The organism is Kocuria subflava, from assembly GCF_012163155.1.
GTDB classification, from domain to species: domain Bacteria; phylum Actinomycetota; class Actinomycetes; order Actinomycetales; family Micrococcaceae; genus Kocuria; species Kocuria subflava.
In genome coordinates this window covers 1-115,343 of record NZ_JAAVUN010000002.1, presented here as the reverse complement: position 1 = coordinate 115,343, position 115,343 = coordinate 1, and the positions used below count along the sequence as shown (strand labels likewise).

Below are 115,343 nucleotides of genomic sequence, written 5' to 3'. Positions count from 1 at the left end.
GAAGAACAGATTGTGGTGAGTCAGTTCCGGCAGATCCCCCTGGACGCCCAGCAACACCAGCACCGCACCTGGACCGGTCTGCTGACGGTCCCACCGCTTCTGCGGGTAAGTCTGCAGGTGCGGTTCCACCATGCGAGTCTCCAGGTGATGCAGGTCCCCTGCGGAGACCACTCGATCCGCTGCCTGGAAATGTTGGGCTCCGTCAGCAGAACGCCAGCTGACCCCACGCACCCGAGCCGTGTGCTGGCCCGGAAGATGCTTGCCCACTCCATGCTTGACCAGGCCCAGGCGGGACGCGGCAGAGACCGGATCGGTGACAATCTGGTCAACCTCCGCGTCCAGCCGGATGGTGACCCCGTGCTGGCGGGCAAGTCGCTCCACGGCTCCAATGATGGTGAAGAACCCACCGTCCGGGTACTGCACGGAATCCGCCAGGTCCATCCGGGACATCAGGTGATACATGGACGGAGTCTCGCGTGGGCGGGAGGCCAGGAAGACGGCCGGATACCCCAGGATCTGACGCAGCCGGGTGTCCGTGACCGTGCGGTGAGTCAGGTTGTGAAGGGAGCCCAACAGATGGCGTCCCAACCGCGGGATGTTGCGCAGTACCTGTGGGTGCAGCAGCCGAGCGAATGCCTTGGGTGAGCCGAAGGACGTGTAGAGAAAGTGCCGTACGGCCAGCTGATAGGTCAGATCGGCGGAGGCCACGTAGTCACGGATTCGTTGACCGGCACCGGGTTCCACGCCCTCAAACACCCGCACGGTGTCTTCCAGATCGGAGCGGATATCCAGGGGCTCGGCATAGTCCTGGCCGAACACCCGATAGGCGGGGTCAAGCCGTTCCAAGTCCAATTCCTGCGCGGCTGAGGTACCCATGAGCCGGAAGAAGTGGTCAAAGACCTCCGGCATCAGATACCAGGAAGGCCCTGTGTCAAAGGTGAAACCGTCGCGCTGGTAGAGCCCCACCCGACCCCCGACCCGCCGGCCACGTTCCAACACCGTGACCCGGTGTCCGTCCTTGGCCAGAAGAGCCGCTGTTGCCAGTCCGGTGATCCCCGCTCCGATCACCACCACGTCGTGTTTCATGCCTGCAGTCTCCTTCCGGTGGCCCGGCCTCGGTTGGCGGAGGCCACAGCCTTGGTGGTCAACATCATCTTCCTGGCATCCGGGACCCGGATTCGAGTGGTCAGCAGCTGAGCGGCCGGTGTCTTGCGCAGCCGCACGGACAACTCGGCGAACAAGTCATGGGCAATCAGCACCGCAGTACGCCCATTGGCGGGGAGGTCATCGATCACAGCACGAGCAGCAGCCAGGTCGGCGTCGATCTCGTCCAGGAACTCGTGCTTGGTGGCTTCCGTCAAGGCCCTCGGATCGGCACCGGGCAGATACACGCGGCCCAGACTGTTGTAGTCCTCGGAGAGATCACGCAGGAAGTTGACCTTCTGGAAGGCTGCGCCTAGGCGCCGAGCCCCGGAGACCAAGGCAGCCTCCTGCTGACAGGAGACCGGGTGTTCTGCCAGGAACAGACGCAGGCACATCAACCCCACCACCTCAGCGGAGCCGTAGACGTAGTCTTCCAACGATTCCGTGGAATGGGTATCAACGCCCAGGTCCGCCCGCATGGAGGCAAAGAACGGGGTGATCAGATCCGCGGCGATTCCCCCGTAATCGGCAGCCAATCCAAAGGCGTGCACCACCAAGTTGGTGGAGAAGCCACGCTCCAATACCTCTAGGGTCTCGGCTTCCAGTCCATCCAGCAGCTCCCGTGCATCGTGCGCGCTCACTCCGGCCCCGGCGCTGGCTCCGTCCACAATTTCGTCGGCCACCCGCACCAAGGCGTAAACAGACCTCACATGCGTGCGCACACTGGGCCCCAGCACGCGACACGCCAGCCCGAACGACGTCGAATACCGATTGATCACGGCCGCTGCAGCAGCCTGCGCGGTGCGGTGGTAACGCAATGCAGCAGCACGATCTGCCGATGACGGCGTGACCGGACCTGACGGGGACGCGGGCCCAGGACCAGGCGGAGGCGGTGTCACGGGATCTGACGGTGACGAGTTCATCGGATCCTCTCCACGGCGTCTCGTGCGACGTCCCGCAACTGCTGCACCAGAGCGGGAGGCAGCTCAGCGCTTTCCGCCAGGGCAACAGCTTCACGAGCTGCTTGTGCCGCTTGTTCTTCCACCGCTTGCCGTGCACCGCAGTCCGTGAGCACCTGCCGCACTCGGTCTGCGTCCCTGGCCGTCAACTCCGGCTGCGCCAGGAGGGTGAGCACTTCTGCACCGCCATCCCGCGTCCTTGCCTCTGCGATCAGCAGCGTGTGTTTGCCCTCGCGCAGATCCCCGTCAGTGGACTTGCCGGTGTCCCGATCACTGCCGAAAACACCCAACAAGTCATCGGCCAGTTGGAAGGCCAGGCCCAGCTTGACTCCGATCTCACCCAGTACCTGGATGTGTTCTTGGGGCGCCCCGGCCAGAACGGCACCCGCCTGCAACGGGGCCTCGAACGAGTAGACGGAGGTCTTGAGCCGAGTGGCTTCAACGACGGCGGCCGGTGTGGGGTTGGCGGCAGGCAATGCGTGGTCGATGTCCATGAGCTCACCGGCAGCCGAGGCGAACACGGCGTGATCCACCAGTTCCAGGACCCGCCAGGCGTGCTCCGGTGACAGGCCGGCGGTGTGTACCAAGTGGTGTGCCCCGCTCAATGCCAGGTCTCCGGCAATGATCCCCACGCTGTGGCCGTAGTGGGCCGCCCGTTTGTGATCAATTCCCTGAGCCTCAGCACGCTGTTGGGCAGCAGCATGGAGCGTGGGTCCGTGGCGGCGGCTGATGTCCCGGTCAATGACGTCGTCGTGAATGATCAAGGCACTGTGCAGCAGCTCAAACGCAGCCCCCACTGTGGCGATCATGCGATCGGTGACTGAGGACTGCGCAGTGTCCCCATAGGCGTTGGCCGCCAGTGCCACCAACGCCGGACGAAACCTCTTGCCGCCGGTGCTCAAGCGTTCGATCTCGGTCCACAGTTGGGCGAACCTGGGCGAAATCTCAGCTGCGCGGCGCGTGGAATGCTCCAGGAACTTGGCCAGCACCTGATCCGCGCCGTTGTGCTGCAGACGTGCCAGGGCGGGATCCTTGAAGGACGGCGTTTTCCCGGCCTGGGCAGCAGGCTGCGGGCGATCTGGGGAGGTCACTGTCCTATTTCATCACACTGCTTCGAGATTCGAAATAAACACGTCATGCGGTGTCAGGGGGTGGCGGCGTGACGTCTTGTGCTCGCCGGACGGCCTCGGTGAGTTGAGGCATACGACGACGCAGCACGGAAATTTCCGCCTCTGACCACGTGGCCAACTCTGCCCCCAGTTCCTGCTCCAGGGCGGAGAACATGGCCTTGCCTGTGGCCGCCGCCGTGGGGGTGGCTTTCAGCACCACTTCTCGGCGATCCCGGGCATCCTGCTGGCGAACCAGATGGCCCCTCTTGACCAGACGGTCTATCACCGCGGTGGCAGCAGATGCCGAGATCACCAGGCGCCGGGCGATGTCTCCCGCTCGTAGTAAAGAACCATGACGTTGACCTGCCATGACCTCGGACAACGCGTGGACATCGGAGTGACCGAGCCCGTAGGCACGCCGCACGCTGTCTGCATAGCGTGATGACTCAGTGGTGAAGTCCTGCAGTGAGAGCATGAGTTCACGGTGCAGACCGGATGGAAGCTGCTCACCACCGGCAGGCGGCGTCACGTGGTGCTCATGCGAGGGATTCATGCCCTGATCATAAATGGACACCGGGCCTTGCACGCCGGTGATGGTTCAATGGCTCCCATGAACGTGAATCTCTCCCGCCTGGTGCGAGTGGCCTTCTCCGCCTACCGGCAGATCAAGCGCCAACAGGACCGGGCGTCGTCGTCCCAGAACCGTGGCGGCGGGCAGACTCCGGCCACCTCCACGATGGCCTCCAACGGCCCGGCGCGCACCAGCCACTCCGGTGGGCAGCTCTCCCAGCCGTACCCGGGTGACTACCGAGGTCCTGTGCGCTCTGAATACGATCCCCACCCGGATGGCAAGGCCGATCCCGGTGAGATCGTGTGGACCTGGGTGCCGTATCAGGAGGACCACTCGCGCGGAAAGGACCGTCCCGTCCTGATTGTGGGGCGCAACGGGCAGTACCTGTTGGCGTTGATGCTGACCTCCAAGGACCACAACAACAACCGCACCCGGGATGATGACTACGTGGACATCGGCACGGGTGACTGGGACCGGCAGGGGCGCCCGTCAGAGGTGCGCGTTGATCGCATCATCCAGGTGCTGGAAGCAGACATCCGGCGCGACGGCGCGGTGCTGGGGCGTGACCGATTCAACACCGTGATCCACGGACTCCAGTCACGTTGACCCCACGGGAGGGGCTGATTCTGCTAGAGTTCTTCGCTGTGTGTCCGCGCTGATCGCCGGGCACTGCGGACAGGACGCCAAGCGAGCATCCCCACTCTCACGTCTCAGTCGGTGACACCGTCCGTTTGCCCTCACTGACCGATCACCGCTCACTCAAAGGAGTTATCTGTGGCAAACATCAAGTCCCAGAAGAAGCGCATTCTGACCAACGAGAAGGCTCGTCTGCGCAACAACGCATACAAGTCCGAGCTGAAGACCTACGTGCGTCGCTTGGACACCGCCATTGAGGCCGGCGACAAGGACGCTGCCGCCACCGCACTGCGCGAGGTTTCCCGTAAGTACGACAAGGCCGTCTCCAAGGGTGTTCTGCACAAGAACAACGCCGCCAACAAGAAGTCCGGCCTGGCAGCCCGCGTCAACGGCATGGCCTGAGGCTCACTGCGTTTCTGGGTTTCACCACCCGTGGCGTGTGGCGAAAGCCCCGCACCGTGATCACGGTGCGGGGCTTTCCCCGTGTTCAGGGCCAATCGCTCACACTGCGTGCCTGCCGGAGAGTGCAATGGTGGTGATGGCTCGTTCCACGGCGTAGGCGGCGTCCCTTGCCTCCCCTTTGACTTGCGCATCAGCATCCGCCAGGGCGCGCAGCGCCGCCACCAGATCTGACTGTTCGAATCTGCGAGTCTCTTGTTGGGCGCGTTCCACCTGCCACGGGGCTGCACCCACCTTGCCGGCCAACTGTTGGGCTGATCCACGTACACCGTGAACAGCCGCCACCAGGCGCACCTTGGAGGCCAGCGCGGCCACCATGGGAACAGGATCCGTACCGGTGTCCAATGCCTGACGCCACAGTTTCAGCGCCACCTCTGACCGCCCGGCCAGGGCTGCATCCGCCACCTTGAAGGCCGTGGCCTCCACCCGTCCGCCGTAATAGGTCTCCACCTCGTCATAGGTCACATGCTCCGGTCCGTCGGAGAGCAACTGCGCACAGGCTGAGGCCAGTTCAGAGGTGGATGATCCCACCGCTTCTGTCAGTGCGCGAGCGGCGTCGGGATCAATGGTGCGTCCGTGTACCCGGAACTCGTGGCGGACGAAGTCCACTTTGTCGCGGTCGTTCTTCAGCGGCGCGCACTCAACCACCACTGCCGTGGCCTTCAAGGCATCCAGCAGCTTCTTCCCGCGCATACCACCACTGTGCGCCATCACGACGACGACCTCCGGGTCCGGTGCCTGCGCATAGGCCAACGCATCTGCGAGGAGGTCATCGTTCATCTGCGCCAGGTCCTCGATCAGGATGACTTTTGCATCGTCAAAGAGGGAGGGGCTGGCCAACACGGAGAGTTGACCCGGGCCGTAGGTGGAGGCATCCACTCGGGTGAACTCGACTCCCCCGTTGGTTTCCTTCACGGCCGCGCGCACACGGTCCACTGCGCGTGCCGCCAGGTAGTCCTCCTTGCCGGTCAGCAAGATCAACGGAGCGGGTTCGATCTCCCGCCAGCTGGGTCCGGTGGCTGCCTGCTGGGCTCGTTTACGGGGTGGCATGGATCAAGAATCCCACATGCCACGGACACCACAACGCACGGTGCACTGAGTCAGGCGGGTCATGGGAGGGGCCTGACATCCAGGGTGGTGCCGTCCGGATTGATGTAGAGCCCCACGGTGCCCATGTGGTCGGTTCGCGCCATCACGGCCCCGATTCCTGCCACATGGGTGGTGATGTCGGGGTGCGGGTGACCGTAGTCGTTGTTCTCCCCCACGGAGATCAGAGCCAAGCTGGGAGTGGTGGCATCCACGATCCTGGTGCCGCCGTTGCGAGCTCCGTGGTGCGAAACCTTCAAGACGTCCACATCCAACGGACCACCCGCCTGGTGTCCGTGGTCACGGATCAACCGTGTGGCGCCGTCCTCCTCCATGTCACCTGCGGCAAACACCGCAACGCCTGGTTGATCCCGATCCCCCTGGATGGTGGCCCGAATGGCCAGGGAGGCGTTGTTCTCCCCCGAGGAATCCACGGACGGTGCCGGGTCTCCAGATGGACCCAGGACCTGCAACCGCAATCCGTTGTGCTCCCACACCTGACCCACGGCAGGTTGTTGGACGGCCACGGACCACTCGGTGATTTCTTGGGGCGGTCTGCCGGTGCCGGAGGACCACCACACCTGTTGGATGCCGACCTGTTGGTCCAAACCAGCCGCTCCGGCCACGTGATCGGCATGGTCGTGGGTCAGAACCAGCAGGTCCAGCTGATCCACCTGAGCCGTGCGCAGACAGCGCCGTAACGCACCGGGGTCCGGTCCTGAGTCGATCAGCACCGTGGCCGTTTCCCCTCCGGAGGCGGAACGGAGCAACATGGCATCCCCCTGCCCAACGTCGCACATGACGGCCATCCAGTCGGTTGGCACCGCCGGTTTGATCAACCACCCGAGCACCAGGACGGCCACGGCACTCAGTGTGATGCTCCAGGAGATCCACCTCCACCGGCGTCGGGTACGGGTCAGTGCTCTCCATTGCTGCTCGGAGACGGGCGGGCCCGGGTGCGACGGGTCAACCCGGCCCGACACGTGCCTGCGGGAGATGGCGGCGTCCCACCGATGGACCAGAACGATCAACACCAGGCACATGCAGGCCATGACCACAGGGCCCAGGGGCGGCTGCCACCACGGCACCACCGCACCGGGCAATCCGGCAAAGAATCTGGCAGTGACCGCCACGAATCCAGCCGGCAGGTCCCCCACCGTCAGCAATCCCTGCCCCACGAAGTGCCCCAGTGCCCACGGTTGGCCGAAGGCCAGCAGCGCCAACAATCCCAGCACGGTGACCACCGGCACCACCGGGGCCACCACCGCATTGGCCACCACGGAGAACACCGGAACCGCAGGCGTCAGAAGGGTGAGCACGGCAGCACACCACAATTGGGCCACCACGGGAATGGCAATGGCCGTGGCCACCACCGCCGGAAAGTGCTGGGTCAAGATCCTGATCAGCGGACGCCCGGTCACAATGATTCCGGCCGTGGCGCACACGGACAGAGCAAAACCGAAGTCCCGTCCCCAGGCCGGATCCACCACGAGCAGCCCGCACACCGCCACACTCAGCGCGGCCAGGGACGTACCACCACGTCCGGCCAGGATTCCCACCGCAGCCACGGTGCCCATGACCGCTGCCCGCACCACGGAGGCATCGGGACCCACCAGCAGCACAAAGGAGCCCAGGGCCGCCAGCCCGGCCACAATGCACGTACGACGCCGCGCCCCGAATCCCAGCACAAGGTGACCCGCCAGAACCATGACCAGAGCGCAGTTCGATCCGGAGACGGCCGTGAGATGGGTCAGTCCGGTGTCTTTCATGGCCTGCTCGAGCTCGGGATCAAAGGCTGCCCGATCCCCGTAGGTCATGCCCGGCAGAAGGCTCACGGCCTCCGGGCCCAGTGTGGTGGCTCCAGCCAGGAACCGACGTTTGGACTGGTCCAACCAGCCGATGAACGCACCACGCTCCACCGTGCCCACCGTCTTCGGGGCGCCGGAAGTTCGCAGCTGAAGGTCACGGGCGGCCGAGGGCGGGACCGTGACCACAGCCTCCACCATGTCCCCGGACCGCACGGATCGCCACCGGGAATCCCCCGCGAAGACCGTTGCCCCCTGACCGTTCTCCAGTTGCACCGCAATCACGACGCCGCCGCTTGCCTCCCCGGAATCCTGTCCCCAGGTGCGTGAGCTCGAGTCATCGCTACCAGAGCTGCCCCCTGTGGAAGCTGCCGACCACGCCAACGGGCGGTCCACCACCTGCATTCGCACGCGGTGGACACCATTTGTTCCAGTGCCCTGCGCCGGGGAGCTCTCCTGACCGGCCCCCGACGACTGGGATTCCTTGAGATCGGACAGGGCTCGGTCCACCCCCACCTCTTGCTGGAGTGCTGTGGCCGTCACGGCCCCTGAGACCATCAGGCACAGCAGAGCCCCGGCGGCCACCATGCGCCACCGGACAGCAATCGCCTGCATCCGACCAGATAAACGATGCAGTCCCCCTGATGCGTCGGGTAACACCAGTTTGCCTGGCTTGCCCCCACTGGCAATCCAGGCCAGTCCCAGTGCCGAAAGACCCCCTGCCGACCCCATGCCGAGGACAAAACCCACCACAGTCAACCAGCCGGAGGAAACATCCACCCACGAGTTCTGACCCGTGAGCACCAGGGCTGTGCCCCACGCCGTCGCGGCGGCCGGGACCAGCCGCACGTCCACCGTGGGGCGCGGCGCCGCCAGGTGATGCTCCGCCGAGTTCACACGGTCACCAACGGGGTCAGGGCTGAGAGCATAGCCGGTCCTATCCCGGTGACGTCATCCAGTTCCTCCACGCTGCGGAACCCTCCCACCTGGTCCCGGTGCTCAATGATCCGTTGCGCCATGACCGGCCCCACCCGCGGCAGGGTTTCCAGCTCTGCAGCAGTGGCGGTGTTCAGATTCACCAGCGCACCACTGGATCCCGCTGCAGTTGAGGCGCTGGAGGACGATGCCGGCTCAGGTGCCGCTGAGGGGCCAACCTCCACCGGGTTGTTCGCCAGCTGGCGGTCACCCTCGGCATCCGGGATGGAGATCTGCACACCGTCTGTGGCCGGTGCTGCCAGGTTCACATGAGTGACCACTGCTTGACTGGTCAGTCCACCGGCCGCCTCCACGGCATCTTGGACACGGCCGCCGGCCGGGATTTCCACCACACCGGGGCTGCGAACCTCCCCCACCACATGAACCAAAACTGTCCCTGTGCCGGCATCGGTGGGCCCGCCAGCACTTTCCGTGGCACCAGAGGAGGCCGCAGGCGAGAGGCTGCCCGCAGGCTCAGTCCCGATGGCCGCAGAGACCTCCACGGCTTCAGAGTCGTCGTGATCCGGCCACATCAGGCTCAACCCCACGGCCAGAAGTGCCACCGATGCCACGAGGACCGCCGCCCACGGGACTTTCCACCGCACCGGCGGGGTCCATGCCGTGGTCTTCTGATCTGCCGCCACCGGCTCGGGGTCCTCCTGGCCCTCCTGCTGATCCTGGTCCGCGGCGTCGTTGGCCAACAGGCCCCGGAGTCGCTCCACCGGGGCCTCAGGATCCAATCGACGGCGACCTCGGTGGTTCACAGGGCTCATGGACCCACCACATCACCGCTGGCTTGCCTCCACCACTAGCACCGTCGAACTGTGGAGGGTCAGCCCAGTGACCGGGACCAGAAAGGAGGGTGTGGAGGATTCACGCCCGGGGACCCGGAGGTCCGCCGACCCATCAGGGCTGCAGGTTCGGATGACGGATCACGGCCGCCCGAACTCCAATGCCCACGTGTGCGGCCAGCACGGGCGGGATTTCCACCACCTCCGCCACGGCATCCGGTGCGTACTGTTCCGTCACATCGCCGACCAAGTCATGGGCACCATCCGGATCCGCCAGATGGTGCACCACCAGATCCGGCTCGGGGGAACCAACCGCGGACCCGCTGCCCACTGAGATCGCAGCTTCCAGTGCAGAACCCACCAGGGCCCGGAACCGGGCCTTGGCCTTCACGGCCGTTCGCGGTGTTTCGGCCACCACAAGGCGTCCGCCCTGCACCGTCAACAGCGGTTTGATCTGCAGCATGGATCCCACCCGCGCCACGGACGGCGCCAACCGCCCGCCGCGTTTGAGCTGTTCCAGGGACGGGACGTACAAGAACACCTGGTGTTGAGCAGCGGTGCGCGCCGTCTGCACCACCTGTGCCATGTCCGCCCCATGGGCTGCAGCGTTCCAGGCCGCCTGCACCCCTAAGCCCTGGGCCATGGCCACCGTTCGGGTGTCCACCACCGTCACGGGGATGGTGATGCCCCGCCGTGCAATCCGGGCAGATGAGACGGTTCCGGAGAGTTCCGCGGACAAGTGCACGGATACAATGGCCTCATACCCCTGTTCCTGCAACTGCAGATACACCCGGCGGAACTGCCCAGGCGAGGGCCGCGACGTCGTGACCTTTCGGCCCTCTGCCAGCGCCACCAGAAGGGATCGCGCCAGGTCCGGTTCCTCGGAGGCCTGTGACGGCGCGAAAATCTGGTGGTCCACCATCACCGGCATGCCAACCACCTGCAACCCTGCCCGCGCACCGTCCGCACCACCGCGCCCCAACCACGTGGCTGGGAGGGCGGCGGCATCATCAGTGACCACGGCGATCTTGGGCATGGGCTTCACCAGTGGTGTCAGGTCAGATCACGATGTTGACCAGCTTGGGTGCCCGGACGATCACCTTGCGCACGGGGGCGTCCCCGATCAGGTCCTTGATGACCTGGGAAGCCAGAGCGCGTTCCTGCAACTCTGCCTCGGAAATCTCCACGGGCACCTCCAGGCGGTCCTTGACCTTGCCCTTGATCTGCACCACGGCGGTGATGGTGTCATCCACCAGCAGCGATTCGTCCACGGTGGGCCAGCCGGCCCGCAGCACGGCGTCGTTGTGACCCAGGGTGTGCCACATGTCTTCGGCTGTATACGGGGCCACCAGGGAGAGCAGGATGGCCACCGCCTCCACACCCTCCCGCACGGCCGGATCCGCTGCACCGGCACCGGAGTCAATGGCCTTGCGCAGCGCGTTGACCAACTCCATGGTCTTGGCGATCACCACATTGAACTTGTGGTTCTCCAACGACGACGCCGCGTCCGCCACCGCCCGGTGAGTCGCCCGCCGCACATCCACCGCACCCGTGGCGGCATCTGCGCCCGGGCTCGAGGTGACGTCCTGCGCCAGGCGCCATGCGCGGGCCAGGAACTTCTGGGCTCCGCCCGGGGAGACATCGGCCCAGTCGACGTCGTCCTCCGGCGGGGAGGCAAAGACCATGGTGAGGCGCACGGCGTCCACGCCGAATTCGTCCAGCTGTTCGCCCAGGTCCACACCGTTGCCCAGCGATTTGGACATGGCTCGCCCGCCGTTGAGCACCTGACCCTGGTTGAGCAGACGGTCAAAGGGCTCGGTGTGCTCGATCAGCCCCAGGTCATGAACCACCTTGGTGAAGAACCGGGCGTAGAGCAGGTGCAGGATGGCGTGTTCAACACCACCCACGTACTGATCCACCTGGCCCCAGCGGCGCACAGCTTCAGGGTCAAGGGCGGCTGCGTCGTCGTTCGGGGAGACGTAGCGCAGGAAGTACCAGGAGGAGTCCACAAACGTGTCCATGGTGTCCGTGTCCCGCTGCGCGGCACCGCCACAGGAGGGGCAGGCCACGTTGACCCAATCCGAAGCTGCTGCCAGCGGTGACTGGCCCTTGGGCGCCAACTGCTCACCGCGCAGGTCATCGGGCAGACGCACGGGCAGCTGGTCCTCCGGCACAGGAACCTCACCACAGGAATCGCAGTGGATGATGGGGATGGGGGCACCCCAGAAACGCTGACGGGACAGCAGCCAGTCACGCAACCGGTAGTTCACAGTGGCTTCACCGGTACCGGCCTGCTCAATGAGCTCTACTGCCCGGGCGATGGCCTCCGCCTTGGACAGACCGTCCAGGGCACCTGAGTTGATCAGGCGGCCCTCACCCGCGGTGGCCACGCCACTGACTGCGGGGTCCTCGTCCTCGGTCTCCACCACCACGCGCACGGGGAGGTCAAAGCTCCGGGCGAAGTCAAGGTCACGCTGGTCATGGGCGGGCACGGCCATGATGGCACCCGTGCCGTAGTCGGCCAGCACGTAATCAGCAGCCCACACGGGCAGCTTCTCACCGTTGAGTGGGTTCACGGCGTAGCGGCCCAGGAACACACCGGTCTTCTCCCGGTCCGTGGACTGGCGCTCGATGTCGGACAGCGCCTTGACCTGCTCCCGGTATGCATCCAGTTCAGCAGCTCGGTCCTGGGTAACCAGCTCCTTGGCCAAATCCGCATCCGCTGCCACCACAAAGAACGTGGCCCCGTGCAGGGTGTCCGGGCGGGTGGTGAACACGGTGACCTCCCGCTGCCCGGCCGAGCCGGGGGCGTCGTCGATCACGAACTTCACGTGAGCACCCTGCGAGCGCCCGATCCAGTTGCGCTGCATGGCCAGAACGCGCTCGGGCCATTTGCCCTCCAGCTGGGACATGTCATCCAGGAGGCGGTCTGCGTAGTCGGTGATGCGGAAGTACCACTGGTTGAGGGCCTTTTTGGTCACCAGGGTGTGGCAGCGTTCGCAGGCCCCGTCCACCACTTGCTCGTTGGCCAGCACGGTCTGGTCCTTGGGGCACCAGTTGACCGGGGAGTTCTTGCGGTAGGCCAGGCCGCGGGCGTGGAACTGCAGGAAAAGCCACTGTGTCCAGCGGTAGTACTCGGGATCGGAGGTGTGCAGCTCCCTGTCCCAGTCCACGGCAATGCCATAGCGCTTGAAGGAGGCCTTCTGGGTTTCAATGTTCTTGTACGTCCACTCGGCCGGATGGGCGTTGCGCTTGATGGCGGCGTTTTCTGCCGGCAGGCCAAAGGAGTCCCACCCGATGGGGTGCATGACGTCGTATCCACGCAGTTGCCAGTAGCGGGCCACCACATCCCCCATGGCAAAGGCCTCGGCGTGACCCATGTGGAGGTCACCGGAGGGGTAGGGGAACATGTCCAGGACGTAGCGGCGGGGCTTGGATCCGTCATCCAGGGGGCGGAACACCCCCTGTTGCTCCCACCAACCGCCCCAGCGGGCTTCAAGGTCAGCGGCGTTCCACACCTGGGCGCCATCCGCGTCTGCGGTGGCCTGGGTTGCGGTGGTCTCCTGCTGCGTGCTCACGTGCCTCGCCTTCGAGCTGTGCGTTGGTGGTGGTGACTGGCTGCCGCGTTGTCGGCTTCCGCAAGTTACGGGCGGTGGCCGGATCGGGTCAGGGCAGACCGTGCCATTCTAGCCCTGGACCACGGGTGTGCGTGCCTGTTCTTCAGCGCCCACTCAGACCCGCTGCCTAGACTGGTCACGGCTGCACGCACGGTGCATCGCCTGTGGTGCCCCACCTGCTCACACGTCTGAAAGGAACCCATGCTGGAGAACCCCCGAGCCGAACGACGCAGTCTGCGCCTGGACGGTTACAAGGTCCGGTACTGGTTCTACGACGTCGACACCAACCCCAAGCCGCTTCTGGTCATGGTCCATGGGTTCCGCGGCGATCATCACGGATTGCAGTTGGTGGCTGATGCCTTGCGGGATCGCTACCACGTGGTGGTGCCGGACCTGCCGGGATTCGGGCGCTCCGAATCATTCCCGGATGATGCCGGGGAGGACAGCACGCACAGCGTGGCCAATTATGTGCGGTTCCTGCGGGAGTTCATCCAGGCTCTGACCGATGGCACCGTGACCCCGGACTCCGATCACGGCATTGCCCTGCTGGGTCACTCCTTCGGCTCCGTGATTGCCGCCCACCTGGCCGCGGAGTCACCGCGCATGGTGGAGCGTCTGATCCTGGTCAATCCCATCAGCCAGCCGGCCCTGACCACGGACAATGCCCTGGCCTCCTCGATTGCTGACACCTACTATTCGCTGGGTTCCAAACTGCCGTTCGGGCTCGGGGACAAACTGCTGCGCAGCAACACCGCCACGGACATCATGAGCCGGGAGATGACCACCACTCAGGACCCGGAGATCCGCGAGTACATCGTCAACCAACACCGCGCCTACTTTGGCAGCTACGCCAGCAACAGGGTTCTCCGGGAGGCCTATCAGGCATCCACGGAGGGCACGGTGGCGGAGGTGGCCCCACTGTTGACCATGCCGGTTCTGCTGATCACCGGCGGCAAGGACCCCATGGGCAGCCCCGCTTCCCAGCAACGGATGGCCGCGTGGATCCGACGCCGCCTCACCCACGACTTCCCAGAGGTCGGCCACCTGATCCATTACGAGAAAGCACCCGAGGTGGCGGAAATGGTGGACCAATTCCTGATCGGGCCCGCTCCGGAGCCCGTGGAGATCCACGACGAACTGCCCAGCCTGGACCTGGCCCGACCCAACACCTCCCAACTGACCCAGCTCTTGCCCGTGGTCTCACGACGACGGAGGCGGTGAGCCGTGCCCGCTGCCGACATCACCCGTCTGGTGATTGATGCCCGTTACGTCAAGGTGGGGCGCCATGACGGGATCTCGCGCTACGTGACAGGGCTTTCCCACGGTGTGGCCCAGATCCTGCCCACCCGCCCTGATCTTGACGTGCAGGTGATGGTCTCCGACCCCCGTCAGCTGGACAAGCTGCCGGATCTTGCCTGGTTCATGGGGCCGGATCCCGTCTCCGCCAAGGAACTTGTGACCGGTCAGGTGCTCAATCGCCACCGTCCGGACGTGGTGTTCTCCCCCATGCAGACCATGGGTGCCATCCGGCGCAGGTTCGGGCTGATCCTGACCCTGCATGACCTGATCTATTACGACCACCCCACACCCCCGGGACATCTCCCCGCTGCCGTGCGGGCAGGTTGGCGGTTGTTCCACGAGTCTGTGCTGCCCCAGCGTGTGGCCCTGAACCGTGCGGATGCGGTGGCCACGGTCTCCCACACCTCGGCGGAGTTGATCCGCCGGCGCCGGCTGACCAAACGCCCGGTGCACGTGGTGCCCAATGCCGCAGACGCCCACCAGGTGGTTTCCGTGGAACAGGCCCACCGGTTGTGGGAGGCGCGGTCACGGCAGGATGCTGCCCACAAGCTGATCTACATGGGCTCTTTCATGCCGTACAAAGACGTGGAGACCCTGGTGCGCATGGCAGCTGCGCTCCCCCACCATGAACTGCACCTGGTCTCAGGGATCAGTGATTCCCGACGCCAGGAGCTCACCGATCTGGCACCGCACGCTCGGTTGGTTTTTCACAACGGGCTGGACGATGACGCCTACCGAAACCTGTTGCAGCAGGCCACTGCCCTGGTTCATGCCTCACGGGGAGAGGGCTACGGACTGCCCCTCATGGAAGCCATGAGTGCCGGAACACCTGTGGTGTGCTCCGCAATCCCGATTTTCCGTGAAGTCGCAGGCAACGCGGCACTCTACGCCCCAGTGGGTGATTCACGAGCCTTTGCAGATGCCGTTCGCGTCCTGGGCGACCCGGAGCGTGCTTGGCCCCTGGTGCAACGTGGTGTGGCCATCGCGGCAGCCTCCACGTGGGAGTCTTCAGCCAGGGAACTGCTGAGCGTGGTGGACGACGTCCGGCGTCGTCGTCTGGCGCCGTGAGGCCACCTGAGGGAGGGCGTCACAGGAGGTCAGCCACATCACAGCGCACCTGCACGGGCGCTGAGCGCCGCAGGGCTGAGGCCTCGGCTCTGGCGGCGCGCAGACGGCGCGTGACGTCTGCTGCCACCGAATAGGGGAAGAACAAGAGCACCCTGTGGCTCTCCTCCTCCGTGGATTGTCCGTGGGTTTCAACGGGTGCTGGGCCGATCAGGCGCACAGAGGGGTCATTGTCACGCAGACCGGCAAGCCCCAGGAAATCCTGGACCGCATCAAGGGGTCCGGTCACCGCTGCGGAACGAACCGCCGGAGGCAGGTGCAGGGCACGACGCTCGGCCAGTTCCCGGACCGCATGCCCCGTGGGATCCCACCGCACCAGGGTGTTGACGGCCCGGGTGTGCTCGGAGGTGATCACCACCGTGCCACCGTCCGGAGCCGCACGCACCAGGGCAGCTGCCTCGAACCAGCGGTTGAGGGTTTCGTCCTCGGCGCGCAGCCCCTGACGGGACAACATCCGGTCACCGTCCAGCAGCAGGGCGGCGGCATAACCTCCATCTGCCCAGGGTTCGGCACCTGGTGTGGCCACCACCAGCGCCGGCTGTGCCGTCACACTGCGGCGCACCGCATCCCCGGAGGAGGCGATGACCGGCACCTGAGGAAACGCTCGTCCGAGTTCCTCAGCCGTACGTTGGCTGCCCACGCTCGTCATACGCCACCCTGTGGAGGAACACACCCCGCAGGACCAGGCCAAGGCTTCCCGGGAGCACCATCCACACACCGGCATCTGGCAGTGACCACCAATGCGCAACGGACCGTCACACACGGTGCACCGAGCAGGCTCCCGGCAGCGGTCGCAGGCAATCGTGGGTGCGTAGCCCGCACGGGCCACCTGTACCAGAACCGGCCCACGTTCCAAGGCTTGGCGGGCCACCCGGTAGGCCGTTTCCGGAAGGCGCGCCCGCCCTGCCAGAGAGTCCCGCTCGGCATGCCAGGAATCCGCGGTGGCCACGATCCGCGGCATGTGCCGCCGCAGAGCGTCCCGCTTGGGTCTGAGCTGCATGGCCCAACCTGTGTCCACCAGACGTTGAGCCTCCGGGGACACGGCGTGGGAAACCAGCAGCAGGGACAGTCCCTGGGCTTCGCTGCGCAACAGGGCGACGTCACGGGCATGGTGGTAGGGGGCGCGCTGCTCCACCAGATTGGTGTCTGCATCGTTGACAACCACGATCAACCCGGGATTGTGCACCGGCGCCCACACGGCCGGACGAGTTCCCAGCACAACGCAACGACGCCCGTGCAAGACCTCCAGAAACGCGCGATACCGGGGCGTGGGCTTGTCCTCGCTGTGCAGACGCGCCACCATCTCAGAAGGCACCACGGCATCCACGGCTGCCTGCAACCGATCCAAGGTCTTGGCATCCGGGACCACCACCACCGCACCGCGTCCCTGCGCCGCCGTGGCCGCCACGGCATGAGCCACCAGATCCAGAGCGTTGTGCTCCGGGTGGGAGGGCAAGGCTTGCACCACGGCGCGTACCGGCTCGGCATCGTCAGTCGCCTCGGTCAGCTGCTGCCACACCGTGGCACCGTTCTGATAGAGCTGCCAGAGCCGCAGTACGTCCTCAGGCACCACGACGACGCCCGGCGCATCCGACTCGTTCACTGCATCCGACTCCCGCGCTGCATCAGAGTCCGGAACTGCACCAGACTCAGGGACAGCATCAGACCCCGGACCAATGTCCGACTCGGACGAAGAACCTGTGGATTCCTCGGTGTCTTCCGGGTCTGTGGCCAGCATCTGTGCGGCACGCTTCTCCACGGCAGCCACTCGCGGCGGAACTACCGCGCGCAGCACGTCCGAGAGCGTTCCCGCATGACGGGCCGCCACCAGACGCGCCACGGCCACCGTGGACTCCGTGAGAACCGGACAGGCTGAGACCACCCGCTGCAGCGGCTGCAGGCGGTCCCGTGACACCTGGGAATCCTGGGCCCGCTCGATCAGCCACCCCATCATTTGCTGACCACCAAAACGCACCCGCACCCTGGTTCCGGGTTGTGCCTGATCCGCCAGATCGCGCGGCACGCCGTAGTCGAACACCCGATCCAGATGTGGCACGTGACTCTCCAGGATCACCCGGGCCACCGGCAGATCCTCCGCCAGATATGCCGGGGCGTGGTCATGACCGCCGCCGCCAGATCGCTTGCCGGTCCCAGCCGATGACCCGGTCCCAGGGGCTGACCCGGTCCGTGCTCGGCGATTGCCCGCACCGCCAGCGCCTGCATCCCTGCGCGGTGGCGCGGAATCAGCCACCGCCAACAACTCCAGTTGTTCGCCCGCTATGTGCTCCGGCCGCTGCTGTGCTGTGTGGTCCTGCGGGCGCTGAGCTGAGGGGTACTGCGGCTGCTGCGCTGAGGGCCCGCTGGTGTCAGGCATTCACGGCAGACCGCAGCTGGTCAGCACGATTGGTGCGTTCCCACGTGAAATCCGAGTCCTTGCGGCCGAAGTGTCCGCCGGCTGCGGTCTTGGCGTAGATGGGGCGCTTGAGGTCAAGTTCCTCAATGATGGCCAACGGCCGCAGGTCAAAGACCTCCAGGACAGCGCGTTCAATGGCGGCCGGGTCCACGCTTTCGGTGCCGAAGGTGTCAACGTACACACCCACCGGGCGGGCCTTGCCAATCGCATAAGCCACCTGGGCTTCGGCCCGGTCCGCCAGACCCGCGGCCACAATGTTCTTGGCCACCCAGCGCATGGCGTATGCGGCAGAGCGGTCCACCTTGGAGGGGTCCTTGCCGGAGAAGGCACCACCGCCGTGGCGGGCCATGCCGCCGTAGGTGTCCACAATGATTTTCCGTCCGGTCAATCCGGCATCCCCCACCGGACCACCCGTGATGAAGTTCCCGGCCGGGTTGATGATGATTTTGACCTGGCTCAGATCCAGTCCGGATTCCTCCAACACAGGCTGGATCACGGACTCGTGGACGTCATGGCGCAACTGGTCCAGGTCATAGCTTTCGGCGTGCTGGGCTGAAACCACCACGGTGTCCACCGCCACCGGCGTCATGCCGTCATAACGCAACGTGACCTGAGTTTTTCCGTCCGGGCGCAGCTCCGGGAGGATCGCGGTCTTGCGCACCCGGGTGAGCTGTTCGGAGAGCCGGTGCGCCCAGTGAATGGGTGCCGGCATCAACACATCGGTCTCGTTGGAGGCATAGCCGAACATGATGCCCTGGTCCCCTGCACCCTGCGCATCACGGGGGTCCTTGGCCGTGCCCTCACGGTTCTCCAGCGAGTTGAACACGCCATCGTAAATCTCCGGGGACTGCTCCCCCACGGAAATCGACACACCGCAGTACTTGCCGTCAAAACCCTGGACGGAGGAGTTGTACCCGATGTCCAGGATGGTCTTGCGCACAATGGCCGGGATGTCCACGTACCCGTGGGACTTCACCTCACCGGCAACGTGAACCAGACCTGTGGTGGCCATGGTCTCCACGGCCACGGAGGAACTGGGGTCACTGCTCAGCAGGGCGTCCAAAATGGAATCGGAGATGCGGTCACAGATCTTGTCCGGATGCCCCTCCGTGACGGACTCGGAGGTGAACAAGCTGGAACGGCCCGCAGCACCGCCGACAGCAGCGGCGGAACCGTGAAGAGAATCAGGGGTGGAAGTCACGCACACCAGGGTACCCAACAGCACAGACAGCACAGGCTAGGAGTTCGCCACCGCCGGGCGCGCAGCTGATCAGGTCGTACTCAGTGGCTGCGCTGGTGCAGGCGCACGATCTGCTCGGTCAAGGCTTGCGCAACATCATCCTTGGATCCGGCCACCGTCACCGGCTCACTGCCGTCAGCAGCCAGAATGGTGACCGCAGTGGTGTCCTGACCGAACACCAGGTCCGTTCCCACCTGATTGACACACAACAGGTCACAGCCCTTGCGCGCCAGCTTCTGCCGCCCCAGGGAGACGGGATCGTTCTGGTCGTCACCGGTTTCTGCGGCAAAGCCCACAATCAGTTGATCGCGTGCCTGGTCCTGGCGCTGTTGCACCAGTGAGCGCAGAATGTCCGGGTTGCGCACCAGCTGGATCACGGGGGCGTCATCGTTGTCCGTGGATTTCTTGATTTTGGTGCCGGCCACCTGCGCCGGACGAAAATCCGCCACAGCCGCAGTCATCACCACAATGTCAGCGTCGTGGGCGGATGCCTCCATGGCCTCCTTGAGCTCCAGTGCCGACCCCACGCGAGTCACGCCCATGGAGGGCCCGCCGTTGGTCTGTGTTCGCTGCTGCGGCAACGGGACGTCAACATGGGCTGCCACCAGGTCAACGTCAGCACCGGCTGCGGCCAAGGCGCGGACCACCGCCAGTCCCTGCTTTCCGGAGGATCGGTTGCCCAGGTACCGCACCGGATCCAGAGCCTCCTGAGTGCCACCCGTGGAAACGACGGCGCGCAGCCCGGTCAGCGGGAGATCCGTCCCTGGTTCGTTCACCAGTGCCGAGCTGGCTTCTTGCACCAGAGTCAACGCGGCATCCCGGATGATTTCTGGATCCGGCAGCCGTCCCGGACCCGAGTCCTTGCCGGTCAGACGGCCCACTGCCGGTTCCAACACGGTGTGTCCGTGGCGGCGCAACATGGCCACGTTTTCCTGCACGGCAGGATTGGCCCACATCTCCGTGTGCATGGCCGGGGCAAAGAGCACCGGAGCTTCAGTGGCCAGCAATGTGGTGGTGAGCAGGTCATCGGCATGACCGTGAGCGGCCCGTGCTAGTAGGTCCGCGGTTGCCGGGGCAATCACCACAAGGTCAGCGGCTTGGCCCTGACCCACGTGGTTCACCGTGGGAACACGGTCAAAAACCTCCGTGCTGACCTCTTCACCGGACAGGGCCTCCCACGTTGCCGCCCCCACGAACTCCAAGGCCGCACGAGAGGGAATGGGCACCACGTGGTGGCCGGCTTCGGAGAAAAGACGAAGGAGCATTGCCGACTTGTATGCGGCAATGCCCCCTCCTACGCCCAGAACGATGCGCATGTGGCGTGGTGTCTGCTCAGAGATCTTCTGCGGAGACGTCTGCCTGCTCCTCAGCTGCCACCGACTCGGGTGCCAGTTCCTCAGAGGCAAGCTCGGCACCGTCATCATCAGAAACGGTTTCAGCATCTTCGGCAACCAGCGGGGTGTCGGAGAAGACCATGGAGGAATCCAGCTCGGCTTCAGAACCGAAGAAGTCCTCACCGTAGAAGTCCGTGGCACCAATAGTGGACTCGGCGACCAACTGGCCGTTCTCGGAGAAGCCTGCGGTCTCCACGGCGGTGGAGTTGATCAGACCTTCATCGATCTCCCGCAGGGAGACGGACAGAGACTTTTCGTTCAAGTCAACATCCACCAGCGGGCCCACGTACTCGAACAAGCCTTCGTGCAGCTGCGAGTAGTACGCGTTGATCTGACGTGCGCGGCGTGCTGCAAAGATCACCAGTCCGTACTTGGAATCGGACTTGGCTAGCAGGCGGTCAACCGGCGGCTCGATGATGCCCTGGTTCTGAATGGACAAAAGATTGCTCCCAACCATGTGGATGTCTGTGAGCGGCTCAGGACGCGTTGGGAGTTGGATCCAGACCCATGAGTTCAACCAACGCTGCCGCAGCGGCCTCAACCCGGTCATTAATCACCGTGTGATCGAATTCGGATTCAGCCGCGAGTTCTATCTTAGCGGTTTCCAGGCGGACGCGCTGTTCCTCTGGTGTCTCCGTCCCACGTCCCGTGAGCCGGGCCACCAGATCCTCCCACGTGGGCGGGGCCAGAAACACGAACTGGGCCTCCGGCATGGACTCCCTCACCTGCCGGGCACCTTGCAGATCAATTTCCAACAGGACCTTGCGCCCATCCCCCACGGCCTTCATCACCTTGGCTCGCGGAGTGCCGTACCGGTAGGAGTTGTGGACCACGGCCCACTCGAGCATCTCTCCGGCTCCCACCATGCGGTCAAACTCTTCATCGGTGACAAAAAAGTAGTGCACGCCCTCCACCTCGCCCGGGCGAGGCTTACGGGTGGTGGCCGAAACCGACAACCAGACCTGCGGGTAGTGGTCCCGGACGAACGTGGACACGGTGCCCTTGCCCACGGCGGTGGGACCTGCAAGAACGGTGACCGAAGGCGCTGCCGGAGCCTGCCGGTCGGAAGAAGCCTGCGGAAGTTCGGACACAGTGGAACCTTTCGACAAATACGGGATACATGGCGACGATGGAATACGCGGCAATGATGGACTACACGGCCAGGTTTGACGTTCGGTTCAGCGTACCGCCACCACGTGATTCGGGCGCCCACCGCGTCACTGCGGTGGGCGCCCGAATGGCTGAGATCACGGCCGTGGCCTCACCGGAGACAACCGGTGAAACACAACAGCCACACGTGGATCAGGAATCCAGGTACTCGATCAGCGCCTTGCGCTGGTGCACACCCAGGCCACGAACACGGCGGGTCTTGGCGATGCCGATCTCCTCCATGATGGCGGCGGAGCGAACCTTGCCGATTCCGGGTGCGGATTCCAAAAGGTCGGAGACCTTGAGGCGGCTCAGGGCTTCCTCGGTCTGGGCGCGTTCCAGGATATTGGCCACAGTGATCTTGCGGTCCTTCAGTGCAGCCTTGGCTTCAGCGCGAACCGCGCGAGCAGCCGTGGCTTTCTGGCGTGCAGCAGCACGCTCGTCATCAGTCAACATACGCAATGCCATGTTGGTGTTCTCCCTCTCTGGTTGACGCGGATCTCGGGCCCACGGTTCGACCAGAACCGAATGGATCCGCTGTCACTAGCGAGTTTATGCGTAGTCACAGCACATGCGAGGGTCGAATTGCGTCGTCGTCTTCACCAATGGCGCACGACGGCGGCACTCAACGCCTGCGTAACCTGCTCACGAGTAGCGCCTATGCAACGGCAAGGAATGGCTCCAGCTCACGTGTGGCTGAATCCATGGCGCGCCGCAATTGCCCCAGGCCAGGGCCTTCCCTGAGGATGCCACGTGCGGAATTGACCAATACTCGGCCCCTGACGTGCCCAAACACAGAACCCAGCATCTCAGCCGTGGCCCCTTGCGCACCGTATCCGGGTGCCAGCACCGAGCCGGAGAAGTCAGCCAGATCCACGCCGACCGCCTGAGGTGAGGAGCCAACAGTGGCGCCCACCACAAGACCATGCGGATTTATAACGATTTGATCACTGTCAGTTCGTGTCGCTCGTGAGGCGTGGCTGTTGCGCGCCTCAACCGCTTTCACCACGCCAGATGCCACCGATTCACGGCCTCCCACGTGCTGGACCGAGGCCCCTTCCCGGTTGGAGGTCAAGGCCAACACGTAGGTTCCCCGGCCTGTGGCCTCGGCCAGCTCGAAGGCAGGGGCCAGCGATCCAGCACCCAGGTAGGGACTGAGGGTCACCGCATCAGCCGCCAGCGCCGAACCGTCCGAAAGCCACGTCTGGGCGTAGGCCTCCATGGTGGAACCGATGTCACCGCGCTTGGCATCAGCAATGCTGAGAAGGCCCGCCTCACGTGCGGCTTCCAAGGTCTGCTCCAACACAGCCATTCCGGAGGATCCATGGGCCTCATACCAGGCAACCTGGGGCTTTACGGCCGACACCCGGGATTCTGCGGCCTCAATCACGGTCATGGACAGTCGCAACAAGCCAGCAGGAGTTTGCGGCAGCCCCCAGGCATCCATGATGGCGGGGTGGGCATCGATGCCCACACACAGGGGACCACGCTGACCGATGGCCCGAGCCAACCGTTCACCATACGGTTCATGGCCGCCTGCGCCCTGGATGGTCTCAGACATGCTGGCCCTCGGGCTCAGTGGTCTCTGCTGACTCAGTGGCCACCGAGTCTTCGGCCACACCGGCGTTGAGGCGCTCGGCGTGATCCTGCAAGGAGGTCACGTCCCAGGAGTAGGAGCGCATGGCAGTCACAGCCTGCAGGGCAGCCCCGATCTCCGCCACCGTGGTCACAATGGGCACACCCACGCTGGTGGCCGCCGCGCGGATCTCGTAACCGTCTCCACGGGCGTCGCCCCCACTGGAGGGCGTGTTGAACACCAGGGCGATCTCACCGGCCTGGATCAGGTCAATGATGGTGTGCTCATCCGGTTGCCTGTCCGAGATCTTGGCCACCACCGTGGATTCGATCCCGTTGCGCTTGAGCACCTCAGCGGTTCCGCCGGTGGAGACGATTTCGAAACCAAGTTCCTTGAACATCCGCACGTAGACCACGGAAGACCGCTTGTCCTTGTTGGCCACGGAGACAAAGATCTTGCCTTCGGTGGGCAAGGCTCCCCCGGCACCGGCCTGGGCCTTGGCGAAGGCGGTGTCAAAGTACTTGTCGATGCCCATGACCTCACCGGTTGAGCGCATTTCCGGACCCAGCAGTGAATCCACCACAGCACCTTCGCGGGTGCGGAACCGGGCGAACGGCAACACGGCCTCCTTGACCGCGACGGAGGCGGTCTCCGGCAGGCGGGCGCCGTCGCCGTCGGGAAGCAGGAAGCCCTCAGAACGCAGGTCGCGCAGTGACTTGCCGGTGCCGATCAAGGCGGCGGCCTTGGCCAACTGCACACCGGTGGCCTTGGAGACGAACGGCACGGTGCGGGAAGCCCGCGGGTTGGCTTCAATCACGTAGAGGACGTCCGAGGCCAGCGCGAACTGGATGTTGATCAAACCGCGCACCCCCACGCCTGCGGCGATGGCACCGGTGGCTTCCCGGACACGGTCCAGGACATCCGGACCCAGGGTGATCGGCGGCAAGGTGCAGGCCGAATCCCCGGAGTGGATACCAGCTTCCTCGATGTGTTCCATGATCCCGCCCACGTACAGCTCGCGGCCGTCGTAGAGGGCATCGACGTCGATCTCAATGGCGTCTTCCAGGAACTTGTCGATCAGCGCAGGCCGCGACGGCGAAACCTCCGTGGCGTTCTCAAGGTAGGTGCGCAGCTGCTGCTCCGTGTAGACGATCTCCATGCCTCGTCCACCCAGCACGTAGGAGGGGCGCACCAGGACCGGGTAACCGATCTCATCGGCAATGACCTGCGCGGCCTCGAAGGTGTGGGCCGTGCCGTTGCGAGGTTGCCTCAGTCCGGCCTCCTGCAGGACGCGGGCAAACTCCCCGCGGTCCTCGGCCAGGTCGATCGCCTCCGGCGTGGTGCCCAGGATCGGAACACCGGCCGCCTTCAACTGCGCGGCCAGCTTCAGCGGGGTTTGGCCGCCGAGCTGCACGTAGACACCCAACAGACCGCCGGTGGCTCGCTCCACCTCCACGATCTCCATGACGTCCTCGAAGGTCAGGGGTTCAAAGTACAGGCGGGTGGAGACGTCGTAGTCCGTGGAGACGGTTTCCGGGTTGCAGTTGACCATCACGGTTTCGTGCCCGGCTTCGCGCAGCACCATGGAGGCGTGCACGCAGGAGTAGTCGAATTCAATGCCCTGCCCGATCCGGTTGGGGCCGGATCCCAGGATCATGATGGAGGGCTTGGCGTGGTGGGCCACCTCGTTCTCCTCGTCATAGGAGGAGTAGTGGTACGGGGTGAAGGCCTCGAACTCGGCAGCACAGGTGTCCACGGTCTTGAACACCGGCCGCACGCCCAGGGCGTGGCGAACACCGCGCACCACGTCCTCGGAGGCGTGGGTCAGTGCCCCGATCTGCTCATCGGAGAAACCGTGGCGCTTGGCCAGGCGCAGGGTCTCCGGGCTGAGGTTGGGATCCTCTCGGACGACGTCGGCCACCTGGTTGAGCAGCTGGATCTGGTCCAGGAACCAGGGGTCGATCTTGGTTCGCTCGTGAATCTGCTCCGGGGTGGCGCCGTTGAGCAGGGCCTGCTGCACGGCGTAGATCCGCTCCGTGGTGGTGGCTTCCGTGGCCTCCACCAGGCGCTCGATACCGTTGGGGCCCAACGCCACCTCGGGCTTGTCGAACGTGAAGGATGACCCCTTCTGTTCCAGGGAACGCATGGCCTTCTGCAGGGCCTCGGTGAAGTTGCGGCCGATGGCCATGGCCTCACCCACGGACTTCATGGTGGTGGTCAGTGTGGGATCAGCCGCCGGAAACTTCTCGAAGGCGAATCGCGGGACCTTGACGACCACGTAGTCCAAGGTGGGCTCGAAGGAGGCAGGCGTCTTCTGGGTGATGTCATTGGGAATCTCATCCAGGGTGTAGCCCAGGGACAGTTTGGTGGCGATCTTGGCGATCGGAAAACCCGTGGCCTTGGAGGCCAAGGCGGAGGACCGCGAGACCCGGGGGTTCATCTCGATGACCACCACACGGCCGGTCTCCGGGTCCACGGCGAACTGGATGTTGCACCCGCCGGTGTCCACGCCGACCTCGCGGATCACGGCGATCGCAACGTCTCGCAGCTTCTGGTACTCGCGGTCGGTCAGAGTCAACGCAGGCGCCACGGTGATGGAGTCGCCGGTGTGCACACCCACGGGGTCGAAGTTCTCGATCGAGCAGACCACCACCACGTTGTCCTTGGCATCGCGCATCATCTCTAGTTCGTACTCCTTCCACCCCAGGATGGACTCCTCCAGGAGCACCTCCGTGGTGGGTGAGTACTGCAGGCCGGCACCGGCAATACGGTGCAGATCGGCCTCGTTGTACGCCATGCCCGAACCCAGACCACCCATGGTGAAGGACGGGCGCACCACCATGGGATAGCCCAGGGTCTCTGCAGCCGCCAGGGCGTCGTCCATGGAGTGCACGATCTCCGATCGTGCGGATTCGGCACCACAACGTTCCACCACACCCTTGAAGGCCTCGCGGTCCTCGCCCAGGTTGATGGCCTCGATGTTGGCCCCGATCAGTTCGACGTCGTACTTCTCCAGGACGCCGTTGGCATCCAAGGCGATCGCCGTGTTCAGCGCGGTCTGACCACCCAGAGTGGGCAGTACGGCATCCGGGCGTTCCTTGGCGATGATCTTCTCCACCACCTCAGGGGTGATGGGCTCCACGTAGGTGGCATCGGCGAACTCGGGGTCGGTCATGATGGTGGCCGGGTTGGAGTTGACCAGGATGACCCGCAGGCCCTCCTCCTTGAGCACCCGCAGCGCCTGGGTTCCGGAGTAGTCGAACTCTGCGGCCTGACCGATCACGATCGGCCCGGAGCCGATCACCAGCACGCTGTTCAAATCTGTCCTGCGCGGCATCAGTTCGTGGCCTCCGTCTGGTTCTGGGCGGGATCCTGCATCAGATCCACAAAACGATCAAAAAGGTATGCGGCATCGTGCGGGCCGGCGGCCGCTTCAGGGTGGTACTGGACGGAGAACGCGGGAATGTCCAGGCATGCCAAACCCTCCACGACGTCGTCGTTGAGACCCACGTGGGAAACCTCAATGCGCCCGAACTCCGCAACCGGTGCGGTGACCGGGCCCTCCAGTGGGGCGTCGACGGCGAACCCGTGGTTCTGGGCGGTGATTTCCACCCGGCCCGTGCGGCGGTCCATGACCGGCTGGTTGATGCCACGGTGACCGAACGGCAACTTGTAGGTGGCAAAACCCAAGGCCCGGCCCAGCATTTGATTGCCGAAGCAGATGCCGAAGAACGGCGTCTTGGAACGTAGAACCGCCTGCAGGACCTGGATCTGGCGCTGCGCGGTCTGCGGGTCGCCGGGCCCGTTGGACATGAACACCCCGTCCGGGTTGATCTCCTGGATCTGCTCCCAACTGGTGTCTGCGGGAACCACGTGAACTCGCAGGCCACGCTCGGCCATCCGCTGCGGAGTCATGGCTTTGATGCCCAGATCAACAGCCACGACCTCGAACCGCGGTTCGGACTCCCAGCCGTGATCGGAGGGTTCCACCACGTAGGTCTGATCCACGCTGACGGTCTCCGCCAGTTGGCGGCCGGCCATGGAAGGTTGCTCCCCCACCGTCTTGACCAGTTCTGCATCCGTCACACCGTTGAGCGCGTCACCGGAGAAGATCCCGGCTTTCATGGCCCCCTTGTCCCGCAGGTGGCGGGTGGCAGCGCGGGTGTCGATGTCGCAGATCGACACGATTCCCTGCTCCACCAGCAGGTGGTCCAGGGGCTTTTCACTACGCCAGTTGGAGGCCACACGTGAGGCGTCCCGAACGGCATAGCCCTCCACCCAGATTCGTCGCGATTCGTCGTCGGTGGTGTTGGTCCCGGTGTTGCCGATGTGGGGTGCGGTCTGAATAACGATCTGACCGGCATAGGAGGGATCCGTGATGGTCTCCTGGTATCCGGTCATGCCCGTGCTGAACACGGCCTCACCCAGGGCCTGGCCGGTGGCTCCCCACGCGTGTCCGCGGAAGATCCGGCCGTCCTCCAGGACCAGAGCGGCAGGGATGGTTGACAGCGAGGTCACGGTGTCTCCTTCGTGGACGGTGCGGGGGTTGATTCTGCGGAGGCTGACTGTGTCTGATCAGCTACCAGGGTGGACAGTGCTTCCAGGAACTCGGTCTTGCCTTCACGGGTTTTGGTGCGCATGCCGGTGTCCACCACTTGATCGTGGAAGCGCCAGGAGACCACCACGATCCCGTCGCGCTCCACAAACTTGCCCACCATTCCCGACGTCGTGCCGTGGTCCACCACGGCGGCGGCATCCACCCACAAGGCATCGGCGCCGTCGCGGTCGTAGAGCACGCCGTCCGGGTAGATGAACACGGTGGCGGAGGTCCGTAGTCCCAAGTTGTGTGCCATCAGCCGCTGCAGGTGATCCCGGTGACGGCAGGTGGCCACGTACATGCCGGGGATCACGGCAGTTGGTTCGCGGTCCTCGATGTCTGCGGGCAGAACCGGCAGTGAGCCCGATTCCTCGGCCTGGCGGGTGCGGCGCAACCAGGCCCGGCCCACCAGTGAGAACAGCACGATCACAAAGACGGCCAGCAGCACGGCGGTCAGCAGTTTTTCATCCATCACAGTTACTTCCGGTTCTCACGATGTGCCACGGCGGGCCAGATTTCGAGGCATCGGGCCAGTTGCCCACGTACTCGGCCATTTCTGGACGTGTCAGGCCAGATTCTCCCGTGGCGTAGTGCATCAGGTCAGGGTCTCTCACCGTGCTGCAGGGTGGGGTCGCATCAGTTCGCCGTCCAACACCACGGGGTGGCCCTTGAAGAAGGTGGCGCGCACGGAGCCCGGCAGTGTGAGCCCCTTGTACGGGCTGTTACGTCCCTTGCTGGCGTGCTTCTCAGGGTCAACGGTGGTGACCGCGGCGGGGTCGAACAGCACGATGTTGGCAGGCTCCCCCACCTCCAGTGGGCGACCCTGTCCTTCCAGTCGCCCGATCTGCGCGGGTGTCTGGGACATGATCCGGGCAACGTCCCGCCAGGAGATGGCGCCTGTTTCCACCAGGGTGTGGTGCACTACGGACAGCGCGGTCTCCAGACCAGTCATTCCCATGGCAGCACAGCTCCACTCGCACTCCTTGTCCTCACGAGGGTGCGGGGCGTGATCGGTGCCCACGACGTCGATGGTGCCATCGGCCACCGCTGCTCGCACGGCTGCCACGTCCTCGTCCGTACGCAGGGGCGGATTCACCTTGAACACGGGATCGAAGGTGCGGACCAGCTCGTCAGTGAGCAGCAAGTGGTGGGGCGTGACCTCGGCGGTGACATCGATCCCCCTCTGCTTGGCCCACCGCACCAGCTCCACGGAACCCTTGGTGGAGAGGTGGCAGATGTGTACCCGGGACCCCACGTGCTGGGCCAACAGGACGTCCCGGGCGATGATGGATTCCTCCGCCACGGCCGGCCACCCGGCCAGCCCCAAGTCGGCGGAGACCGAACCTTCGTTCATCTGAGCGTCTTCTGTCAGGCGCGGCTCCTGCGCGTGCTGAGCCACCACGCCGTCGAAGGTCTTGACGTATTCCAGGGCCCGGCGCATCAGGAGGGGGTCGTGGACGCACTTGCCGTCATCCGAGAACACCCGCACCTGAGCCCGGGACTCGGCCATGGCACCGATTTCGGAGAGGTTCTTGCCCTCCAGCCCGACCGTGACGGCCCCGATGGGCTGCACCTGAGTCCAGCCGGCCGCCCGCCCGAGCCCCCAGACCTGCTCCACCACACCGGCGGTGTCAGCCACAGGGTTGGAGTTGGCCATCGCGAACACAGCGGTGTAGCCACCCTTGGCGGCGGCACGGGTACCGGTTTCCACGGTTTCAGCGTCTTCTCGGCCCGGTTCACGCAGATGCGTGTGAATGTCCACCAGACCTGGCAGGGCGATCTGATGAGAGGCGTCAATCACCGTGGCGTTCTCATCGGAGAGTTCGGTGCCCATCTGAGTGATCACACCGTCCACGATCAACAGGTCAGTGACCGTTTCACCCAGAACATTGGCCTGACAGACCAACCAGCTTCCCGTGTCCACGGCGGTGGCCTGTTGCGGATCCTGGCTCATGATCGGAACCAACCTTTCGCGTGGGTCTCAGTCAAAACGGTAATGCTCACCATGATGCTCACAGGACTTGGGCGGCGGAGTTGTCACCGGTGAGCAACAAGTACAGGCACGCCATGCGCACGGAGACACCGTTGGCCACCTGCCGCAGCACCGTGGAGCGGGGAGAATCCGCTGCCACGGAGGAGATCTCCAGCCCGCGGTTCATGGGACCGGGGTGCATGATCGCCGTGGTGGCACCGGCCGCATCCAGTGCAGCTAGCCGCTCCGGGGTGAGGCCCCACCAACGGGCGTACTCGGCCTCAGAAGGGAAGAACGCCGCATGCATGCGTTCGCGCTGCACCCGCAGCAACATCACGGCATCCGGGTTCTGTGCCAGAGCCTGGTCCAGGTCAAAGACGATCCGCGCCGGCCAATGTTCAACACCCACCGGCAGCAGGGTGGGCGGGGCCACGAACGTCACGCGCGCCCCCAAGGTGTTCAACAACCACATGTTGGACCGTGCCACGCGCGAGTGCAGGATGTCCCCCGCGATCACCACGTGCATGCCGTCCAACCCGGTGCCCGTGGTGGCCGTACCGGCCAGCTTGGACCGGTGCTCACGCAAGGTCATGGCATCCAGCAGGGCCTGTGTGGGGTGCTCGTGCTTGCCGTCACCGGCGTTCAGCACGGCGGCATCGATCCACCCGGTGGTGGCCAACTGCTGGGGCGCGCCGGAGGCACCGTGGCGGATCACCACGGCATCGGCCTCCATGGCCATCAGGGTTTGTGCGGTGTCTTTGAGGGATTCTCCCTTGGACACGGAAGAACCCTTGGCGGAGAAGTTGATCACGTCCGCCGAAAGCCTCTTGGCGGCTGTTTCAAAGGAGATGCGGGTGCGCGTGGAGTCTTCAAAAAACAGGTTGACCACCGTGCGTCCGCGCAGTGCGGGCAACTTCTTCACGGACTGCTGGCCAACATCAGCCATGCGGTCGGCCGTGTCCAGGATCTCGATTGCCTGATCACGGGTCAGGTTCTTGGTGCTGAGCAGGTGCTTCATCCAACGATCACCACTTCATCCACGGCATCGGCGTCCTGGGGGCAACCGTCGATCTCAGTCAGGCGGACCTTGACCTTTTCCCGGGCTGCAGTGGGCAGGTTCTTGCCCACAAAATCGGCTCGGATGGGCAGCTCCCGGTGCCCACGGTCCACCAGGACAGCCAACCGGACCACTCCGGGACGACCCAACTCGGTCAAGGCATCCAGTGCGGCGCGAATGGTGCGCCCGGAGGACAGGACGTCATCCACCAGAACCACGGTCGAGTCATCAATTCCGCGCTGGGGCATGACCGTGGGCCACGGAACCCGTGAAGGATTGCGCCGGAGGTCATCCCGGTACATGGTCACGTCCAACTGCCCCAAGGACGTGGCCGGGTCAAAGGAGTCGATTGATGCCAGCTTGGTGGCCAGCCGCTGCGCCAACGGGTAGCCGCGCCGCGGGATGCCCAGGAGCACCAAGTCCTGGGCGCCACGGTTGGACTCCAGGATTTCGTGGGCGATCCGCGTCAGGGCGCGATCAATGTCAGCTGCGGCGAGTATCCGACGCGAGAGACCACCCGCCGACTGCGGGCCCCCTTGCGTGGGATTTTCAACATATTCACTCACAGGCGCTGCCTTCCTTCCCCGCCTCACAGGACGGACTTAAAGGGACAAGCTACTGCAGGAACCCTAACACCGGATCAGTCGGTCCGGGGCTCGGATTCAGGGGCCGCAGGTGCGGCTGCGTCAATGGTTGCCGACGGCAGATCCACCAACATGGGCTTCACACCTTGCAGACGGCCCAAGACACCATTGATGAACGACGGCGAATCATCCGTGCTCAAGGTCTTGGCCAATCCCACGGCTTCATCCACGGCAACGGTGTCCGGGACGTCGTCGTTGAACAACAGTTCCCAGGCACCTAGGCGCAGGATGTTGCGGTCCACCGCGGGCATGCGCTCCAGCGTCCAACCGCGGGCCCAGGTCTGAATGGCCTCGTCGATCTCCGGGCCACGCAGTTGAACACCACGCACCAGTTCCTCGGTGTAGGCACCAAAGAGCTGCTGGGAGTTCTTGCGGCGCCGCTCGAGCACGTTGACGGGATCTTCCCCGCGCTGCTCCGCTTCAAAAAGGATTTCCACGGCCCGGGTGCGGGCCTTGGTCCGTGCCCCGCTCATTCGGTGACGCGGCCCAGGTAGTCACCGGAGCGGGTGTCCACCTTGACGCGGGTGTTGTTCTCGATGAACAGGGGAACCTGGATCTGGTATCCGGTCTCCAAGGTGGCGGGCTTGGTGCCACCGGTGGAGCGGTCGCCCTGCAGGCCCGGCTCCGTGTAGGTGATCTCCAGGACCACCGACGGCGGCAGCTCGATGTAGAGCGGGGAGCCATCGTGCATGGCGATCACAGCGTTGGTGTTCTCCAACATGAAGTTCTCGGCATCGCCCACCACGGCAGCCGGGATGGTCAGCTGGTCGTAGGTGGAGTTGTCCATGAACACAAAGTCGTCGCCGTCCTTGTACAGGTACTGGTACTCGGAGCGGTCCACGCGAGCGGTGTCCACCTTGGCACCTGCGTTGAAGGTCTTGTCAACCACCTTGCCGGAGGTCACGTTGCGCAGCTTGGTGCGCACAAAGGCGCCACCCTTGCCGGGCTTGACGTGCTGGAACTCAATGACGCTCCACAGGTTGCCGTCCAGATTCAGGACGGTGCCGTTCTTGATGTCGTTGGTGGTTGCCACGTTGCTCTCTTCGTCTCGCGCGGATTTAGGCTGCGGGCCATCCTACCAAGGCACGCATGGGCTGCCCGTCAGCAGCCGTGTGATCTTGGGTGCCGCTCAGTGCACCAGTTCTTGGTAGACGGCGAACAGGACGGACGGATCCGGAACCTCCATGATCCGGGGGCGGGCCACGTCATCCAGCACCACAAAACGCAACAGGCCACCGCGGGTCTTCTTGTCCCGCTTCATGACCTCCAGCAGCTTGGGCCACTGGTCGTAGCGGTATTCGGTGGGGAGTCCCAGAAGGTTCAGGATGCGGTGGTGCCGTTCGACGACGTCCTCGGACAAGGTGCCTGCAGTGCGCCCCAACTCAGCGGCAAAGATCATGCCGATGGCCACGGCTGCACCGTGACGCCACTGGTAGCGCTCATTGTTCTCAATGGCGTGGCCCAAGGTGTGACCGTAGTTCAGGAACTCCCTACGCCCGGACTCCTTGAGATCCGCCGAAACCACCTCAGCCTTGACCCGCACCGAGCGCTCCACCAGTTCCCGCAGCACGGCGGAGCCGGGATCCTTGGCCTCCTGAGGGTGTTGCTCAATCAAGTCAAGGATCACGGGATCAGCAATGAATCCGCATTTGACGGTCTCGGCCATGCCGGTGAGCAGCTCATTGACGGGCAGGGTGCTCAAAGCATCCAGATCGCACAGCACGGCAGCCGGTGGATGGAAGGCACCCACCAGGTTCTTGCCCTCAGCCGTGTTGATCCCGGTCTTGCCACCCACGGCGGCATCCACCATGCCCAAGAACGTGGTGGGCACATGCACCACCCGGATGCCGCGCAACCACGTGGCCGCCACAAAACCGGCCAGGTCCGTCACAGCACCTCCACCCACGGACACGATGGCGTCACTGCGGGTGAAGTCCGCCTGGCCCAGCGCTTGCCAGCAGAAACCTGCCACTTCCAGGCGCTTGCCTTCCTCCGCATCCGGGATCACGGCCTGGTAGACCTGGTAACCATCGGCCTGCAGCTGTTCCACCACCACCTGGCCGTTGGCCTCCAAGGCCTGGGGGTGAATCACCAAGACCTTTTTGACCCGCTGTCCCAGCACCTCCCCCAGATGCCCCAGCAGGCCGTTGCCCACCAGAACGTGGTAATTGGCCTCAGGTGTTGCGCCCGTGACTGGAATGCGTGTGGTGGTCATGAATGAAACCTCAAGAAGACGTCTGATGGTGGGCACCGTGAAGTTGCTGGTGCAGGTTTTGAATGTCGTTGTGCAGGTCCTGGGCCATGTCCGCCACCTGACGCTGGCTGGTGCCATCCACCAGGATCTGCGCCAAGGCCTCATAGCGGGATCGGCGCTGCTCCAACAGCTCGGTCCATCGCTGCTCAGGATCGGGCTGCAACATGGGCCGGCTGCGGTTGCCGGAGATCCGCGGGAACACGGTGGCGGCATCCACCTGGAGGTAGGCCACCAGCTCGTGCTCCAGCATCTGTGCCACCCGGTCCGTCATGGGCGCTCCCCCACCCACGGAAAAGATCGCGTTGGCATGTGCGGGATCGGCCAGCACTTCCTGGATCACGTCAGCTTCCAGGTCCCGGAAGTACTTCTCCCCGTGCTGGGCGAACAGATCCGCGATGACTCCGTGGCGCTGCACAATCACTTGGTCGGCATCAACAAAGTCGTAACCGAAGAATTTGGACATGTGCAGAGCCAGGAAGGACTTCCCTGCTGCCATGGGTCCGATCAACACCACGGGACGCGTCAAGGCCACAGTCCCCTCCGTGCCCACCGGGCCCAGGTCACCGTCAACCCCGGCCACTCTGCCACCGGGATTGCTCAGCGCAGAGTGCGCCAGTGTCTCGGCAAAATCCTTGGGAGAGAACTGGGCATTCATGCGTTGCGTTCCTCGGCAGGCTCCTCCAGGCCGTCAAAGCTGCTGAGTTCACCGGAGGAACGCAGTTCTTGCGGGATGGCGGCCAGGTAGGCGTCCTTGTTGCGCATGGTCTCTGCAATGTTGTCCCCACCGAACTTCTCCATCACGGCATCGGCCAGCACCAGCGCCGTCATGGCTTCTGCCACCACACCGGCTGCAGGCACCGCGCAGACATCGGAGCGCTGGTGGTGGGCCCGGGCGGCCTCACGAGTGGAAATGTCCACGGTCCGCAAGGCCTTGGGCACCGTGGCAATGGGTTTCATGGCGGCCCTCACCCGCAGCACGTCCCCGATGGACATGCCACCCTCGATTCCGCCGGCGCGGTTGGAGACGCGGTGGACCTGACCGTCGTCGCCGATCACGATTTCGTCATGGGCAGCAGTTCCGGGGCGGGCGGCTGTGAGGAAACCGTCACCGACCTCCACACCCTTGATGGCTTGGATGCCCATGAGCGCCCCGGCCAACCGGGCATCCAGACGCCGGTCCCAGTGCACGTAGGAGCCCAGGCCTGGAGGCAAGTTGTAGGCCAACACCTCCACCACGCCGCCCAGCGTCTCGCCGTCCTTGTGAGCCACGTCCACGGCCTCCACCATGGCCTGGGACGTGGCGGCGTCAAAGCACCTCAGCGGATCGTGGTCCAGCTGCTCCACGTCTGCCGGGGTGGGACGGTGGGCGTCCACGGGTGCTTCAACTCCCCCCACGGCAGTGGTGTGGGAGACCAGGCCCACGCCCAAGGCCTCCAGCATCTTGGCCGCCACAACACCCAGGGCCACACGGGTGGCGGTTTCACGGGCAGAGGCCCGTTCCAGGATGGGGCGTGCTTCAGCGTGGGCGTACTTCTGCATGCCCGTGAAATCAGCGTGGCCGGGACGGGGGCGGGTCAGCGCGGCATTACGCGCTTTGCCCTCCAATTCGGTCAGGTCCACGGGATCGGCGTTCATCACACGCTCCCACTTGGGCCATTCCGTGTTGGCGATCTCAATGGCCACGGGCCCACCCTGGGTGATGCCGTGACGTACACCGCCCAGGATGCGCACTTTGTCCTGCTCGAACTTCATGCGGGCCCCACGTCCGTAGCCCAGACGACGCCGCGCCAACGCGTCCTGAATCTCCGAGGAGGTCAGGCCAACACCTGCAGGCACTCCCTCAATGATGCCCACCAGGGCTTCTCCGTGGGATTCTCCGGCTGTGAGCCAACGGAGCATGGTGCGATTCTCCTCATTAAGTGGAAGTTTGGCGACAAGGGTGGAAGTCAGGCGATCTGCAAGATCTTGGGCGATCTTACCGGTCCGTGCCAGGCTGCGCCCGCCCCACCGCGGCACACATGGCGGCAATCACAGCGTCCTGGTCCGGCAGGTCCTCGTCCAACGGACGTCGTGTGAACAGCTTGATCTGGTCCACCGCTTGGTGGATGAGCATGTCCAGACCTGGGGCAATGCTGCCGTCCATGCGCTTCCAGGCGCGGGCGATCGCAGAGGGCCACGGGTCGTAGGCGGCATCCAGCAGAACACCAGTGGTGGTGCGTCCCCGCATGGAGGCCAGGCCCGCTGCCAGTTCGTCACATCCGTGGGGTGGCAACGTGGCCACCACGACGTCGTAGCCTGCCAGGTGCTCAGCGGCCTGGTCCCAAGGCTTCAGGTGGATCGGCAGGCCCAGGTGACCGGCCGCCGTCGTCGTGCGGTGTGCCCGCGCCTCCGAGCGCACCCACACGTCCACGGACTGCGCTCCCAGCCCTTGGACAGCGGCAACCGCGGCGGTGGCTGTGCCTCCACCACCCAGGATGGCGGCGCGTGGGCTGGGCGGTACGGTGCCTGCGGCCCTCACGGCACCCATGATGCCGGCCACGTCCGTGTTGTGGCCCAACAGGTGACCGTCACCGGAATGCACCAAGGTGTTGACCACTCCAACGGCCTGCGCCAGGTCCGTGAGGTCATCGGCAAGTTCAGCGGCCTCCGACTTCAGCGGCATGGTCACGGACAGTCCCCGCCACAGCGGATCTGACCGCAGATCAGCAACGTGGGCGAACAACTCAGTTTCATCCACGTCGGTGGCGGTGTAGGTCAGAGACGCCCCCAGTACGGCGTAGGCTGCCGCATGCAGGTCCGGGGAACGAGAGTGGCCGATCGGATGGCCGACCACTCCCGCATGGGCACGCCGCACCGTTTCTGTGGTTGAACCAGTCACCCCGTCAGTCACAACGTCCGGGGTTGTCCGAGCACCAGCTCTGGTACTCGGCCACGTTTTCCTCGTGCTGGGCAAAGTTCTCCGCGAACTTGGTTTCACCGGTGTCCAGGTTGGTGGTCACCCAGTAGTAGTAGTCGTTGTCCGCGGGGTTGGCCGCAGCATCGATCGACTCATCGCCCGGGGAACCGATCGGCCCCACCGGCAGGCCGGGGTTGGCGAACGTGTTGTACTCGTTGGAGGCGTCCCTGCGTTCCTCATCGGAGAAGTCGTAGGAGCGGCGGCCCAATCCGTAGGTCACGGAGGCATCGGACTGGATGAATCCGTTGGTTTCATCATCCGGACGGTCAATGCGGTTGTAGATCGCCCCTGCAACATCGGCGTAGTCCGCAGGAACGCCCTCGAACTCCACCAGGGAGGCCACCGTCAACACACGGAAGGCCTGGTCCTCCGGGACATTGTTGCGTTCCAGGGTGGCCTTGGTCCGGTCCACCATCTCCTGGAGGATCTGGTCAGCCGTGGCATCCAACGGGAAGCGGTACTCACCGGGGTGCAAGTAACCCTCGATGTTGGGGAACTCATCCGGAATGCCGAACTTGGACGTGTCCTCCGCCGCGCTCTCGAACTCGTCCACGGAGATACCGGTGGAGTCCGAGAGGATCTGGAAGGTGTCGTCCATGCGCAAGGTGTTGGCCACCGCCGCGTAGTGAGCCGGATCGCCTTCATCCATGAGCACGCGCACTGCGGCTTCCGAGCTCATCTGACGGCGCATCTCGTAGTCACCGGGCTGGATGAACTCGCCCTGGTATTCATCGTTGAAGGTCTCGATGAACCTGCCGGCGTTGGCCACGATGTCCTCGTTGGCCAGGTCGATCCCCACCTGCTCCACCGTGTCACCCTCGGAAATGGTGAAGTTCACGGTCTCATTGCCGTCCCCGCGGTAGTCCTGGCGTTCGAACCACCCAAAGTTGTTGCCCAGAACGGAGACCGTGAACACGGCCGCCGCCGTGAACAGGGCAATGGCCCCCAGCAGGGACAGATTGTGACGCTTCTTGAGTCGCTGCAGTTGGGCTTCGGAGCGCTCTTCCACCTGGAAGGCTCCGGACAGTCCTTTGCCGGCGCCGGGGGATGGCGTGTGGCCCTGGTTCTCAGGGCCCCGCTGCTGTTCACTCACGTGAGGTCTCCCTCCGGATTGGCGGACGAGGCAGATTCGTCCATGGTCATGTCAATATTTTGATCGGATCTTCCGGTAACGGACGGATCACGGTCTTCCACGGCGCGGCGTGCTGTGGCCAGGGCGGCCTCCAAGATGGTCACGGCCGCTTGCTGGTCCACCTTGGTCTTGTGCTCCCGCCGGGAGATCCCAGCCTCCAGCAGGAGCCGGTGGGACTGCACGCTGGTCCAGCGTTCGTCCACCATGTGCACCGTCGCCGTGTGCCCATTGCGCTCCAGCCGATCGCTGAGGCGCTGGGCCCAGTTCACAGCGGCCCGCGTGGAGTCGGTGTGTTCCCCTGACATGGCCAGTGGAAGGCCAACCACCACCTCCACGACGTCGTGTTCGGCCACCAGTTTGGCCGCGATCTTGACGTCAAAGTTCTTCTTGAGGTCGCGTTCCAGCGTGGTCAGCGGCGTGGCCATGATCGCGTCAGGATCGGTGAGAGCAACACCCACCCGGACCTGGCCCACGTCCACACCGAGCCGCCGCCCCCGCAGATTCAGGTTCAGCGGCTGCGGTGAGGCCTGGACCTCACGCATTGCCACCGCCTGCGCCCGTGGGTGACCCACCGGCCTGAGACTGCAGCTGATCCACGATCGCCTGCAAGGCGGTCTGGGTCTTGCTGGCGTCCTGGCCACCGCCCTGGGCAAGGTCGTCCTTGCCGCCACCGCCGCCGCCCAACACACCGGCGGCCACGCGCACCATGGCACCGGCCTTGGCCCCGGCTGCCCGTGCGGCTTCCGTGGTGGCCGCCAGCACCAGCGGGCGCCCGTTGGACACACCAGTGACCGCGACGACGGCGGGGCGCTCGGTCAAGCGTCCGCGCAGATCCAGGGCCAAGGCCCGCAGATCATCCGCACCGGAGACCTCGCCCAGGTCATGGGTGAGCACCTGCAGGGAACCCAGGTCCTGGACGGAGTCCAGCAGAGACCCTGCCTGTGCCGTGAGCTTCTCCCGGCGCAACGCGGCCAGTTCCTTCTCAGCGGAGCGCAGCTTCTCCAGAGTTTCGTGGATTCGCGTGGGCAGATCCGTGGAGTGCTGCACCTTGAGCATGTTCGTGAGCTGGTTGACCAGGGTGCGCTCAGCCGCCAGGTGCTCGAACGAGTTCAGCCCCACCAGGGCCTCCACACGCCGGTTGCCTGAGCCCACGGAGCCCTCTGAGATCAAGGACAAGGAACCGATCTGGGCGGTGTCCCCCACGTGGGTTCCACCGCACAGTTCACGCGACCAGGGCCCGTTGAGCTCAACCACTCGGACCTGGTCCCCGTACTTCTCCCCGAACAGGCTCATGGCACCCAGCGCCTTGGCCTCTGCCAAGGGCATCTCACGGGTGATGACCTCGTGATCGTCCCGGATGACGGTGTTGGCCAGACCTTCCACTTCCTGCTTCTGGGCATCGGACATGCCCTCGCCCCAGGCGAAGTCGAAGCGCAGGTAACCCTCCTTGTTGAAGGATCCGCGCTGTACGGCCTCCGGGCCCAGCACGTCGTGCAATGCGGCGTGCACAATGTGCGTCCCGGTGTGCGCCATTTCGGCGTCGCGACGTCGTCGGACGTCAATGGAGGCCACGGCCTCGGTACCGGCAGCCACTTCACCGGAGGTCACGGTGGCGCGGTGCACGGAGAGCCCCTTGACGGGCTGCTGGACATCAGCCACGGTCAGCACAAATCCGTGGCCGGTGATGGTTCCGGAGTCTGCGGCCTGGCCGCCGGCCTCTGCGTAGAACGGGGTGGCGTCCAGGATGACCTCCACCTCATCCCCCTGAGAGGCTGCGGGCACCGTGGCACCGTCCACCAACAAGGCACGCACGGTGGTTGCCGTGGAGGGCTCGGTGTAGCCGGTGAAGATCGAGTCCCGCTGTTCTTGCAGAGCACGCAGCACGGACAGATCCGCGTGGGCACCCTTCTTGGCCTGGGCATCCTTGCGGGCACGCTCGCGCTGCTCGTTCATTAAGGACCGGAAAGCGGTTTCATCCACGGCCACGCCGGCTTCGGCTGCCATCTCCAAGGTCAGGTCGATGGGGAAACCGTAGGTGTCGTGCAAGGCGAAGGCCTCCGCGCCGGTCACCGCACCACCCTGGGTCTTGGCCACGGCCACGGCGTCATCCAGCCGGGAGGTACCGGACTCGATGGTCTTTAGGAACGCCTTCTCCTCGGCGTAGGCGATCCGGGAAATGCGCTCGAAATCCTCGCGCACCACGGGGAACATCTCCCCCATGGCATCCCGGGATGCCGGCAGCAGAACATTGAGGCAAGGTTCTGTCACACCCAGCAGACGCATGGCGCGGATGGCGCGACGCAGCAACCTGCGCAAGATGTAGCCACGGCCTTCATTGCCCGGTGTCACGCCGTCGGCAATCAGCATCAGGGAGGACCGGATGTGGTCCGCCACCACGCGCATGCGGACGTCGTCGTCGTAACCGGGGTCCTCTGCCTTCTCCGCACCGTGGTAGGTCTTGCCGGAGAGCTTGGCCGCGGCATCCAGGACCGGACGGACCTGATCGGTCTCGTAGAAGTTCTCCACACCCTGCAGCAGCATGGCCATGCGCTCCACGCCCATACCGGTGTCAATGTTCTTGCGCGGCAGCTCGCCCAGGATCTCGTAGTCCTTGCCGGATCCTTCGCCACGCTGGTACTGCATGAACACCAGGTTCCAGATCTCGATGTAGCGGTCGTCATCCACTGCAGGGCCGCCGTCGCGCCCGTAACGCGGACCACGGTCGTAGAAGATCTCGGAATCAGGACCAGCCGGGCCGGGCTGTCCGGTGTCCCAGTAGTTCTCCTCCTTGGGCATGCGCTGAATACGCTCTTCCGGCAGGCCCACGGTGTTGCACCACAGATCGTGGGCTTCGTCATCGCCCTCGTAAATGGTGACCCACAGCCGCTCCGGGTCCAGGCCGTAACCACCGTTGTCCGTGGAGGACGTCAGCAGCTCCCAGGCCATGGGAATGGCCTTCTCCTTGAAGTAGTCACCAAAGGAGAAGTTTCCAGCCATCTGGAAGAAGGTCCCGTGACGGGCAGTCTTGCCCACCTCGTCGATGTCCAGGGTCCGGATGCACTTCTGCACGGACGTGGCACGCGGCCACGGAGCCTGTTCCTGCCCCAGGAAGTACGGGATGAACGGGACCATGCCCGCAATGGTGAACATGGAACCGGGCTGGGTGGAGACCAACGACGCGGAGGGAACGACGGTGTGACCCTGCTTCTGGAAGTAGGTCAACCAACGTTCGGTGATCTCATGGGTCAACATGTGGTGCTCGCGGTCCTTTGTCTCTGTTGCCGGTGGCAAATGTTCTGAAGCTTCGGCCAGTGTTGCACTGCCGGGACACGTTCTCAGTGGTGGGGGCCGGCGCTGGTGCCGTTGGCCCTACGTGCCTTGATCTGATCTGGTGCGGGGAGCCCCAACTGGGCACGCAGTTCACCTTCCCGCTGGTCCATGGCGGCACGGACGTCCTGCGCCACGCGCAGAAGTTTGCTGGCCACCTTGTTCTCGCGGGCTGGACGCGGTTCAAGGGACGCGCCGTGCCCGGCCACGTTTCCGGAGCCCGTCAACGCCGCACGATGTGGCAAGGAGGTGGAACTGAGCTCCGAGAGTGTCCGGCGCCCGGAATCCGAGGTTGCCCACCGCGTGGCCACGGCACCCGCTGCAGCCCCTGCTGCCACCAGTGCAAGGCGTGCAATCGCGCTCACCGTTCTCCCTCCTGGCCGGGCTCACCGGCGGCGCGGGTGTCCGCATCCGGTACAGGCCTCTGTGATACATGGTTCGCAGGCCGGTCCGACACAGTGTGACGCGTGGACCTGGCAACGTGCCGAGCCGCCGGGGTGCAATCCCCGTGAGCTGAATCCGGCTCGCCCACCATCTCGATCACCACGGGGGAATCACCGGTCACGGGTTCCTCATCCGCATCAGCGTTGATTCGAGTCGCATCGGCGTCGGTCATCGGCTCTGCACCGGTGTCGAACTCCGTGCCCTCCCACCAGGGACGTTGGTTCGTTGGCGACGACCCAGCCGCAGCGTCGTCGTCGTGAAATCCGGCAGGGGCAGCAGCAGGTGTTCGGGGCCCATCCGCAGCAGGCGGCGGCGTTGATTCACCGGAACGGGCCGAGCTGGACTCAGCATCGCGCATCCGACGTTCCTGGGCCCGGCGTGCCCGGGCTGCCTCAGGGCTGAAAGCGCGGCGCACACCGGAGGAGAACGCAGCCATCTTAATGATGGGCTGCCCCACCGTGGAGGCCACCAGGGAAGTCATGGCGGAGACGTTGGCCGAGGCATCGGAGACGTTGTCCGTGATGCCGTCCACCTTCTCCAGCTGGGAGTTGGTGGTGGCCACCGTGCGGACCACCTCATCAATCAGGGGCTCGGTTTCTGCGTTGAGATCACGGATCCACACGCGCAGTTCATCGAAGACACGGCCCAACTTGATGATGGGCACGGCCAACAGCGCCACCAGCACGGCAAACACGCCTGCGGCGATCAGGCCGGCAATATCTCCTCCGGTCATGGGCTCTGCGGGCTCCTGTTACCTGACTCAGGCAGAACACACCCGGGTGGGACGTGCTCTGCAATGGGGCCCAAACCCGTCCTCGGTCAGCAAGTGCTGGCGTGAACCGGTGGTCTAACGGGCGCTTTGGTGTGGCTCTACTGTAACCAATTGGTCACGATCCCGGTGCACACCGACCACGGCGCGGCCCCGGCAGGGCCACCGAAACCACCTGTCCAAGAAATTCAGGACTTACCAAACAGTAAGTATGGATGTAACTTCTGTCACATCTGCGGCAATTCGTCTCGCACCTGCGACGACGCAGATTTCCCTCTGAAAGGAGCAGTATGCCGCGCACCACCAAGAGCATCGGCGCCGGCTTGGCCGCCGCTGCCATGATCGGTTCACTCCTGACGGCCCAGCCCGCATGGGCCACGCCGTCGAACACCGCCGCTCCCGCTGACAACCAGGACACCACCCGGCAACTCGTGCTGGCGGAACCCGGAACTGCCGCGGACCAGGTGACCGCTGCCGTCGAAGCAGCCGGCGGTGAAGTTGCTCAGACCAATGAAGCCATCGGCCTCTACACGGTCAACGGTCCAGCCGATTTGGCTCAGAAGCTGGACCAGAATCCCCTGATCACCGGAACCATGGACGATTCCGTGATCGGCTACTCCCCGCGTGGCGACATCGGGGAGAAGAAACGCAAGGCTGACGACGTCGAACGTGCCCGCGCAGAACGCCCCGCCGCCCGCTCCACCGAGCAGAACATCACCAAGGCCCCTCCCGGGCAGAGCCGCGGCAAGGGCAAGAACCACCAGGGAAACACTCCGCTGGTCACGGCCCCGCTGCGGGACCGGCAGTGGAACCTGGACATGATCGAGGCCGATGCCGCCCACCAGACCACCATGGGCAAAGGCGCCCGGGTGGGCATCATGGACACCGGCGTTGACGGCAACCACCCGGACATCGCCGCCAACTTCAACCTGGCCCTCTCCAGGAACTTCACCACGGACATCCCAGAGATCGACGGCGCCTGCGCCGAAGACCCGGACGGCAGTTGCACGGATGCCGCGGACGTGGACGAAAACGGACACGGCACGCATGTGGCCAGCACCATCGCCTCACCCCGCAACGGGATCGGCGTGACCGGTGTGGCACCAGAGGCCGAAGTGGTGAACCTGCGCAACGGGCAGGACAGCGGGTACTTCTACCTGCAACCCACCCTGGACGCCCTGACCTACGCACCGTCGGCTGGGATCGATGTGGTCAACATGAGCTTCTACATTGACCCCTGGGCCTTCAACTGCGCCGCCAACCCCGCTGACTCCCCCGAGGAACAGGCCGCCCAGCGGTTGACCATCGAGGCCACCAATCGGGCACTGGACTACGCCCGCAACAACGGGGTCACCTTGATTGCCGCCATGGGCAACAGCCACCAGGACCTGGGCAACCCCATCTCCGACAGCTCCAGCCCCAACTTCCGCGAGGGCAATGAGCGTGAACGCGCCATCGACACCTCCTGCGTGGTCATGCCCACGGAAGGCAACGGCGTGATGAGTGTGTCCTCCGTGGGGCCCAGCTCCCTGAAGGCCTACTACTCCAACTACGGCACGGAGCAGGTGGCCGTGGCGGCACCGGGCGGTGCCTACCGGGACTTCTCTGACACAGACAAGAACCGGCGCCCGGAAAACATGATCCTGGCAGCAGTACCGGAAGTGGTGGTCCGTGCGGAGACCGACCTTGCGCCCAACGGGGAGTCCCTGAGCCCCTTTGTGATCAGCGAATGCTCCGGGGAGAACAACTGCGCGTACTACGAGTACCTGCAGGGCACCTCCATGGCCGCACCCCATGTGACGGGTGTGGCCGCCCTGACCATTGCCCGTCACGGCCAACCCGACAACCAGTTGGGTGGCAAGAAGATGCAGCCACACCGGGTGGAACGATTCATCACCGAGGGTGCTGTGGAGAAGGCCTGCGAGGCGCCCGTGATGTCCTACCCGGGTCTGGCTGACAGCTACACCGCCCCCTGTGAGGGAGATGCCTCCTTCAACGGGTTCTACGGCAACAGCATCCTCAACGCCAAGAACTCGGTGAGCAACACACCGCACAAGCGCTGATCCCCTCCACCGCCCATCAGCCTGGGCCCACCCGAAAAAGAACCACCCCCACACCACGATTGGTGCGGGGGTGGTTCTTGCGTCAACGGTGGCGAGGGCCGCGGTCGTCGTCGTTGTTGCAGATCAGGTCGAACTTTGCAGATCAGGCCATACGAGCGTAGTACTCGACCACGAGCTGCTCTTCACAGGTCACGGGGACCTCGGAGCGCTCGGGGTGACGCGTGTAGGTGGCCTGCAGCTTGTCGATCTCAACGTTCAGGTAAGCCGGGGTCTTGGGCAGCACGTCCTGGTGGGCGCCGGTGGCGGCAACCTGGAACGGGACCATCTTCTCGGACTTTTCGTGCACGTGGATCATCTGACCGGGCTTGACCAGGAAGGAGGGGCGGTCAACACGCTGGCCGTCGACCAGGATGTGACGGTGCACCACCATCTGGCGGGCCTGAGCCATGGTGCGGGCGAAACCGGCGCGCAGGACCAAGGCGTCCAGGCGGGATTCCAGCAGCTGGATCAGGTTCTCACCGGTCTGGCCCTCGCGGCGCTTGGCCTCGACGTAGGCACGGTGCATCTGCTTCTCGCGGATGTTGTACTGGGCGCGCAGGCGCTGCTTCTCCAGCAGACGAACCTTGTAGTCCGAATCTGCCTTGCGGCGGGCACGGCCGTGCTCACCGGGGCCGTACGGACGGCGCTCAAAGTACTTCTCAGCCTTCGGCGTCAGGGCGATTCCGAGGGCACGGGACTTGCGCACCTGGCGGCGCGCACGCAATGCGTTGTCAGACACTGATGTGTCACCTTTCATGCGGTGGCGCCCGCTGCCGCGTCCTGCTGGTGCAGGTTCGACGACGGACGTCGTGATCTGTTCGGTCCGGCCTCCAGGCATGGATCGGTCCATGTGGAGAGGTGGGGATCAGCCGCAATCCCGCAGAGCTACAGGTGCTCGCTTTCGGTGGCCGACCCGTCGTGTGGTTGAGGCATGAGGGCAGAACAAAGCGGCACCTTGCCGGCCGACCGCACAACTGTACCAGCCCCCGACGAAACCGAGGTTTCGGCCCGCCACAGGGGTTGCAGGCGGGCAGAAACCTCGGTCTCAGCGGAAGGAAGAGGTCCTCCACAGGCGGAGAAGTTGTCCTGACCACCTGGTGTATTCCCTCCGGGCTGTGGACAACCTGCACGGGCGGAATCGGCCGCACATAGCGTGCCCACCATGTACCTCGAACCGCTGCCCCAGCGATTTCCCATCCCGCAGATCGACACCACCGCGCGTTGGGGTCGCCGCACCCGGTCTCTGCAACGTGACCCCTCCATGGTGGCGCTGACCCACGGGCTGTGGGCGCAATGGGACGGCATCATCGCACCGACAGACCTGCAGCCGTGGGAGGTCAGTGCACTGATCGCCTCAGCTGTGCCCCACGCAGCCGTCTCCGGACTCTGCGCGGCAGCGGCACTGCAGATTCCTCTCATGTGGGGCATGAACTGGGTGGATGGCGTTCTGGGTCAGGCCCGCACCTGGACTCCTTGGAACCCTGCACCGGAGATCGTTGTCCCGAACGGGCACAAGCTGTGGCGTGGCAACGACGTCGTGGTGCGTAAGTTGGCTGCCCATCACACCCTGCAATCAGGACCTTGGGGCAGCCAGGTCACCGCAGCATTGCCCACTCTGCTCGCCCTCCAGAAGTGGCAACGTGGGTGGCGCGCGGTCGTGGCTGCGGACAACGTGCTCGCTCGAGCTGTTGACGAAGCGGGGCAGCCCCTCCAGCTTCAGCCGGGAGATCTGATGGCGCAACTGCATGGCATTGCCCCCGGTACCCGAGGGAAAGCACTCCTGTTCCAAGCGTTGAATCAAGCCGCTCCCAATGTGTGGTCTCCCATGGAGACGGTCCTGCGCCTGGTGGTCATTGAGTTGGGTGCCCCACCACCGGCCCACAACTTGCCAGTGGTGCTGTCATCCGGACGCAAGGTGTACCTGGACCTGGCGTGGAAGCAGCGCCGCAAAGCTCTTGAGTACAACGGGAAAGTTCACCACCTCAACTGGCGGCAGTATCGCGATGAGGCCGGACGTCTGAATGAACTTCGCGACGACGGGTGGGACGTTCGAGTGGTCGTCATGGACGATCTGCAATCGCGCCAGCGCTTGATGGCCTTGCGGAGGTGGCTAAGAGACCTGCACTGACGCCAAGACCGAGATTTCTGCCCGCCACAGGGGTTGCAGGCGGGCAGAAACCTCGGTCTCGGCGAAGGGGGGGTCGGTCAGTCGACGTCCTCGTCCACCCAGTCGAAGGTCTTGGTCACGGCCTTCTGCCAGTTGCGGAAGAACTTGGCTGTGGTCTCAGGATCTTCCTGCGGCTCCCAGCGCTTGTCCTCTGCCCAGTTGTTGGCCACGTCCTCCGTGCCCTTCCAGAAGCCAACGGCAATGCCAGCAGCGTAGGCGGCGCCAAGTGCCGTGGTTTCCGTGACCTTGGGCCGGATCACCGGGATGTCCAGCTGATCGGCCTGGAACTGCATGAGCAGTTCGTTGGCCGTCATGCCCCCGTCCACCTTGAGTTCCTGCATGTCCACGTCCGAGTCCTTGTTCATGGCCTCGATGACTTCACGGGACTGGTAGGCCGTGGCCTCCAGGGCGGCGCGGGCGATGTGGGACTTGTTGACGTACCGCGTCAGACCCACCAGGGCACCACGGGCGTCGTCGCGCCAGTAGGGGGCGAACAGGCCAGAGAAGGCCGGGACAAAGTAGGCCCCGCCGTTGTCGTCGACCTTCTCCGCGAGTGCTTGCACCTGGGAGGCGTCCGAGAACAATCCCAGGTTGTCCCGCAGCCACTGGATCAACGAACCGGTCACGGCAATGGAGCCTTCCAGGGCGTACACCGGATCCTGGTCCCCCAGCTTGTAGCAGACCGTGGAGAGCAGTCCGTGTTCGGAGTGGACCACCTCAGTGCCCACGTTCATGAGCACGAATGAACCGGTGCCGTAGGTGTTCTTGCCCATACCGGGCTCAAAGCAGGCCTGGCCGAACATGGCGGCCTGCTGGTCCCCCAGGATTCCGGCAATCGGAACATCCTTCAGGAACCCGGTCTGGCGACCATGACCGTAGACCTCTGATGAGGACTTGATCTCCGGCAGCATGGACAGGGGAACGCCCATGTCCTGGGCGATCTCCTGGTTCCAGTCCAGGGTCTCCAGGTTCATGAGCATGGTGCGGGAGGCGTTGGTGACGTCTGTGACGTGCACGCCGCCGTTGGTGCCGCCGGTCATGTTCCAGACCAACCAGGAGTCGGTGTTGCCGAACAGAAGGTCACCGGCCTCCGCCTTCTGGCGTGCACCGTCCACGTTGTCCAGGATCCAGGAGATCTTGGGGCCGGAGAAGTAGCTGGCCAAGGGCAGGCCCACGCGGTCCTTGTACTTGTCCGCGCCTTCCTCTCCGCCCAGCTGCTCTGCCAGCTTGGCGGTCCGGGTGTCCTGCCACACGATGGCGTTGTAAACGGGCTCACCCGTGGTCTTGTCCCACACCACAGCGGTTTCGCGCTGGTTGGTGATTCCGACGGCGGCGATGTCCGAGGCCGTCAGTTCGGCCACGGCCAAGGAGTCCGCCACGACCTTGCGGACGTTGCGCCAGATCTCTTGGGCGTCGTGCTCCACCCAGCCGGCCTTGGGGAAGATCTGCTCGTGTTCCAACTGGCCGGTGCTCACGATTTCACCGGAGTGGTTGAAGATGATGGCCCGTGAGCTGGTGGTGCCCTGGTCAATGGCCATCACGTACTGGGCCTTGCTGGAGGACTCGGCCTTGTTCTCCAGGTTGGTTTCCGTGGTTGTTTCGGTGTTCTCGAGTGTGGATTCGGTGGTCATGGTATGGACTCCTCACATCGTTGTGGTGGGTCGGTTGTGGGTGTGGTCAGCGCCAGGGCTGTGCAGCAGCCTGGCGCCAGGCTCAGGCCGGGAAATTGGTGGCGGGGAACAGCTGGAAGATGCCACCGGCGATCAGGGCGCCCAGGATGGGGCCCACAACGGGAACCCAGGCGTAACCCCAGTCGCTTCCGCCCTTGCCGCGGATGGGCAAGACGGCGTGTGCAATTCGGGGGCCCAGGTCACGGGCCGGGTTGATGGCGTAACCGGTGGGCCCGCCCAAGCTGGCGCCGATACCGACCACCAGCAGGGCCACGGCCATGGGGCCCAGACCGGAGGGGGTGCCGCCGAACATGAGGATCACGAACACCAACACGAACGTGGCAATGGCTTCTGTGACCACGTTCCAGGGGTAGGAGCGGATCTCCGGGCCGGTGGCAAAGGTGCCCAGCTTGGCAGCGGGGTCCAGTTGCTCGTCGTAGTGCTGCTTGTAGGCGATCCAGCACAGCACCGCACCCAGGAAGGCACCCAGCAGTTCAGCGGCCAGGTAAACCAGCGTGGAGGCCAGCGACACGGCGACTCCGGGGGCGTACTCCTCCCCGCCGGAGGCCCAGATGCCCACGGTCACCGCCGGGTTCAGGTGGGCACCGGACTGCCAGGCCACGTACACACCGGCAAACACGGCCAGACCCCAGCCGAAGTTGATCAGCAGCCAGCCGCCGCCGTTGCCTTTGGTCTTGCCCAGCAGGTGGTTGGCCACCACGCCCACACCCAGCAGAGTGAGCATGCCGGTGCCCAGCACCTCTGACCAGAACACGGTGCTCAGGGGCACCACTTCGGCCGCTGCCTCCATGGGCAGCAGCGCGGACACAGCGTTCATCGTGTGACTCCTTTGTCTCAGCGGACGGTTTCAAACCTGCAGTGGATTCATCTTCACCGGAGTGGCCCACATCCAAATGGGTGTGCCCTGGATCACAGTGTTTGGAGGGACGGTACCGCAGCACGGGCCGCAGCGGCGGCAGGATCGTCCGTGGTTCTTGCTGCGGCATCCTCCGCTGCGCATCGGGCCTTGTAGGCATCGACCTCAGCGGCACGCCGCTCGGGATCCCATCCCAGCTCAGCGGCCAGCAGATCTCCCACTTCCTCAACGACGGCGAGGCCGTGGTCAGGCTGGTCGTAGGTCATCCGCGTGCGTGTCTCAAAGACGTCTTCCAGGTGCAAAGCACCTTCGTTGCGTGCTGCCTGAACGATCTCGGCCCGCACATAGGTGGGCGCACCACCCAGGGGCTGTGCCAGATCCGGCTGCTCCTCCACCAGAGCTTCGATCTCCGCGATGCCCGAACCGTAACGGTTGAGCAGGTGCTCCACCACGGCGGTCTCCCAGCCGTGCTCGGCCGCCAGACGATCCACCTGGCGAGTCAAAGGCAGGTAGCCGTCAGCCCCGTGCAGCAACGTCCGGTCCGTCACGGACGGCAGCTCCTTGGCACGCTGCTCCCCCAGGGCGAAGTCGACGGCGTCTTCCGCCATGACCCGGTAGGTGGTCAACTTGCCGCCGGCAATGGAGATCAGTCCCGGCGTCACCTCCGCCACGGTGTGCTCACGCGAGACCTGGGTGGAGGCAGTCTCCGTGCCGTCCTTGACACCTGGTTGCAGCAAGGGCCGCAGACCGGCAAACGTACCAATCACATCGTCCCGGGTCAGTGGATCGTCCAGCACCACATTGGCGTGCTCAATCACGTAGTCGATGTCCGCACCGGTGGCCACGGGTGCGGAGATGTCCTGGTGGTAGGCGGTGTCCGTGGTACCGATCAACCAGTAGTGCTCCCACGGGATCACGAACAGCACGGACTTCTCCGTTTGCAGGATCAGCCCTACCTCCCCCTGGATGCGCTCACGCGGCACCACAATGTGGATGCCCTTGGAGGCCAGGACCTTCAGTCCTCCATCGGTGTCAGCCAGGTCCTGAGTCTCTTCGGTCCACACGCCCGTGGCCGTGATGACCTTGCGCGCCCGGATGGTGAACTCACTACTTGATTCCAGATCCCGCACATGAGCCCCGGTCACCGTACCGTCGTCGTTCTTGAGCAGTCCGGTGACCTTGGTCCGGGAGGCTGCCAGTGCGCCGTAACCCACTGCCGTGCGGACCAGTGTGAGGACCAGGCGGGCATCATCCACCTTGCCGTCCCAGTACTTGACGGCACCCACCATGGTGCCTGGTTTGATGCTGGGAAAGGCTCGGCGCACGCCACGGTTCGTGAGGTGGCGATGGAAAGGCATGGAAGCCACCTTGGAGCCCAGATGCGCCAAAGTGTCGTAGAGGCCGATGCCCGCTGTCACGTACGGCCGCTCCCAGAAGCGGCGAGTGATCGGGTACAGGAAGGGCACGGGCTTCACCAGATGTGGGGCCAGCGTGTAGAGCAGGCGTTCGCGCTCACTGAGCGCCTCCGCCACCAGTTTGAAATCCAGCTGCTGCAGATACCGCAGGCCGCCGTGCACCAGTTTTGAGGACCACCGGGAGGTGCCACCGGCCCAGTCCTGAGCCTCCACGATTCCCACACGAAGCCCACGAGTGGCCGCATCCAAGGCGATCCCGGCACCGGTGACCCCGCCTCCGATCACCAGGATGTCCAGCTCCTTGCCCTCAGCGGTTCCTGCCTCCCCTGTGGCCGCCATGGCATCCAAGGCTGCTTGGCGGGAGAGCGGGGTCATGACGGTTGTTCGCACGGATGTCGCCTCAATCAGTCGGTGTGTGCTGTGACAGTTAAGAGTGTGCTGCGCCGGTCCGGATGTGAGCTGCGCCGCATGGTCTGCGCCCAACTGTGCCCCGGCTGTGCACGTATGCTCAAACGAATTGCACATACGTGCAGACGGGAGGATTCAGCGTGCACGACGATTCATTGCTCTACCAAGTCTCCGAGCTCTACTTTGTGCAGGGCATGACCATGGGAGCCGTTGCCGACCGTTTCCAGGTCTCCAGGTCAACCGTGTCGCGGATGCTGGCACTGGCCAAGGAACGCGGCATCGTGACCGTGTCCCTGCGGATGCCCAGCAGCCCATCAGACTTGCTGAGCCGTCGCATGCATGACCTGTTCGGGATCCGCATCCACGTGGCAGGCACGGCACGGACCGCCCCCGCGGCTCAGCGACTGGAAGCAGTCTCCCGCTATGCAGCCCACCTTGTGGGTGAGTGGGTCACGGACGGCAGCACCTTGGGGGTGGCCTGGGGCACCACCACCTCCCAGGTGGCCTCCCACCTGCAGCCCTCCACCGTTCGGGACGTCACGGTGGTGCAACTCAACGGTGCCGCCGGCCCCCATTCCACCGGTGTGGGCGCCTCCAGTCCGGTGCTCTCCACCATGGCTCGCGCCTTCAACGCGGAGCTGTACGCCTTCCCCACACCGGCTTTCTTTGACCTGGAACAAACGCGGACGTTGCTCTGGCAGGAGTCCTCCGTGCGTCGCATCCTGGCAGTGCGCTCAGCGGCTGATCTGGCCGTGTTCAGCGTGGGTGCCTTCCAGGGCCCGGTGCTCTCCCAGGTGTACTCGGAAGGTCATTTGAGCCCCGCGACCTTGCGCAGTTTGCACGAGAACAACGTGGTGGGAGACATGTGCACGGTCTTCATCCGTGAGGACGGAACGTACGCGGACATCGATCTGAATCGCCGCGCTTCCGGCCCCACACCGTCCGAACTGGCCCGAATCCCCCGCCGCCTGTGCGTGGCCTCCGGGCGCCACAAGGTCCGGGGCATCCTGGGTGCACTGCGCTCAGGAGCCGTCACGGACCTGGTGATTGATGACCGCACCGCCACGCAGGTTCTGGCCCACCTGGAGACCCAGACACCGGCCAGGCCAACGGCTGCTGCTGCCACCACCCATCAGCTCGACTGACGACGACGCCCCCGGCTCATCTCACGGGTACATCACGCCTGAGCGCGGGTCCTATCAGGTCCACCCAAACCGTTCACCACGGAACCGGCAGCATCACGGGCTGTGGCTGCTGCGGCGTCGTCATGGGTCTGGGCTGCACGGTCCTCCGCCTCACTGCGAGCCGTGTAGGCGGCCAGTTCGTCGGTCATCTTCTCCCGCGTCCATCCGAGTTCGGCTGCCGCGATCTGTGCGATTTCCTCCGCGGCATCCAACCCGTGGCGCGGTGCCGCGTAGGTCAACCGGGTCCGGGTGTCCATCAGGTCTTCCAGGTGCAGCGGGGATTCGTAGCGGCAGGCGTGAATGATCTCAGCGCGCACGTGCTGCTGAGCGTGCGGCAGGGGCTGGGCTGTGGCCGGATCTTCCTCCATGATGGCCAGCACCTCGTCATAGGCGCTGCCGTAACGGTGCAACAGGTCCTCCGTGTGTTGGCGTGTCCACTGATCGCCGGCCACCTCCTGAATCTCCTGGTGGATGGCGTCCATGCGAGCGGCCACACCCACCCAACCGTCAGCACCATGCAACAACACGCGGTCCGTGACGGAGGGACGCTGCGAGGCAGAATCCCCCAGGGCAAGGTCCACGGCGTCCTCTGCCATGACGCGGTAGGTGGTCAACTTGCCGCCGGCAATGGAGATCAGCCCGGGCACAGGTTCCATGACCGTGTGCTCACGGGAGACCTTGGTGGAAACCGCCTCCGACCCCGCTGATTCGTCCTTGGCCACCGGCTGCAACAAGGGCCGCAACCCGGCATACACACCGATCACGTCCTGGCGGGTGAGCGGATCCTCCAGAACCTGGTTGGCGTGATCCAAGACGTAGTCGATGTCCGCACCGGAGGCCACCGGGGTTTCCGGGCTCTGCTGGTACGGGGTGTCCGTGGTCCCGATGATCCAGTGATGCTCCCACGGGATCACGAACAACACGGACTTCTCTGTCTGCAGGATCAGGCCCACCTCACCGTTGATGCGTTCCCGCGGCACCACAATGTGAACCCCCTTGGAGGCCAACACCTGCAGTCCGGCTTCAGCACCAGCCAGATCCTGAAGATGCTCGGTCCACACACCGGTTGCGGAGATGACGTGCTTGGCCCTGACCGGGAACCGGCGCCCAGTTTCCTTGTCCTCCAACACGGCGCCGACCACCACGCGACCGTCTTGGAACTCGTCTTCTTCCGTGAGCAGTTCCACCACTTCTGTGCGGTTGGCAGCCAAAGCGCCTTGGCCCACGGCGGTCCGCAAGATGGTCAACACCAACCGGGCGTCGTCCACCCGAGCGTCCCAGTACTTGAAGGCACCCACGGAAGCGTCGTCGCGCAGATCCGGGAACTCATTGTTGATCTCCTCCACCGTGAGATGTTCACGGCGCGGCAGGGAGGAGACCTTGGAGCCCCATTGCGCCAGGGTGTCGTACAGCCCGATGCCCGTTCCCACGTAGGGCCGCTCCCATTTTTTGCTCAGCGGGTACAGGAAGGGCACCGCCCGGACCAGGTGGGGGGCCAGGTTGAACAGCAGGCGCTCGCGCTCCCCCAGAGCTTCGGCAACCAGCTTCACATCCAGCTGCTGCAGGTAACGCAATCCGCCGTGGACCAGTTTGGATGACCAGCGCGAGGTTGCCCCAGCCCAGTCCTGACCATCCACCACGGCTGTGCGCAGTCCGCGGGTGGCTGCATCCAGGGCAATGCCGGCACCCGTGATGCCACCACCCACCACCAGGACGTCCAACTGCTCACCATGTTCCATCTGCGTGAGTGCCTGCTCACGGGTCTGGGAGTTCATGGCTGTTCGGTGAAGGCGGTTCTGGTGGTGGGACATGACGGTCCTTTCAGGTCAGCGCACTTACCATGTGACGCTACCGGTTGAGTTGTGCCACGGTCACGGGCGTTCGCCGCGGACGATCTGGCGCAGCTTCTCCACCCGCGCCGCCAATTCCCGGTCATGCCCGTAGGCGGTGGGACGGTAGTAGTCCACACCCACCAGTTCATCCGGTGCGTACTGCTGGGGTGCCACCGCATTGGTGGCGTCATGGGCATAGACGTAGCCCTTGCCGTGCCCCAGCTTTTCCGCCCCTTTGTAGTGGGCGTCGCGCAGGTGCAGTGGCACCGGCCCGGCCTTGCCGGATCGCACATCGGCAATGGCGCGGTCGATGGCCATGTACGAGGCATTGGATTTGGGCGCGGTGGCCAGCAAGGTGGTGGCCTGTGCCAAGGGGATCCGCCCTTCCGGCATGCCGATCATCTGTACCGCCTGGGCTGCCGCCACTGCGGTGTGCAGAGCGGTGGGATCAGCGGTGCCGATGTCCTCCGTGGCAGAAATGATCAGGCGGCGGGCAATGAACCTGGGATCCTCCCCGGCCTCGATCATCCGTGCCAGATAGTGCAGAGCGGCATCCACATCGGAACCGCGAATGGACTTGATGAATGCGGAGATGACGTCGTAATGCTGGTCGCCGTCGCGGTCATAACGCAGCACCGCGCGGTCCATGGCCTCCGTGGTGTGCTCCACCGTGATCACCGGCGGTGTCCCGGAACCATCGGCGGCATCCGAACGCTCGGAGAGGGCGACTGCGGCCGCCGCCTCCAGCCCCGTCAAGGCCTTACGGGCATCGCCACCGCACAGTTCCAGCAGGTGAGCCCTCGCTTTGGGGTCCAGATGCACTTCACCGTTGAGTCCCCGGGGATCGAGGACGGCGCGATCCACCAGTTCCCCGATGTCCTCCGGCTCCAAGGACTTCAGCGTGAGCAACAGGGAACGGGAGAGCAACGGCGCGATCACTGAGAACGACGGATTCTCCGTGGTGGCTGCCACCAGAACCACCCATCGGTTCTCCACCCCGGGCAGCAGCGCATCCTGCTGGGCCTTGGTGAATCGGTGGATTTCATCGAGGAACAACACGGTGGTCCGCCCGTGCAGATCCCGATCCGTGAGCGCCTGATCCATGACCGCGCGGACGTCCTTGACTCCGGCGGTGATGGCGGACAGTTCCACGAACTTGCGGTGGGACCCCCGTGCAATCACGTGCGCAATGGTGGTCTTGCCGGTGCCCGGTGGACCCCACAGCATGATGGAGCTGGGACCGGCCGGCCCGCGGTCAGCCCCTGCCAGAACGTGCAGCGGGGATCCGGGCTTGAGCAGGTGCTTCTGCCCCACCACCTCATCCAGACTGCGGGGGCGCATGCGCACCGCCAACGGGGCCGTGGCCCGCCGTGGCGTGGTCACACGTGCAGCACCGGTGGCGGGTTGAGTGCCACCGGATTCATGGTCACCGCCGTCGGAGGGATCCTGCTGCGGTGAGAGATCAAAAAGGGAACTACTCACAGGCTCAGGTTATCGGCTGCCTCAGACAGCACATGTTCTCTCAGGCCAGGCTGGACCCACAGGTGACTTCAGCCGCGGCGCGGTTTTTTCAGTTCCTCGGAATCCAGAAGGATGGTCACGGGACCGTCGTTGGTCAGTGACACGGCCATCTGCGCCCCGAATTCTCCGGTCTCCACGTGCACGCCCAGATCCTGCAGCGCCTGGACGTAGGCCTCCACCAGGGGCTCGGAAACCGGCCCCGGTGCGGCATTGCTCCAGGAGGGGCGCCGCCCTCGCCGGCAGTCTGCATACAACGTGAACTGGCTGACCACAAGCACCGGCGCCCCCAGATCCAGGCACGATGCCTCTGCCTGATCCCGACCCTGGGCATCAACTCCACTGAGGATCCGCAGACCTGCAGTTTTGTCGGCCATCAGGTGAGCCACGGAGGCGTCGTCGTCGTGGGTGACACCCACCAGAGCCACCAGCCCGGGGGCGGTGAGACGGCCGGTGACCCGCTGGGTGCCGTCGGGGTCGGTCACGGTGACGGTGGCAGCACTGGCTCGTTGCAGAAGAACTCGCATGAGCCCATTTCATCATTGCGTGCCGTCATGCTCAGACCTTCAAGGACTGTGCTGGTCAGACCATCCATGCCTCTACGATCTTTCCATGACCACCACACCACTGCAGCGCACCAACGGCAAGCACTCTGCCGCCACCGCTCCCGGTGAGAACCGGGCGGCTCGCGCCATTGCAGCCATGCTCTCGCCCTCCATCTTGGCCAGCGCCGTGCTGCTGATTGCAGGGACCGTGGACAGCGGGTGGTGGGGTTTCTGGTGGGCGGCGGCAACTGCCGTGGTGCTGTTGGGACTGCCCATGGCTGTTCTGATCGCACTGTCGCGCCGCGGTGTGGTTGATTCGCGCTACGTCAGACGCCGCGAGCACAGGTTCCCGGTTTACGGCGGCGTGTGCGTGTTGATCGTCGCCGTGCTGGCAGCACAACTGTTGCTGGGACCGGCGTTGGGCATACCCATGTCCGTGACACTGACCGCCATGTTCCTGCTGCTGGGAGTGACCACGCTGATGGTCATCACCTTGGCGTGGAAGGTCTCAGCCCACACCGCCATGGCCGCCACCTTTGCCGTGGCCGTCCCCGTCCTAGCAGGGGGGTGGCTGGTGTTCCTCACCTGGATGGTTCCCGTGGCCGTGGCCTGGTCCCGTCTACGCACCGGGGATCACACCTACTGGCAGACCGTGGTGGGGATCTGGATGGGTGTGTTGATCGGAGGCTTCTACGGCCTCATGTGGAACTGGTCGATCTAGTCACTCAGTGTCAAGGTCATGCGTTGCTGCACTTTCCGTGCCCGGAAGTGCAGCAACGCATGATCTCGGCCTTTCAACGACGACGTTGCCCGCCCGCCGTCGTCCAGCTCAGTTCTCCTTGGGTTCGGACGGCTTGGCGTCCACTCCTGCTTCCTTGCGCTGCTGCGCGGTGATGGGCGCCGGAGCTGCCGTCAGGGGATCAAAGCCGCCACCGGTCTTGGGGAAGGCAATGACCTCTCGGATGGACTCCGTTCCGGCCAGCATGGCCACGGTGCGGTCCCAGCCCAGGGCGATGCCGCCGTGGGGCGGGGCGCCAAAGGCGAAGGCATCCAGCAGGAACCCGAACTTCTCCTGGGCCTCTTCCTCGGACAGGCCCATGACCTTGAACACCCGGTCCTGGATCTCGCGCTGGTGGATACGGATGGAGCCACCGCCCAGTTCCACGCCGTTGCACACGATGTCGTAGGCGTAGGCCAGTGCCATGCCGGGGTTGGTGTCAAAGGTGTCCAAGTATTCCGGCTTGGGTGAGGTGAAGGCGTGGTGCACGGCCGTCCAGGCACCGGATCCCACGGCAACGTCGCCGGAGGCAACGGCATCGGAGGCGGGTTCGAACATGGGTGCGTCCACCACCCACACGAATGCCCAGTCGCCGTCGTTGATCAGACCGGTGCGGTGGCCGATCTCCACACGTGCAGCCCCCAGCAGGGCGCGGGAAGGCTTGATCTCACCAGCGGCAAAGAAGATGCAGTCCCCGGGCTTGGCACCCGTGGCAGCGGCCAGGCCGGCCTTTTCGTCATCGGTGATGTTCTTGGCCACCGGGCCGGTGATCTCGCCGTCATCCTTGAGCAGGATGTGGGCCAGGCCCTTGGCGCCACGCTGCTTGGCCCACTCCTGCCAGGCATCCAGGGCGCGGCGCGGCTGGGAGGCACCACCGGGCATGACCACGGCACCCACGTACGGGGCCTGGAACACGCGGAACGGGGTGTCCTTGAAGTACTCGGTCAGATCAGTCAGTTCCAGGCCGAATCGCAGGTCCGGCTTGTCCGAACCGTACTTCTCCATGGCCTCGGCGTGGGTCATCCGGGGAATGGGGGTGGGGATCTGGACGTCGATCAGCTGCCACAGTTCACGCACCAGAGCCTCACCGAGCTCAATGATGTCGTCCTCCTCCACGAAGGAGGCCTCGATGTCCAGTTGGGTGAACTCGGGCTGACGATCGGCGCGGAAGTCCTCGTCCCGGTAGCACCGGGCGATCTGGAAGTACTTCTCCAACCCGCCCACCTGCAGCAACTGCTTGAAAAGCTGCGGGGACTGCGGCAGCGCGTACCAGGAACCCGGGGCCAGGCGAGCCGGCACCAGGAAGTCGCGGGCACCTTCCGGGGTGGAACGGGTCAGCGTGGGGGTTTCCACCTCCAGGTAACCACGGTCGTGCAACAGGTTCCGGGCCACCCGGTTGACCTCGGAACGCAGGCGCATGATGCGCGCAGGCTCGGGGCGGCGCAGGTCCAGGTAGCGGTACTTCAGGCGCGCTTCCTCACCCACCTCAACGTGCTCGTCGATCTGGAACGGCAAGGGGGCTGCGGTGTTCAGGACCTTGACCTCTTCGGCCATGATCTCCACCTCGCCGGAGGCCAGGTTGGGGTTCTCGTTGCCCTCGGGGCGCCGTTCCACCAAACCTGTGACCTGCAGGACGTACTCGTTGCGCAGGTGGTCAAAGTCTTCTTCGTTGCGCACCACCACCTGGGCCACACCGGAGGCGTCACGCAGGTCCAGGAAGGCCACTCCGCCGTGGTCACGACGACGCCCCACCCAACCTGCCAGGGTGACCGTTTGACCAATGAGCTCGGCGTTGAGTTCGCCAAGGCTGTGTGTGCGCAGCACTGATGAGTTCCTTACGTCCGTGGAGGGTTCGGGGGCAGTGATCACGCGCCAGTTCGACGACGCCCGCGGCTCGCCGTCAAGCGCCCGGGGTTTCGTTCACCGTGGGTTCACCGGCCACCCGTAGGTTTTTCTATGCCCGAGTCTACAGATCCAGACTTGGGCTTGTTCTCTTCAGCAGCCGATCCGCCAGGAGCATCGTGCCGTCTTCCTCACAGTCCCCCGCTACCCGTCCGAGCGAGCTCCAACGCCGCCTGGGTCTCACGGATGCCACCGTGATCGGGGTGGGTTCCATGGTGGGGGCAGGTGTTTTTGTGGCTTTTGCCCCGGCTGCCGCCCACGCAGGCTCGTGGCTGCTGGCCGCCGTGGTCTTGGCCGCCGTGGTGGCCTGGTGCAATGCCACGTCCACTGCACAGTTGGCAGCGCGGTACCCCAGTTCCGGCGGCACGTACGTCTACGCCAACCAGCGGTTGGGAGCGTGGCCCGGGTTCGTGGCCGGGTGGAGTTTTGTCACCGGCAAGACCGCCTCGGCTGCGGCCATGTCCATGACGTTCGGGCTCTATGTAGCCGGGTTGCTGGATGTGGCGGGCTTGCTGGATGCCCTGGGTCTTGCGGGCGCGCAGAACACTCCGCTGTGGGCCACGGTGTTTGCCGTGGTGGGAATCCTGACGTTGACCGGGATCAATCTGCTGGGCGTGACCAGGACAGCCACCGTCACCAAGGTGCTGGTGGGCTGTGTTCTGACCGTTCTGTTGTCCTTGGGCGTGGCCATGGCGGTGGTGGTGGGCAACCCATCAAACGGCGCCGGTCAGGCCACCAGCCCCGAACCTGGTTCCCTCTGGGGCGTGTTCCCCGCGGCGGCCTTGCTGTTCTTCGCCTTTGCCGGCTACGCCAGGATCGCCACTATGGGCGAGGAAGTCCGCGCTCCGCAGCGCACGATCCCACGCGCAATCCTGGGGGCGCTGAGCCTCACCTTGGTGCTGTACCTGGTGTTGGGTGCCCTGCTGCTGGCTGTGGTGGGACCGGCTGCACTGGCTGATTCGGATGCCCCCATGCTCACCGCCGTGCACGCACTCGGCCTTTCCCACGGGCTCACATCCGCGACCGCCACCGCCGTGACCGTGGCCGCCGCCCTGGGCACACTGGGCGCCCTGCTGGCCTTGATCGCCGGAATCTCCAGGACCTCCCTGGCCATGGCCCGTTCCCGTGACCTGCCCAGCCCCCTCACCGCAGTCTCAGGCCGCGGCGTGCCGTGGGTCTCCGAACTCACGACGGCGGTACTGGTGATCGCCTTGGTGCTTCTCACGGACGTCTACACCGTGATCGGGTTCTCGTCCTTTGGCGTGCTGGTCTACTACGCCCTGGCAAATCTCTCGGCCCTGACCCTGGGTGATCGCCCCTGGTGGGCACCACGTGTGGTCAACATTGTGGGGCTGGTGGGGTGCTTGGCTCTGGCGTTCTCATTGCCCTGGACCTCCGTGGTCACCATGGTGGTGGTGCTGGCACTCGGAATCCTGGGCCGCGCTCTGTATCGGGCGCTCAGGCCTGCGAGGCACTGACGGACACGGACAGGTCCTCGGCCGGCGGCATCCAGAGACTCGGGTCCGCAGGGACCTGTTCGCCCGAGCGGATGTCCTTGACCTCGTGGGTGACCACGCCATCGTCCTCGATCGAGGAGAACCAGACGAACGGGATGCCGCGCTTGTCCGCGTACTTGATCTGCTTGCCGAACTTGGCTGCACTGGCGGAGACCTCGCACGCGATGCCACGGGCACGCAACTGCGTGGCCACGTCCTGGGCATCGGACCAGGAGTCCTCGTCCACCAGGGAGATCAGCACGGCCGTGGGCACCGCACGGGAGGCCAGGGCCAGGTTCTGCCCAAGTATCCGGGAGACCAAACGGGTGACTCCGATAGACAACCCCACCCCGGGGAACGTGCGCTTGCCTGAGGTGGCCAGGGATTCGTAGCGGCCACCGGAGCAGATGGAGCCCAGCTTCTCGTGCCCCACCAGCACCGTCTCGTACACCGTGCCGGTGTAGTAGTCCAGGCCGCGGGCGATGGACAGATCGGCCACCATCTTCCCCGGTGCCCGGCGCACGCCCTCGGCCATGACCTCGGCCAGTTCGCTCAGGCCCTCCTCCAACAGCTCGTCAGCCACACCCAGTGCCCGGACCTGCTCCACAAAGGTGCCGTCCTCCGTGCGGATCGATGCCAACTCCAGCGCGGCATGAGCCTGCTCTGCTGTGGCGCCCACGTTCTGTTGCAAGTTGGCAGCAACCTTGTCCGCACCGAACTTCTCCAGCTTGTCGATCTCGCGCAGCACCGCAGGAGCGTCGGTGAGCCCGATGCCACGGTAAAAACCTTCGGCCAGCTTGCGGTTGTTGACCCGCAACTTGAACTCCGGGATCGGCAACTTGGAGAGAGCATCGATCATGACCAGCGCGAGTTCAACGTCGTACCGGAAGGGCAACGTCCCGTCACCCACGACGTCGATGTCCGCCTGGGTGAACTCGCGCGCACGGCCGTCCTGCGGCCGCTCCCCACGCCACACCTTCTGGATCTGGTAACGCCGGAACGGGAAGTTCAGGTGCCCGGCGTTGTCCACCACGTACCGGGCAAAAGGCACAGTGAGGTCAAAGTGCAGGGCGAGTTTGCCCTCCTTGGCCACGGCGGCGGCTTCCTCGTCCTCTGCCAGACGGGAGATTCCGTACACCTCTTTGTCGATCTCCCCCTTGCGCAGCAGCTGATCCACGGTTTCCACCGCGCGGGTTTCAATGGAGGAGAAGCCGTGCAACTCAAAAGTCTCCCGCAAGGTGTCCAGCACGTGCAGCTCCACCAGGCGCTCTGCGGGCAGCCATTCGGGGAAGCCGGACAGGGAGGTCTTGGGAGCCATGCTGAGTTACTCCTGGGAGGTGATGGGGAATGGGACGCAGACCATCTTATGGGCTGGGCAGCAACCGCCCGGACGGGTGTTTCCGTCGTCGTGAGTCCGGCACCGGGCCCGCCCATGACTACCATGGTGTTTCGTACAGTGTCGCGGGTTACGCCGCGGCCCCAGGACAAGCTGCCGAACGCCCCCGGATCCCCGGGTTCGCGGGTCGGCACGAGTGAAAGAGTTCCAGCGGTGACCGAACGTCTCGAATCCGACGACCAGACCCAGCCCCAGGTGCCCACACCCGCGGCCGTCAAACCCTCTGGCGTCAAGCCCTCCCCCGCAGTACCCAAGCCCGCTGCCCCCGCCTCCAGTGCCAGCGCTTCACCTGAGAGCGCCTCAGCTGAGACCGCCTCCGGTGCCAACTCCTCAGATGGCAACACAGCCGCCACGCCGGGTCCCGTCCCCGGTCCCGACGCTGCTGCCTCCAAGGCGTCCAACCACACCACCGGTGCCCCCGCCAAGGCAGAAGCACACGGCGCCGGTTCGGCCGACGGCGTGTCGGCCGAACAGCTCGAGGCAGCACGCCCTTTCGGTGAAGTCACCGAGGACGGCCACGTCTACGTTCTGGTGGACGGTGAGCGGGTGCTGTGCGGACAGGTACCTGAGGTCCCGGCGGATGAGGCACTGGCCTACTTTGTCAAGAAGTTCGAGGACGCCCGCACCTTGGTCAACGTTCTGGAACAGCGGGTGGAGGCAGGGACTGCGTCCTCGGACATGAACCGCAACGCGGATCACGTCATGGCTCAGCTGGCCGAACGCAAGCTCGTGGGCGACGTCAAGGCCCTGGAGGCCCGTTTGGAAGCTCTGCGCCCGCGGATCGCAGAGCTCGAGGCCGAGCACAAGCGCGCCACGGAGGCTGCCAAGGCCGAACACTTTGCCCAGCGGGACGCAATCGTCAAGGAAGCCGAACAGATCGCCGAACAGGATCCGCAGAAGATCCAGTGGAAGCAGTCTTCTGCTCGCATGGCCGAGCTCTTCGATTCCTGGAAGGCGCACCAGAAGTCCGGAATCCGGCTCTCCCGCAAGGACGAGGAATCCCTGTGGAAGCGCTTCCGCAACGCCCGCACCACCTTTGACCGCCACCGCCGCGCGTACTTCTCCAAGCTGGATGAGAACAACGCCGAGGCCAAGCGCGTCAAGGAAAGGCTGATCGCGGAGGCTGAAGCCCTGCAGAGCTCCACCGACTGGAACGTGACGGCCGGCAAGTACCGCGACCTCATGGACCGTTGGAAGTCTTCCCCGCGGGCCTCCCGCCGTGACGACGACGCCCTGTGGGTCCGGTTCCGTGCCGCCCAGGACGTGTTCTTTGATGCCCGCAAGTCCGCCAATGACCAGGTGGAGCAGGAGTTCGAGGAGAACCTCAAGCTCAAGCAGGAACTGGTGGAGGAGGCCAAGCAGCTTCTGCCCGTCACGGATCTCCGTGCTGCCCGCAAGAAGCTCTCCGGCATCCAGGACCGCTGGGATCAGATCGGCAAGGTTCCGCGTACCCACTTCAAGCGCATCGAAAACGAGTTGCAGGCCGTGGAGGAAGCAGTCCGTGACGCCGATTCCGGCACCCGCGCCAAGAAGGTGGCATCCGAGTCCGAGGTGCGCTCCAACAGCCTGCTGACTCAGGCCGAGGAGAAGGTGGCGGAACTGCAGGGTCAGATCTCCGCGGCCGAATCCACCGGCGACTCCGCCCGAGCCAAGAAACTGGGCAAGGAACTGAGCAGTGCTGAGGCCATGCGGGACATGATCAAGCGCAGTGCTGCCGGGTTGTGACGTGCGGCTGCCGGCTGGAGAGCTGAGCCGGCGGGGCTGAACACACTGGCTGACGGGGGTCGTTCATCCACAGGATGGACGACCCCCTTCCCGTTGGTCCAGGCCACTGGCTTGGATGGAGGCATGACCGTCGAATCCCGTTGGCCCGTGGGCCTGAGCCTGGTTGATTCCACACCGGCTGTTCTGCGCGGCGCACCGTCGGTTCAGCAGCCAACCCTGTGGATGGCTCACGGAGCCGGGACGGTACCGCCGGGCTGGGAGACTACGACCGCCGTCGTGAATGGTGCAGAGCTCTCCGCCCTGGTGACAGACTCAGCTCTGGTGCCGGTTCTGGGACCGGTCCATGTGGCCGTGGGCACTGCCCAGACGCGGCAGGTCAAGGCCGCTGCGGTGGCGGTGTGCGTTCCACGCAGGGTCCGGGAGTCCGCCATCCTGCACCGGGGATCGGCCGCTTGGTTCCATGCCTGCGCCACCCCGCCCTCCGTGCTGGAGTTCGTCACGCACCGGGAGAATCGCTGCAGCACTCGCCCAGCACCGCCCAGTGCCGCGGTGCGATGGACCGTGCGTCAGCTGCTCTACGAGCCCCAGGACGTTGACCACTTTCACGGGTGCTGCGTGACCACACCGTTGCGCACGGCCGCGGATCTGGCCTGTTGGGAGGATCCCGCAGGGCTGGCGGCATTACGGCTGCTGTTGACCGCACCCCATCTGGGCGTTGACGGCGCGCAGGTGGTGGGCTTGTTACGCGCTCGTTCCCGGTTGCCACACCGCACCAGAGGCGTGATCACGGTCCGCAAGGTGTGCAGGCAGTTGGGCTTGCCGGTTCCCGCATGAGGGCAGCCGGTGGTCCCTGGTTCAGGTCGTGGACCGCGGTTTCTCCGGCAGACGCTGCTGAGCGGAAGTCCGGTAGACGTCGTACACGCCGTCAATGTTGCGGACCTGGTTGAGCACGTGGTCCAGGTACCGGGCATCCCCCATCTCAAACGAGAACCGGGAGATGGCCAGACGGTCCGAGGACGTGTGGACATTGGCCGCCAGAATGTTCACGTGGTTCTCGGAAAGCACGCGGGTGACATCGGAGAGCAACTTCTGCCGGTCCAGGGCCTCCACCTGAATCTCCACCAGGAACACCGAGGACTGCGTGGGCGCCCAATGCACTGATATCCGGCGCTCGGATTCGGTCTGGTTGCGCATGTTGGAACAGTCCACCCGGTGCACGGAAATGCCCTGCCCGCGGGTCACGAAACCCACGATCTCGTCCGGCGGCACGGGCGTGCAGCACCGCGCCAACTTCACGTACACGTCCGAGGCCCCGTCCACCGCCACCCCGGAATCGGCAACCCCCTGTCTGACGGGTCGGATGGCGGAGATGGTGTCCGCGAAGTCCTCCACGGAACCGTCGGCACCGCCGGCGGACTCCACCAACAGGTCGATGACCTCCCGGGAGGAGACAGTTTCATTGCCGATGGCCTCGTACAGGGCCGTGATGTCCGTCTTGTTCAACTGCTGGGCAACGGAGACCAGGGCCTCCTGGGTCACGGTGCGCTGCAACGGCAGGTGATGCTTGCGCAGGGCACGGGTCAACGCCTCCTGACCGCGGGTGATCGCCTCCTCCCGGCGCTCCTTGGTGAAGAACTGCTTGATCTTCTGCCGCGCCCGTGGGGAGGAGACAAACTTCAACCAGTCCTGGGAGGGCGCGGCATCCGGAGACTTGGAGGTGAGCACCTCCACCCAGTCGCCGTGCTGCAAGGTGGAGGACAGTGCCACCAGCTTGCCGTTGACACGGGCACCAATGGTCTTCTGCCCCACCTCGGTGTGCACCGCGTAGGCAAAGTCCACCGGGGTGGAACCTGCCGGCAAGGCCATGACGTCCCCGCGCGGGGTGAACACGTAGACCTCTTTGGTGTCGATCTGATAGCGCAGGGAATCCAGGAACTCAGTGGAGTCCTTGGTGTCGTCCTGCCATGAGACCAAGGACTTCAACCATCCCATGTCCTGGGAGCTGGCCTTGGGGGTGTCACCGGCACCACCCGAGCGCGCGTGGTCCTTGTACTTCCAGTGCGCGGCCACACCGTATTCGGCCCGACGGTGCATCTCGTGGGTACGTATCTGGATCTCCACGGGCCGACCACCGGGTCCCAGCACCGTGGTGTGCAAGGACTGGTACATGTTGAACTTGGGCATGGCGATGTAGTCCTTGAACCGCCCCGGCAGCGGACGCCACCGCGCGTGCAAGGAACCCAGCGCCGCGTAGCACTCGCGCACGGAGGAGACCAGGACCCGCACCGCCAGCAGATCGTGGATCTCGTTGAAGTCCTTACCGCGCACAATCATCTTTTGGTACACGGAGTAGTAGTGCTTGGGTCGGCCGGTGATCACGGCCTCAATCCCCGATTCGGCCAGGTCCTCGGCCACCAAACTGCGGATCTGCGCCAGATTCCGCTCCCGCTGGGGCTGACGCTCCCCCACCATGCGGACTATTTCGTCGTAGATCTTGGGGTACAACGCCGCAAAGGACAGGTCCTCCAGCTCCCACTTGATGGTGTTCAAGCCCAAGCGGTGGGCCAGTGGCGCAAAGATCTCCAGGGTCTCCCGGGCCTTCTTGGCAGAGGATTCCTGGGAGACGAACCGCCAGGTGCGGGCATTGTGGAGCCGGTCGGCCAGTTTGATCAGCAGCACCCGGATGTCCCGGGCCATGGCCACGATCATCTTGCGCACGGTCTCCGCTTGGGCGTGTTCCCCGTACTGGACCTTCTCCAGTTTGGTCACGCCGTCCACCAGCTGGGCGACTTCCTCACCGAACTCCTGGCTCAGCTGCTCCAACGTGTAGTCGGTGTCCTCCACGGTGTCGTGCAGCAAGGCAGCCACCAACACCGGACCGGTCATTCCCAGCTCCGCCAAGATGGTGGTCACCGCCACCGGGTGGGTGATGTAGGGATCCCCGCTCTTGCGCTTCTGGCCTTCGTGCTGACGGTCTGCAACGGCAAAAGCACGCTGCAACACCGTCACGTCCTCCTGCGGTGCGTTTTCCCGGACAGTGCGCAACAGAGGTTCAATCAGCGGGGACTGAGAAATGGAGGCACCGGAGAGATACGACAGCGCGGAGCGCATCCGCTCAGAGCGCCCAGGGAACACGGGCCGCCCGAACACCGGCCGGGCGGCGGGAACCACACCGTGGGTACCGGAGGTGGTGGACCCCGTCCGGCCACCTGCACCAGCAGGCGACGACGACGCACCACCTCCTTGCGCGTCTCCATCCACCGGTGCGGTTGCACCAGCATGAGCGGTGGTGGCATCAGGCGCGCGCAAGGACTCCGGGTGCTGGCCCCGATCGGACTGGATCGAGTTCTGCTCCACGGTGTCCTCCTAGCTCAACATCTCTGACACAGCGCCGGATCACCGGCTGGGTCAGGGACACCATTCTAGGACCGTCCGGGAACCTCTCCGACTGCGGACTCGCTGTGGGCAGAAGCCTGGGTTCGGGCCCTCTCGGAAGCGTCGGTCGGTTGGGCGGCATGGGTCGGTTGGGCAACATCAGTAGGTTCTGTAGCCGGCGCATCCACCGTTTCGGCCTGATACGCCAGGTCCGCTGCACGGGCTTCCTGCTGCTTCACACCGGGTTCCACAGACCGCAAAGCCGCGTACACGGGGGTGGCCACGAACAGCGTGGCCAGGGTGCCCCAAACGATGCCCACAAACTGTGCCAGGGCCAGGTCCTTCAACGTCCCTGCCCCCAGCAGGGCGGCGCCGATGAACAAGATGGAGCCCACGGGCAGCAGTCCCACCACGGAGGTGTTGATGGAACGCACCAAGGTCTGGTTGGCGGCCAGGTTCACCTGATCGGAGAATCCGCGATTCAACCGTGGCGGTGGCGCGCTGCCGTCCAGCAACCCGCGGGTGTTCTCACGGACCTTGTCAAAGACCACCACGGTGTCATACAGCGAGTAGGACAACACGGTGAGGAACCCGATGATGGCCGATGGTGTGACCTCAAAACCCACCAGAGAGTAGGTGCCCACCGTCAGGGCCACCGTGACGAACACACCGGCCATGGAGGCCAGGGACATCTTCCAGGTGCGGAAGTACAGCGCCATGACCACGGCGGTCAGGGCCAGGAAGATCACCAGACCGCGGATCATCTGCTGGGAAATCCCGGCACCCCACGTGGGACCCACAAAGTTGGAGGCCACCTGATCCTCTGAGACGTCGTAGGCCTGAACCAGCGCTTCACGCACCGCCAAGGTTTGGTCGTCGTCGAGTTGTTCGGTCTGCACTCGAATGGTGCCGGGGGCGATGTTGGTGACCGTGGATTCGCCGTCGTGCCCGGTGGAGGTCACGGCCTCCTGGCCCGGTTCCAGGCTGCTGTCCGCAACGTTGGAGACCACGAATTCCGAGCCACCCGTGAAGTCGATGCCCAAGTTGAATCCCCCACGGACCACAGGGATCAGTGCGGAGATCACCACCAGCAAGGCTGCGATGCTCAACCACAACTTGCGCTTGGGGACAAACGGAAAGGACTTCCGTCCGCTGTAGAGGTCGTTACCGAAATCGGCGAACCGTGACATCAGGCCTCTCCCTTCTCCGTGGTGGTGTTCTCAGCAGGCGCCCGGCCTCCGGAAGCAGCGGACAGTCGTGCTTGACGACGACGCTCGGCCAGCGTGAGACCGTCATTGACACCGGTGGCCACCTTGATCGGTGGTTGATCCTCCTGCGGTGCGGCCTCTGGCTCTGCGGTCTGCTCCGTCTGAGAGGTTGCTGCCTCTGGGGACCAAGGTTGGGCCGGGGCGCTGTCCTCCGTACGGGAGGTGGTGGGGTCGGCGTCGTCGATCTGGGTGGCACCGGAGGCGGGGTCAAGATCGTCCGGGGTGCGCAACCGTCCCGATCCGCGGTAGAAGGGCACGGCGTCCAGCGCCTTGGGGTCCAGTCCGGACCCGGGGCTGCCGCGGCCAAAGTACTTGGTGCGGGAGAGGTAGACCATGACCGGGTGGGTGAAGAAGAAAACCACCAGCAGATCGATCACCGCGGTGAGACCCAGGGTGAAGGCGAACCCGCGCACGTTGCCCACGGCCACAAAGTAGAGCACCACGGAGGCGATCAGGTTCACGGCCTTGGAGGCCAAGATGGTCTGCTGCGCGCGTTTCCACCCGTGATCGATGGCCGAGGGAATGGTGCGTCCGATGCGGACCTCATCCCTGATGCGTTCGAAGTACACGATGAAGGAGTCCGCTGCCATGCCGATGGCCACCACCAGACCGGCCACACCGGCCAGGGACAGCCGGTAGTTCAGTGCCCAGCCCAGAAGCGTGATGGCAAGCCAGGACATCAGCCCCAACACGATCAGGGAGATGATGTTGACCCAGCCCAGCCACCTGTACTGGATGATGGACCACACTGCCACCAGCAGCAGGCCGATCAGCCCGGCAATGATGCCCATGCGCAGCTGATCAGCACCCAGGGTGGCGGAGATCTGCTGCTCGGAGGCAATGGAGAAGCTGACGGGAAGGGACCCGTAACGCAGCTGCTCGGCCAGGAACGATGCCGATTCCTCCGTGAACCGTCCCGTGATCTGGGCCTGGCCGTTGGGGATCACGGCGTTCATCTGGGGGGCGGAGATCACTTCACCGTCCAGCAGAATGGCGAACTGGTTGCGCGGATCCCCGGGTGTGGTCTGGCCGATGTTGTAGAGGCGTTCGGAGAGCTGCTGGAAGGTCTCCGTGCCTTCAGAGTTGAACTGAAGGTCAACAGCCCACTGTCCGGTGGTGGTACCTCCCTGACCTTGGGCCATGCCGTAGCTCGAGTCAGAAATCTCCGTGCCTTGGATCTCCACCGGACCCAAGATGTATTTGGTGCCTGCCTCCGGTTCACAGGCGATCACGGCCTGATCCGGGTTCTGCGCAGCACGCTCCTCCGGGCTCTGCGGTTGGGTGCAGTCCGTGGATTCGAACTCCTGCATCAGATCAGCGGTGATCCAAGTGGTGTCAGAGGAGTCGGCGGGTTCCGCGGTGGGGTTCGGCAACTGGTCCTCAGCCGTGCGCTGATCCTCCGGAACCGCCTCAGCCGCGCCCGTCAACAGCACAGGACGGAAACTCATCTGTGCTGAGGTCTGGATGAGTTCGCGGGTGGCACTGTCCGGAGCGCCCGGCATGGACACCACAATGTTGGAGCCACCCTGTGTGGTGACCTCCGCCTCTGAGACACCCGAGCCGTCCACACGCTGGCGGATGATCTCCACCGCCTGATCCAGCTGTTCCTGGGTGATCTCCTGCCCGGCGTCCTCACCCTGCAACCGCGGGGTCAGGACCATCTGGGTGCCACCCTCAAGATCCAAGGCCAGGCGCGGGGTCCAGTCCGTGCTGCCACGTCCGGCACCCCAGGCCAACAGACCGATCAACGCCAGCATCACCACGGTCAACGCAATCAGGGACGTCCGGGCGCGGCTCAGGGCGCGGGAAATCTCCGTGCGGTCTTTGACCGATGTGGTGGATGAACTCTTCCGAGACCCCTCAGGGGGTTGAGAAGTGGCAGTCGCCATGGGCAGGGTCCTTGTCAGCGGTACTCGTTCTACAGCAGCAGGCACCGGCCGGGAATCAGGCCGATCAGTGTTGCTGCCAGATCATGTGGTCACAGTAAAGCGTCCACCAGGGATAATCCCCGGTGGACGCTACACCACAAGATCAGTTGTTCTCTGTGCTGGTGGCACCGGTGTTGCCGGTGCCCTGTTCACCCGGGGTCTGATCATCCACCACGGTCGTCAGCGTCTGCAGGTGAACGGTCACCTGGGTTCCGGGAGCGATTTCCAGAAACGCTTTGACGGCTTCCTGATCAATGCTGACCACCCGGCCGTAAAGACCGTAACTGGTCATCACCTGGGTGCCGGGGACCATCTTGGACTGCTGGTCCTTCATCTTCTGCTGTTGACGGCGCCGGTTGCGGTTGGTGAACCAGAACATCAGCACCAGCAGACCGATCATCACACCGAAGAACAGGAACTGGCCTGAGCCTCCGGCGTTCTGACCGGCGGCCGACAAGCTGGCATCAGTCTGGGCGGACACGATGGGCTGGGCGGTCAAGGCGGGGGTCAGTGCGGAGGAAAGCACGTGGTCTCCTGATTCTGCAGCCAGGCTGCATCGGTGGTTCTCACGGTGGTGCTGCTGGTGTCACCGTGACGGAAGTTCACATGGCGTACCGGCGCAGGGGCCACACGCGCATCCACTCATGGTAGGTGACTGACCGTCTGAGGTTGGCCTGACCGGCCTCAGTGTTCGCTGTCCGAGTCAGTTTCCGGCCGCTGGAGTGCGGGGTCCCCAAAGGCGGCATGGGCTGGAACCGCAAGTCCCAGATGCTCCCAGGCAGCCGGCATGGCGATGCGCCCACGCGGGGTTCGGGCCAGCAGACCTTCCCGCACCAGATAGGGCTCAGCCACTTCCTCCACGGTTTCGGTTTCCTCGCCCACGGCGATGGCCAGGGTGGAGAGCCCCACCGGCCCGCCGCCGAAGTGTTTGACCAGGGCCTCCAGGACACTGCGGTCCAGGCGGTCCAGCCCGCGTGGGTCCACCTCGTACATTTCCAACGCCGAAGACGCTGCCCGCGAATCAATGCGACTCACACCGTGCACCAACGCCCAGTCGCGGACACGGCGCAACAAACGGTTGGCAATACGCGGGGTACCCCTGGAACGGGAGGCCACTTCTTGAAAACCTTCCGTGCTCAGGTCCAGGTCCAACAGACCGGCGGAACGGCGCAGCACGCTGACCAGTTCCTCCACCGCGTAGAACTCCAGGTGTCCGGTGAATCCGAAACGGTCACGCAAGGGTCCGGGCAACAGGCCCGCACGCGTGGTGGCGCCCACCAGGGTGAACGGCGGAAGATCCAGGGGAATGGAGGTGGCACCGGCACCCTTGCCCACCACAATGTCCACGCGGAAGTCCTCCATGGCCATGTAGAGCATTTCCTCCGCAGGCCGTGACATGCGGTGGATCTCATCCAGGAACAACACCTCCCCTTCCGTCAGGGAGGACAGAATGGCGGCCAGATCACCGGTGTGTTGGATGGCCGGGCCGGAGGAGATCCGCAGAGGAGCACCCATCTCCTCGGCAATGATCATGGCCAGGGTGGTTTTGCCGAGTCCAGGAGGCCCCGAGAGCAGGACGTGATCAGCACTGCGGCCCCTGAGCTTGGAGGCCTCCAACACCAGGGACAACTGGCGCCGCACCCGCGGTTGACCCACAAAGTCATCCAGGGTTCCTGGGCGCAGGGCTGCTTCCACGGTCTTCTCATCAGGTTCCGTGTCTGCTGCCACCAGGCGGTCTCGACCGTTCACGGCTGCGCGATCACCGGCCACGGTCACGCTCCCCCGCCGCCGTGGAGGCTCGTGCCCCCAACCAGGCCAGAACGGTGCGCAGAATCACTGCCACATCTCCGGACTCCGCAAGTTCTTCGCTGCCAACCAGGGCGTCGTCGATGGCTTGGGATGCATCCTTCTCATTCCAGCCCAGACCCACCAGTGCCTCGGTGACCTGGATGCGCCACACGGGCAGTGCCGGCTCGGCTGGTGACGGCGAGGAAGTCTGCGGGGCATCCGCAGGGACCAGTTTGTCCGCCAGTTCCAGCACGATGCGCTTGGCCCCTTTGGGCCCAATGCCTGGAACAGCGGTGAAGGCTTTGGGATCCCCACTGGCTATTGCGGCACGGACGTCGTCGGGACCCAAGGTGGCCAGAACGGCCAGTGCAGTGCGTGGTCCCACTCCGGAGACGCCCAGCATGGTTTCGAAAACTTCCTTCTCCTGGGTGTCGGCAAAACCGAACAGGAGCGGGGAATCATCCTTGCGAGCCACATAGGAGGTGGCCAGTGTGGCTTCCCGGCCGGTGTGGAGACCGGAGAGGGTCAGCGGGGTGACCTGGACTTCCAGGCCCAGCCCGTGAACGTCCACCACCACGGTGCTCAAGCCCTTGTGCAGAACTTCTCCGCGCACCGCTGCAATCATGGGGGTCCTTCCGTGGGGTGGCCCGAGCTGCGGCACACCTTCAACCAGCAGACTCGAACATGTGTACTATTCGCTGCCCAGACTAGCAGCGCTGCGGTCAAACCACGGCTTCAGCGCCCGCCGCGCCGAGCTTTCTGTTCAGCAACCTTCCACGCCCTCTGTGCGGGCGTGAGTCGTGAACCGCCGGCGGCCTGCAGTCGCGCCAGCCGAGTCTGTGCGCCCTGGTGGGTGGCCGTGGCGGCCTGGGCGTCGTAGCCCGAGCCCACGCCCGAGCGCCACCCGTGGCAGATGGCGATGGCAATGGCGTCTGCGGCATCCGCAGGTTTGGGCGGGGCTGACAGGCCCAGGATGCGCACCACCATGCGCGTCACGGCGTCCTTGTCAGCAGCACCGTCCCCCGTCACGGCCGCTTTGACCTCGGACGGGGTGTGCCAGGCCACCGGCACCTTGCGCCGAGCCGCCTCCGCAATCACGGCGCCCGAGGCCTGCGCCGTACCCACCACGGTGGGCGCGTTGTTCTGGGCGAACAACCGCTCAATGGCCAGCGCATCTGGGTGGTAGCGATCCATCATGGATTCCGCTGCCACCGCGATGCTCAGGATGCGTTGTTCCAGTGGCTGATCTGCTGAGGTGCCCTGCACTTCGTGATGGATCCATTCCACCTGCCGGTTGGCGCGCATCCGCACCACACCGAATCCGCAGCGGGTCAGCCCGGGGTCAACCCCCAGGATGACCTGCTCGGCAGTGGACATTCAGCCCTGGGCCTCGAGCTGAGCCAGGACCTCCGGGGAGATCTCGGCATTCGAGTAGACGTTCTGGACGTCGTCCAGGGCCTCCACGGCATCGGCCAGGCGCAAGAACTTGGCTGCGCCGTCGGCATCCAGGTCCACCTTCATGTTGGCGCGGAAGACGGGGTCGTCGTTGTTGTACTCCAGTCCCGCTTCCTCCAGGGCGGTGCGGATGGCGCCAAGGTCGGTGGCTTCGGAGACCACTTCAAAGACCTCGTCCTCTTCCACGACTTCCTCAGCACCGGCATCCAGGACGGCCATCAGGACGTCGTCCTCGGTCAGGCCGTCGGTCTTGGTCACCTCTGCCACGCCCTTGCGTTCGAACATGAACATCACGGAGCCGGGGTCGGCCATGGTGCCACCGTTGCGGGTGACGGCCACACGCACCTCAGAGGCAGCGCGGTTCTTGTTGTCCGTCAAGCACTCGATGTAGAGCGCGGAACCCTGCGGGCCACGGGCCTCGTAGAAGATTTCCGAGTAGTCGATGACTTCACCGGTCAGCCCGGCTCCACGCTTGATGGCGCGGTCAATGTTGTCATTGGGCACGGAGTTCTTCTTGGCCTTGGACACCGCCAGATCCAGTGCCGGGTTGCCTGCGGTGTCCGGCCCGCCCTGACGCGCAGCAACTTCAATGCCCTTGATGTACTTGGCAAAGGCCTTGGCGCGCTTGGCATCGATCGCGGCCTTCTTGTGCTTGGTGGTGGCCCATTTGGAGTGACCTGACATGTGTGCCTCCTGTGGCAAAAAATATTGTGTGCGCTCCGGCACCGGATGCTTCTGCGCGGCAGCGGGTCAGCCGGCTCCGGAAAAATCTGGCAGCCAGTCTAGTCCTGGCGGAGAACACGGGGTGTGTTCGGCTCAGCGCGGTCTGGACTGGGCCACCTCACGGGCCTTGGTGGCCAGGGTGTCATTGAGGGGTTCCAGATGGTAATGGGAGTAACGACGACGCACCGCGGTTGCGATCAGATGATCCGCCAGGGCGGGGTTCTTGGGCAACAGGGATCCATGCAGGTAGGAGCCGATGACCTCCTTGGTCACCGCACCTTCCGTACCGTCCTGGCCATCGTTGCCGGCACCTGCCACCACGCGTGCCAAGGGCTGCTGCCCGGCCCCCAGCTTGGTCAGTCCCGAGTGGTTTTCATAGCCGATGATGGTCCCGAATTTCTCCGACTCGGTCACGATGTTGCCGATCAGCCGCTGCTCACCACCTACCGTCGTCAGATCAAAAATCCCCACACCCGGCAGGGTCTGGCCGCCGATCGTGCGGAATTCGTGCCCAAAGAGTTGGTACAGACCGCAGATGGCCAGCATGGGGGCGCCGTCGTCAACCAACTGCATCAGGACCGGCTTGATGCTCTGGAGGTCCTCCATGACCCGGAACTGCCCGGAGTCCTGGCCGCCGCCGCCCACTAAAATGTCGCCGTCGGCAGGGAAGGAGTCCCCGGGGTTGTAGTCGGTGAGCTTGACCCCGTAGCCGCGCTTTTCCAGGCGACGCTTCAAGGTCAAGGTGTTGCCCCAGTCACCGTAGATGTTCATGTCCCGAGGGTAGAGCTGGACCAGGTGGATCTCCCCCAGCCCCCCGGGCTCCACGGTGTCTGTGGGCGAACCTGATCCCGGGGTCTGCGGGAACATGGACGTTGTGGTGGTCATGGCTCAGATCTCCGGGACGTCGGCGACTGCGCGCAGTGCGCGGCGCAGGGACAGCATGGCCGTGTAGGTGCAGAACACTCGCATGGGGCGGCCGTCAGCGGCGGTGATGAACTTGTGCAAGGACTCGGTCAGATCCGGTTCCACTTCTTGGATGGGGACTTGGTCGTAGTCCAGTCGCAAGGCCATGTCCCACGCGCGGGTGCCCGTGACCAGATCCACACCGCCTGCCCGCAGGGAGTCGAATTCGACGTCCCACAGCCAAGAGACGTCCCGGCCGTCAGCGTATTCGTCGTTGATCGCAATCATGGTGGCGTAGGCCTCCGGCTTGGCGGAGGCCAGGGAGAGGCGGAAGCCCGCGGGGTTCTTGACCAACAACAACTGCAGCGGGGTCTCTCCCACCGTGATGGTCTCACCTCGGCCGAACGCAGGCGTCACCCGGGACAATTCATCCAGCAGGGATTCGACTCCGGCGCCCGCAGCTTTCACCGCGCGGCCGTCATCCGTGACCGTGAGCGCCAAGGCCAGTGCACCGGCGGCGTTGTAGACGTTGTAGACACCGTAGAGGTGAACCTTGGCCTGGGCGGGTTGACCGTGCACCAGGAAGTCGACGTCCGTGGCCTCAAAGTGGGCCAGCTCCACCACGGGCTCAGGCTGGGGCGCGCCCTCCGGTGTGGGGGCGGCAGGGCCGTCGGCGGCGCGCATGTCGTCGTCCGAGGGGAACATGGGCCGCAACTGCTCGGAGAGTCCGTACCAGAGCACACGCGTATCGGGCTGGACGTCCTGGGCCAGGGAGGCAATGCGCGGATCCTCGCGGTTGAGAATCACCGCCTCCGTGGTGGCAGCTGCCACTTGGGCCAGCATCTGGCGAGTGGTGTCAATTTCCCCAAAACGGTCCAGCTGGTCCCGCATCACGTTCAGCAGCAGGGCAAAACGCGGTTTGACCTGCCGGACAAAGTGGACGGCGTGGGCCTCGTCCAGTTCCAGGACCGCAATGTCAGCGTCAAACCGCCCGGTCAGGGAGATTTCCTCCAACAACGACGCCGCCACACCACGCACAAAGTTGGAACCCGTGCGGTTGGTGAACACCTTCAACCCCTGGGATTCCAGCAACTGGACGGCCATCTTGGTCGTCGTCGTCTTGCCGTTGGTTCCGGAGACCACCACCACCCCGTGGGGCAGACGGGCCAACTGTTCGGCAACGAATCCGGGGTGCAGTTTCTCCATCACCAGGCCAGGGAACGCCGATCCGCCGCCGCGCATCTTGGTGGCGGCGCGCACGCCCTGGCCGAGGAGCCTCACGAGTGGTCTGGACATGAGCAACATCCTACGGGGGCCATCTTGCAGTCCTGTTCCGGCAGGCCCGCGTGTGGGGTGGACGGGGATCACACCTAGGATGGCCAGTGGTCGTTTGCGCCCGCGACCACTCCCGCAGGTGCCAGGCACCCTGGACACACATCATCTGCGGAAGCGACCGGAGACTTGGAAGGAAGCCGTCCTTCGTGACCAATCCGCTGTTGACCCCCAGCACCCTGCCGTGTGAGCTGCCGGATTTTGCCGCAATCCAGCCCCAGCACTTCCCGGAGGCCTTTGAGGCCGCCATGGCTGCCGACCTTGCCGCGGTGAAAACCGTGGTGGAGTGCCAGGAGCCCCCCACGCTGGCCGACACACTGGAGGTGCTGGAACGTGAAGGACTGTTCCTGGACCGGGTGGAGTCCGTGTTCTTCACCCTGACCTCCTCACACCTCACGGACGACATGCAGGAGCTCTATGAGCAGATGGCTCCGCGGCTGTCCCAACACCGCGCGGACGTAACCATGAACCGGGATCTCTACGACCGTGTGGTGGCGGTCTCCCCTGACGGGCTGAGCCCCACCGAGCAACGCGTGCTGGCTGAGTACACGCGGTGGTTCGAGCGCTCCGGTGTCCTGTTGGAAGAAGCGGACCAGACCCGCTTGCGGGAGATCAATGATCGCCTCTCCGCGCTGAGCATTCGCTACAGCACCCAACTGGTGCGGGAGAACGAACGGGCGTCCGTGCACGTCACGGATCGTGCGCGGTTGAAGGGGCTCAGTGAGGCTGCCATCAATGCTGCCAAGCGTGCAGCTGAGGACGCGGGACACTCGGACGGACACCTCTTGTCACTGGCTGCCTTCACCACCCAACCGGTGTTGCGGGAGTTGCACGACCGGGCCCTGCGCCAGGAGATCCACCAAGCGGCCATGGACCGCGGCCGCGGTCCGGACGGTGCCACAGGCCCCTTGCCCACGCGATCCACCGTGGACCTGCGTCCGATTGCTGCCGAGGTGGCCGAGCTCAGGGCAGAACAAGCGCACCTGCTGGGCTACACCAGCCATGACGACCTAGTGATGTCCCAAGCTGCAGCTGGTTCACCGTCCAATGTCCAGGACATGCTGGCTCAGGTGGCCGAACCCGCAGTGCGCAATGCCGTGGCAGAACGTGAGGCCCTGCAAGAGCTCCAGGACGAGCCCCTGGCGGCCTGGGACTGGCCTTTCCTGGCTGAACGCACGGCCAGTGACTCACCGGAGACCACCTTGGACGTCCGGGACTACCTTGAGCTTTACGCCGTGGTGGAGGACGGCCTGTTCCACACCGCCCGGGAGCTGTTCGGGCTGGAGTTCACCAAGCGCCGGGACCTCAAGGGGTACCTCCCCGAGGTGGAGGTCTACGAATGCCAACGTGCTGAGACCGGCGAAACGCTCGGCCTGATGGTGGCTGACTGGTGGACCCGCCCCACCAAATCAGGTGGCGCCTGGATGGGGACCCTGGTGCATCAGAACCACCTGGGGGCGCAAAAACCCGTGATCACGGTGAACACCAACTTTGTTTCCCCGCAACCGGGACAGCCCAAGCTGTTGACCGTGGCAGAGGTGACCACCCTGTTCCACGAGTTCGGGCACGTGTTGCACGGGCTGCTTTCAGACGTCCACTTCCCCTCCTTTGCCGGCACCAAGGTGGCCCGCGACGTGGTGGAATTCCCCTCCCAGGTCTACGAGATGTGGGTCCTGCACCCAGACGTCCTGCCCCGCTACGCCCGGCACCACCGCACGGGTGAACAGTTGCCGGAGGAGATCGCGGACCGGCTGCGGGAGGCGGACACCCAGGGTCAGGGCTTTGCCACCGTGGAGTACCTGGCTGCCACCGCCATTGACCTGGCATGGCATGAGCGCACCCACACAGATCCCGCACCGGATCTGGAGACCTTTGACCAGGACGCCATGACCACTGCCGGGCTGGATGTGGACGGCGTGGACCCCCGCTACACCTCCGCCACGTTCAAGCACATCTTTGCCGGGGGTTATGCGGCCGGGTACTACTCCTACCTGTGGTCGGAGATCATCGATGCCGCCGCCGTGGAGTGGTTCAACACCAACGGTGGGCTCAGCCGCAGCACCGGTGACCGGTTCGCCAGCACCATTCTCTCTCGCGGCAACGAGGCCGATCCCATGGACGGGGTCCGTGAGCTGCTGGGCGGGGACCCGGACATGCAGCCTTTGTTGCAGCGCCGCGGCCTGCTCTCCTGACCCTTTCCCTCTCCCGCCGAGTAGGCCTTTTGATCGCCCCTGAGTGGGTCAGCAGCGATCAAAAGGCCTACTCGGCGGAGGGGGTGCGGGCGGGGCCGGGACGGGGTCAGCGCTTGGGCCAGGCGGCCCGTGTCAGCTCCCACGTGGAACCCAGGGTGTCCATCATGGCTTTGGTCCCTGCGGTCACCGGCATGAAGTTGGCGTCCCCACCCCAGCGCGGCACCACATGCATGTGTAAGTGCGCAGCAAGGGAACCCCCTGCTGCCTCACCCAGGTTCAAACCGGTGTTGAACGCATCAGGAGAAGCAGCTGCACGGATGGCAATCACTGAATCGCGGGTCAGTTCCATGAGTTCCACAAGTTCCTCAAGGGTCAGGTCTTCAAGGTCCGCCACGTGTCGGTACGGGCACACCAGCAGATGACCGGGGTTGTAGGGGAACAAGTTCTGGATCACAAAACAGTGTTCTCCACGGTGGATGATCAGCGACTCGGCGTCGTCGTAGTCCGGGCCCGTGCAGAACGGGCACCCGGGGCGTGTGCGAACGGAGGTGTCCTCCCCGCGGACGTAGGCCAATCGGTGCGGGGTCCACAGCCGCTGAAAGGCGTCAGGCACCCCAGCCAGCTGGAAGTCGTCCTGTCGAATCCAGTGGTGGGGTGCCTGCTGCTCACTCATCAGTGCCTCAGCCCTGTGCGCTCTGGTCCTGGCCGGACTCCCCGCCCGTGCTCAGCGCATCCGATTCCCCGGCCGCACCCCCGGCCTCCGGGTCAACGCCTGGGGACTCCCACATCGCGTCCTCCTCCTGGGCCACCGCGGAGGGGCGCGGGTCCACGTTCACGCGGTTGTTCACGTGAGCCGTGATCCGGGCGATCGCCTCCTCCACCGGCACGCCGTTCTCCTGGGAGCCGTCGCGGTAGCGGAAGGAGACGGCACCGGCCTCGGCGTCGTCGCCACCGGCGATCAGCACAAACGGCACCTTGTCCTTGGAGGCCGTGCGGATCTTCTTGGGGAACCGGTCCGAGGAGGCATCCAGTTCTGCCCGCACCCCTGCCGTGCGCAGGCGTTCGACGACGTCGCCCAGGTAGTCGTCGAAAGCATCCGCCACGGGGATGGCACGGACCTGCTCCGGGGACAACCAGGCAGGGAACGCCCCCGCGTAGTGTTCGGTGAGCACACCGAAGAACCGCTCGATGGAACCGAACAACGCACGGTGGATCATCACCGGGCGCTGACGGGTGCCGTCGGCGGCGGTGTATTCGATTTCAAACCGCTCGGGCATGAAGAAGTCCAACTGGATGGTGGACATCTGCCAGGTCCGGCCAATAGCATCGCGTGCCTGCACGGAGATCTTGGGGCCGTAGAAGGCAGCACCCTCCGGGTCCGGGACCAGTTCCAGACCGGATTCGGTGGCCACCTCCTCCAAGGTGCGGGTGGCCGCCTCCCAGGTCTGGTCATCACCGATCGACTTCTCCGGGTCCCGTGTGGAGAGCTCCAGGTAGAAGTCCTCCAACCCGTAGGCGGTCAACAGGTCCAGGACGAACTGCAGGGTGCGGGCCAGCTCATCCTTCATCTGCTCGCGGGTGCAGTAGATGTGGGCATCATCCTGCGTGAATCCGCGAGCACGGGTGAGGCCGTGGACCACACCGGACTTCTCGTTGCGGTACACGGTGCCGAACTCAAAGATCCGCAGCGGAAGTTCCCGGTAGGACCGACCCCTGGAATTGAATACCAGGTTGTGCATGGGGCAGTTCATGGGCTTGAGGTAGTAGTCCGCGCCCTGTTTGGTGATGTTCCCGGCGGTGTCCTCCTCCTGGTCCATGTGCATGGGTGGGTACATGCCGTCCTTGTAGAACCCCAGGTGGCCTGAGCGTTCGAACAAGGTGGACTTGGTGATGTGCGGGGTGTTCACAAAGGAGTACCCGGCCTTGAGGTGCTGCTCACGGGAGAGGTTTTCCATCTCCATGCGAATCAAGCCACCGCGGGGGTGGAACACAGCCAGTCCGGAGCCGATGTCATCCGGGAAGGAGAACAGGTCCAGTTCATTGCCCAGACGGCGGTGATCACGCCGTTCAGCCTCCGCCAGGCGGTCCTTGTAGGCCTTGAGTTCGTCCTTGGTGGGCCAGGCCGTGCCGTAGATGCGCTGCAGCTGCTTGTTCTTCTCCGAACCGCGCCAATAGGCGGCAGCCGAGCGCATCAGGGCAAACCCGTTGCCGATCAGCTTGGTGTTGGGCAGGTGCGGGCCGCGGCACAGATCCCGCCAGATGATCTCGCCGGATTTGCGGTCCACGTTGTCGTAGATGCTCAGCTCACCGGCACCGACCTCCTGGGAGGCACCTTCGGCTGCGGTTTCCACGGAGGCACCCTCAGCACCTGAGCCCGGTCCGTGGGCCAAACCGATCAACTCGAGCTTGTAGGGCTCATCGGCCATCTCTTCCACGGCCTGGTCGTGAGTGACTTCCCGACGACGGAACGACTGGGTGGTGTTGATGATCTTCTGCATCCGCTTTTCGATCGCATTGAGGTCTTCAGGCGTGAAAGCGTCGTTGACGTCAAAATCGAAGTAGAAGCCGTCGCGGATGTACGGCCCGATTCCCAGTTTGGCCTCCTGCTTGAGTTCCTGGACCGCTTGGGCCATGACGTGTGCGGTGGAGTGACGCAGCACCTCCAGGCCCTCGGGATCGGAGATGAGCACCTGGGTGACGGTGTCGGCGTCGTTGAGGGTGGTGGAAAGGTCCTTCAGGGTTCCGTTGATGTGGGCCACCACAACGTCACGGTTGTCCGTGTAGAGCTGGGCTGCGGTGGTGCCTGCAGTGATCTGACGGGTTTCACCGTCCACCACCACCGAAATCTGGGGGCCGTTTTCCGGGACCTGGTCACTCATGGAGTTCTTGCCTTTCCGTGGTTGGGGCACGGCCGTACCGGGGCCGCGCTCGACTCAGGCGATCTTACCGGTCCCCGCCCCCGCACCTCACGGGTGCCGGGGTGGGGACCGATAGATCACCGGTCACTTCACGACGACGACGCCTGGAACACGCCGCCTGCCGCAGCCAAGTCCTGCCAGCTCATGCCGACTCCCTTGAAGACCCGCGGACGGGTGAAATCAACCTCCACTCGGTGGTTGACCACATCCACCAGGTTCACCAGGCCTTGGCGGTTCACGGTGCCGTCGTTGATGGCCAGCACCACGTCCCCTGCTTCTCGCAAGGCGGTGACCGTGTCTTCAACCACCACCTGGGCGCGTCCCATCAGGGCGGCGTCCAACTCGCGGCGCTCGGGTTCGTGCGAGCCCATGGCCACCACGCAAGCGGCGTCCTTGACCAGAGTCCCGTCAAAGAGTGGTGTGGGCGAGGAGGTAGCGCACACGATCACGTCGGCATCGGTGACATCCTCCGGCTGCCCCGCACGGGCAGGCATCTCCAAATCCAGGGCGAATGCCACTGCTGCTTGCACCGACTCCGGTTGGCGTCCCACCACCACCACGTCCTGGAACTGCCTGATGGCCGCAAAAGCCTCCAGATGCCCCAGTGCCTGGGGACCGGTGCCAAAGACCACCAGCTTGGCGGTCCGTGCGTGCGCCAGGTGATCGGCAGCCACTGCTGACACGGCAGGCGTTCGCAATGACGTCAGACCATCACCGTGCATCAATGCCCGTGGGGTCAAGGTCTGGGTGTCCATGAGAACGTAGGTGGCCTGGATTCTGGGCAGCCCCCTCTCAGGGTTGCCAGGAGACACCGAGGCCACCATGGTGCCGGTCCAGTCCCCGATGACCGACGGCATGATCAGCAGATGCCCGTCACCGGCGTGCACCGGCATCCTGGCGGGATCCGTGGCCGGGTCAAAGGCGCTCACCAAGGCCTTTTCAATGAGCTCCCGAGCACGTCCCGGGGACACCGCGGCCGTGATGTCTGCCGTGGAGAACCACGGCGGGGCCTGGCCCTGTTGCGATGCTTCAGTGGTCATCAGCGGTCAACCTCCGCAGAATTCGAGGTCTCAACGGAGTTCTGCGCAGCCACCGGGGTGACCTCCGTGGCAGCTTCCCGCCGGGCGATGGCCGGGGCAAACAGAATGGCCGTCAGGGAAATGGCAGCAGTGAGCAGCAGGTAAACAGAGATGGGCTGCCAGGAACCGTTGAACTCCGCCAGCAAGAACGTGGCGATCAGCGGGGCGGTGCCGCCTGCCAGTGCGGCGCCGATCTGATAACCCAGGGTCACACCCGTGTAACGAACCTCTGCGGAGAAGATCTCCGAGCACATGGTGCCCGGCGTTGCGGTGACCGGAGGCCACACCACGCCCAGGCCGATAATGACGGCGGCAAACAGTGCCCAGGTCTGTTCCAGGTTCACCAGCATGAAGAACGGGAAAGCGAACAGCGCAATCAACACCGTCCCGGTGAAGTAGACGGTGCAACGTCCCACGCGGTCCGACAACGCACCCATGACCGGGATCAACACCGTGGACAAACCGGCGTCCGACATCACGGCGTTGAGCGGAGCGGACTGGGGGTACCCCAGCACACCGGTGGCATAGGACACCGCAAAGGTGGCAAAGATGTAGAAGGGTGCGGTTTACGCCACCTTCACGCCCACAGCCACCAGGACCGCGCGCCAGTGGTGACGCAAGGTGTCGATCAGCGGCATCTTGGGAATGCTCCCGGAGGCCTTGGCTTGCTTGAAGTGAGGGGTCTCCCCCAGCCCGCCACGGATCCACAGGCCCACGATCACCAGCAGGATGGAGGCGATGAACGGGATTCGCCAGCCGATGCCGGTCAGGAAGTCCTCGCCGAAGGCTGAGACCACGGCAAACGCGCCGGCTGCCAACAACAGGGCACCGCCCCATTCACCACCGATGGCCAGGCCCTGGATGATACGGCAGATCACCAGCAGGATCGGGGCCAGGATTCCCACCTGGTCGTAGGTGGGCAGCAGGCCGATGGCAACCTTGGCACCGCCCATCATGGACAGAGTCACCACCAAGGTCACCTTGCGTCCCACGCGGTCCCCGAAGTGGGCAAAAACGATGCCACCGAACGGACGGATGAAGAACGTCAGCGCCAGGGGCAGGTAGGAGAGCATCTGGGAGACGTAGGGGTCGTCCGTGGGGAAGAACTGCTTGTTGAAAATCAGTGCAGATGCAGTGGCGTAGAGGCAGAAGTCGTACCACTCGATGGAACTTCCAGCCAAGGATCCGGAGAGCACGCGAACGTTCGTCTTCTTGGCGCCCACCGTGGTGGCTTTGCCTTCGCGTTGTTCTTCCACGGTCAGAGCGACTTCATGGTCGCGTTCCGGGGTTGGTGTGGAATGCGGCGGGTGACCGGAGTTCAAGGGACACCGCCAGAGGATGAGTCGTGAGGCAGCGAGCACCCGAGGCGCCGCAGCGTGATCTCTGCCACAGTCCAATGTTAAATGTCAGTTGGCCACAGAAGGCGAGGAAGAATCCTTCCGCCAGGCCTCACCTCTGGTTGGCCTCAGGCTCCTGCTGCCCCGCCCACACCCCGGTCACATGCCCCAGGTGCTGGGTCATGACTTGGCCCATGAGTTCGGCGTCACGGGACTGGGCAGCCTGCACAATCTGGTGGTGCTCCCGTGCAGTGTCCATCAACTGATTCTTGGCCTCCAGTTCCTTCAGCCCCGTCAACCGCGTCATGGCCAGCAGGGACCGCACTTGCCGGACGGCAATCGGGTTACCTGCTGCAGCCAGCAACCCCAAATGCAGTTCCATGTCCAATTCGATGAACCGCACAAGATCCGCCTCAGCTGCAGCATCAATGCTCTGCTCAGCAAGATCGGCCGAACCTCTGGCCAGCTCGGCGGAGATGCCCCGACCTGCCACCTCCACCATGAGCGGTATTTCAATCAAGGCTCGCAACTGCAACACCTGCCGCCGTGTCTCCTCAGAGACCTCGGTGACGCGGCACCCCTTGTAACGAATGGGACTGACATGACCTTCTGCGGCCAGATCCAGCATGGCTTCACGCACAGGGGTGGCTGACACCCCGAATTCCACGGCCAGGGTGGGGGCACTGAGGACCTCACCTGGGGAAAAGTCACCGGCAATCAGGGCGTGGCGCAGTTGTGCCGCCACTTGGTCCCGTAGCGACGGCGCGGGACCATCCATCAGGGCCACCATGGGTCGCCGGCTTTTCCCGTGGGAAGCAGATAGTTCAGGCATGTGTTGTCCTCAGCGCCACGACGCCGTTGCGCCGGATGAAACGGAAGCTCAGAAAAGAGCCTGGATGGGCTCCACCAATTCCGGGGAGTTGTTGCGGACGTTGCCCACACCACTTCCAACGGCACGCAACTGCCAGGGCGCAGCCGCTTCTGTGGCCTCCTGGCGAACCCTGCCCACGAGTTCCAGGACCGATTCCTTGGCTTCAGCGTCCTTGCCCGCACCCAGGGTGGGGTCCAGCCAGTCGCCCAGCGTGCCGCGCGTCAGGGCAATGGGCAGCCGGTCGTGCAGCTCTCCCAGTTCAGCCAGGTTCTCCTGCTGCGAATCCGTGGAGGGCGCCTCCGTAGTGAGGATGGAACAGGACAGCACCCACGTGCCATCGACGTCCTGCCACCACTCGTAGATCCCGGCAAACCAGATGTTCTGCTCAGGGTCTGCCGGGTGGACGTAGTACGGCTGTTTGGCCGGCCGGTCCTTGGTGGCCTTGACCGGTTGCCCGTCGGCATCCAATCGTTTTTTCCATTCGTAGTACCCGTTGGCCGGGACAGCGCAGCGCCGGTGCCGAATGGCTGAGCGGAACATGGGCTTGTCCACCACGGTTTCGGAGCGGGCGTTGAAGGCACGTGTTCCGATCGATGCCTCTTTGGCCCACCCCGGGATCAGTCCCCACCGGGCAACATGCAGTTCGCGCAAGGGGGCAGCGGCGTCGTCGTCCAAGCGTTCCAGCAGGATCGGCACCTCACTGGTGGGAGCCACGTTCCAGTTGGCCCGCACTTCCCCGGTGGGCAGGTCCTGCAGGGGTTGACCGGCCACGGCACCGACGTCGAACAGCAGGTCATCCACTGAGCGTGCAATCACGTATCGTCCGCACATCAGAAGGCCTGTTCCTGGAGCGATCCGTGCCCCATGTGCCGTGCATACATTCCGTAAACCTTTCGCAACGCGGCCTCGACGTCGCTGACCCGAGTACCCGGTCGCAGGTCCTCCACGGCACCGGCCGTGGACGGGCTCCACTGCAGTCCCAAACACCGGTACACATCCGTCAGCACCGACCGCAGGGGTTCGGCCTGCTCCACGACGACGACGGTGGAGAAGTACCAGGCTCCCTGAACGATCCGCTGGGCGGAACCGGCCAACTTGATGGTTTCTGATGCGGAGCTGATGGTGCGCCCCGTGGCGTGGACACTGTGTTCACCGGGGCAGTACTCGCCGGGGATCTCCCCCACCTCTGCAGGTACGTCCAACTCCTCCATGGCAGCAACCACCATGTCCGCAAACAGTCGGTAGCGTTCCCGGATTCCGGCCTTGGGATCCGGGTCCGGTTCAATGTGATCGATCACCAGACATCCGCGGTGATATGCGGCTGCCCTGCCGCCGACTTTGCGTACCAGCGGGGTGAATCCTGCGCGCTGGACGGCCCGTTCAGCGGCGGCAAAACCTGGAAGCAGCTCGTCACGGCGTCCAAAGGCAACGGTGGGACGCGGCTGGTAGATCCGCAGGACGGGACCGGCGGCACCGGATCGCACGGCCCGCAGGATGTTGTCCCCGGCCTGGTAGTCCTGTTGCGCACCCAGGGATTCGCGTTGACGGATCAGTTTCATGCCGGGCTCTCCCCGGACCGAAAGTTCTCCCACCAGTCGGCCAGAGCACGTGCAGATTGGTCCACCCGCGTGGCCCAGTCCAAGGCTTGCTCGCCGGCGTCGTCGGAAACGTGTTTGACCATGCGCAGACCCACTCCCATTTCCCGACAGGCCACGGCCACGGCGAATCCCTCCATGTTCACCAGGTCTGCACGCTGCTCCAGGGCATCACGTACGGGGCCGCCGGCCACAAAGGAATCCCCTGTGGCAAGCACTGAGCCGTCTCCGGGCTGCCCCATTTCCGTGAGGTTGATGCTCTCTTGCGGATCGGAGCCCATGGCTCGCATCAATTCGGCGTCGATGTCCCGGTTGATCACCAGGGAGGGCTCAAAGATGCCGTGAGCACCGGGGCACAAACCACCGCAGCTGCCCAGGTTCACCACCGTCAGCCTGCCCCTGTTGCGGGCATCCGGGACACGTTCCACGATGGCGCGTGTGGTGTGCGTTGCGGCCCGGGACATCCCAATGCCGGTGAGCACCACGTCCGTGCCGGCAGGAAGGTATGTGGTTTCCGCAGGATGGGCGGCAACCACCAGGAGATCAGTCATGGCTGAAACTGTATTAGGCTCCCGGCTCCCCCGCTGACAGCACCACAGGGTCAGGCCAGCTTGTCCCCTTCGGCCGCAGCCAACAGGCGGAATCGCGCCGACTGGCCCTCGGGCTGTTGCTCAACCTCGGGTTCCGGTGCCGTCCGGGAACGCGACTGCGGTACACAGCGAGTCAGCCTCTTGGCCACAGGCCGCTGCACGTAACGCCAGGACACAGCTGCCAGCGCCAACGCCAAGGTGGCTCCCAGAACAGCGCTGCCCATGGGAGACCACTGGGTGGCACCCAGTGTCATGAACATCAGGTGCACGGGCCACCCGTAGAGCACCAGGCCGATCCACAAGTCACGGCCCGCCACCAGCGATGGGACAGGCACCATGACCGCAGGCAGCAAAGCCAAGGCCAGGAACGGTGGGCCAACATCCAGCCCAGCCATAGCCAGGGGAAGTGCCACCACAAACACCACCACCCCGATCACGGGCAGCAGGAAGCGTTGGAGGGTGCGGCGTCGTAACAACAGGTCCCCCACGGCCACCACAGCACTGCCCGCAAAAAAGCACGAGAGCAAATGAGTGGTGCACATGACAGCCTGCGCCCAGGAAAAGGTGGGATCCGCCCACAAGGCCGTCCCCACCACGGGCGCGTGCTTGGACAGACTGCTGCCCACCACAAAGGCCAAAATCATGGAGACCACCATCAGCGCCGGGGCTATCCGCGTGACATTGGCCTTTGCCCACTGGGTGCGGAACACCACCGCCACGCTCACACATCCCAGCACCCAGGCCGGCAGGATGGCCGCCACCACTTTGATCACCGTGGACACGGCCACGATCTCAGAGAACAGCGCAATCAACACCACCCCCGGGAGCACCGTGAAAGCAAGGGTGGCCAGGGTCTGGGCCACCAGGTTTCCCCACACCATCCTGGGTGCACGGCGCAGGTAGAAGTGGGTGACCAGAATCCCCGTCAGGACAAACATGGCGCCCAAGGACACCTGACCCAGGAAAGCGGGTGAACCCAATTCTCCAGCGCGCTCCAACAGACTCGCCTGGGGTCGCTGGGGGGCCACCCCGCCCAAGTCCAGTCCCAGACAGACCACAAACACCAGGGCCAGGACCGTGCGCAAAGCCACCAGATTCCGCCGCCGCTCCCACCCCAAGGTCAGCACCGGAGAAGGCACCACGGGCATGGACGATGAACTGCCGGTCGGTGACGCAGCGTGACGCCCGGGCAGGGATCGGACGGGGTCGTCATCGAAGACGTCAACGGGGGCAGCCGTCTGATCGGAACCCACGGCTGCATGCAGTACTGGGTTGTGGTACGGGACTGCTGGGTTGTGGTACTGAGCTGCTGGATTGGCGTACAGGTCTGTGGGCACAGGGCTGTACGGAGTGTCCTTGGGCATCGGCTACATCCGAACGTCGGCAGAGGTCTTGGTGTCCTGGGGGCTGGTGGGCCCGGTGGAGGAACACGCAGGGAGACAACAGAACTGCGCACACCCTGACACATCCACAGTATCCGCACTGACTACGCTTCTCGCACTGCATAGACCCGTCCCCCGAGCAGTGGACGAATCCCTGTCATCGTTGCGACAAGTGGCGATAACACGCCGAGTGACGACTCTTCCGTCCCCCAACACGCGTCTACAGGTTCACTACGGTGCGTATGTGAGGATTGGAGTATGCGTATAGACGCACAGATTGTGGTGATCGGCGGTGGCATCTCGGGACTCTCCCTGATCTCCGAGCTCACCCGCCGTCGATCCACCGGTCACCGAATCATTCTGGTGGAGGCTGAATCCACCCTGGCTCACCACACCTCCAGCAGGTCCGCCCAACACCTGAGCCCCGCTTACGGGCCACCGCCGGTCCGAGAACTGACGGAGCGCACCGTGGCGCAACTTGCCAAGGGATTGGAGGATCTGGAGGAACCCGTGATCTGGCCATGCCCCACGGTGGTGGTGGGCTCCAAGGCGCAATTGGCGGCCGAGAGCACGTTTTACTCCACCCGAATCTCCCGCGATGCCGTGATCGAGCTCTGCCCGGAGCTCTCCCCCATGCACCCGGAGGCACTGGTTGGCGGCCTGTTCGAGGACGACGCCGTACGCCTGGATGCCTCCTCATTGTTGGAGTGGCACCGCAGGATCGCCACGGAGGCAGGCGTCCAGATCCTCACTGATGCGCCAGTCACCGCAGCAACCTACGACGACGACGCCTGGGAGATCACGGCCGGCTCAAATGAACTGCGCAGCCCCCTGGTGGTCAATGCGGCCGGGGCCTGGGCCGATGAAGTTTCCCAGCTCTTTGGTGCTGAGCCCTTGGGGTTGCAGCCGTTGCGGCGTACCGCCGCCTTGGTCTCCCTGGAACAGCCGCTTGCTGCGGATCACCCTGTGGTGGTGACGGCCGATGGAGGTTGGTACTACCGAGCAGATCCGGTGGGTGCCTTGATTTCCTCCGGTGAGGCCGAACCCCAAGATCCCTGCGACTCCCAACCGCATCCGGGACAGATGCAGGCCCTGGTGGAGGAGATCAACGCGGTGACCTCCCTGCGCATCACGGAGATCGTGCGCTCCTGGACCGGGCAACGCACTGCAGCACCGGATGGTGTGCCGGTCTGTGGGTTCGATCCCGAGCTGGCCGGGTTCTTGTGGCTGGCCGGGCAGTCCGGTTACGGCTTCCAGACCAGCACAGCACTGGCAAGGGCAGCAGCCGATCTGCTGTTGGAGGATCTGATCGGGACGTGGTGCTCAGTGGAAACAGCCCAGGCCCTCTCCCCAACTCGCTTCCACCAACGTTGACCCCAGCCCAGACCGAGGTTTCTGCCCGCCGAGCGCGAGTCTCTCGGGCAGAAACCTCGGTCTGGAAGCGGGCTTAGAAGTCCCAGTCCTCGTCGTCGGTGTTCACGGCCTTGCCGATCACGTAGGAGGAACCGGACCCGGAGAAGAAGTCGTGGTTCTCGTCCGCGTTCGGGGACAGGGCGGAGAGGATCGCCGGGGAAACGTCGGTCATCTCCTTGGGGAACAGCGCCTCGTAGCCCAGGTTGTTCAGCGCCTTGTTGGCGTTGTAGTGCAGGAACTTCTTGACCTCTTCGGTCCAGCCCACGCCGTCATAGAGAGATTCGGTGTAGGCGATCTCGTTCTCGTAGAGCTCGTCCAGGAGGTCGTAGGTGAAGTCCTTGAGCTCGTCACGGCGTTCCTGGGTTTCCTTCTCCAGGCCCTTCTGGAACTTGTAGCCGATGTAGTAACCGTGCACAGCTTCGTCACGGATGATCAACCGGATGATATCCGCGGTGTTGGTCAGCTTGGCCTTGGAGGAGAAGTGCATGGGCAGGTAGAACCCGGAGTAGAACAGGAAGGACTCCAGCAGCGTGGAGGCCACCTTCTTCTTCAGGGGGTCATCCCCCACGTAACGCTCCAGAACAATGTCTGCCTTGCGCTGCAGGTACTCGTTCTCCCGTGACCAGCGGAAGGCTTCATCGATCATCTTGGTGGAAGCCAAGGTGGAGAAGATCGAGGAGTAGGACTTGGCGTGCACCGACTCCATAAAGGCGATGTTGGTGTAAACCGCTTCCTCGTGGAGGGTCACGGCATCCGGGATCAAAGAGACGGCACCCACGGTTCCCTGGATGGTGTCCAGCAGGGTCAGGCCGGTGAACACCTTCATGGTGAGGTCCTTTTCCTCATCCGTGAGCGTGTTCCAGGACTGGACGTCGTTGGACAGCGGCACCTTTTCCGGCAGCCAGAAGTTGGCGGTCAACCGGTCCCAAACCTCGTCATCCTTGGGGTCCTGGATGCGGTTCCAGTTGATGGCTTCCACGTTGTGGTGGAGCAGCTCCACCTTCTCGCTCATCATCGCGGGGGTTTCTCCTTGCTCGGCTGATGTTGGTGTGTTGCCGAACGGCGAGTTGTTCCGCCCATCACAGCTGATGGGCGGAACAACTCAACGCTCGGCGGATACGTGGCTGATCACAGCATGCAGGACACGCAGCCCTCGACCTCGGTGCCTTCCAGTGCGAGCTGGCGGATCCGCGAGTAGTACATCGTCTTGATGCCCTTGCGCCACGCGTAGATCTGCGCCTTGTTGATGTCACGCGTGGTGGCGGTGTCCTTGAAGAACAGCGTCAAGGACAGGCCCTGGTCCACGTGCTGGGTGGCAGCAGCGTAGGTGTCGATGATCTTCTCGTAGCCGATCTCGTACGCGTCCTGGAAGTACTCCAGGTTCTCCATGTCCATGTGCGGAGCCGGGTAGTAGACGCGCCCCAGCTTGCCTTCCTTGCGGATCTCGATGGCCGAAGCGATCGGGTGGATGGAGGAGGTGGAGTTGTTGATGTAGGAGATGGAGCCTGTGGGCGGCACGGCCTGCAGGTTCTGGTTGTACATGCCGTGCTCGGCCACCTGGGCTTTGAGTTCACGCCAGTCGTCCTGGGTGGGGATGTGCACACCGGCGCGGGCAAAGATCTTCCGCACAGTGTCCGTGGCCGGCAGCCAAGTCTGGTCCGTGTACTTGTCAAAGTAAGACCCGTTGGCGTAGTCCGAGTTCTCAAAGTTCACAAACGTCTCGCCGCGTTCCTTGGCGATCAGCATGGAAGCGCGCACTGCGTGGAACACCACGGTGTAGAAGTAGATGTTGGTGAAATCAACACCTTCCTCAGACCCGTAGTGGATGTGTTCGCGGCCCAGGTAACCGTGCAGGTTCATCTGGCCCAGGCCCACGGCGTGGGACATGGAGTTGCCACGCTGGATGGAGGGCACGGATTCGATCTCGGACTTGTCAGAGACTGCCGTCAGACCACGAATGGCGGTCTCCACGGTCAGCCCGAAGTCCGGGGAATCCATGCTCAGGGCGATGTTCAAGGAGCCCAGGTTGCAGGAGATGTCCTTGCCCACCGTGGAGTATCCGAGGTCGGCGTCGTACACGGAAGGCTCGGATACCTGGAGGATCTCGGAGCACAGGTTGGACATGATGACCTTGCCCTCAATGGGGTTGGCCTTGTTCACGGTGTCCTCGAACATGACGTACGGGTACCCGGATTCGAACTGGACCTCGGCAATGGTCTGGAAGAACTCACGCGCGTTGATCTTGGTCTTGGAGATCCGGGCGTCGTTGACCATCTCGTGGTACTTCTCCGTGACGTTGATGTCGGAGAAGGGCATGCCGTAGATGCGTTCGACGTCGTACGGGGAGAACAGGTACATGTCCTGGTTCTTCTTGGCCAGCTCGAACGTGATGTCCGGGATGACAACACCCAGGGAGAGGGTCTTGATGCGGATCTTCTCATCCGCGTTCTCCCGCTTGGTGTCCAGGAACTTGTAGATGTCCGGGTGGTGGGCGTGCAGGTAGACCGCGCCGGCTCCCTGGCGGGCACCCAGCTGGTTGGCGTAGGAGAAGGAGTCCTCCAGCAGCTTCATGACCGGGATGACGCCGGAGGACTGGTTCTCGATCTTCTTGATCGGAGCCCCGGATTCACGCAGGTTGGTCAGGGCAAAGGCCACGCCGCCGCCGCGCTTGGACAACTGCAGGGCGGAGTTGATGGAACGTCCGATGGACTCCATGTTGTCTTCCATGCGCAGCAGGAAGCAGGAAACCATTTCACCGCGCTGCTTCTTGCCGGCGTTCAAGAACGTGGGGGTGGCCGGCTGGAAACGACCGGTGATGATCTCCTCCACCAGCTTCTCAGCCAACTGCTGGTCACCGTCGGCCAGGTACAGGGAGACCATGACCACACGGTCCTCAAAACGCTCCAGGTAACGGCGTCCGTCGAAAGTCTTGAGCGTGTAGGAGGTGTAGAACTTGAAGGCTCCCAGGAAGGTCTGGAAGCGGAACTTGTGGGCGTAGGCCTGCTTGGAGAGCTTCTTGATGAACTCGAAGGAGTACTGGTCCAGCACCGCGGGCTCGTAGTACTGGTGGTCCACCAGGTACTTCAGCTTTTCCTCCAGGTCATGGAAGAACACGGTGTTCTCGTTGACGTGCTGCAGGAAGTATTGGCGGGCAGCCTGCCGGTCGGCTTCGAACTGAATGTTGCCGTCGGCGTCGTAGAGGTTCAGGACTGCGTTGAGTTCGTGGTAGCCCATGCCCCGGAACTTCTCCGGAACGGAGGGGTCGTCGTGCCCGGACTCGGCAATGCCGACGTGTAAGGTGTGGGTGGTCACTGCCACAGTTTCATCAGTCCTTCGTTCACTTTGTTCACATCTTCTTGGGTGCCCATCAACTCGAACTTGTAGAGCACGGGCACCCCGCACTTGGCGGAGATCTTGTCTGCGGCGATACAGAATTTGTCGCCGAAGTTGGTGTTTCCTGCCCCCAGCACACCCCGCATCAGGGCGCGGTTGGCTTCCACGTTCAGGAACTTCACCACCTGGGGTGGCACTGCTCCGGAACCTTCGGGCCGCCCATAGGTGGGCACGGCCAGCACGTAGGGCTCCTCCATGACGGGGGGTTCATGGGAGGTGTGCAGTGGGAGCCGGACCTTGCGGGCCCACAGTTTCTCCATGAACCGGTGCGTGTTGCCGGAGACGGAGGAGAAATAGACGACGACGGGGTCGGTGGCTCCGTCCGGAAGCTGTTCACCGTTGCCTGGGTCCCTGTCTGGTTGGTGCTCGCGGTGGCGGGCAGCTTCCAGGAGTGCGGACAAGGCCGACATGGCAGATCACTTCCGTTGACGCTGGGATGGTTGTGGAGATTCCTGGGACCGTCTGTGAGACGCGGCCTGGGTCTGACCACACACGCCTTCGGTGCGACGGCTGGTGTCCGAAAGCCCGGGCACCAGCCGCACAACCTCAAGCGGAGCGGCGAACGCGCAGTGAGGAAATCTTGTCCGGGCGGAAACCGGACCAGTGGTCCTCACCGGCGACCACGACGGGCACCTGCTGGTAGCCCATGGCCACCACACGGTTGTAGGCGTCCTGGTCCTCGGTGACATCAATGACGGTGTAGTCGATGTCACTCTTCTTGAGTGCACGGTAGGTGGCGTTGCACTGGACGCAGGAGGGCTTGGAGTAGACGGTCACGGACATGTCAAGAGTCCCTTCCTGTGGGGGTGGTCTGTATGGCGGTGGGGAGAAGCCGGCCGGGGAAGTACGTGCGTCTCCATCCCGTGGATGACGCGGACCGGTCCGCTGGGTGGACCTCTCTCCTGTGCTGAGCATCGATACTACATCTAGTGTTCGGTGCTGCCTGCAACCCCAAGATGTCGTGTCAGGCACCGCGAGTGGTTGTCCTCACCTCATCCCCAGATCACCTTGTTTGATCCACAGCAGGCCCTCCGGCTTCCCCCGCGAGATCATGCCGAACTCGCCCCGGGAGCCGACCTGCGTCCACAGGTGTGGACAGCCCACGATGTTCTGCTGTGCATTCAGAATTCACATGACGAAACCTCACCGTGGGCGTGTCGATCCTCCGCCGAACAGCTTTCTGACAGCTGCTGTTGGTGACGGAAGTCCCATGGCGATCTTGGCGCCCTTGGCCTTGATGGCGGTGTACGGCGGGTAGACCACTTTCAAGGTGTCCGGGTTCAACGGCTTGTCCAACACGGCACGCTCATGGCTGAAGGTCTGCAGCGAATAAGCGCCGTGGTAGTTGCCAACACCGGACTCCCCCACACCGCCGAACGGAAGATGCGGGTGGGCCAAATGAATCACCGGTGCACCCACGCACATGCCACCGGATGATGTCAGGGCACGGAACTCCGATCGGACGGCGTCATCCTGGCTGAAGACGTACAGCGCTAGCGGTTTCTCCCTGGCGTTGATGTACTGGATGGCCTGGTGGTGATCTGCTGCCTCCACCAGAGGCAGCACCGGGCCAAAGATTTCTTCCTGCATCAGCGGGCCATCCGGAGCTTGCCGCACCACGGTGGGTGCCACGTACAGCTGTTCAGCATCAGTGCCACCACCAAAGATCATGTCTTCCGTGGCCACCTCACTGAGTGTGGTGGCCAACTTGTCCAGGTGCCGGCGGCTCACGATCCGCCCGTAGGAGTCGCTGCGGGCAGGATCAGCACCGTAGAGGGAGGTGACCGCCGCAGCCAGTAGAGTCTCCAGTCGCTGCAGCACCTGGGGCGGGCCCATCACGTAATCCGGTGCCACGCAGGTCTGACCGGCGTTGAGGAACTTACCCCAGGCAATCCGCTGGGCCGCCACCTTCAGATCAACGGTGTCATCCACCCACACCGGGGATTTGCCACCCAGTTCCAGGGTGACCGGAGTCAGGTACTCGGCAGCTGCCCGCATGACCACACGTCCCACGGTGGCGTTGCCGGTGTAGAAGATGTGATCGAACCGGTGCTGCAGCACACGCGTGGTTTCCGGGACAGCGCCCGTGACCACACCCACACAGTCCGCAAGACTGTCCTGCAGCGCCTCCGTCAGAACCTGGGCAACGTGCGGGGTGACTTCAGAGGGCTTGACCACGGCGGTGTTGCCTGCCGCCAAGGCCCCGGCCAATGGGGACAGGACCAACTGCACAGGGTAGTTCCACGGGGCAATGATCAGGACCGTGCCCAGAGGCTGGTGGTCCACCCATCCCCGGCTGGGTGCCAACGTTGCACTGCCGGGAACCTTGGACAGGGCCATCCACTGCGGCAACAGGCGGCGCAGATGGTGGATTTCTCCGAACACGGTTCCCAGTTCCGTGGTCCATGCCTCCGTGGTGGACTTGCCCAGATCCTGCCCCAGGGCCTCCACCAGAGGGGCCTCCCATCTGCGCAGCATGGATTCCAGCCGGTCCAGTCGATCCAACCGGGTCTCCAGGTCCACCGGCGGTGCGAAAGCAGCCCGTACGGAGTGCACCGTGGCGTCAATGCGCTCGGCATCTGCAGCGTCCAGACCCTCAACCGGTGCCAGTTGCGAGTCATACCCCGATTGTTGATTCAGAGGTGTCCAAAAGGTCTCAGCAGTCGTTGTCTCCATGACCCCACGCTATGCGCTGGGTCAGACACCACAACTACAGCAGGCCCACTTCCACCAACTTCTCAGCGATCGTGGCGCCGTCGTTGGCTTCGATCAGCGGGATGCCCTCCGGAATGCGGGGACCGTCCTCGGCCAGCAGCTGACCAGAAGCCAGCACAGCTTCTGCCGGGGACAGGTTACGGATGACCACTGCAGCCACGTGCTCCGGGTAGCGCTGAGCGAATTCCCCGTAGATCTCCGGGTCGTGTTGGCCGTCATCCCCGATCAGGATCCATTTCACGTCCGGGAAGTCCTTGGCCAGGTGTTCCAAGTTCTCCACCTTGTGCCGTGGACCGGAACGGAACCACCGATCCGTCGTCGGGCCCCAGTCCGTGAGCAACAGGGCACCGGCCGGGTAAGCGTTGCGGGAGAGGAACCGGCGCAACGTGGGGGCAACGTTCCATGCTCCCGTGGAGAGGTAGATGAACGGGGCACCCGGGTGCTTCTTGGTCAGCCGCTCCATGAGCACCGCCATGCCCGGCGTTGGTGTCCGCGCGTGTTCGTTGAGCACAAAGGAGTTCCAGGCCGCCAGCAGGGGACGCGGCAGAGCCGTGACCATCACGGTGTCGTCAATGTCAGAGACCACGCCGATCTTCTGGGTCTGACTCACCACGGTCATCCGGGAGGTGGCCCAGGAGGAGCCTTCCGTACGCAACTCGGCCTGGTGAATTCCCGGCTCCAAGGCGATCTCCAGATCGGCATCGATCACACCACCCTTGTCCGCCACCAGACGGAATTCGCGCCCTCCCAATCGCACGTCCACGTGGGCAAAGGCAATGGGCAGAGAGGTGAACGAGCGCCAGCCCCGGATGGAGGAGGCGTCTTCCGCCGTGGGGTCCTCCGGGCCGGCGGTCTTCAGCAGCGCACGGCCCAGGACACGCACGTGGGCGGTGGTGCCAAAACCGTCAAAGGCCACCATCACGGGGAAATCACCGCGCTGCTTGGCGCGGCGCTGCCGCACCATGGTCAGACGCTGTTCCAACCGATACCCCACATTCAGCGCTTCCTTGGTGACCTGGTCCACGGTCTGGCGCAGATCGGTGGCCAGGTCCACGGGCATCTGGTTGGCGTCATTTCGACTGGGTGACATGGGTTCAAGTCTTCCACAACAGCAAGCCCGGACCACCACGACGCCGGTCACTCACCCGACCGTCACAGCCCCACCGGTGCCCTGGGCCGGGTAGGGCTGGGTCAGGCCACGCCGTGGTCTTGGGTCTGTGACTTCCGGGATGCCAAAACGTGCACCACGATGGGAATGATGGACAGGATCGCGATGGTGATGGCAATCAGATCCACGTGTTCGGCCACAAACGGGATGCCGCCGAGCAGCCGCCCGGCGGTGAGCATGATGGTCACCCACAGCAGAGCACCTGTGACGTTCCAACCCACAAACTTCCGGTACCGGTAGCTGCTGGCCCCTGCCACCAGAGGCACGTAGGTGCGCACGATGGGCACGAACCGCGCCAACACCAGCGCCTTGCCGCCGTGGCGGACAAAGAATGCTTCAGCTTTCACCAAGTGGCTGGTTTTGAGTACGCGGGCGTTGTCAGAAAACAGACCGCGGCCGAACTTGTTGCCCAGCATGTAGCCCACCTGACCACCGGCAATGGCAGCCCCCGCAGCCAACGCCCAGACCAGCCAGAACGGTGTTCCCATGGAGGGCAACAGCATCCCAGCAGCAAACAGCAGGGAGTCACCGGGCAGGAACGAAAAGAGCAGCCCGGACTCGATGAAGATGAACACCGTCATGATGGCGATCGCCAATGGTCCTGCCGCTTGCAGCACGGACCCGGGATCGCGGAACGCGGAGGTCACCTGATGACAGAAATCCATGCGCTGATCATGCTCCCCCAATCCTGGAATCAGACTGGAGAGGGACCAAAAGCCACCAACATCACGTGGTGAGAGCTCACGCGTTGTCACACTCGCGCACGAACTCGGCACACAGCCGGGGCCAGGTGGCCAGTTCCCCCGGAGTCCGCGCGATGTGCATTCTCTGCCCAGGAAGGGCCTCCCTCAGGATCTCTGAGCTGGAAAGGGGGTGGGCGGCGTCGTCGGACCAGGCCAGGATCAGGTTGGCTGCCGTGATGCTGGAGAGGATCTGTGGGTCCGGGAGGTCCGTGGCCGCGGCTCCGCGCAGTACGGACGGCAGTAGGTCTGCGGCAACTCGCGGTGGGTGTCGTTCGCGGTCGGCCACAGCAGGGGGTTGCGGCACTGTTCTGGTGGCGCGGATGTAGGTCTCCAGCCCCAGGGTTTCGATCATCTCCGCGCTTTCCCGGTAGATCGTTGCCTGTCCCCTCCGCGTGGCCCACGAGGTGGAGGGCACACACAGGGTCAGTGATGCGAATTTTTCGGGCTGATCCAGTGCCGCATAGAGCAGTGTGGCTGAGCCCATGGACGGCCCAATGCCGTGCACGGGTTGGCCCGGGAAAACGTGCTCCAGCAGCGCCAACAGATCGTGTGCCAGGTTGGGCCACAACCAGTCGTCCACCACGGGCTCACCGGTGGAACGCCCGTGTCCCCGGGCGTCATAGCGCACCACCCGCGCACCGGGGACAAACGCCGCCAGGTCCAGCCCGCCGCTGGTGTTGGACGGGGTGTCTGACATCAACCCGTGCAACTGCACCACGGCAGGCGAACCTCGGTCCTCCACTGGACCTGAGACCTGGTAGTCCAGCGTGCAATGATCAAGGGTGAAGGACGGCATGGTTCCACGGTAGTCCTGTTGGATCACGCTGAGTGCCGCCCATGAGACGTCCTGGTGTCCATCACGTCAAGGATCCGTGGAGATCTCACACGCTGTTAACACTGGCCCGGATACTGAAACTCGCGCTTTGGTCACAGGATCAACGCAAACGGGTACAGGATCAACACGACGCAGCACGGGAGGTTCGGTTGTATCTGACCAACATCACACACGCGACCCTCCCCCAGGGTGCCCTGGCCACGTGCACGTTGGCTGTTGAAGAGGCAGCAGCCGGAAGCCTGCTGCCGATCTCCTTTGACCAGCGCATGCATGTGGGCGCCGGGGATCGTCCCGGAACCTGGATGGCCGTGTCTTTCGAACTTCCCGGGCCTGCGACCCGCCAGGAACTCGGTGCTGCATGGTTGCGTCTGATCCGGCGGCACCAGACCTTGCGGACCGTTTTCCGCACGCCCTCCGATTATCACGGCGACGCCCAGCTCACCCTGCATCAGATCCATGAACCGCTGAGTGTCCGCTGGCAGGAGCACCCGAGCACCGCAGAGGGAACACGCGCCACGCTCAAAACGGTGTTGGACCGTGCCTGTTCCCCCCTGGGCACACCCTCCCACCGGTTGTGTGTGATCCACCCGGAGGACACCAGTCAGTCCCCCACGGTGGTGTTGGCCGCTGATCACTCTCACGTGGACGCATGGTCCCTGCCGGTGCTGGCCCATGACTTCCTGGAAGCCCTGGTCCTGGTGAAGTCCCCGGCCAGTGATGATTCCGTGGCGCAGGCTGCATCTTTTGCCGAGCACACCCGGGCCCTGGCGGCCGCTGCGTCAGCACCGCAGACCATTCATCAGCGGTGGCAGGAGATCGTCAGTGCAGGACACGGCACCATGCCCACGTTCCCGCTTCCCTTGGGGCAGTTGCAGCCCACACCTGCTGAGGCCGTCACCACCAGGGCCGTGCTGGATGCGCAGCAACTCCGGGACCTTGAAGATCACGCCCAGGATGTGGGCCACCGCCCCTTCACCATGGTCATCTCGTCCATGACTCAGGCCTGTTCGGAACTGGCCGGTTCCCCGTTGCGGGCCGTGCTGCCCGTGCATTCCAGGACGGAACCCCGGTGGCAGGAGGCCGTGGGGTGGTTCATCACCAATTCCGTGGTGGAGTCGTCCAATCCCGATCTGGCCATGTGCCGGGCGGCCGTCCGGGAAGCCCTGCAGCTGGGTTCCCATGCCTTGGAACCGATCATGAGGCCGTACGGTGGCATGCCGGTTCCGCCCGGGATGTTCATGATCTCGTACCTGGACTACCGCAGGTTGCCTGCCGCGCTGCCGCAGTCCCTGAACCCTCAACACATCTCTGCCTCAGCTCCCACGAACGGTGTGCAGGTCTGGTGTGTGGTGACCGATTCCGGGCTGCACATCCGCGCCCGTTACCCGGACACCCCACGGGCCCAAGAATCGGTGGAAACCTGGTTGGCCGCGGTGATCGGGCATCTTCAGAAGCTCGCCGCGGGCACCCCGGAGAGCCGACGAATTGAAACACTGCGCATGAAGTAGCTCACACGTACAGCCTGCGGATAACCTTCCGTCATGGCAAAAGACACCGCTGAGCACGACCCCATGGACAACGACGCCCTGGACCTTGAGGACGCACCCGCCCCCAAGCCTCGCAAGCGTATGAACAAGGCCATCTATGAGGCCGAGCTGCTACGCCTTCAGGCTGAGCTGGTGGAGATGCAGGAATGGGTCAAGGCCACCGGGCAGCGCGTCGTCGTGATTTTTGAAGGCCGTGACGCTGCCGGCAAGGGCGGAGCCATCAAGCGGGTGACCGAGTACTTGAACCCGCGCATCGCCCGCATTGTGGCCCTTCCGGCTCCCACCGAACGCCAGAAGTCCGAGTGGTATTTCCAGCGCTACATCCAGCACCTTCCGGCCGCCGGTGAGATCGTGTTGTTCGACCGCTCCTGGTACAACCGCGCCGGTGTGGAACGTGTCATGGGATTCTGCACCCCCCAGGAGTACCGCCGTTTCCTGCGCCAGTGCCCCATCTTTGAGCGCATGCTGGTGGAGGACGGGATCATCCTGATCAAGTACTGGTTCTCCGTCTCCGGTGATGAACAGTACAAGCGCTTTGAATCCCGCATGGAGGACCCCATGCGGCACTGGAAGCTCTCCCCGATGGACCTGGAGTCCATCACTCGGTGGGAGGACTACTCGCGAGCGCGCGATGCCATGTTGGTCCACACGGACATCCCGGAGTCACCGTGGAACTTTGTGGAGGCTGAGGACAAGCGCCGGGCCCGGATCAACATGATTGCGGATCTGCTGGACCGGGTGCCTTGGGAGCGGGTGCCTCTGCCTGAACTGAAGCTGCCCAAGCGTCCCAGCACCAACGGTTACCGCCGCCCGGACCGCTCCCTCCAGCATGAGGTTGCGGATCATTCCGCCAAGGTGGAGGAAGCTGCCGCCAAGGACTCTGATGGCAAGTCCTCCAAGAAGTCCGGCAAGAACGGAAAGTCGGGCAAATCCAAGAAGTAGGCGCAGCTGCTGACAAACAGGTGGCAGTTTGGTCCGTCATCATCCGGTGATGACGGACCAAACTGCCACCTGTTGTCGGCCAACCACCAGTTGGCGTGTGCGCAAGCGCCTCAGAACGTGGCGGTGTCGATCACGTAGCGGTAGCGCACCTTGGAGTTGACCACGTTGTTGTAGGCCTCCGTGATCTCCTCACCGGAGATCAGCTCAACCTGCGGGTGAACACCGTGCTCAGCGCAGAACTCCAGCATCTCCTGAGTTTCTGCCATGCCGCCGATCTGGGATCCGGCCATGACCTTGGATCCGATCACCAGACCTGCCAGATGCAACGTGGTGGGGTTCTCCGGCAGGCCGACGTCCACAAAAACGCCCATGGGCTTGAGCGTTGCCAACAGACCTGAATAGTCCAGGTCATCAGCGCTGACGGTGCACAGGATCAGGTCAAAGGTTCCCCGCAGGTTCTCCAGCGTCCCTTCCTCTGACAGCGCGTGGTAGTCGGTTGCTCCGAACTTCTTGCCGTCTTCCTCCTTGGACCGGGTCTGGGAGATCACGGAGACCTCCGCTCCCATGGCAGCAGCGATCTGAACACCCATATGACCCAGTCCACCCAGACCCACCACGGCAACCTTCTTGCCCGGTCCGGCACCCCACCGCTTGAGCGGTGAGTAGGTGGTGATCCCGGCACACAGCAACGGGGCTGCTGTCTCGAACGGGATCTCATCCGGGATGCGAGCGGCAAAGTCCTGATTCACCGTGAATCCCTGCGCGTATCCGCCGGCAGTGGGGTTGCCTTGGGCATCATCCCCGTAGGTCCACAGTGTGCCTCCGTCCCCCACGCAGTACTGCTCCTCCCCGGCCTGGCAGTACTCGCAGGTGCCGCAGGAGTTCACCATGCAGCCCACACCCACCTTGTCACCCACCTTGTACTTGGTGACTTCCGAGCCCACCTGGGTCACGATCCCGGCGATTTCATGTCCCGGGGTCAGTGGGAACTTTGCCGGTCCCCATTCCTCGCGGGCGGTGTGGATGTCCGAGTGGCAGATACCTGCGTACTTGATCTCGAACGTGATGTCCTGGGGACCCGCCTCCGGGATGGTCACGGTGGTGGGGTGGAACTGGGTGGTCTTGTCATCGCATGCGTAAGCGCGTACTTCAGGCATGGTGGCTCCTTCCGAATCAGTGCGAGCAGGGCCTGACGACCATGCTCCTGCTGCCATGTTCCACCCACTCATGCCCGCAATCGCCCGGCACCGCAACCAGAGACCCACCCCCCCCCCCCCCCCCCCCCCCCCCACCCACACCACCGGCGCCGCCGGGGGCCCCCCCACCCCCTTCGTCGTTGATTCGGGGTGTGGCACGGTCGTGCGGGTCCCCAGGTGCGCCGTTGGTGCGCCCAGGCTTCAACGCGCGGCCAGGCGCTCCTCCATCTCTTCCAGGGCAATGCCCTTGGTCTCCGGCATGGCTTTGAGCACCCACACCAGCTGACCGATCATGCACACGAAGAAGACGGCGAAGGCCGTTCCCGGGCCCAGGCCACCGGCAATCCAGGGGAAGGTCCAGCTGATAAGTGCCGCGGCAAACCAGTGGGTGAAGGAACCCAGGGCTTGGCCGCGTGCGCGGACGCGGTTGGGGAAGATCTCCGAGATGAACACCCAGATCACGGAGCCTTGACCGAAGGCGTGGGCGGCAATGAACAGCAACAGGGAGGCCAACACCAGGCTGCTGCTGACCGCACCAAAGTTGCCGCCCTGGGTGAAGAACAGCATGGCGATCACACCCAGGCTGATGAGGTAGCCGATGGAACCGATCAGCATGAGCTTGCGTCGGCCGAACTTGTCGATCACGGTCAGCGCCACCATGGTGGCCACCAGGTTCATGCCGCCCACGGCAATCGATTGAAGGAACGCAGAATCCTCACCGGCGCCTGCCATACGGAAAATGTCCGGTGCGTAGTACATGATGGCGTTGATTCCGGAAAGCTGGTTGAAGGCGGCAATGGCCACGGCCAAAAATATTACTCGGCGGTATTTGGGCACGAAGAACGGAACTTTACCGGTGTCCTGTGCCAAATCCGCCACGGCATCCTGGATCTCCCGTTCCAACTCATTGGCTTCCTGCGGGCTGGAGGCCAACAACTCCACGTTGGTGCGAGCTTTTTGAGTGTTGCCTTTGAGGAACAACCACCGCGGGGATTCCGGAACGGTGAACAACAAGAGGATGAAAACAACGGCGGGCAGCGCTTCCACTCCGAACATCCACCGCCAGGCCACGGATTCATCCACGGCACGGGCGATGAAGAAGTTGGACAGGTATGCCAGCAGAATGCCCAGCACCACGTTGAACTGGACCAGACCCACCAGGCGTCCACGCAGACGCGGAGGGGAGATCTCCGCCGTGTAGATGGGTGCGGTCACGGAAGCACCGCCCACGCCAATACCGCCCAGGAAGCGGAAGAACAGGAACAGGTACCAGTTGTCCACCACAGCTGATCCCACGGCGGAGACCAGGTAGAGGACGCCAATGACCAGGAGGATCTTCTTGCGACCGTACTGGTCTGAGGGACGCCCTGCGGTCAGCGCGCCGATGATGGTGCCGATCAAGGCTGAAGCCACCGTGAATCCCAGAGCAAAGCTGCCCAGATCAAACTTTTCAGTCAGAGCTTGAGTGGTCCCGGAAATGACAGCCGTGTCAAAACCAAACAGCAAACCACCCAGTGCAGCCACCACGGCGCTGCGCAAAACAATAGGTTTCATGAGAAATCCTGTTCCAGCAGAGGACGGGAACGGGGCTCACGGAGATTGCATGACCCCTGTACGGCCTGGAGATTCACGTGCCGCTGACGGAAGTATGCACCCGCCCGCGACGAGCAGCAACGATTTTCCTCAACAGACCTGGATTGTTTCCCCACATGTCAGTGCTCTTTCCCCGCATGTCAGGATTGCGCAACTTCATGAAACACAGGTCCGCAGATCATTGGATGGTCATCATGCGTCGAGCAGGGATTTTCGGGGACGTGTCACCGGGCGTCGTCGTCGTTCTTTGCGGTTTGATCCCGCAGGAAATAGGCACCCAGGGAACCGGCCAGAGTCGCAAAAACCACCACCGAATAGACCGAGAGCACCACGTGAACCACGCGGCCGAATGCGTCCTGCGGATCCATGCCACCACCAGTGACCGTGGCCAGACTGACCTGATACAGCGCGTCCGAATAACTGGTGTAAGACTCCACCGCGTACACCAGCTGGGACGCGGCCAGGATGACCACCACCGTGACGGCAGCCAGCCATGCAATGCGGTCCGTGAGCAGCCGCCCCGCCGATCGTGAGCCGCGCAGACCTGCAGAGAGTATGCCGCTGACACGCGTGATCCGGCTCAGCCGCAGCGCCCGCAGGGCTTGGACGCCACGGAAGAAACGCAGGAACGGCAGCAACAGGAAAATCACCTGCCACCAGGTCCGGCGCCAGAACTCCAACTGGAACCCGGCAATGTAGGCACGCAGCAGGAACTCGCCGGCAAACACCAACCAGAACGCCCAACCCACAATGTTCAGAATCGTGGTCCACCCGGCGTCCTGGATCAACAACTGGCCCAGGATCACAAACAGGTAGATCAGGCCCAGCAGACCCAATGGCCGGTCCAGTCGGTCGGCCAGAACCTCGGCAGAGATCAGTTTGCGCAGGCTGGTGCCCTGCGGTTGTGGGCGCGGCGTTCTGGAGCGCGCCTTCACGCCGAACCTGCGGCCAACACGGTTTCCAGGTGGTCCAGGACGCCGGCTTGATCGTGTGATCCCACCACAATGTCTCCCACTGCCTTGATGGCTTCCGGGGCATTGGCCATGACCGCGCCACAGCCCACCAGCTGGAGCATCTCGACGTCGTTGCCGCCGTCCCCGAAAGCCATGGCATCAGCTGGGTCGATGCCGAGTTGCCCGCACAGCCATTGAAGGCTGGTTCCCTTGTTGACACCCCGGCCAATCAGGTCAATGGACCCGTGACCGCTGGAAACCGGGACCACGGTGGACGGTAGAGCTTGCCCGATCTGCTCCAACAATTCTTCCGTGCGCTCCGGCGGGCAGCCCAGCGCCAATTTCACAATGTCATCCTCAACATCTGACCACTGCGCCACCAGGTCCATCTTGATGTAGTACTTGCGCAAGATGGCTTGCATGTCAGGGTCCATGGTTTCCAGTGCATATGCGGCCTGGACACCGCAGGCAAGAGCGTGAACATCCTCAAAGGAACTGACCACTTCCAGTGCGCCCAGTGCGTCCTGGCGCTGCATGGCCTCCACACGGAGGATCTGGGAATCCGTTCCCACCACCGCGCCGTTCTCTGCCACGTACAGGATGTCCGCAACGTCCGGGAAATGGGATTTCAGCTGCCAGTACTGGTTGCCACTGGCCACCACGAACTGAATCCCACGGTCCGTGAGCTGTTGGTGGATCCGTGCGAATCGTTCGTGATCGTAGGTGCTGGAGGCATCCAGGAACGTGCCGTCCATGTCCACGGCCACCAGTTTCAAGGTCATCTGTGCTGCCTGCTTTCCGTTGAATTCGGGATGCTGCGGTGGAGCACACTCACGGGCCTGCTCCAGCCCCTGCTCTTCGCGGCCCCGCCCGTCAGGGCTTCCCAGAGCTTGATCGCCAGCCACAGTGGCACCAGGCCGGTGACGACATAGCGCAGGGCGCCCCACCAGAATCCCACTGGTTGACCGGTGTGTGTTTGCAGGGACACGACTCCCGTGATCAGCTGCCCTGGGGAGGCTGTGACGCCGTAGAGCCCTCCGGCCAGAACCGATACGACGACGCACCCCAGGCCGGCGAGCAAGATCGCCAGACCGCGGTCTTGTGTCAGTCCAGCGCACGTCAAGGCCCATCCCAGGCTCAAGGCCAGGATGAGGGTGGCGTCAATCAGTCTGGCCAGCCAGCGGTGCCCGGCAGTGGCCTCAGGCAACGGCATCCCCTGATGAACCACCACACCCAGGCCAGGCTCTTCTGGCCCGTGAGTTCGGTGCTGCGGATACCAGCCGTAGGTCATGCCACCAGCTTAAGCTGCGGTTCGGCTGCGTTTTTCGGGCCTGCTGCGGGGCCGATTGGTGGTGGCGGAAATCTTCACTGGCTCAAGGCGTGGACCGTGGGTGGCATGAGCATGATGGTGTGGTTGCCCGTGACCGTGCCCAACCCTTGTGCGACTTCAGTCAGCACCTCCCTGAACGCCAGGATGGCGGGGTGCTGAGCTCGGGAGGAACGGGCGGCCGTGAAGATCTTGCGATGGGGGCGCCCAGGCAACTCGATCAACTGCGTTCCGGAGGTGTACTGCGCTCCCACCAGGCCATGCACAAAAGCCACCGCGTGACCGGCTCTGACTATGTGCAACTGCAAGGCCGGGTCCGGGGATTCCAGTACCGTGCGCGGTTCAAATCCGGCTGTTCGGCACATGGAGCGTGACCACAGGCCCATGTGGGTGTCGGCAGCATCCAGGGCCCACGGTGCCTGGGCCAGGTCGGCAAGTTGATCCACCCGCGCCGAGAACCTGCCCGTCAGCGGGACCGCCAGGATTTGCGGGTCCTGCAGCAAATCCACTCGGTCCAAGCCGGGCCGGGGCTCCACGGGGAAACCGGGAAGCTCCTCCCCCACCATCACGTCAAAGTCACCAGCCATCAGGCCCTGGTAGGCGGAGTCAACTTCCCGCTGTGTGATGGCCACTTGGAGCTGGGGGTGGCGCTGTTCCAACACGGTCAAAGCTGCCGGGAGCACAGTCATCACCACGGTTTGAAAGGAGGCGACCCGCAGGGTGCCCCTCACCTCTGGCTGCGCGGCAGCCAACTCCGCTTCTGCCTGTTCCAGCCGCCGCAACACGGCATCGGCGTGTTCCACCAAGGTCTCCGCAGCATGGGTGAGGTGAACACCGCGCCCCACCTTTTCGAGCAAAACCACCCCCGCCTCACGTTCCAACAGGGACAACTGCTGAGAGACCGCGGAGGGGGTGTAGGAGAGCACCCGCGCCACTTCCGCCAACGTGCCACAGCGCTTGAGTTCGGCGAGCATGCGCAGGCGGGAGACATTCAACATGAAACCACTATAAGTAAGTTCAGCTGATCAACATGGGTAAGAACCATTCGCTGGATTAATTCAACATGGGGTTGGATGCTGGATGCCATGACCACCACCGCACCACCGGCCCCCGCCGTCGTCGTCGATCAGCGTCCAGGACAACTGGGCACAGGCTCTGCTGCAGCCCTGGTTCTGGCCTCCTGTGTGTCCCTGCAGTTCGGCGCTGCCCTGGCCACCGAACTGTTCCCCGTGATGGGTTCCTGGGCCACGGCGGGCTTCCGCCTGGCCCTGGCTGCAGTGGTGTTGTGTTTGGTGGTCCGTCCGCGGGTGCTGAGTTGGAACAAACAGCAATGGAAGGCGGTCATCGCTTTCGGGTTTGCGTTGGCCCTGATGAACGGCTTCTTCTACGCGGCCATTGCGCGGATTCCGTTGGGCACGGCGGTGGCCATCGAGTTTCTGGGGCCCCTGTTGCTGGCTGCGGTTCTGTCCCGCTCAGCACGGGATCTGGTCTGGGTGGGACTGGCCATCTCCGGGATGGCCCTGCTGGGAGTGGAAAGTGTGCTCGGCTTGGATTCACTGGATCCGCTGGGTGTGGCCTTTGCCCTGATCGCCGGAGCCTTCTGGGCCCTGTATGTGTTGACCAGCGCCAAAGTGGGGCAGCTGGTTCCTGGAACGGGTGGCTTGGCCATGGCTCTGGTGGTGGCGGCACTACTGCTGATGCCAGTCAGCGCCGGACACGTGACCACCGTGGTCTCAGATCCGCACCTGTTGCTGTTGGCCCTGGGCACCGCCATCCTGGCTTCCCTGTTGCCCTACTCGTTCGAACTGGCCGCCGTTCGGTCCCTGCCCAAGCCCGTTTTCGGGATTCTGTTGAGCATGGAACCGGTGGTCGCCTCGATTGCAGGGTGGGTGTTGTTGAGCCAGGCCGCCGGCCCCTTGCGCATTGTGGCAGTCACCTTGGTGGTGGCCGCCAGCATCGGCAGCACGGTGAGCGCCCGCCGCCAACGGCGCTGAGAAACATGGTGCGCGGCAAGTGCTCATGAGCACCTGCCGCGCACCGTGCGTGGTCCCTCAACCTCTGAAGACCGCTGAATCCGAAACTCAGCTACCGGGGAAGTCGGAAACGTCAAACCGCAGGATTGCAGCCACGCCGTCCTGCGCGTCCAGGTCCATCAGTTCCAGTTCGGCGTCCGTGCGCACGCACGCGGCCAGCACGTTGGATTCCTGCTCCGTCTTGGCCTCCGTGCCCAGCAGGAGGGTCTCCACGGCGCCCACACCGGCTGCGTGGGCCACAGCGTCAACGCCCTCCACGGCCAGGTTGTGCGCCTTGGCCTGCTCAAAACTCCCCGCGTGATCAGCGGCATTCTTGACCGCCAAGTCAGCTGCAATGCTCTGCAGTTCATCGGCCAGCGCTTCCTCAGCACGTTCGTCCTGAGCACCACCACGCTCGACGTCATGCTTGATCTCTTCCAGGGCCGGGGGCAGTTCAGCGGCCAGAGCGGTGCGTCCCTGGACCTCTCCGGCCAGAATCAACACATCCGGGTTCCATGAACGCGCGGTCTTCTCCAGGTGCTCGGCGATGTCGCGGGCATTCTGCTGAACGGCTTGTTCCGCGCGGCGCTGGATCTGGTTGTGGGACAGTGCCCCACCGCGCGGCTTCTGCACGGATTCGGAGCTTTCGTATCCAGCTTCCTGCTCCTGCCCCTGCTCATCCTGTGTGGATGCGGTGGCCACCTCGTGGGAGTCCTCAGCCATGATGGCCTGCTCCACGGCGTTCAGGATTTCTTGGGGCGCCTGTTGCTCCTCCAGGGATTACTTCAGGCTGTTCCACCGCAGTTCGATCTGTTTGGCGGCATCCTCGCTGGCTTCCTGGGTTTCCAGGTAAACCGTGGCGTAGGGGCCTTCGGCGTCGTAGATCTTTCGGAGTTCTGCCAGTTGCATGAGCACCCTTCCATCTGCGCCGTACGGCCAACAGGATTAGTCAGCCTACTTACCTCAGCGTTTCACGGGCACGCGTCTTGTAGCAATGTTCACCCGGCGTCACGGAGCCCGCCATTGCCGGCTGGGCGCATAGGCTCGCCCCATGTCCATCGTGGAAAACCCTCTGGAAACCCTCACCCGGCAGCAGCTGCGCAAGCGCACCAGCGAGAAATGGCAGCACTACCCGCAGGACGTTCTTCCGCTGTGGGTGGCTGAAATGGACGTGGAGCCTGCACCGACCGTCGTCGAGGCGTTGACCCATGCTCTGCGCACCGGCGACACCGGATACCCGTCCGGGGACCCCTACCCGCAGGCGTTCCAACAGTTCGCTGCGCACCAGTGGGGATGGGACGGTTTCAGTGCCGATCGCATGCGCACCGTGCCAGATGTCATGACCGGTATCAGCGCTGCCATCAACGTGCTGACGGAGCCGGGAGACGCGGTGATCGTGTGCTCGCCGGTGTACCCGCCCTTCTACCTGTTCACACGTGAGCTGGGCCGCACAGTGCTGGAGGCGCCCCTGACTGACAACGGGCGCCTGGACCCCGCTGCCATCTCCGCTGCCTTTGAGCAGGCGCGGGCCACCACCCGGCAGCCCGTTCTGCTGCTGGCCAATCCACACAATCCCACCGGAGTGGCGCACACCCGGTACGAGCTCACAGCCGTGGTTGAGATCGCCAGGCAGTTCAATGGCCGAATCATCGCCGATGAAATCCACGCGCCCCTGATGCTGGACGGCACGCCGTTCACTCCCCTGCTCAGCGTTGACGGCGCGCAGAACGCGTTCTCCGTGTTCTCCGCATCCAAGGCGTGGAACTTGGCCGGTTTGAAGGCTGCCGTACTGTGTGCTGGTCCTCATGCGCAGGCTGACTTGGCACGGGTTTCCTCCACGGTTGACCGCGGGGTCAGCCACCTGGGAGTCCTGGCCCACACAGCGGCCCTGACCGATGGACAGGACTGGCTCACGGCTCTGCTCAAGGGACTGACCGGTAACCGGAACCTTGTGATGGAGCTGGTCCGCGAGCACCTGCCCGGTGTTGAGATCCAGGCCCCCGAGGCCACATACCTGGCCTGGTTGGACTGCACGGACCTGGACCTACCGGAACAGGGGCCAGACACCCCCGCGGCACAGCACGGGTTGACCGGTCCTGCAGCTTTCTTTTTCAACCACGCCAACGTTGCTCTCAACGACGGCGCCCCGTTCGGCTCCGGCGGTCAGGGCCACGTGCGCCTGAACTTCGGAACCTCACCCGCGATTGTGCGTGAGGCCATCGAGCACATGGGAGCGGCCGTGCGCGAATTCGCCGACTGAGCCACGGCTCCCCCAATACAAAAGGACGGATCCCGCGATGTTTCGCGGGATCCGTCCTTGTTTGGTGGACGCGGGTGGACTCAAACCGAACACCTGGCAGAGGTTCGAGCGGCTCGGTTCCGCGTGGACTCAGACGAAACTCGGTCTTGGCGACGAGCCTCAAGATGCAGCCGAGGACGGGCCCGAGGTCTTAGCGAACCCTAGGAGACGAGCTAGAACACCGCTGACAGAAAGCCAAGTGGACGCTATTAGAACTGCCCGAGCGGACGGCGAGAGCGTGGTTTCGATCTCCCGGCGGTTCGGCGTGTATCGGATGACGGTGTGGACACACACGAAGGACTTGCTGTCGTGATCCAAGCGAGCACTGGACCCTTACCGACGGACTGGCAGTCGGTCCGAGGAGGGGCCTGTGGTCAACCCAGAGCGCATCCGGAGCACCAGCGGCAGTCGATCACTAGGCCGCGACAGCAAGAAAGCGACGTCTCCGATCGAGTAGCCGACTTCCCCAAGAGGAACACTCAGTGTGGGACGATCGGAACATGAGTAGCGAGTCCGATGTACCTACCGACACAACAGGTTCCGCTTTCACTACTCACTCGCTGAACAACTACACGAATGTGTACGTCTCATCGAGTGCGGCAGCGCTCGACCTTGACAGCAAACACGTCGGCGACCTGATCCGTGCGCTGCATCGCGAGACGACCCGCGAACTTGTCAAGGGCGGCGTGGAGTACGCCGACCTGCGGTGGGCGCTTACTCCCCGAGCGACGCATGCGGAGGTCGCTTTCGTCTTCGATTCCACCGCCGCCGGGAGCGACCATTATGGTTTCGAACTCTCGAAATCTTGGTTGCCGGGGCTCTGGCGCCACGGGCCTCAGCGGACTGCGATCAGCCAGGGCGACATCCTCAACGCGCCGCCCGGTTGGGTGTGGAAAGAACTGGACGAGAACCTGGTCCGCACGAACGACTTTCCTCGATTGGCCACTGAGCAGTACTACGTCCTCTATCTCACGAATATGTCGCGAACACAGGTCAGCGCGATGGACGCTGCGCTGCGAGATTCGACGGCCGCGTACTTGGGGTACATCGACTGCTCGACATGGACTCCACTCAAGTCGTTCATGCTGCTTCCGCAGTACGCGATCCGCGACGGCGATGCGCTCGTCGTCCCAGCCGACGAAGACGGCTCACCGCACATCACCCCGCCCACCAGAGACCACGGTTTCCGGCTCGTCGGAGTTGAGCAGACGCTCTACGGCGTGGTACTCGAGCACCGCATGGACAACGGCGTACCTGAGTGGGCAGACGAAGACAGCGCGCTAACACTGACCGCGCTTGGTGGCGCGCAGAGCCCGCTCAGTGAGTTGAAGCTTGATCTCGACGAACGACGATTCATCTACTTGACGAGTGATGCTGACGGTCACGGAGCCTCGGTGCGCAAAGCCGGGCTAGATGGGCTAAGCCCTGAGGAACTCGCTCAGGCTATTGAGGTCAAGATCCGGAGTGGCCTCATGTTCAACCTGCGCTTCGTCCACGGGACCCGTGACGGCGAGCCCGCGCCCGAGAACGACGCGCTAATGTTCACGGTGCCAGTGGAGTTCCCCGACGACACCGGCACGGTCCGCCGCTACCAGGTCGGGGTCAAGTACTCCCCGGCAAGCCACTCGGGAGAAGTGGTGACGTTTCACTAGCCAGTCGCACGAACCTCCGCGCGACCATGTGGAGCACACGAGGCAGGGCGTTACTTCTTCCTTAGGTTCAGGTTGAAGTCCCCGCAGGAGCACCGGAGTTCTTCTTCCTTTCCGGGGATACCGAGAACATAGATCCACCCGGCGCACGCATCGTTACTACAGGTGAACAGGTCGAGGAACTGCTTGCAGGCTTCAACGACTGGCGCGAAGTCCGCCTTCGTCATGGTCGCCCAGTCGTTGTTGTGGACGAGAGCGTTGATCGCCCAGTTCTCCCCGTCCTGGGCGAGGATCGCCTTCGCTCGCTCACCCTTCAGAGCTTCGACCTTCTGCTTCGCCGCGTCGTTGTTCCATGAGTTTGCCGAGGCGGTGGCCTTCTTAAGAAGGTCTCCGTGCCTGCCCTTGACCGCTGAGAAGAAGGATGAGAGGTCGTAGTTGTTATCGGCGCGGAACACGACCTGACCTTGGATGCTCGCAGCGACATCGGCCAGTGACGACTCCAAATTGCGCCGCAGCTTATGAGCCGCGCCAGGGACATCGTCACTGGCAAGGTCGGTTTCGATCTGAGTCCAGAAGTCGACACCTTGACCATAGAACGGTCCCCCATCGACGGTCCAGCCGTGGAATCGAGCGAGCGAACGTCGAGCGATGAGTCCCGAGGACTGCATTTGTCGCGCCCAAACCTCATCGTGGGTCGTCATGATGAACTGGACGTCGGGGAAGACGTCCTTGAGCAGCTTGCAGAACTGTCGGCGGTGGTTAGTGTCCACGGAGGTCACTACGTCGTCGAGAACGGCAAGCCGGAAGTCCGATTTGAGGAGTTGCCTGATCAGGGCCAGGTAGAGGCAGACTCCCATCCCGTCCTGGTGACCTTCGCTGTGGTAGGCCATCGGTGGGAACATGCCGAGCCCGTAGAAGTCGACTTCGAGGTCGAGCTTCCCAGCAGTGGGTGACAGCCCTGCCTTGAAGGATGATTCGTCATCAGAGTTGATCTGCCGATAGAAGTTACTGAAGTCGGTCTCGACAGTCTTGTAGAGCGTCGTCAGTGCCGCGTCTGCCACAGAGTTGTACTTCTCGTAGACCTCGTTCGCGGCTTTGTGAGCTGCGGTTGCCTTCGTTGCTTTCGCCCGCGCTTGGCGTAGTTGAGTCCAACGATCTTGGGCAACAGTGAGGAAGGTCCGTGCGGCCTCGGTCGTGGTCTGGTCTGGCAGTGCTTCGATCGTCGTTCGAAGCGCCTTCAATCCATCAGCGATCGGTGACGGAGTGTCCAACGGATCGGTGGTGACGCGTTCGGACTCGTCACGGACGGACTCGACTGTCGTCAGCTTCGCTTCGAACGCGGCAAGGTCATTCGACCACTCCAAGAGAGACGTCTGCAACGCAGACTGTCCCATCGTGACAGCGTGCGGTTGTGCCGCTTGGATCAGGGACCGCACCCCGCGAAGTTGCCCGATCACCTTGCCCGCAGCGGTCTGGATGCGCTGCTGGAGCGTTGCGGCGGTCTCGGATCGAGTGAGCTTGTCGTTCAGATGCTTCCGCAGCGACGCGACATCGGGCCACTCCAGGTCGCACAGCGGGCAGGCGGTACTGATCACTAGTGGCAGGCCGGTCTCGACCAGTTGGCGGTGCTTTAGCGAGTCGAGGACTGCGGGATCGGCATCGAGATCGCTCAACGCCGCGCCCAGATCGTTCGCTGCGTTGTCCAGGTCTTCGTGCTCAGCCATGTAACTGGTGACGGCTTCGATGTCCCGGATGGCCGAAGCTCGGTTGAAAGTGCTTTGACTATCGTCGGTTCTGGCTCCGGCGCTGAGGTCAGTCTCAAGGGTGGTTGCTGGCAGCGCTTCCAGGCCGAGCACTTCACGCTTCTTGTTGACCGCCACCGTCACCTCGCTCGGCAGCAGATCGGTGATGTCGAGGCCGCGTTTGACGGCATCCTCTGCGGACTTCACGGCGTCGTCCGCGCTCCTGGCGGCAGCGCTCGTCTTGTTGCGGGCCGTGTTGAGTAGGCGACGAGTCTCGTCGATACGGTCGAGCTTAAGAAGAGCCTGCACCTCTTGGGCACGTTTCCCCGGCTCGGTGTTGACATACTTGATGACTTCACGTCGAGACAGGATCAACTCAGGATGGCGAGCAGCCCATTCCACGGCTGCGACGAGTTCGGGAGTCTTGGGCTCCAGGCTGAACTGGCCCGCGGTCTTCACGCTACGAGTGAGAGTACCGGTCTGTCCGCTGGCTGGGTGTGTGAACGTCAAGGTGACGCTAGCAGCGGCTGGGTTATCCCGCTGGTGCACGTGCGGCGCGTGCTTCGCGACAGAGATGCCGCCCGTGCCAGCTCCGCTGAGGCGAGCGACGTTGCCCGTCAACGCGAAGTCGATGGCGTCTACCACTCCGCTCTTACCCGACCCGTTCGGCCCGACCACCACGAAGGAACCGCTGCCCAGGTCGAGGTCGAGGTCGCGAATGCCGCGAAACTCTTCTATTCGAAGTTTCTGAACCTGGATCACAGCGCTGACTCACCACTCGCATCGGTGTAGAGCGCCACAAGCTGGTCCGGCTTCGGTAGCTTGTCCGCCGCCAGCAACGCTGCAAGGCTCTCGGTCACCTGCGGCGGCACGTCATCCACATCTGTCAGTGCAGCCAGGAAGGTCTCCAAGACCTCCGATTCGATGCCCGCCACTCCGCGCCCCTTTGCTTGCGATCGCGGCGAAAGCTGGACCGCCTACCTGATGATGCCACCACGATTCTACCGCCGCGATCTCGCTGGATGTGGGCCAACGCGCGTTCAACTGACGGTGCCTGCGCGGAGGACGCGACCCGAACTGCCTGTGCGAAGGGACTGCCGCACATCTAGGTGACAGTTTGACCTGCCCTACGGTTAGGTTTCCACTCTTGGTCGCTAGCTTCCGATGGTGGTGAGTGCCCGCGGGGTGCGGGCGAGGTCGTAATCGTGGGGTGTCGCGTACTCGAGGGAGGAGTGCCGGCGACGACGGTTGTAGAACACCTCGATGTACTCGAAGATCGCGTTCGCGAGCTCGATGCGCGTCTTCCACTTCTTCCGGTTCAGCAGCTCGATCTGCATCGTCGACCAGAACGACTCCATCATCGCATTGTCGAGGCCATCGCCGACGGTCCCGAACGACGGCAGCAGTCCCGCTGAACGGATCTTCTGAGTGAAGACCCAGGAGGTGAACTGGACTCCGTGATCCGCATGAACGATCCCTCCGGTCCCTGGCTGACGTGCACGGATTGCCATGTCCAGAGCGTTCACGACCAGGGTGGAGTCCTGTTTGGAGTCGATAGCCCAGCCG

Annotated in this window: 97 protein-coding genes and 2 pseudogenes (1 of these 99 running past the window's edge); 18 read left to right on the top strand and 81 right to left on the bottom strand. The window is 64.1% G+C overall.

Annotated elements, in window-relative coordinates; genetic code table 11:
* The 4 genes in view from crtI to GTW58_RS02015 are tightly spaced (at most 43 nt apart) and all read right to left on the bottom strand, a layout consistent with a single transcriptional unit that may run on beyond the window.
* Positions 1-1,086, bottom strand: the 5' portion of a protein-coding gene (gene crtI / locus GTW58_RS02030; protein ID WP_168023447.1) for a phytoene desaturase family protein. It extends 546 nt beyond the left edge of the window; only the first 1,086 of its 1,632 coding nucleotides appear in the window; its start codon is at positions 1,084-1,086; its stop codon lies off the left edge, out of view.
* Entirely contained in the window at positions 1,083-2,066 is a 984-nt protein-coding gene (locus GTW58_RS02025) for a phytoene/squalene synthase family protein (RefSeq protein WP_168023446.1), read from the bottom strand. The genes crtI and GTW58_RS02025 overlap by 4 nt, the downstream gene beginning before the upstream one ends.
* Entirely contained in the window at positions 2,063-3,193 is a 1,131-nt protein-coding gene (locus GTW58_RS02020; RefSeq protein ID WP_119932413.1) for a polyprenyl synthetase family protein, read from the bottom strand. The genes GTW58_RS02025 and GTW58_RS02020 overlap by 4 nt, the downstream gene beginning before the upstream one ends.
* Before the next feature lie 43 nt (positions 3,194-3,236).
* The gene (locus GTW58_RS02015) at positions 3,237-3,764 is read right to left on the bottom strand and encodes a MarR family winged helix-turn-helix transcriptional regulator (protein ID WP_156125420.1); all 528 of its coding nucleotides are present in this window, start codon (positions 3,762-3,764) and stop codon (positions 3,237-3,239) included.
* A 57-nt stretch (positions 3,765-3,821) separates the two neighbouring features.
* Here GTW58_RS02015 and GTW58_RS02010 point away from each other — a divergent pair, with 57 nt between their 5' ends.
* Both GTW58_RS02010 and rpsT read left to right on the top strand, forming a co-directional pair.
* Positions 3,822-4,388, top strand: coding sequence for a type II toxin-antitoxin system PemK/MazF family toxin (locus GTW58_RS02010; protein WP_047690174.1), 567 nt, complete (start codon positions 3,822-3,824; stop codon positions 4,386-4,388).
* A 168-nt stretch (positions 4,389-4,556) separates the two neighbouring features.
* A complete protein-coding gene (gene rpsT, locus GTW58_RS02005; RefSeq protein ID WP_047690161.1) occupies positions 4,557-4,820 on the top strand; it encodes a 30S ribosomal protein S20 in 264 nt (87 codons plus the stop codon).
* 99 nt (positions 4,821-4,919) lie between these two features.
* Here the strand turns inward: rpsT and holA are convergent, their stop codons facing one another.
* The 5 genes from holA to leuS all read right to left on the bottom strand — a co-directional run bounded on the left by holA (position 4,920) and on the right by leuS (position 13,112).
* On the bottom strand, positions 4,920-5,927 hold the full coding sequence (holA, locus tag GTW58_RS02000; protein WP_047690159.1) for a DNA polymerase III subunit delta: 1,008 nt from the start codon (positions 5,925-5,927) through the stop codon (positions 4,920-4,922).
* A gap of 59 nt (positions 5,928-5,986) precedes the next feature.
* Positions 5,987-8,665 carry a ComEC/Rec2 family competence protein gene (locus GTW58_RS01995; protein ID WP_119932414.1) on the bottom strand — a complete coding sequence of 893 codons (2,679 nt, stop codon included), beginning with the start codon at positions 8,663-8,665 and terminating at the stop codon, positions 5,987-5,989.
* A complete protein-coding gene (locus GTW58_RS01990; RefSeq protein ID WP_231559412.1) occupies positions 8,662-9,516 on the bottom strand; it encodes a ComEA family DNA-binding protein in 855 nt (284 codons plus the stop codon). The genes GTW58_RS01995 and GTW58_RS01990 overlap by 4 nt, the downstream gene beginning before the upstream one ends.
* 133 nt (positions 9,517-9,649) lie before the next feature.
* On the bottom strand, positions 9,650-10,570 hold the full coding sequence (locus GTW58_RS01985) for a DegV family protein (protein WP_209436264.1): 921 nt from the start codon (positions 10,568-10,570) through the stop codon (positions 9,650-9,652).
* Between the two features lie 22 nt (positions 10,571-10,592).
* The gene (gene leuS / locus GTW58_RS01980; protein ID WP_119932415.1) at positions 10,593-13,112 is read right to left on the bottom strand and encodes a leucine--tRNA ligase; all 2,520 of its coding nucleotides are present in this window, start codon (positions 13,110-13,112) and stop codon (positions 10,593-10,595) included.
* A 240-nt stretch (positions 13,113-13,352) separates the two neighbouring features.
* Between leuS and GTW58_RS01975 the strand changes: the two genes are divergently transcribed.
* Both GTW58_RS01975 and GTW58_RS01970 read left to right on the top strand, forming a co-directional pair.
* A complete protein-coding gene (locus GTW58_RS01975) occupies positions 13,353-14,372 on the top strand; it encodes an alpha/beta fold hydrolase (protein ID WP_052209602.1) in 1,020 nt (339 codons plus the stop codon).
* A gap of 3 nt (positions 14,373-14,375) precedes the next feature.
* The gene (locus GTW58_RS01970) at positions 14,376-15,518 is read left to right on the top strand and encodes a glycosyltransferase family 4 protein (protein WP_232817963.1); all 1,143 of its coding nucleotides are present in this window, start codon (positions 14,376-14,378) and stop codon (positions 15,516-15,518) included.
* A 19-nt stretch (positions 15,519-15,537) separates the two neighbouring features.
* Here GTW58_RS01970 and GTW58_RS01965 read toward each other — a convergent pair whose 3' ends face one another.
* From GTW58_RS01965 to GTW58_RS01850, 24 genes and pseudogenes are all read right to left on the bottom strand, one after another.
* Positions 15,538-17,949, bottom strand: coding sequence for a primosomal protein N' family DNA-binding protein (locus GTW58_RS01965; protein WP_119932416.1), 2,412 nt, complete (start codon positions 17,947-17,949; stop codon positions 15,538-15,540).
* A complete protein-coding gene (gene metK / locus GTW58_RS01960) occupies positions 17,942-19,120 on the bottom strand; it encodes a methionine adenosyltransferase (RefSeq protein WP_119932474.1) in 1,179 nt (392 codons plus the stop codon). Before metK ends, GTW58_RS01965 begins: the two co-directional genes overlap by 8 nt.
* Positions 19,121-19,269: 149 nt before the next feature.
* A complete protein-coding gene (gene coaBC / locus GTW58_RS01955) occupies positions 19,270-20,544 on the bottom strand; it encodes a bifunctional phosphopantothenoylcysteine decarboxylase/phosphopantothenate--cysteine ligase CoaBC (RefSeq protein ID WP_119932417.1) in 1,275 nt (424 codons plus the stop codon).
* Positions 20,545-20,560: 16 nt separating this feature from the next.
* Positions 20,561-21,079 carry a DNA-directed RNA polymerase subunit omega gene (gene rpoZ, locus GTW58_RS01950; protein ID WP_245194984.1) on the bottom strand — a complete coding sequence of 173 codons (519 nt, stop codon included), beginning with the start codon at positions 21,077-21,079 and terminating at the stop codon, positions 20,561-20,563.
* Between the two features lie 19 nt (positions 21,080-21,098).
* Positions 21,099-21,713 (bottom strand): guanylate kinase, encoded by a 615-nt coding sequence (gene gmk, locus GTW58_RS01945; RefSeq protein ID WP_189587235.1) that lies wholly within the window; start codon positions 21,711-21,713, stop codon positions 21,099-21,101.
* A gap of 211 nt (positions 21,714-21,924) precedes the next feature.
* Positions 21,925-22,239: an integration host factor, actinobacterial type gene (gene mihF, locus GTW58_RS01940; RefSeq protein WP_119932418.1), complete on the bottom strand. Its 315-nt coding sequence runs from the start codon at positions 22,237-22,239 to the stop codon at positions 21,925-21,927.
* A 190-nt stretch (positions 22,240-22,429) separates the two neighbouring features.
* Complete coding sequence (gene pyrF / locus GTW58_RS01935) at positions 22,430-23,332, bottom strand: orotidine-5'-phosphate decarboxylase (protein ID WP_119932419.1); 903 nt, start codon at positions 23,330-23,332, stop codon at positions 22,430-22,432.
* Positions 23,325-26,684, bottom strand: a complete 3,360-nt coding sequence (carB, locus tag GTW58_RS01930) for a carbamoyl-phosphate synthase large subunit (RefSeq protein ID WP_119932420.1) — start codon at positions 26,682-26,684, stop codon at positions 23,325-23,327. The genes pyrF and carB overlap by 8 nt, the downstream gene beginning before the upstream one ends.
* Positions 26,684-27,865 (bottom strand): glutamine-hydrolyzing carbamoyl-phosphate synthase small subunit, encoded by a 1,182-nt coding sequence (carA, locus tag GTW58_RS01925; protein WP_119932421.1) that lies wholly within the window; start codon positions 27,863-27,865, stop codon positions 26,684-26,686. The genes carB and carA overlap by 1 nt, the downstream gene beginning before the upstream one ends.
* A complete protein-coding gene (locus GTW58_RS01920; RefSeq protein WP_189587236.1) occupies positions 27,862-28,416 on the bottom strand; it encodes a PH-like domain-containing protein in 555 nt (184 codons plus the stop codon). Before GTW58_RS01920 ends, carA begins: the two co-directional genes overlap by 4 nt.
* Before the next feature lie 138 nt (positions 28,417-28,554).
* Positions 28,555-29,898 carry a dihydroorotase gene (locus GTW58_RS01915; RefSeq protein WP_189587237.1) on the bottom strand — a complete coding sequence of 448 codons (1,344 nt, stop codon included), beginning with the start codon at positions 29,896-29,898 and terminating at the stop codon, positions 28,555-28,557.
* Between the two features lie 58 nt (positions 29,899-29,956).
* Complete coding sequence (locus GTW58_RS01910) at positions 29,957-30,934, bottom strand: aspartate carbamoyltransferase catalytic subunit (RefSeq protein WP_119932422.1); 978 nt, start codon at positions 30,932-30,934, stop codon at positions 29,957-29,959.
* Complete coding sequence (pyrR, locus tag GTW58_RS01905) at positions 30,931-31,539, bottom strand: bifunctional pyr operon transcriptional regulator/uracil phosphoribosyltransferase PyrR (RefSeq protein ID WP_119932423.1); 609 nt, start codon at positions 31,537-31,539, stop codon at positions 30,931-30,933. Before pyrR ends, GTW58_RS01910 begins: the two co-directional genes overlap by 4 nt.
* Positions 31,540-31,682: 143 nt before the next feature.
* Positions 31,683-32,090 (bottom strand): annotated as a pseudogene (gene nusB, locus GTW58_RS01900) (transcription antitermination factor NusB); the annotation flags it as partial.
* On the bottom strand, positions 32,087-32,650 hold the full coding sequence (gene efp / locus GTW58_RS01895) for an elongation factor P (RefSeq protein WP_119932425.1): 564 nt from the start codon (positions 32,648-32,650) through the stop codon (positions 32,087-32,089). The gene efp and the pseudogene nusB, both read right to left, overlap by 4 nt.
* 96 nt (positions 32,651-32,746) lie before the next feature.
* Positions 32,747-33,832, bottom strand: a complete 1,086-nt coding sequence (gene aroB, locus GTW58_RS01890) for a 3-dehydroquinate synthase (RefSeq protein ID WP_119932426.1) — start codon at positions 33,830-33,832, stop codon at positions 32,747-32,749.
* Between the two features lie 10 nt (positions 33,833-33,842).
* Positions 33,843-34,526: a shikimate kinase gene (locus tag GTW58_RS01885; protein WP_119932427.1), complete on the bottom strand. Its 684-nt coding sequence runs from the start codon at positions 34,524-34,526 to the stop codon at positions 33,843-33,845.
* Positions 34,523-35,770, bottom strand: coding sequence for a chorismate synthase (gene aroC, locus GTW58_RS01880; RefSeq protein WP_119932428.1), 1,248 nt, complete (start codon positions 35,768-35,770; stop codon positions 34,523-34,525). The genes GTW58_RS01885 and aroC overlap by 4 nt, the downstream gene beginning before the upstream one ends.
* Before the next feature lie 76 nt (positions 35,771-35,846).
* Positions 35,847-36,749 carry a shikimate dehydrogenase gene (locus tag GTW58_RS01875; RefSeq protein WP_232817964.1) on the bottom strand — a complete coding sequence of 301 codons (903 nt, stop codon included), beginning with the start codon at positions 36,747-36,749 and terminating at the stop codon, positions 35,847-35,849.
* A 4-nt stretch (positions 36,750-36,753) separates the two neighbouring features.
* Positions 36,754-37,920, bottom strand: coding sequence for an endolytic transglycosylase MltG (mltG, locus tag GTW58_RS01870; RefSeq protein WP_119932429.1), 1,167 nt, complete (start codon positions 37,918-37,920; stop codon positions 36,754-36,756).
* Positions 37,917-38,501, bottom strand: a complete 585-nt coding sequence (gene ruvX / locus GTW58_RS01865; protein ID WP_119932430.1) for a Holliday junction resolvase RuvX — start codon at positions 38,499-38,501, stop codon at positions 37,917-37,919. Before ruvX ends, mltG begins: the two co-directional genes overlap by 4 nt.
* Positions 38,494-41,211, bottom strand: coding sequence for an alanine--tRNA ligase (alaS, locus tag GTW58_RS01860; protein ID WP_119932431.1), 2,718 nt, complete (start codon positions 41,209-41,211; stop codon positions 38,494-38,496). Before alaS ends, ruvX begins: the two co-directional genes overlap by 8 nt.
* A gap of 83 nt (positions 41,212-41,294) precedes the next feature.
* Positions 41,295-41,651 carry a hypothetical protein gene (locus GTW58_RS01855; RefSeq protein WP_119932432.1) on the bottom strand — a complete coding sequence of 119 codons (357 nt, stop codon included), beginning with the start codon at positions 41,649-41,651 and terminating at the stop codon, positions 41,295-41,297.
* Positions 41,652-42,130: 479 nt separating this feature from the next.
* Positions 42,131-42,463: pseudogene (locus GTW58_RS01850) on the bottom strand (DUF948 domain-containing protein); the annotation flags it as partial.
* A gap of 326 nt (positions 42,464-42,789) precedes the next feature.
* On the opposite strand from GTW58_RS01850, the gene GTW58_RS01845 reads away from it, so the two are divergent.
* Positions 42,790-44,562: a S8 family peptidase gene (locus GTW58_RS01845; RefSeq protein WP_119932433.1), complete on the top strand. Its 1,773-nt coding sequence runs from the start codon at positions 42,790-42,792 to the stop codon at positions 44,560-44,562.
* A 142-nt stretch (positions 44,563-44,704) separates the two neighbouring features.
* On the opposite strand, the gene rpsD is transcribed toward GTW58_RS01845, so the two are convergent.
* Positions 44,705-45,358 carry a 30S ribosomal protein S4 gene (gene rpsD, locus GTW58_RS01840; protein ID WP_052209705.1) on the bottom strand — a complete coding sequence of 218 codons (654 nt, stop codon included), beginning with the start codon at positions 45,356-45,358 and terminating at the stop codon, positions 44,705-44,707.
* A 405-nt stretch (positions 45,359-45,763) separates the two neighbouring features.
* On the opposite strand from rpsD, the gene GTW58_RS01835 reads away from it, so the two are divergent.
* A complete protein-coding gene (locus GTW58_RS01835; protein ID WP_157980438.1) occupies positions 45,764-46,729 on the top strand; it encodes a hypothetical protein in 966 nt (321 codons plus the stop codon).
* 77 nt (positions 46,730-46,806) lie between these two features.
* Here GTW58_RS01835 and glpK read toward each other — a convergent pair whose 3' ends face one another.
* The 3 genes from glpK to GTW58_RS01820 all read right to left on the bottom strand — a co-directional run bounded on the left by glpK (position 46,807) and on the right by GTW58_RS01820 (position 51,120).
* Entirely contained in the window at positions 46,807-48,399 is a 1,593-nt protein-coding gene (gene glpK / locus GTW58_RS01830) for a glycerol kinase GlpK (protein WP_119932435.1), read from the bottom strand.
* 82 nt (positions 48,400-48,481) lie between these two features.
* Positions 48,482-49,222, bottom strand: coding sequence for an MIP/aquaporin family protein (locus tag GTW58_RS01825; RefSeq protein ID WP_081994339.1), 741 nt, complete (start codon positions 49,220-49,222; stop codon positions 48,482-48,484).
* Between the two features lie 146 nt (positions 49,223-49,368).
* Positions 49,369-51,120: a glycerol-3-phosphate dehydrogenase/oxidase gene (locus tag GTW58_RS01820; protein WP_370448258.1), complete on the bottom strand. Its 1,752-nt coding sequence runs from the start codon at positions 51,118-51,120 to the stop codon at positions 49,369-49,371.
* Positions 51,121-51,278: 158 nt separating this feature from the next.
* Between GTW58_RS01820 and GTW58_RS01815 the strand changes: the two genes are divergently transcribed.
* Positions 51,279-52,283 (top strand): sugar-binding transcriptional regulator, encoded by a 1,005-nt coding sequence (locus GTW58_RS01815; protein WP_052209813.1) that lies wholly within the window; start codon positions 51,279-51,281, stop codon positions 52,281-52,283.
* A gap of 32 nt (positions 52,284-52,315) precedes the next feature.
* On the opposite strand, the gene GTW58_RS01810 is transcribed toward GTW58_RS01815, so the two are convergent.
* The 3 genes from GTW58_RS01810 to dtd form a co-directional block, all read right to left on the bottom strand.
* Positions 52,316-54,133 (bottom strand): glycerol-3-phosphate dehydrogenase/oxidase, encoded by a 1,818-nt coding sequence (locus GTW58_RS01810; RefSeq protein WP_119932437.1) that lies wholly within the window; start codon positions 54,131-54,133, stop codon positions 52,316-52,318.
* Positions 54,134-54,193: 60 nt separating this feature from the next.
* On the bottom strand, positions 54,194-55,636 hold the full coding sequence (locus tag GTW58_RS01805) for a replication-associated recombination protein A (protein ID WP_370448260.1): 1,443 nt from the start codon (positions 55,634-55,636) through the stop codon (positions 54,194-54,196).
* A 68-nt stretch (positions 55,637-55,704) separates the two neighbouring features.
* Positions 55,705-56,199, bottom strand: coding sequence for a D-aminoacyl-tRNA deacylase (gene dtd, locus GTW58_RS01800; protein WP_047692232.1), 495 nt, complete (start codon positions 56,197-56,199; stop codon positions 55,705-55,707).
* A gap of 85 nt (positions 56,200-56,284) precedes the next feature.
* Here dtd and GTW58_RS01795 point away from each other — a divergent pair, with 85 nt between their 5' ends.
* A complete protein-coding gene (locus GTW58_RS01795; RefSeq protein ID WP_119932438.1) occupies positions 56,285-56,938 on the top strand; it encodes a hypothetical protein in 654 nt (217 codons plus the stop codon).
* A gap of 108 nt (positions 56,939-57,046) precedes the next feature.
* On the opposite strand, the gene aspS is transcribed toward GTW58_RS01795, so the two are convergent.
* Positions 57,047-58,819: an aspartate--tRNA ligase gene (aspS, locus tag GTW58_RS01790; protein WP_119932439.1), complete on the bottom strand. Its 1,773-nt coding sequence runs from the start codon at positions 58,817-58,819 to the stop codon at positions 57,047-57,049.
* Between the two features lie 197 nt (positions 58,820-59,016).
* On the opposite strand from aspS, the gene GTW58_RS01785 reads away from it, so the two are divergent.
* Positions 59,017-60,375, top strand: coding sequence for an APC family permease (locus GTW58_RS01785; protein WP_232817966.1), 1,359 nt, complete (start codon positions 59,017-59,019; stop codon positions 60,373-60,375).
* On the opposite strand, the gene hisS is transcribed toward GTW58_RS01785, so the two are convergent.
* Positions 60,356-61,711 carry a histidine--tRNA ligase gene (gene hisS / locus GTW58_RS01780; RefSeq protein ID WP_119932440.1) on the bottom strand — a complete coding sequence of 452 codons (1,356 nt, stop codon included), beginning with the start codon at positions 61,709-61,711 and terminating at the stop codon, positions 60,356-60,358. The genes GTW58_RS01785 and hisS overlap by 20 nt on opposite strands.
* Positions 61,712-61,942: 231 nt before the next feature.
* Here hisS and GTW58_RS14490 point away from each other — a divergent pair, with 231 nt between their 5' ends.
* Positions 61,943-63,514 carry a DUF349 domain-containing protein gene (locus GTW58_RS14490; RefSeq protein ID WP_232817967.1) on the top strand — a complete coding sequence of 524 codons (1,572 nt, stop codon included), beginning with the start codon at positions 61,943-61,945 and terminating at the stop codon, positions 63,512-63,514.
* 123 nt (positions 63,515-63,637) lie between these two features.
* Complete coding sequence (locus tag GTW58_RS01770) at positions 63,638-64,348, top strand: hypothetical protein (protein WP_119932442.1); 711 nt, start codon at positions 63,638-63,640, stop codon at positions 64,346-64,348.
* Between the two features lie 21 nt (positions 64,349-64,369).
* On the opposite strand, the gene GTW58_RS01765 is transcribed toward GTW58_RS01770, so the two are convergent.
* The 10 genes from GTW58_RS01765 to GTW58_RS01720 form a co-directional block, all read right to left on the bottom strand.
* Entirely contained in the window at positions 64,370-66,775 is a 2,406-nt protein-coding gene (locus tag GTW58_RS01765; RefSeq protein ID WP_047691180.1) for a RelA/SpoT family protein, read from the bottom strand.
* 161 nt (positions 66,776-66,936) lie between these two features.
* On the bottom strand, positions 66,937-68,079 hold the full coding sequence (secF, locus tag GTW58_RS01760) for a protein translocase subunit SecF (protein ID WP_119932443.1): 1,143 nt from the start codon (positions 68,077-68,079) through the stop codon (positions 66,937-66,939).
* Positions 68,079-69,914, bottom strand: a complete 1,836-nt coding sequence (secD, locus tag GTW58_RS01755) for a protein translocase subunit SecD (protein WP_232817973.1) — start codon at positions 69,912-69,914, stop codon at positions 68,079-68,081. Before secD ends, secF begins: the two co-directional genes overlap by 1 nt.
* A gap of 274 nt (positions 69,915-70,188) precedes the next feature.
* Positions 70,189-70,611 carry a preprotein translocase subunit YajC gene (locus GTW58_RS01750; RefSeq protein ID WP_052209745.1) on the bottom strand — a complete coding sequence of 141 codons (423 nt, stop codon included), beginning with the start codon at positions 70,609-70,611 and terminating at the stop codon, positions 70,189-70,191.
* A gap of 158 nt (positions 70,612-70,769) precedes the next feature.
* Positions 70,770-71,834 (bottom strand): Holliday junction branch migration DNA helicase RuvB, encoded by a 1,065-nt coding sequence (gene ruvB / locus GTW58_RS01745; protein ID WP_047692003.1) that lies wholly within the window; start codon positions 71,832-71,834, stop codon positions 70,770-70,772.
* A 10-nt stretch (positions 71,835-71,844) separates the two neighbouring features.
* The gene (ruvA, locus tag GTW58_RS01740; RefSeq protein WP_119932445.1) at positions 71,845-72,498 is read right to left on the bottom strand and encodes a Holliday junction branch migration protein RuvA; all 654 of its coding nucleotides are present in this window, start codon (positions 72,496-72,498) and stop codon (positions 71,845-71,847) included.
* 110 nt (positions 72,499-72,608) lie between these two features.
* Positions 72,609-73,250: a crossover junction endodeoxyribonuclease RuvC gene (gene ruvC / locus GTW58_RS01735; RefSeq protein ID WP_119932446.1), complete on the bottom strand. Its 642-nt coding sequence runs from the start codon at positions 73,248-73,250 to the stop codon at positions 72,609-72,611.
* Positions 73,251-74,012: a YebC/PmpR family DNA-binding transcriptional regulator gene (locus GTW58_RS01730; RefSeq protein WP_047692503.1), complete on the bottom strand. Its 762-nt coding sequence runs from the start codon at positions 74,010-74,012 to the stop codon at positions 73,251-73,253.
* A 132-nt stretch (positions 74,013-74,144) separates the two neighbouring features.
* Positions 74,145-74,918, bottom strand: a complete 774-nt coding sequence (locus GTW58_RS01725; RefSeq protein WP_168023450.1) for a type 1 glutamine amidotransferase — start codon at positions 74,916-74,918, stop codon at positions 74,145-74,147.
* Positions 74,919-74,939: 21 nt separating this feature from the next.
* A complete protein-coding gene (locus GTW58_RS01720) occupies positions 74,940-76,259 on the bottom strand; it encodes a Mur ligase family protein (protein WP_119932448.1) in 1,320 nt (439 codons plus the stop codon).
* A gap of 176 nt (positions 76,260-76,435) precedes the next feature.
* Between GTW58_RS01720 and GTW58_RS14960 the strand changes: the two genes are divergently transcribed.
* Entirely contained in the window at positions 76,436-78,478 is a 2,043-nt protein-coding gene (locus GTW58_RS14960) for a M3 family metallopeptidase (protein ID WP_119932449.1), read from the top strand.
* A gap of 106 nt (positions 78,479-78,584) precedes the next feature.
* Here GTW58_RS14960 and GTW58_RS01710 read toward each other — a convergent pair whose 3' ends face one another.
* The 10 genes from GTW58_RS01710 to GTW58_RS01670 form a co-directional block, all read right to left on the bottom strand.
* Positions 78,585-79,151 (bottom strand): HIT family protein, encoded by a 567-nt coding sequence (locus GTW58_RS01710; RefSeq protein WP_119932450.1) that lies wholly within the window; start codon positions 79,149-79,151, stop codon positions 78,585-78,587.
* A 7-nt stretch (positions 79,152-79,158) separates the two neighbouring features.
* Positions 79,159-81,357 carry a threonine--tRNA ligase gene (gene thrS / locus GTW58_RS01705; protein ID WP_119932451.1) on the bottom strand — a complete coding sequence of 733 codons (2,199 nt, stop codon included), beginning with the start codon at positions 81,355-81,357 and terminating at the stop codon, positions 79,159-79,161.
* Between the two features lie 128 nt (positions 81,358-81,485).
* Positions 81,486-82,436 (bottom strand): ornithine cyclodeaminase family protein, encoded by a 951-nt coding sequence (locus GTW58_RS01700; protein ID WP_119932452.1) that lies wholly within the window; start codon positions 82,434-82,436, stop codon positions 81,486-81,488.
* Complete coding sequence (locus GTW58_RS14480) at positions 82,436-83,008, bottom strand: MFS transporter (RefSeq protein WP_232817968.1); 573 nt, start codon at positions 83,006-83,008, stop codon at positions 82,436-82,438. The genes GTW58_RS01700 and GTW58_RS14480 overlap by 1 nt, the downstream gene beginning before the upstream one ends.
* Before the next feature lie 33 nt (positions 83,009-83,041).
* A complete protein-coding gene (locus GTW58_RS14475) occupies positions 83,042-83,797 on the bottom strand; it encodes an MFS transporter (RefSeq protein ID WP_232817969.1) in 756 nt (251 codons plus the stop codon).
* 127 nt (positions 83,798-83,924) lie between these two features.
* Positions 83,925-84,590: a GntR family transcriptional regulator gene (locus tag GTW58_RS01690; RefSeq protein ID WP_209436261.1), complete on the bottom strand. Its 666-nt coding sequence runs from the start codon at positions 84,588-84,590 to the stop codon at positions 83,925-83,927.
* A 102-nt stretch (positions 84,591-84,692) separates the two neighbouring features.
* Positions 84,693-85,514, bottom strand: coding sequence for an SOS response-associated peptidase (locus tag GTW58_RS01685; RefSeq protein ID WP_119932454.1), 822 nt, complete (start codon positions 85,512-85,514; stop codon positions 84,693-84,695).
* Positions 85,514-86,242 (bottom strand): lipoate--protein ligase family protein, encoded by a 729-nt coding sequence (locus tag GTW58_RS01680; RefSeq protein WP_119932455.1) that lies wholly within the window; start codon positions 86,240-86,242, stop codon positions 85,514-85,516. Before GTW58_RS01680 ends, GTW58_RS01685 begins: the two co-directional genes overlap by 1 nt.
* Entirely contained in the window at positions 86,239-86,829 is a 591-nt protein-coding gene (locus GTW58_RS01675; RefSeq protein ID WP_119932456.1) for a nucleosidase, read from the bottom strand. Before GTW58_RS01675 ends, GTW58_RS01680 begins: the two co-directional genes overlap by 4 nt.
* 50 nt (positions 86,830-86,879) lie before the next feature.
* On the bottom strand, positions 86,880-88,232 hold the full coding sequence (locus GTW58_RS01670) for a hypothetical protein (RefSeq protein WP_119932457.1): 1,353 nt from the start codon (positions 88,230-88,232) through the stop codon (positions 86,880-86,882).
* 276 nt (positions 88,233-88,508) lie between these two features.
* Between GTW58_RS01670 and GTW58_RS01665 the strand changes: the two genes are divergently transcribed.
* The gene (locus GTW58_RS01665; RefSeq protein WP_119932458.1) at positions 88,509-89,624 is read left to right on the top strand and encodes an NAD(P)/FAD-dependent oxidoreductase; all 1,116 of its coding nucleotides are present in this window, start codon (positions 88,509-88,511) and stop codon (positions 89,622-89,624) included.
* 73 nt (positions 89,625-89,697) lie between these two features.
* On the opposite strand, the gene nrdF is transcribed toward GTW58_RS01665, so the two are convergent.
* From nrdF to GTW58_RS01625, 8 genes are all read right to left on the bottom strand, one after another.
* The gene (nrdF, locus tag GTW58_RS01660; RefSeq protein WP_119932480.1) at positions 89,698-90,675 is read right to left on the bottom strand and encodes a class 1b ribonucleoside-diphosphate reductase subunit beta; all 978 of its coding nucleotides are present in this window, start codon (positions 90,673-90,675) and stop codon (positions 89,698-89,700) included.
* 116 nt (positions 90,676-90,791) lie between these two features.
* The gene (gene nrdE / locus GTW58_RS01655) at positions 90,792-92,897 is read right to left on the bottom strand and encodes a class 1b ribonucleoside-diphosphate reductase subunit alpha (protein WP_119932481.1); all 2,106 of its coding nucleotides are present in this window, start codon (positions 92,895-92,897) and stop codon (positions 90,792-90,794) included.
* A 74-nt stretch (positions 92,898-92,971) separates the two neighbouring features.
* Positions 92,972-93,466, bottom strand: a complete 495-nt coding sequence (nrdI, locus tag GTW58_RS01650) for a class Ib ribonucleoside-diphosphate reductase assembly flavoprotein NrdI (RefSeq protein WP_047687969.1) — start codon at positions 93,464-93,466, stop codon at positions 92,972-92,974.
* A gap of 136 nt (positions 93,467-93,602) precedes the next feature.
* Positions 93,603-93,839 carry a glutaredoxin-like protein NrdH gene (nrdH, locus tag GTW58_RS01645; protein WP_047687971.1) on the bottom strand — a complete coding sequence of 79 codons (237 nt, stop codon included), beginning with the start codon at positions 93,837-93,839 and terminating at the stop codon, positions 93,603-93,605.
* A gap of 360 nt (positions 93,840-94,199) precedes the next feature.
* Positions 94,200-95,732, bottom strand: coding sequence for an aldehyde dehydrogenase family protein (locus GTW58_RS01640; protein ID WP_052209251.1), 1,533 nt, complete (start codon positions 95,730-95,732; stop codon positions 94,200-94,202).
* Between the two features lie 34 nt (positions 95,733-95,766).
* Complete coding sequence (locus GTW58_RS01635) at positions 95,767-96,861, bottom strand: App1 family protein phosphatidate phosphatase (RefSeq protein WP_119932459.1); 1,095 nt, start codon at positions 96,859-96,861, stop codon at positions 95,767-95,769.
* Positions 96,862-96,962: 101 nt separating this feature from the next.
* A complete protein-coding gene (locus GTW58_RS01630; RefSeq protein WP_052209252.1) occupies positions 96,963-97,604 on the bottom strand; it encodes a VTT domain-containing protein in 642 nt (213 codons plus the stop codon).
* A gap of 76 nt (positions 97,605-97,680) precedes the next feature.
* Positions 97,681-98,478: an alpha/beta fold hydrolase gene (locus tag GTW58_RS01625; protein ID WP_119932482.1), complete on the bottom strand. Its 798-nt coding sequence runs from the start codon at positions 98,476-98,478 to the stop codon at positions 97,681-97,683.
* A 188-nt stretch (positions 98,479-98,666) separates the two neighbouring features.
* Between GTW58_RS01625 and GTW58_RS01620 the strand changes: the two genes are divergently transcribed.
* Together GTW58_RS01620 and ppk2 are read left to right on the top strand one after the other, a co-directional pair.
* Positions 98,667-100,025: a condensation domain-containing protein gene (locus GTW58_RS01620; RefSeq protein WP_157980439.1), complete on the top strand. Its 1,359-nt coding sequence runs from the start codon at positions 98,667-98,669 to the stop codon at positions 100,023-100,025.
* A gap of 120 nt (positions 100,026-100,145) precedes the next feature.
* Positions 100,146-101,006 carry a polyphosphate kinase 2 gene (gene ppk2 / locus GTW58_RS01615; RefSeq protein WP_047688000.1) on the top strand — a complete coding sequence of 287 codons (861 nt, stop codon included), beginning with the start codon at positions 100,146-100,148 and terminating at the stop codon, positions 101,004-101,006.
* A gap of 110 nt (positions 101,007-101,116) precedes the next feature.
* Here the strand turns inward: ppk2 and GTW58_RS01610 are convergent, their stop codons facing one another.
* The 6 genes from GTW58_RS01610 to GTW58_RS01585 form a co-directional block, all read right to left on the bottom strand.
* On the bottom strand, positions 101,117-102,163 hold the full coding sequence (locus GTW58_RS01610) for an NAD(P)-dependent alcohol dehydrogenase (RefSeq protein ID WP_119932461.1): 1,047 nt from the start codon (positions 102,161-102,163) through the stop codon (positions 101,117-101,119).
* A 240-nt stretch (positions 102,164-102,403) separates the two neighbouring features.
* Positions 102,404-103,756, bottom strand: a complete 1,353-nt coding sequence (locus GTW58_RS01605; RefSeq protein ID WP_047687977.1) for a sugar porter family MFS transporter — start codon at positions 103,754-103,756, stop codon at positions 102,404-102,406.
* Positions 103,757-104,019: 263 nt separating this feature from the next.
* Positions 104,020-104,730, bottom strand: coding sequence for a hypothetical protein (locus GTW58_RS01600; protein ID WP_231559324.1), 711 nt, complete (start codon positions 104,728-104,730; stop codon positions 104,020-104,022).
* On the bottom strand, positions 104,727-105,530 hold the full coding sequence (locus GTW58_RS01595; RefSeq protein WP_047687979.1) for a Cof-type HAD-IIB family hydrolase: 804 nt from the start codon (positions 105,528-105,530) through the stop codon (positions 104,727-104,729). Before GTW58_RS01595 ends, GTW58_RS01600 begins: the two co-directional genes overlap by 4 nt.
* The gene (locus GTW58_RS01590) at positions 105,527-106,039 is read right to left on the bottom strand and encodes an RDD family protein (RefSeq protein ID WP_119932462.1); all 513 of its coding nucleotides are present in this window, start codon (positions 106,037-106,039) and stop codon (positions 105,527-105,529) included. The genes GTW58_RS01595 and GTW58_RS01590 overlap by 4 nt, the downstream gene beginning before the upstream one ends.
* Before the next feature lie 74 nt (positions 106,040-106,113).
* Entirely contained in the window at positions 106,114-107,073 is a 960-nt protein-coding gene (locus tag GTW58_RS01585) for a LysR substrate-binding domain-containing protein (protein WP_119932463.1), read from the bottom strand.
* An 87-nt stretch (positions 107,074-107,160) separates the two neighbouring features.
* Between GTW58_RS01585 and GTW58_RS01580 the strand changes: the two genes are divergently transcribed.
* Positions 107,161-108,069, top strand: a complete 909-nt coding sequence (locus GTW58_RS01580; RefSeq protein WP_119932483.1) for an EamA family transporter — start codon at positions 107,161-107,163, stop codon at positions 108,067-108,069.
* A gap of 87 nt (positions 108,070-108,156) precedes the next feature.
* Here GTW58_RS01580 and GTW58_RS01575 read toward each other — a convergent pair whose 3' ends face one another.
* The gene (locus GTW58_RS01575; RefSeq protein ID WP_119932464.1) at positions 108,157-108,825 is read right to left on the bottom strand and encodes a baeRF2 domain-containing protein; all 669 of its coding nucleotides are present in this window, start codon (positions 108,823-108,825) and stop codon (positions 108,157-108,159) included.
* 42 nt (positions 108,826-108,867) lie between these two features.
* Complete coding sequence (locus GTW58_RS14840) at positions 108,868-108,996, bottom strand: hypothetical protein (RefSeq protein WP_255409137.1); 129 nt, start codon at positions 108,994-108,996, stop codon at positions 108,868-108,870.
* Between the two features lie 142 nt (positions 108,997-109,138).
* Here GTW58_RS14840 and GTW58_RS01570 point away from each other — a divergent pair, with 142 nt between their 5' ends.
* Both GTW58_RS01570 and GTW58_RS01565 read left to right on the top strand, forming a co-directional pair.
* Positions 109,139-110,347 carry a MalY/PatB family protein gene (locus GTW58_RS01570; RefSeq protein ID WP_119932465.1) on the top strand — a complete coding sequence of 403 codons (1,209 nt, stop codon included), beginning with the start codon at positions 109,139-109,141 and terminating at the stop codon, positions 110,345-110,347.
* 539 nt (positions 110,348-110,886) lie between these two features.
* Complete coding sequence (locus tag GTW58_RS01565) at positions 110,887-112,038, top strand: hypothetical protein (RefSeq protein WP_157980440.1); 1,152 nt, start codon at positions 110,887-110,889, stop codon at positions 112,036-112,038.
* Positions 112,039-112,088: 50 nt separating this feature from the next.
* On the opposite strand, the gene GTW58_RS01560 is transcribed toward GTW58_RS01565, so the two are convergent.
* From GTW58_RS01560 to GTW58_RS01550, 3 genes are all read right to left on the bottom strand, one after another.
* Positions 112,089-114,539, bottom strand: coding sequence for an ATP-binding protein (locus GTW58_RS01560; RefSeq protein WP_119932468.1), 2,451 nt, complete (start codon positions 114,537-114,539; stop codon positions 112,089-112,091).
* Entirely contained in the window at positions 114,536-114,712 is a 177-nt protein-coding gene (locus GTW58_RS01555) for a hypothetical protein (RefSeq protein WP_157980441.1), read from the bottom strand. The genes GTW58_RS01560 and GTW58_RS01555 overlap by 4 nt, the downstream gene beginning before the upstream one ends.
* Before the next feature lie 219 nt (positions 114,713-114,931).
* Positions 114,932-115,343: integrase core domain-containing protein (locus tag GTW58_RS01550; RefSeq protein WP_168023445.1), on the bottom strand; the 412-nt coding region annotated here is incomplete at its 5' end.

Bases quoted from the DNA above. Each gene is read 5' to 3' on its own strand.
- GTW58_RS02025 (WP_168023446.1), bottom strand. From the start codon at position 2,066: ATGAACTCGTCACCGTCAGATCCCGTGACACCGCCTCCGCCTGGTCCT.
- GTW58_RS02015 (WP_156125420.1), bottom strand. From the start codon at position 3,764: ATGAATCCCTCGCATGAGCACCACGTGACGCCGCCTGCCGGTGGTGAG.
- GTW58_RS02010 (WP_047690174.1), top strand. From the start codon at position 3,822: ATGAACGTGAATCTCTCCCGCCTGGTGCGAGTGGCCTTCTCCGCCTAC.
- holA (WP_047690159.1), bottom strand. From the start codon at position 5,927: ATGCCACCCCGTAAACGAGCCCAGCAGGCAGCCACCGGACCCAGCTGG.
- GTW58_RS01990 (WP_231559412.1), bottom strand. From the start codon at position 9,516: ATGAGCCCTGTGAACCACCGAGGTCGCCGTCGATTGGATCCTGAGGCC.
- GTW58_RS01985 (WP_209436264.1), bottom strand. From the start codon at position 10,570: ATGCCCAAGATCGCCGTGGTCACTGATGATGCCGCCGCCCTCCCAGCC.
- GTW58_RS01975 (WP_052209602.1), top strand. From the start codon at position 13,353: ATGCTGGAGAACCCCCGAGCCGAACGACGCAGTCTGCGCCTGGACGGT.
- GTW58_RS01965 (WP_119932416.1), bottom strand. From the start codon at position 17,949: ATGCCTGACACCAGCGGGCCCTCAGCGCAGCAGCCGCAGTACCCCTCA.
- coaBC (WP_119932417.1), bottom strand. From the start codon at position 20,544: ATGCGCATCGTTCTGGGCGTAGGAGGGGGCATTGCCGCATACAAGTCG.
- rpoZ (WP_245194984.1), bottom strand. From the start codon at position 21,079: ATGGTTGGGAGCAATCTTTTGTCCATTCAGAACCAGGGCATCATCGAG.
- mihF (WP_119932418.1), bottom strand. From the start codon at position 22,239: ATGGCATTGCGTATGTTGACTGATGACGAGCGTGCTGCTGCACGCCAG.
- pyrF (WP_119932419.1), bottom strand. From the start codon at position 23,332: ATGTCTGAGACCATCCAGGGCGCAGGCGGCCATGAACCGTATGGTGAA.
- carB (WP_119932420.1), bottom strand. From the start codon at position 26,684: ATGCCGCGCAGGACAGATTTGAACAGCGTGCTGGTGATCGGCTCCGGG.
- GTW58_RS01920 (WP_189587236.1), bottom strand. From the start codon at position 28,416: ATGGATGAAAAACTGCTGACCGCCGTGCTGCTGGCCGTCTTTGTGATC.
- GTW58_RS01915 (WP_189587237.1), bottom strand. From the start codon at position 29,898: ATGAGCCAGGATCCGCAACAGGCCACCGCCGTGGACACGGGAAGCTGG.
- GTW58_RS01910 (WP_119932422.1), bottom strand. From the start codon at position 30,934: ATGAAGCACCTGCTCAGCACCAAGAACCTGACCCGTGATCAGGCAATC.
- aroB (WP_119932426.1), bottom strand. From the start codon at position 33,832: ATGACCACCACACGCATTCCAGTCACGGGCGCAACACCTGAGGCCAAT.
- GTW58_RS01885 (WP_119932427.1), bottom strand. From the start codon at position 34,526: ATGAATGCCCAGTTCTCTCCCAAGGATTTTGCCGAGACACTGGCGCAC.
- aroC (WP_119932428.1), bottom strand. From the start codon at position 35,770: ATGCTCCGTTGGCTCACAGCCGGAGAATCCCACGGAGAAGCCCTGGTG.
- ruvX (WP_119932430.1), bottom strand. From the start codon at position 38,501: ATGCGTGAGGTCCAGGCCTCACCGCAGCCGCTGAACCTGAATCTGCGG.
- alaS (WP_119932431.1), bottom strand. From the start codon at position 41,211: ATGTTGACCCATGAGATCACCGAACGTTGGTTGACCTACTTCCAGAAG.
- GTW58_RS01845 (WP_119932433.1), top strand. From the start codon at position 42,790: ATGCCGCGCACCACCAAGAGCATCGGCGCCGGCTTGGCCGCCGCTGCC.
- rpsD (WP_052209705.1), bottom strand. From the start codon at position 45,358: ATGAAAGGTGACACATCAGTGTCTGACAACGCATTGCGTGCGCGCCGC.
- GTW58_RS01835 (WP_157980438.1), top strand. From the start codon at position 45,764: ATGTACCTCGAACCGCTGCCCCAGCGATTTCCCATCCCGCAGATCGAC.
- glpK (WP_119932435.1), bottom strand. From the start codon at position 48,399: ATGACCACCGAATCCACACTCGAGAACACCGAAACAACCACGGAAACC.
- GTW58_RS01810 (WP_119932437.1), bottom strand. From the start codon at position 54,133: ATGTCCCACCACCAGAACCGCCTTCACCGAACAGCCATGAACTCCCAG.
- dtd (WP_047692232.1), bottom strand. From the start codon at position 56,199: ATGCGAGTTCTTCTGCAACGAGCCAGTGCTGCCACCGTCACCGTGACC.
- GTW58_RS01795 (WP_119932438.1), top strand. From the start codon at position 56,285: ATGACCACCACACCACTGCAGCGCACCAACGGCAAGCACTCTGCCGCC.
- hisS (WP_119932440.1), bottom strand. From the start codon at position 61,711: ATGGCTCCCAAGACCTCCCTGTCCGGCTTCCCCGAATGGCTGCCCGCA.
- GTW58_RS01770 (WP_119932442.1), top strand. From the start codon at position 63,638: ATGACCGTCGAATCCCGTTGGCCCGTGGGCCTGAGCCTGGTTGATTCC.
- secF (WP_119932443.1), bottom strand. From the start codon at position 68,079: ATGTCACGGTTCGCCGATTTCGGTAACGACCTCTACAGCGGACGGAAG.
- secD (WP_232817973.1), bottom strand. From the start codon at position 69,914: ATGCTGGCGTTGATCGGTCTGTTGGCCTGGGGTGCCGGACGTGGCAGC.
- ruvA (WP_119932445.1), bottom strand. From the start codon at position 72,498: ATGATTGCAGCGGTGCGCGGAGAAGTTCTGCACAAGGGCTTGAGCACC.
- ruvC (WP_119932446.1), bottom strand. From the start codon at position 73,250: ATGTCCACTGCCGAGCAGGTCATCCTGGGGGTTGACCCCGGGCTGACC.
- GTW58_RS01730 (WP_047692503.1), bottom strand. From the start codon at position 74,012: ATGTCAGGTCACTCCAAATGGGCCACCACCAAGCACAAGAAGGCCGCG.
- GTW58_RS01725 (WP_168023450.1), bottom strand. From the start codon at position 74,918: ATGTTCCCGCAGACCCCGGGATCAGGTTCGCCCACAGACACCGTGGAG.
- GTW58_RS01720 (WP_119932448.1), bottom strand. From the start codon at position 76,259: ATGTTGCTCATGTCCAGACCACTCGTGAGGCTCCTCGGCCAGGGCGTG.
- GTW58_RS01710 (WP_119932450.1), bottom strand. From the start codon at position 79,151: ATGAGTGAGCAGCAGGCACCCCACCACTGGATTCGACAGGACGACTTC.
- thrS (WP_119932451.1), bottom strand. From the start codon at position 81,357: ATGAGTGACCAGGTCCCGGAAAACGGCCCCCAGATTTCGGTGGTGGTG.
- GTW58_RS01700 (WP_119932452.1), bottom strand. From the start codon at position 82,436: ATGACCACTGAAGCATCGCAACAGGGCCAGGCCCCGCCGTGGTTCTCC.
- GTW58_RS01690 (WP_209436261.1), bottom strand. From the start codon at position 84,590: ATGGATGGTCCCGCGCCGTCGCTACGGGACCAAGTGGCGGCACAACTG.
- GTW58_RS01685 (WP_119932454.1), bottom strand. From the start codon at position 85,514: ATGTGCGGACGATACGTGATTGCACGCTCAGTGGATGACCTGCTGTTC.
- GTW58_RS01680 (WP_119932455.1), bottom strand. From the start codon at position 86,242: ATGAAACTGATCCGTCAACGCGAATCCCTGGGTGCGCAACAGGACTAC.
- GTW58_RS01675 (WP_119932456.1), bottom strand. From the start codon at position 86,829: ATGACTGATCTCCTGGTGGTTGCCGCCCATCCTGCGGAAACCACATAC.
- GTW58_RS01670 (WP_119932457.1), bottom strand. From the start codon at position 88,232: ATGCCCAAGGACACTCCGTACAGCCCTGTGCCCACAGACCTGTACGCC.
- GTW58_RS01665 (WP_119932458.1), top strand. From the start codon at position 88,509: ATGCGTATAGACGCACAGATTGTGGTGATCGGCGGTGGCATCTCGGGA.
- nrdF (WP_119932480.1), bottom strand. From the start codon at position 90,675: ATGAGCGAGAAGGTGGAGCTGCTCCACCACAACGTGGAAGCCATCAAC.
- nrdE (WP_119932481.1), bottom strand. From the start codon at position 92,897: ATGGGCTACCACGAACTCAACGCAGTCCTGAACCTCTACGACGCCGAC.
- nrdI (WP_047687969.1), bottom strand. From the start codon at position 93,466: ATGTCGGCCTTGTCCGCACTCCTGGAAGCTGCCCGCCACCGCGAGCAC.
- nrdH (WP_047687971.1), bottom strand. From the start codon at position 93,839: ATGTCCGTGACCGTCTACTCCAAGCCCTCCTGCGTCCAGTGCAACGCC.
- GTW58_RS01640 (WP_052209251.1), bottom strand. From the start codon at position 95,732: ATGGAGACAACGACTGCTGAGACCTTTTGGACACCTCTGAATCAACAA.
- GTW58_RS01635 (WP_119932459.1), bottom strand. From the start codon at position 96,861: ATGTCACCCAGTCGAAATGACGCCAACCAGATGCCCGTGGACCTGGCC.
- GTW58_RS01630 (WP_052209252.1), bottom strand. From the start codon at position 97,604: ATGGATTTCTGTCATCAGGTGACCTCCGCGTTCCGCGATCCCGGGTCC.
- GTW58_RS01625 (WP_119932482.1), bottom strand. From the start codon at position 98,478: ATGCCGTCCTTCACCCTTGATCATTGCACGCTGGACTACCAGGTCTCA.
- ppk2 (WP_047688000.1), top strand. From the start codon at position 100,146: ATGAACAAGGCCATCTATGAGGCCGAGCTGCTACGCCTTCAGGCTGAG.
- GTW58_RS01610 (WP_119932461.1), bottom strand. From the start codon at position 102,163: ATGCCTGAAGTACGCGCTTACGCATGCGATGACAAGACCACCCAGTTC.
- GTW58_RS01605 (WP_047687977.1), bottom strand. From the start codon at position 103,756: ATGAAACCTATTGTTTTGCGCAGCGCCGTGGTGGCTGCACTGGGTGGT.
- GTW58_RS01595 (WP_047687979.1), bottom strand. From the start codon at position 105,530: ATGACCTTGAAACTGGTGGCCGTGGACATGGACGGCACGTTCCTGGAT.
- GTW58_RS01590 (WP_119932462.1), bottom strand. From the start codon at position 106,039: ATGACCTACGGCTGGTATCCGCAGCACCGAACTCACGGGCCAGAAGAG.
- GTW58_RS01585 (WP_119932463.1), bottom strand. From the start codon at position 107,073: ATGTTGAATGTCTCCCGCCTGCGCATGCTCGCCGAACTCAAGCGCTGT.
- GTW58_RS01580 (WP_119932483.1), top strand. From the start codon at position 107,161: ATGACCACCACCGCACCACCGGCCCCCGCCGTCGTCGTCGATCAGCGT.
- GTW58_RS14840 (WP_255409137.1), bottom strand. From the start codon at position 108,996: ATGCAACTGGCAGAACTCCGAAAGATCTACGACGCCGAAGGCCCCTAC.
- GTW58_RS01570 (WP_119932465.1), top strand. From the start codon at position 109,139: ATGTCCATCGTGGAAAACCCTCTGGAAACCCTCACCCGGCAGCAGCTG.
- GTW58_RS01565 (WP_157980440.1), top strand. From the start codon at position 110,887: ATGAGTAGCGAGTCCGATGTACCTACCGACACAACAGGTTCCGCTTTC.